We start from the raw sequence: 113,740 nt of genomic DNA, 5'->3' as shown, positions 1-113,740 counted from the left end.
CAACTGGCCGCCCCGTTTCAGCTACGATGCCATTCGCATCCCCCTCTATCTGTATTGGTATGACGCCAAAACGTTGGCGTTGGTGCCGTTTCAGCTTTACTGGCGTAATTACTCCCGGCTGAATACGCCGGCATGGATTGATGTACTCAATAACAATACCGCGCCTTACAGCATGCGGGATGGGTTGCTGGCGATCCGCGATCTGACCATGGGCAGCCCCGGCGATATTCCGGCCAGCCTGAATGCGTCGGAGGATTATTACTCATCCAGTCTGCACCTGTTGGCCTATATCGCCAGCGGCCGATAATCTTTCCTTTCGCGATGGGAGCGCGCTCCCGTCGCCTATTGATAGCCTGTTTCCCCTTTGCGTCGGGTTGGCGACATTCGTCAGAACGCCGACGTGCTTCCTTGTGCGTGCATTTAATCGATGCGTACATTTAAACAAAATCGCGATGTGCGTTATTGGCGTCACCGGCCTGGCGTTACTTATTGTTAACCCGGTTTTTACCTGTGATCCGGTTCACGAAAATATCGCTGTTTTATGTCCAAACTTGATATGTCATAAGGGGTTGCCGGTGTTTTCGACAGAGAAGTATGACGAGTGTTGTTATTGAATAATTAACGCAATGTTTTAACGCCTTTACCGGCTGATGTGATTCAGTTCTTGTTTTTAACCGGATGTTTACAAACTAAAGTTATAAAAGTATCCAGTCTGTTACCTGGGTGTTATTTTCCGGCGCAAGCGCAGGTGGCATCTTTCCTCCGTTCTTTGTCCACTCGTGTCTTTCCATCCAAAGGACGTCACTATGAAAAAATCAATATTTAAAAGTCTCTACTTTCAAGTTCTTACCGCTATTACTATCGGGGTGTTGTTGGGGCATTTCTACCCGGCGCTAGGGCAGCAAATGCAGCCTTTGGGCGATGGATTCGTCAAACTGATCAAGATGATTATTGCCCCCGTCATTTTCTGTACGGTTGTTACCGGTATTGCCGGGATGGAGAGTATGAAGGCCGTTGGGCGTACCGGCGCGGTGGCCTTACTTTATTTTGAGATTGTCAGTACGCTGGCGTTGATTATCGGTCTGATCGTGGTGAATGTGCTGCAACCTGGCGTCGGTATGAACGTTGATCCCGCCGTGCTGGATGCGAAAGCTGTGGCTAACTATGCCAGTCAGGCTCAGCAGCAAGGGGTTGTTCCCTTCCTGATGGATGTGATCCCTTCCAGCGTGATTGGCGCGTTTGCCAGCGGCAACATTCTGCAGGTGCTGTTGTTTGCGGTGATGTTTGGGTTTGCGCTGCACCATTTGGGCGATAAAGGAACGCTGATTTTCGACGTGATCGACAGCTTCTCCCGCGTGATTTTCGGCATCATCAACATGATTATGCGTCTGGCGCCGTTGGGGGCGTTCGGTGCCATGGCGTTCACGATCGGTAAATACGGGGTGGGGACGCTGGTGCAACTGGGACAGCTGATCATCTGTTTCTACATCACCTGTATTGTGTTCGTGGTGCTGGTGTTGGGATCTATCGCCAGAGCGACCGGTTTTAGCATCTTCAAGTTCATTCGCTATATCCGTGAGGAGCTGCTGATTGTACTGGGGACGTCTTCTTCAGAGTCCGCCTTGCCGCGTATGCTGGAGAAAATGGAAAAACTGGGTTGTAAAAAATCCGTGGTGGGTCTGGTCATCCCGACCGGTTACTCCTTCAATCTCGACGGCACCTCTATCTATCTGACGATGGCTGCCGTATTTATTGCACAGGCGACCAACAGCCATATGGATATCTGGCACCAGATCACCCTGCTGGTGGTGCTGCTGCTGTCTTCCAAAGGCGCGGCGGGTGTTACCGGTAGCGGCTTTATCGTACTGGCGGCGACGATCTCCGCCGTGGGACATTTGCCGGTAGCGGGGCTGGCGCTGATTCTGGGTATCGACCGTTTCATGTCGGAAGCCCGTGCTCTGACCAATCTGGTGGGCAACGGCGTGGCGACGGTGGTGGTTGCTAAATGGTGTAAGCAGCTTGATGCCAAACAGCTGAACGATGTGTTATCCGGCCGTGACGTTGAACCCGGTCCAGGGGTGGCATCTCGTCCTTCCTGATGCGGTGATAACCCGGACTTCCTGCCAGATGACCCACGGCCTGTTAACAGGCCGTGGGTCAATACTTTCCAATCTGTGTTAAATTTGCGCGCCTTCAATTTTTTCACCATTATTTCACTCTGTTGGGTGACATACGCGAAAGCATGCGGTCTAACGGAGTGGTACACTTCGCCCCTCTTTCTTTGTGAGGCGAACGATACGTGCGACGACAGGAGAAACGTCGCCGGTATTCACAAAACACATATTGGATAGTTATTAAGTAGGGGTTCACATGCAGGGCACCAGAACAGGTCTTTTCGTTGGTGGAATGTTGCTGACGGTTGTCGGCAGCAACGTGCAGGCTGAAGCGCTACAACCTGATCCAGCCTGGCAGCAGGGAAAGTTGGATAACGGCTTTAGCTGGCAGCTTCTTGCCACCCCCCAGCGTCCCAGCGATCGTATTGAATTACGCTTGATGGTAAATACCGGGTCGCTGGCTGAATCAGTGCAGCAGACCGGCTTCGCCCACTTTATTTCCCGCCTTGCGTTACTGCCTCGGGATACTTTTTCTGCTGGTCAGCTCCCTTCTATCTGGCAGCAATCCGAAAGTGAAACCCGGCCGTTGCCTCCGGTGACGACGTCCTATGATTTCACCTCCTATAACCTGAGCTTGCCGAATAACCGTCCGGATTTGTTGAAGGATGCATTGAAGTGGCTGGCGGAGACCGCCGGGCAACTGCAAATCAACGATATGCGCATCGAAACTGCGATGAAGATCAATGATCCGGTAGCGACTGCGCCGACGAATCCGCAAGATCCTGGCTGGCGTTACCGGCTGAAAGGTTCGCCGTTGCTGGTGAACGATCCGGGACAAGCCGTCAAAGCGCCAGTGAGCGCTGAGCAGTTGGCGAAATTCTACAAGACTTGGTATACCCCAGATGCGATGACGCTGTATGTGGTCGGAAATGTCGACAGCCGCGCTATCGCCGATCAGATCGATAAATCGTTTTCCCGGTTGGAGGGCAAACGTGGGACGCCTTCGCCTATGCCGACGTTGGCTGCCATGCGGCCCGAGCCGATTAGCCTGAGGGATAATACGCTCAGGCAGGATAGCCTGTCGCTGGTCTGGGATATGCCGTGGAAACCGATTCGTGATTCGCAGGCGCTGGCCCGTTACTGGCACAGCGATCTGGCGCGCGAAGCGCTGTTCTGGCATATGCAGCAGGCGCTCACCGGCAGTAAAAATGCAGCGTTGAAAGAAGCGGGCATCCGTTTTGACTGTAATGTGGTGTATGGCCGTGCTCAATGTGCCATCCATCTGGATAATGTCAGTACCGATACGTTGGACAACGGTATCAGCTTTCTGAGTAAGGAGCTGTTGGCGCTGCGCGACAAGGGGTTGTCGCAGGCTGAGTTCGATGCGCTGATGGCGCGTAAGACGGACGAATTGAGCAAACTGTTTGCGACTTATGCTCGCACCAGTACGGACATCCTGATAGATCAGCGGCTGCGTTCGCAGAAAAACGGCGTTGTGGATATTGCTCCCGAGCAGTATCAGAAATTGCGTCAGGTCTATCTGGCGTCGGTGACGCTGGAGGCGCTCAATCAGGAACTTCATCAACAGCTTTCCCAGACTGCGACTCTGATGTTGCTACAACCCCAGGGCGAGCCGGAAGCCAATATGAAAGGTTTGCAGGAAACTTATCTGCGGATCATGGCGCCGGAAGGGGGGGCAGAGGCTGCGCCGGATGCGGCCAAGGCACCGTAGCAAAATCATGAGGGAGCACGGTTGTGCTCCCTTGTTGGTTTTATCGCAATTAACTTTGTCAGCCGACTCATTCGTTATGGCGCCCTGGCCGGTGGTGCATGAACGATTATCCATAAGGCCGCAGCGCAGCATGATTCGTTGTTGATGAAAACCGCCCGCCCGTTTCCGGACAACAGATATGGGCGGGGCATGCAACGATATTGGGTTCAATGATGTCGCTTGATATAGCGTTGCGTTTTATTTCTGCCGCCGGACTTTTTCCCAATATAAAACGAGGCATCGATTTCTCGTGTTGATGCAATATGAGTACCACCACAAGGGATAACCATATCGTTAGCCGTCCAGTAGATGATTTCGTTTGTTGTTTCTTCCGGATACATATGTATTGTGATGCCGTGATTGAATGCAGGTTCAACCGCTGCTTTTATCTGTTCAAATTGCTCTTCAGAAATAGCATTGTTTAATGAGAGCGTCGCTTTCTCTTCGTCTCTTGTGCGTAAAGGGTCTGGTTATATAAACGAATAGTCGGTGGTAAATGGGCAATGGATTGAATATCCATATCATGACTCTCGTTATCTATGATTAATACAGTATCAATATATTATACCCTTTATATTTCAGTGACAGATACGCGGGTTCACCCCATTCACAGGGGGCGCTTATTGATGCCACTCCCTGGGGATTTAACGGGCTTTTATTTCTCTATACCCGTCATACTTCACGTTGCAGGTGTGTTGGCGGCGTTTGCTCACCCGAATCACTTACCTGAGTAAGCTCATCGGGATTCGCTCTCTTGCCGCGTTACAAGGCTCTTACGAGCCTTGCCCTAAAGGGTCAACGCGTGGCGTTGTTCAACACGCGAGCGTGTTGTCCTGCAACTCGAATTATTTTGGGTATATAACTCGAATTATTGAGGACAGCAGACTATGTCATCCACTATTTTTATGTATTTAAATATCATGTGGTTTTATTTTTTCATTATTTTTATGACAGGCAGTTCATTATCTTCAATGAAAAAAGTAAATGTCTCTTTCAATGTGTTCATTTAATAAATGAAATGCTTGAGATATAACGGGATGCCATAAAATGCGTTACGCCATAGCTATTATGGACGCCACAATGTTTACATCGTCATTTGCAATAAAATATCAGCAAGAAAACACGCCGGTTCGCATTTGCGAAACCGGCGTGTTGAGAAAAATGCCATCTGGCGCGGTATTTGTCTCGGGCGCTAGGCCGGCATAGCGGATTGCGGAATAATGGCGCCGCGATACTGGATCACGGTGCTGGCGGTCAGGTGGCCGCGTTTGGCCGCATCTTCCGCGCTACCGCCATTCAGGCGTACCGCCAGATAGCCGGCGCCGAAGGAGTCGCCCGCCGCAGTGGTATCCACCACTTTTTCTTTCGGTAGCGTGATGGCTGGGATGTCATACAAGGATTCGCCGGTGATGGAAACCAGGCAGGAGTCGGCGCCGCGTTTGACCACCACTTCTGTGACGCCGAACTGGTGAGTACGGGCCAGAACATCGTCTACCGGCAGCGCACCCCACAGCATGTCTTCGTCATCCAGCGTCAGGAATGCGAGATCCGTGCAGGCGAGAATGTCGCTGTATGCCTGGCGAGTCTCTTCCTGGCTCTGCCACAGACGCGGGCGATAGTTGTTGTCAAAAATCACCTTGCCGCCGTTGGCGCGGCAGGCGCGTAGCACGGTCAGCAAGCGTGCGCGGCTATTGGCGTTCAGGATCGCCAGACTGATGCCGCTCAGGTAGATGTAATCAAAATGCGTCAGTTTCTGGCTCACGGCTTCCGCTTCCGGCGTTTCCAGCCAATAGCGGGCGGCGGCATCGTTGCGCCAGTAATAGAAGGAGCGCTCGCCGGTGTCGTCGGTTTCGATGAAGTACAGGCCGGGGAGTTTGTTATCCAGACGCTGGATCAGGTCAGTTTTCACGCCTTCGTTCTGCCAGGCTGCGATCATTTCATTGCTGAACGCGTCTTTGCCAAGGGCGGTGACGTAGTGCACTGCGAGTGCATCGGCCTTTACCTGACGCGCAGTATAAACCGCAGTGTTAAGCGTATCGCCACCAAAACCGCGGTTGATATCCGCGCCTTTCTGTGACAGTTCGATCATGCATTCGCCAATGATGGCAATGTTCTTCGTAGTCATACACGGCTCGTTGAAAAGAGAGATGAGATTGGGGTTCTGGAAGAAATTAGCGCCAGTCTCAACGGAACATTGCACGGAGTCAATAGCGTGAAACAATGTTTTAATTTTTTTATGATTTAGGTCGATTAAATGGCGCTATCCGCCGTCTAACCGGGCTTGCGCGTGGTTAACGGTGAATCCCGAATCAGGCCTGCGGCGGTGAAATATCGGCCGGTGGCGGGGGGTTGGGCGGATCACCCTTTTTTTTGTTGCTTTTCTTTTCTGCCGTAGCAATCCAGGCGGCACAGAACAGGGTGAGCAGGGCAAAAAAGTAGAAAAACGTCATCAGCCCAATCACTGAGCCGAAAGCTGCGCCGGAAGGCGATGTAGCAAGCTGTGGAAGCACCATCGTCATGGCGAATTTGAGTATTTCGAAGCCTACTGCCGCCATTAGCGTTCCGCGCAGCAAAGCGGCGCGTTGCGGTTTATGCCCCGGCAACACCCATAAGATCCACAGGAACAACAGGTAGTTGGCGAAGATGGAAATCAATAACGTCATCAGCGTCATGGCGGGGCGCAGCCATTTGATGCCTGATAATCCCAGCGCGTTGACGATGGCGGCCTGGGCGCTGCCGGCGATGGACGTCAGGAACAGGGTTAGCACCAGTGCGATCAACAGGCCTATCAGCGACATAAAATCCCGCAGATAGCGGTAATAGATTTTCTGTTCTTCGTGTGGGCTGCGTTCCCAGACATCACGCGACAAGGCGCGAATAGCTTCCCGTAAGTTGCCTATCCAGTTCACTCCGGAATAGAGGGCGATGAGCAAACCAGTCAACCCGACGCTGGTGCGCTGTCTGACGGCGGTGTGGACGGTGTTTTTCAGCATGCGGGCCAGATTCGGGTCGCTAATGCTGCTGACAATGCGCTCGAGCAAACGGGTCAACATATCGGGGTTGGAGGCCAGCACAAAGCCCACGGCGGCGAATGTCACCATCAGGATGGGGATCAACGACAGGAAGGAGAAATAGGTGATGGCGGCGCTAAACTGGCTTCCCATACGATCGTTGAAGCGGATGCTCGCACGCACAAGATGGGCAATGGCCGGTACGGCATGAATGCGCTGTATACAGCGAACCGCCGCATGATGTTTTCCGTCGGTTTTTCCCGGGCCGGCCGGCGGCAGTTTTGGCGTGACAGGCATTCGCGTTCTCCCGCGTGTGTTATCGGGTTGATTATAACTGACATCCGTCTGACGGCGCGCAGGCGGTTGCGCAGGATTATCTGCGGATGAGCGCAATTTCTGGAAAAGGGTATGCCGACTGATCGGGAGGGAGAAGTGAAAAGCACACTATTGCATCAATGAGCGCTGAAAGCAGTCAATAGCTTGTTTATACTGCAATCTTCGTCCGTGAACGTTCGCCAGCCGCCGCATGGCCGGCCCAGGGTAAGTGAGTCAATTTTCCATGCCAGTATCATCGTCGGAATCAGCCCCCGGCAGTTTACGTCTTAGTCTGCGTATTCTGTCCATCGTGATGTTTAACTTCGCCAGCTATCTGAATATCGGGTTGCCGCTGGCGGTACTTCCGGGATATGTGCACGAGCATTTGGGCTTTAGCGCATTTTGGGCTGGTTTGGTGATCAGCCTGCAATATTTTTCCACCCTGCTCAGTCGCCCGCAGGCGGGACGATTCGCCGATGAAAAAGGGCCAAAACGCGCCGTTCTGCTGGGTTTGCTGGGGGTGTTGCTGAGCGGTGTCTTTTATGTGGGCGCGGCCTGGAATGACGCTTCGCCGACGATGGCGCTGCTGTTGCTGTGCATCGGGCGCTTGATTTTGGGCATCGGGCAAAGTTTTGTCGGTACCGGTTCCATTATGTGGGGCGCGGGTACGGTTGGGGCGCTGCATATCGGAAGGGTGATTTCGCTTAACGGTGTGGCAACCTACGGCGCACTGGCTATCGGTGCGCCGCTGGGCGTATGGATCAGCCATCTTGGCGGGTTGCGCCTGTTATCGATCGTCATCATTGTGGTGGCGGCGCTGGCGACGTTGCTGGCATTGCCGCGCGCCACAGTGAAGACGACGCCGGGTAAAAAACTGCCTTTTCGCGAAGTTCTCGGCAAAGTCTGGTTGTATGGCGCGATTCTGTCGCTGGCTTCGGCGGGGTTCGGCGTTATTTCCACTTTTATCACACTGTTTTATGCCAGTAAAAACTGGGATGGCGCGGCGTTGACGCTGAGTTTGTTCAGCTGTGCTTTTGTGGGCGCACGCCTGCTGTTTCCCAATGCTATCAATCGGTTTGGCGGGTTGCGGGTGGCGCTGGTCTGTTTTGCCGTTGAAGGTGTCGGCCTGCTGCTGGTATGGGCGGCGCATTATCCTTGGGTCGCGGAAGCGGGGGCGTTTTTGGCTGGAGCCGGTTTTTCATTGGTTTTCCCTGCGCTTGGCGTCGTGGTGGTGCAGGCGGTATCGCCGCAGAACCGCGGGAGCGCGCTGGCCACCTATACCATTTTTCTGGATCTGCCGTTGGGCGTCGTGGGGCCGGTTGCTGGTGTGATGATGGCGTATACGGCGGTCGACAATATCTATCTGGCGGCTGCGGTGCTGGCATTGGTAGGCATCGGCATCATTATCCGACTTTATCGGCGTGGGTTAGCGGCCGTGGAGGCCGGAAAATAATAACGCCGGGCGGAGCCGCCCGGCGTTTGTTGTCAGCCCGAAACAACTGCTTTGGGAGGCGGTGGTTGTCAGTTGATTTTCAACGTGCTGAGGATGTTACCGGCGTCGGTCTGCGACTGTGGCAGGTTATCGGCTGGGAGCGTGATTTGCAGTGTAACCAGGCGGTTATCCACTTTGGTGAGCACGATGGACGAGTAAGACTTCTGTCCGCTGGTCGTGATGACGCTTTCCAGTTGCTGGGCCGCATGGCCGTTGACGTCGATCGCTTTGTTGCTCAGAACCTGCAGATTCGCATCGCGTGCATGCTGCTGATTTTCAAGATTCTTACCGATTGTTGGCAGATCCAGCGGTGAATCTTCGCCCTCAATAACGATGATTGCCTGCTTGCCGCTCGGGTCTGCATACAGGTGCGTGTTGTTTTTCTGGTTGCCCAGTTTGTCCGTCTGATCGCTCAGACCTGCGGGCAGCGTGAACGACAGTTTGCCCGCCAGCAGAGAAACTGAAACGGGTTTCGTGGCGGCGGCGGTTGCGGCCGGCGCCGATGCAGGCGCGTTAACACTATTTTTGCCACTGTTGCCGTCACAGGCCGCCAGCGTCGCTGCCAGCAGCCCGATTCCGAAATATTTCACTAACTTCGGCATGGGTATCCTTTCTTTATTTTGGTCAGGTAAAACAGTGGCGTTATGGCACCTGATCCGGGCGGTAAAAACAAGCGTTTTATCGTTACAAACCTGTCTTTACCCCCCGAAAACAGAGGGGGCGGGCAACTTTCCGGTTATTCCTAGACTGCGCTTGCGGATGTCGAGTTGGCGCCGCTGCAGTCTGGTGTCTGTCAGGCGGTTTGATCCTGATACGCCGCCTTGGCGGCTCGCTGGCTCAGACGGCGCAGCAGCATATTGAGGGCGACACCGTACATCGGCAGGAAAAAGATCAGATTAATCGATATCTTGAAGAAATAATCCACGGTTGCGATTTCCGTCCAATGGCTGGCCATGAAGGCATCCGGGCTGCGGTAAAAGGCAATGAAGAAGAAGGCGACGGTGTCGCTCAGATTGCCCAGTACGGCGGATGCTGCTGGTGCGACCCACCATGCTTTCAACTGACGCAGCCGATTGAAGACATGTACGTCCAGAATCTGCCCCAGCACATAGGCCATAAAGCTTGCCGTCGCGATGCGAGCGACCACGATGTTCAACTGACTCAGCGCGCTGAACCCCTGCCAGCCGCCCTGATAGAACAGCACGGATACCAGATAGGAAATCAGCAACGCCGGAATCATGACCGTCAGAATGATACGGCGGGCCAACGGCGCGCCAAAAATACGCACAGTCAGGTCGGTGGCCAGAAAGATAAACGGGAAAGTGAACGCACCCCAGGTGGTATGGAAGCCAAACAGAATAATCGGCAGCTGCACCAGATAGTTACTGGATGTGATAATCAAAATATGGAATAGAGACAGCCAGCACAACGCTGTCAGCCGCTGTTGAGCAGTAAATTGGAACATGGTGTGACCTTTTTGGTGATTGGGGTGAGGGAACCCAGATAAATTGCCCCGTTCTCGCCGTCCCTTATTGACGATAACGTGGCGGAATCATACCCAATTGACCTATCTTTGCAATGGTTAATTTTTGTGCAAAACAGTAGCGTCGCTACAGTGGTTTGCGCCTGATAGTGTGTGGCGTAAACTAGGCGCGGCCGCGTTGTTTAAATGATGACGGCGTGGTGAAATCCACTGTTTTACTTCAAAGAATAACGACGGAAGTGTTCATGAGCGATATTTTTGCCAATCCGGACAGGACGCTGGATGCACAAGGGTTGCGCTGTCCGGAGCCGGTGATGATGGTGCGTAAGGCCGTGCGCCAGATGGAAACCGGACAGACGTTGCTGATCATCGCCGATGATCCCGCGACGACCCGCGATATTCCCGGGTTTTGCCGTTATATGGAGCATGAATTGTTGGCGCAGACCATTGATAGCCTGCCGTATCGCTATCTATTGCGCAAAGGGGTGTAGCCGGTGCGATATCTGCGTTGTACAGGCCGCTTCGGCGGCCTGTCTGCGGGATCTGTTTAGATATAGAGCGCGCGGACTATCAGGAAGTGTCCGCCGAAGTAACACATGGCCAGCAGCGCCTGATGGGCGCGGAACGGTAAGCGAAAATGGTGTATCAGCCAGACGGCATGCCCGATAAACAGCAAGACGGCCCCTGCGATTAGCGCGAAGTTGGCGTCCGAACCGAGCGAAAAATAGTGCTCCCCCGCTACCCAGACCATCAGCGCCGTCATGACGACCAGCGCGGTAACTGACCAACGCTCCTCTTTTAGCCGTGAACCCAGCAGTACCAGCAACAAGGTCGTTACGACAACCAACGCCACAGGCAGGGGCCAGAAAAAACCGAACGACAGTTGTGAGACGAAGAAGCTGACGCAGTAGAGCAAATGACTGACGAAGTAAGCTGCGACGGCGAAGCGTATTTTCTGATTCGGCAGTAACAGCAGCGCATCGCCCGCCAGCGTAGCGGCCAGAGCCAGGATGACCAGATAGCCCTGCAGGCCCAGCGTCGGCGTCTGCCAGACCATCAGCATCATCAGCAGCAGCGTAACCGGTTTGAACAACCAGCGTTGCCAGACCGGGCCACGGTAGCTGGCATCAACGTACAGCCAGCCGGAAAGGAATACAGCAATAAAAGACCAGAGCATAAGTCATCCTTATTTAAGGGAAAACGCCGTCGGATAAGGGGGTAAGGCTCGCCTGATGCGGGTGGCGGGGGTTCATGTTATGTTAACGCCCAGTTTTGTGACGAGATGATGATACCCGGCTCATGGCCGGAGGAGAAGGTTGTTTAATGAGCAATGAACCCGTGCTGTACCGTATTCAGTTTATGAATAACGGCAAAAACTATCAGCTTTACGTGCGGGAACTGGTGCAGAGCAATCTGTTCGGATTTATCGAGATCGCTGACTTTGTGTTCGACAGTCAGTCCGCGGTGCTGGTTGATCCGACGACGGAAAAGCTGAAAACCGAGTTTTCCGGCGTCGGCCGCAGTTATATTCCCATACCGGCGGTGATTCGCATTGATGCCGTGACCGAACGTGACCGGGGCAGTGCCCGGATTTCGGAACTGGGCGACAATGTGTCCCACTTTCCTTTCCTGCCCGGCAAAAAAACCTGATTACGCCGCCTTCCTGATTTCGGCGCACTGATGTGCGCCTGTCTACTGATTCAGCGGCGATGCTTCGGCGATATTGGCGGTTGTTTGCGCTGCCACGCCAGCAATTCAAATACGCCGAACAGAAAGAAACGCAATTGTAGGCCCCGACTGAGCGGCGGCGCATCCTTGGGTTGGCTGGCTTTGAGCAGCAGAAACTGCACGCCGTGCATCAACAGCATGAAGACCGTGGCCAATACCATGAAGATATTCAATGGCCGGGGAAACGGGTGAACCAGGTTGGTGATAAGAATGCTCCACACGCCCAGCATCACCAGCCGGCCGAGATTAATCCATACGATCATCATTGCTCCTTGCTGCGTTCGGCAGCGTGGCGGATATAGAGGCGATAAGCGACTTGACCTGCGGTTTTTTCACGGTGCAGCGCCCAATTAGCAGGCAGGGTGAGCGCATGATTTTCCGCTTCTGTTTCTATATAGATCCAGGCTTCCTCCGCTAACCAGCCGTTTGCTTCCAGCAGCATGAGGGTGTCATCCAGCAGCCCACGCCGAAAGGGCGGGTCGAGAAAAACCACGTCATAAGGCGAGCCTTCGCCGGCTAGCCACTGCAGGCTGTCGGTATGGATGACGCTGGCGTTTTCCGCCTTTAGTACCGCCAGGTTTTGTGTTAGCTGACGGGCGACATTGCGTTCGGCCTCGAGCAGCGTGGCATGAGCGGCGTAGCGTGACAGCGCTTCTAAACCGAGGGCGCCGCTGCCGGCAAAGCAGTCCAGACAGCGGGATTGCTGAATGACCGGCGCCAGCCAGTTGAAGAGCGTTTCGCGCACGCGATCGGTGGTGGGACGCAGGCCGGGGCTATCTGGTACGGGAAGTTTTCTGCCGCGCCACTGACCGCCAATAATGCGGATTTGACCGGGAACGGATGTCGAATGATGTTTTGCCATAGCCTGATGTTTCACTGAGCGTCGCAAGTATTGGCGACATATCGGAGTTGTTGGGCCGCTATTCTAATTAATTGTTAAGAAGAATGGATCACCGCAGGATGATTTAGGGTGTGTCTTGTCACTGTTTTTTGCATAAACCGTGGCGTTCCCGGCAATTGAGAGATGTTAACGTCGCTTTAATGATACCCGGTAGCCTTGAACGTGGCAGACGTCGGCACTGATCTCGGGCCATGATTGGAAACGCTAATCCGGCATGGCGCATGACACACCTGGTTACGGAGATTGTCCATGACCATAGTGGCGCAGCGCGTGTTGCTGGCTGCGGGAAAGTGTTAAACTTGCGGCTTTATTGATTTCATTGGCTATAGAGCAACCGCATTGGTGGCAGGAGCGCAAGAACACGATGGCGAAAGAGAAAAAGCGCGGATTTTTTTCCTGGTTGGGATTGGGGCGTCAGGAAGAGACTAACCCGGAAGAGGTAACGGCGGAGCACGCGCCTGCTGAATCCGGTGAAACAGCGGATTCTGTGTCAGAGACCGTCGCTGCCGAGGACGTTTCCGTACTTCGGGATATGGCCGAACCAGAGGTTGACGCAGCGATATCCGAAACTATGTCGCCAGCGGAGCCGGAAGTGTTGGCCGTATCGGATGAGGAACGTCCGGTTGTGCCCGATGAGTCTGTCGTCGTCGCGGAAGCGGCGATAGTCGATGAGCCGCCGAGCGCACCGCTGGCTGCGCCGGTAGCGATGCCGGCGGCGCCTCAGGAGCAGGAACGCCCGACAAAAGAAGGGTTCTTCGCTCGCCTGAAGCGCAGCCTGGTCAAAACCCGGCAGAACCTGGGTTCCGGATTCGTCGGATTGTTCCGCGGCAAGAAAATCGATGACGATTTGTTTGATGAGCTGGAAGAACAGCTGCTTATTGCGGATGTGGGTGTGGAAACCACGCGCAAGATCATCGAGCGATTGACGGAGCACGCCGACCGTAAGCAGTTGAAAGATGCGGATGCGTTGCTGAGCCTGCTGAAAACGGAGATGAGCGGCATTCTGGCGAAAGCGGACGAGCCGTTGGTGATTGAGGGCAAAACGCCGTTCGTCATCCTGATGGTCGGCGTCAACGGCGTGGGAAAAACCACCACTATCGGCAAGCTGGCGCGTCAGTATCAGGCCGAGGGGAAATCCGTCATGTTGGCGGCGGGCGATACCTTCCGTGCGGCGGCGGTGGAGCAACTGCAGGTTTGGGGTCAACGCAATAACGTTCCGGTCGTGGCGCAGCATACCGGCGCGGATTCCGCATCGGTGATTTTCGACGCTATTCAGGCGGCCAAAGCGCGCGGCGTTGACGTGTTGATTGCCGATACGGCTGGTCGTTTGCAGAACAAGTCCCACCTGATGGAAGAACTGAAGAAAATCGTGCGGGTGATGAAGAAACTGGACGACGATGCGCCGCATGAAGTCATGCTGACGCTGGATGCCAGCACCGGACAAAATGCCGTCAGTCAGGCCAGGTTGTTTGATGAGGCGGTAGGCTTGACGGGGATCGCCCTGACCAAGCTGGACGGTACCGCCAAGGGCGGCGTGATTTTTGCGATTGCCGACCAGTTTGGTATTCCGATTCGATACATCGGTGTCGGTGAAGGCATTGATGATTTGCGGCCTTTCAAGGCTGACGACTTTATTGAGGCACTGTTTGCCCGCGAGGATTAAAACGGATGATTCGTTTTGAACAGGTCAGCAAAGCCTATCTTGGCGGCCGCCAGGCGTTACAGGGGGTCGATTTTCATATCCACCCGGCCGAGATGGTGTTTCTGACCGGTCACTCCGGTGCAGGGAAAAGCACCCTGCTGAAGTTGATCTGCGGTATCGAAAGGCCGAGCGCCGGTCATATCCTGTTCGGCGGTCACGATATTAGCCGGTTGAAGAAGCGGGAAGTCCCGTTTTTGCGCCGCCAGATCGGCATGATCTTTCAGGATCACCATTTACTGATGGATCGCACGGTATACGAAAATGTGGCAATGCCGCTGGTGATCGCCGGCGCCGGCCCAGAGGATATTCGCCGTCGTACCTCCGCGGCGTTGGACAAGGTGGGGTTGTTGGATAAGGCCCGCAGTTACCCTATCCAGCTGTCCGGCGGCGAGCAGCAACGGGTGGGTATTGCCCGGGCAGTCGTCAATAAGCCGGTGGTGCTGTTGGCGGACGAACCGACCGGCAACCTTGACGATGCATTGTCGGAAGGCATTTTGCGTCTGTTCGAGGAATTCAACCGTGTGGGTGTCACGGTGCTGATGGCGACTCACGATACCAGTCTGATTTCCCGCCGCAATTATCGGGTGTTGACGCTGTCTCAGGGGCGCATGCTGGGAGGCCATGATGGTGAAGAATAAGCCGCATAAAGAGAAGCGCGCCGCCGTCGGCGCTCGATCGCTGAATGGTGGCTGGCAGGAACAGTGGCGCTACGCCTGGGCTAATACGCTAAGAGATATGCTGCGCCAGCCGTTGGCGACGTTGCTGACCGTTATGGTGATCGCCATTTCACTGACGTTGCCCAGTATCTGCTATCTGGTATGGAAAAATGCCAGTCAGGCCGCTGCCCAGTGGTATCCCTCGCCGCAACTGACGGTCTATTTGGATAAATCGCTCGACGACAATGCCGCAGAGGCAGTGATCGCCAAAATCCGGGCGGAAGAGGGTGTTGATAAAGTTAATTATCTGACCCGCGACGAAGCGATGGGGGAATTTCGCAATTGGTCCGGCTTCGGCGGCGCGCTGGATATGTTGGAAGAGAACCCGCTGCCTGCTGTAGCGGTAGTAACGCCCCGGCTGGCGTTCCAGAATAATCAGGTACTGACCACTTTGCGTGATCGCATCGCCGCCGTTCAGGGCGTGGATGAAGTGCGCATGGACGACAGTTGGTTCTCTCGTTTGATGGCGCTGACCGGGTTGGTCGGCCAGGTTGCGGCAGTCATCGGTATATTGATGGTCGCGGCAGTATTTTTGGTGATCGGCAACAGCGTGCGGCTGAATATTTTCAGCCGACGCGAGACCATCAATGTGATGAAGCTGATTGGCGCGACAGACGGTTTTATCCTGCGCCCCTTCCTCAATGGCGGCGTATTGCTGGGAGGCGGCGGCGCCTTGCTGTCGTTGATATTGTCGCAGATGCTGGTCTGGCGGCTTGCGTCGGCGGCGTCGCAGGTGGCGACGGTATTCGGTACGACGTTTAATGTACACGGTCTGGGATGGGATGAAGCGCTGCTGCTGATCCTGATTTCCGCCATGATTGGCTGGCTGGCGGCCTGGCTTGCCACCGTACAACATTTACGCCGCTTTACACCGGAGTAAATGTTTTTTGGTATACTCTTCCCTTGTGGTCAACGATGGCACACAAGGGAAAAATCCTTTTCCATCTGGTTTTTTGTCTGCGTTTTTCCCCTGTTATCGCGGCCCGTATCGCCGGTTATCCGTCTTGATATGCACTTTAAGATGGATAAAATGGGTGGAACTTGTGCGATAAGTCACACTCTAACCACCAGCGAGTCGTTTTTTTGATATTGATGCCGTTTGAGGCACAAAAACTGCTATGACCCGTCGGTATACTTTCAGTGATATACAACAGGCATGATTAATTAATGAGAGGGGTGGAATGACCAAAGATATGCAAACTTTCGCCTTAGTACCCCAGGGCAGTCTGGAAGGTTATATTCGCGCCGCCAATGCCTATCCGATGCTGACGGCGGAGGAAGAGCGGGCGCTGGCTGAACGGCTGCATTATCACGGTGATCTGGATGCCGCCAAGCAGCTCATTCTGTCACACCTGAGATTTGTGATTCATGTGGCCCGCAATTATGCCGGGTATGGACTGCCGCAGGCAGATCTGATTCAGGAAGGTAACATCGGCCTGATGAAGGCGGTACGCCGCTTCAACCCGGATGTCGGGGTGCGTCTGGTCTCTTTTGCCGTGCACTGGATCAAGGCTGAAATCCACGAATATGTGCTGCGCAACTGGCGTATCGTCAAAGTGGCGACCACCAAGGCGCAGCGGAAACTGTTTTTTAATCTGCGCAAAACCAAGCGACGTTTGGGCTGGTTTAACCAGGATGAAGTCGAACTGGTTGCCCGTGAATTGGGCGTCACCAGTAAAGATGTGCGTGAAATGGAATCGCGCATGGCGGCGCAGGACATGACGTATGACCCCACGCCAGACGACGATGCTCAGCCAGGTCAGCCGATGGCGCCCATGCTGTATCTGCAGGACAAATCGTCCGATTTTGCCGATGGCATTGAAGAAGATAACTGGGAAACCCACGCGGCCGATAAACTGGCTTATGCGTTGGAAGGATTGGACGAACGTAGCCAGCATATCATTCGCGCCCGTTGGCTGGATGACGACAACAAGTCTACGTTGCAGGAACTGGCGGACTATTACGGTGTGTCGGCGGAACGTGTCCGTCAGCTTGAGAAAAACGCCATGAAGAAATTACGCGCGGCAATCGAGGCGTAACCGATCGCCCGACAGCGAGTATCCGTAAACTAACGGCCGGAATTTCCGGCCGTTTTTTTATGCGCCATCATCAGGTTGTGGCGTTTTGACAATGTATTCCCAGCCGCCGGAAACTGCGTAAAAACCGCATGAATGCATGAATTTATCCATAACATCTTCGCTGACCAGCGCGTGATCCGCTGCATCCAGCCACCATTCCTTGACGTCGGGACAGGCGCGCAAGACTTCCTCTATCAGATACTTGCCCACGCCATGACGACGGGTTGAGGTTCTGACCTGCATATCGGTCAATTCGGCGCAACTGCTGTTGCTATCGATTTCGACGATGACGCCTGCCAGTAGGTGGCCGTTAAAGCGAGCGGCGAACAAACGGTGATCATCGTTCAGGTCTTTTTCCAGTATGTCGAAATCCTGATGCGGCCAAATGAAAGACAGGTCGTGTCGATCCTGCGCGCTGATTTTTGTGATGCGTTCCACCGTGAGTTTCATACGTTGTGCCCTCATTAACCTTAAGAATATTGTAGCGAGCTTGTAGTAAAAGCGTTGTGTAATTTTTCCCTTACGGCTGTCAGGGGAAATGTTTTTTCCGCCACCGATCTTTCGAGTAATCGATCATTAGCCAACGTAAAAAGCAGAATAATTGACCATAAATGAAAAAAATACTGGCATTTAGGACTGATATTTTATGCTGTTTACACCGTGTTTTTCTGAGAAACTCAGTTGATTTGCAGCATAAAACTCCTGTTTAATATCATGAATAATAAAGTCTTATTACAAACTATTGCTTATAACAGAGCCTAACTCGTTATTACTTAAGAAAAAGAGCAAGTAATCACGGTTAGCGCCAATAATTATAGCAATCTCCGAAATGACAGATGGGGTAAAACGGATGAAATTAAGCAAAGGTAAAGTGTTGTTGATGGGGTGTCTGGTCGCGGCGATGAGCCACGTAGTGAACGCCGCCGATATCAAGGTTGCGATTGTCGGCGCCATGTCCGGCCCGGTCGCGCAATACGGCGATATGGAGTTCACCGGCGCCCGTCAGGCAATCGCTGATATCAATGCCAAAGGGGGCGTAAACGGCAACAAACTGGTGGGCGTCGAGTATGACGATGCCTGCGACCCGAAACAGGCGGTCGCCGTTGCCAACAAGGTGATCAACGATGGCATCAAGTACGTTATCGGCCACTTGTGTTCTTCTTCCACACAGCCAGCGTCCGACATCTATGAAGATGAAGGCGTGATCATGATTACACCGGCCGCGACCGCGCCGGACCTGACCACCCGTGGCTACAAGCTGATTATGCGTACCACCGGCCTGGATTCCGATCAGGGGCCGACTGCCGCAAAATACATTCTGGAGAAGGTTAAACCGCAGCGTATCGCCGTAGTGCACGATAAGCAGCAGTATGGTGAAGGTCTGGCCCGTGCAGTTCAGGACAACCTGAAAAAAGCCAACGCGAACATCGTACTGTTTGAAGGTGTGACGGCGGGTGACAAAGATTTCTCCACGCTGGTGGCGCGTCTGAAGAAAGAGAACGTGGATTTCGTTTACTTCGGCGGCTATTACCCGGAAATGGGGCAGATTCTGCGTCAGGCGCGCGCTGCCGGATTGACGACTAAATTCATGGGGCCGGAAGGTGTGGGCAACTCTTCACTGTCCAACATCGCGGGCGCTGCGTCCGAAGGCATGCTGGTGACGTTGCCGAAGCGTTATGACCAGGTGCCGGCCAACCAGCCGATCGTCGATGCGCTGAAAGCCAAAAAACTGGATCCGACCGGCCCATTCATCTGGACTACCTATGCCGCACTGCAGTCGCTGACCACGGCGATGCAGCGTACCGGCGGGGCGGAACCGGCCAAACTGGTGGCGGATCTGAAAGCCAAGTCCGTGGATACGGTAATGGGCCCGTTGAGCTGGGACGAAAAAGGCGACCTGAAAGGGTTTGAGTTTGGCGTATTCGAGTGGCACGCAGACGGCACTTCCTCTAACGCGAAGTAACCGTTCGAACCCGTATTACTCCCAAAATACCGTGCCCCCTCAGCCGTCAGGCTGCGGGGGCAATGTCTAAGGTTAAGGTATGTCCGAGCAGTTCCTCTATTTCCTTCAGCAGATGTTCAACGGTCTGACGTTGGGCAGCACTTATGCGCTGATCGCCATTGGCTACACCATGGTTTACGGCATTATCGGCATGATCAACTTCGCTCACGGCGAGGTTTACATGATCGGCAGCTACGTCTCTTTCATCGTGATTGCCGCATTGATGATGATGGGCATCGATACCAGCTGGTTGCTGATTGGCACAGCCTTTATCGCCGCGGTTGTGATTTCCAGCGCCTACGGCTGGAGCATTGAACGTGTGGCCTACAAACCGGTGCGCGACTCCAAACGGTTGATCGCCTTGATTTCCGCCATCGGTATGTCGATTTTCCTGCAGAACTACGTCAGCCTGACGCAAGGTTCTCGTGATGTCGCGCTGCCCAGCCTGATCCAGGGCCAGTGGGTGTTAGGTGAAAGCAATGGTTTCGCCGCGACCATCACCACCATGCAGTTGACTATCTGGGTGGTGACGTTTCTGGCAATGCTGGCATTGACCCTGTTTATTCGTTATTCCCGCATGGGCCGCGCCTGTCGCGCCTGTTCGGAAGATCTGAAAATGACCAGCCTGCTTGGCATCAGCACCGACCGCGTGATTTCGCTGACGTTCATCATCGGCGCGACGATGGCGGCGGTGGCCGGCGTGCTGCTGGGCCAGTTCTATGGCGTGATTAACCCCTATATCGGATTTATGGCCGGGATGAAGGCGTTCACCGCCGCAGTGCTGGGCGGTATCGGCAGTATTCCCGGCGCGATGATCGGCGGCCTGGTGCTGGGTATCACCGAGGCGCTGACCTCGGCCTATCTCAGCACCGAATACAAGGACGTGGTGTCTTTCGCGTTGTTGATTGTCGTTCTGCTGGTGATGCCCACCGGTATTCTCGGGCGTCCGGAGGTGGAGAAGGTATGAAGCCTTATGTGTTGATTAATGCCGTGGTATCGGCGCTGATACTGCTGGTGCTGGCGGCGTTCGTTATGGGCATGCAGCTCAGTTTGGATGGCACACGGCTGGTGGTGCATGGCGCGGAGACGGTGCGTTGGTATTGGATTGGCGCGGCTTGCGCGGTGGTCTTTCTGTTCCAGCTGTTGCGTCCGTTGTTGCAACGGGGTACGAGAAAAATAGCCGGCGCCGGCAATCTGGTGCTGCCGAGTTTTGACGGCAGTACGCCGCGTCAAAAACTGTTGGCGTTGGCGTTGATTGCCGCCGCGATCATGTGGCCGTTTTTAGTTTCTCGCGGCACGGTGGATATCGCTACTCTGACGCTGATTTACGTCATGCTGGGTCTGGGGTTGAACGTAGTGGTCGGGTTGTCTGGCTTGCTGGTGCTGGGTTACGGCGGTTTTTATGCCATCGGCGCCTACACCTATGCCTTGCTGAGCCACTACTACGGTCTGGGGTTCTGGCAATGTTTGCCGCTGGCGGGGCTGACGGCGGCGCTGTCCGGTTTCCTGCTGGGGTTCCCGGTACTCAGGCTACGCGGCGACTATCTGGCGATCGTCACGCTGGGGTTCGGTGAAATTGTACGTATCTTGTTGTTGAACAACACCGGTTTCACTGGCGGGCCGAACGGTATCAGCCAAATCCCCAAGCCCACGTTGTTCGGACTGGAGTTCAACCGTGCGTCGCGTGAAGGCGGTTGGGATACCTTCCACCACTTTTTCGGGCTGACTTACGATCCCAGCGACCGCATTATTTTCCTCTATATGGTGGCACTGCTACTGGTGCTGTTGACGCTGTTTATTATCAATCGGTTGCTGCGTATGCCGCTGGGCAGGGCGTGGGAAGCGCTGCGCGAAGATGAAATCGCCTGTCGTTCACTGGGCCTGAGCCCGACCAAAATCAAATTGACGGCGTTCACCATCAGCGCGGCGTTCGCCGGTTTCGCCGGCACGCTGTTCGCGGCCCGTCAGGGGTTTGTCAGCCCGGAATCCTTCACCTTCGTCGAGTCAGCCTTTGTGCTGGCGATTGTGGTATTGGGCGGGATGGGCTCGCAGTTCGCCGTCATTCTGGCGGCGGTTTTGCTGGTGGTGTCCCGTGAGCTGATGCGTGACCTGAACGAATACAGCATGTTGTTGCTGGGAGCGTTGATGGTACTGATGATGATCTGGCGTCCTCAGGGGCTGCTGCCGATGAAACGTCCGCAGATGAAGCTGCAGATTGAGAAGAAGGAAGGGCAGGCATGAGTACGCAGCCATTATTATCGGTCAGAGGCCTGATGATGCGCTTCGGCGGCCTGCTGGCCGTCAACAATGTCGAACTGGATCTGCATCAGGGTGAAATCGTTTCGCTGATCGGCCCCAACGGGGCGGGGAAGACGACGGTGTTCAACTGCCTGACCGGGTTTTACCGTCCAACGGGCGGCACTATTGTGTTGCGCGACCGCCACCTGGAAGGGTTGCCGGGGCAGCAGATTGCCCGAATGGGCGTGGTGCGCACTTTTCAACATGTGCGTCTGTTCCGCGAGATGACGGTGATCGAAAACCTGCTGGTGGCGCAACATCAGCACCTCAAAAGCGGGGTGTTCTCTGGTCTGCTGAAAACGCCGTCGTTCCGTCGTGCAGAAGCGGATGCCCGTCAGCGCGCGGCTATTTGGCTGGAGCGCGTGGGATTGCTGGAGTTGGCGAATCGTCAGGCGGGCAATCTGGCATACGGTCAGCAACGTCGGCTGGAGATCGTCCGCTGCATGGTGACTCGGCCGGAGTTGCTGATGCTGGACGAACCCGCCGCGGGCCTCAACCCGAAAGAGACGGAAGAACTGGACGAACTGATTGTCGACCTGCGCAGTAACCACCAAGTTTCGGTGCTGCTGATCGAACACGACATGAAATTGGTGATGGGTATTTCCGATCGGATTTACGTGGTGAATCAAGGGACGCCGCTGGCCAACGGTACGCCCGCCGACATTCGCAACAACCCGGATGTGATCCGCGCGTATCTGGGTGAAGGATAAGAACTATGCTGTCATTTAATCAGGTTTCCGCGCACTACGGTAAAATCCAGGCGCTGCATCAGGTTAGCCTGCATATCAACCAGGGCGAGATCGTGACGCTGATCGGCGCCAACGGCGCGGGCAAAACCACACTGCTGGGTACGCTGTGCGGCGAACCGCGTGCGTCCGCAGGTTCCATCGTGTTTGATGGGAAGGACATCACCGGCTGGCCGACGGCGCGCATCATGCGTGAAGCCATCGCCATCGTGCCGGAAGGTCGCCGCGTATTTTCCCGCATGACGGTGGAAGAGAATCTGTCGATGGGCGGTTTTTTCGTCAAGCGCGAGCTGTATCAGCAGCGTATCGCACGGGTGTACGAGCTGTTCCCGCGACTGTTTGAACGCCGTACTCAGCGGGCGGGCACCATGTCCGGCGGTGAACAACAGATGCTCGCCATCGGCCGGGCATTGATGAGCCAGCCGCGTCTGCTGTTGCTGGATGAACCGTCGCTCGGCCTGGCGCCGATCATCATCCAGCAGATCTTCGACACCATCCAGCGGTTGCGCGCAGAAGGCATGACTATCTTCCTGGTGGAGCAGAACGCTAACCAGGCACTTCGTCTGGCTGATCGGGGTTATGTGCTGGAAAACGGCCATGTGGTACTAGAAGATACCGGTGCGGCATTATTAGCGAATGAAGCCGTGCGTTCCGCCTATCTTGGCGGTTAGAATCTCCCCGAGCCGGTATTCTCCGGCCCGCTTAATGTCATCATTTCTTGCAAACAATTAAGTGAGACTCAACATGTCAACGGATGGGTTACTGGCGCAGCGTATGGCGCGCCTGAAAAGCTCCGCAATTCGTGAATTGCTGAAGCACAGCAAAATGGACGGCGTGATTTCGTTGGCGGGCGGCATTCCTTCTGAAGCGTTATTTGATTTCCAGGGGCTTAACGAAGCGACCCAACGGGCGATTACCGAACAGCCGTCATCGGCGTTCCAATATGGCCTGACCGAGGGCAGCCCGGTATTGCGTGAGCGTATCGCCGAACTGTGCGCGTTACGCGGCATCAAGACCCACGCGGAAGAGATTGTCGTGACCGCCGGTTCCCAGCAGGCGCTGGATCTGGTGATGCGCGCGACCGCCAACCCGCAGGATATTTTTGTGGTGGAGCGCCCGACCTATCTGGCGGCGCTGCAAACGCTGGAGCTGGCCGAAGCGCAGGTGATGTCGGTCGGATCCGACGAGTACGGCATGGTGGTGGACGAACTGGCCGCGCTGCTGGAAACCACGCGCATCAAAGGCGTGTATCTGGTGCCGAATTTCGGCAATCCGAGCGGTGTGACGCTGAGCGAAGCCCGCCGTCGTCAACTGCTGGAACTGGCGGTACGCCACGGTTTTCTGATCATTGAAGACGATCCGTATGGCGAACTGCGCTTTACCGAGACGCGCCAAACGACGATTTACCAGCTGGCGCAAGAGGCTGGCCATGCCGATCGCGTGGTGTATACCTCGTCGTTCTCCAAGATTCTGGCGCCGGGGCTGCGTCTGGGCTGGGCGATTCTGCCCGACTGGCTGCTGCACAAAGTGGCGATCATCAAACAGGCCGCCGACCTGCACGCCAGCTCGCTGTCTCAGACTATCGTGGAATACTATCTGGGAACCGGGCGTCTGCCGGCGCAGATTGACAAGATTCGTGAGGCTTACCGCCAGAAAGGCGAACTGCTGTCCGAACTGATGGCCAGTGAGCTGGGGGATGTCATCGAATTCAACCAGCCGGAAGGCGGGATGTTCCTGTGGGCGCGTTTCCGTCAACCGTTCGATACCACCGCTTGGTTGCAGAAGACGCTGGAACAAGGCGTGGTATTCGTGCCCGGTGAATTCTTCTTCGCCGACCATCCAGATCGCTCAACGCTGCGCCTCTCTTTCGCGACCGCGACACAAGAGCAGATGCATGAAGCCGTAGCCCGCCTGCGGCGCGCGCTGTAAGACCTGTCCCCTGATGACGGCGGGATATAAACCGTCATCAGGGAATAACACCCGGCGAATGGCTGCCGGGCTGATTTCCTCGGCGGTCGTTATTATCCTGCGCTCCGCAACATGATGATTCTGGCATCACCCGTCCTGCAAAGCCCGGAGCCGCTACCGCGTCAGTGTATCAGCGCCCGGTGGTTGACGGCCGAAGTAACGTCGTCGGCATTCGCCATCTCCAGCCGCTTGCGGGAGATCACCTCTTCCACCACAAAGATTTTGATTAAATCCACCAGATGCGTGGCTTGATGGCTCAGGTTCTCCGTTGCGGTGGCGGATTCTTGCACCAGTGCGGCGTTCTGATGAGTCACTTGATCGAGCTGAGCGACAGCGAGGTTGATTTGTGAAATACCCAGTTGCTGTTCTCGGGTAGAGAGGCTGATTTCGTTGATGAGCTCCGCCACCTGCCGACTTTGATCCAAAATTTCACTCATCGTGATGCCGGCGTGGGAAACCAATTCCGTTCCCGCTTCAATTTGTTGCACGCTGGTTGTGATCAACGTTTTGATGTCGTGCGCGGCGTTGGCGGAGTGCTGTGCCAGCGAGCGGACTTCGCTGGCGACGACGGCGAAGCCTTTACCTTCTTCACCGGCCCGCGCCGCCTCGACGCCGGCGTTCAATGCCAGAATGTTGGTCTGAAATGCGATGGTGTCGATCAACTGGATAATATCGACGATTTTTTGCGAGCTGCCGCTGATGTTATTCATCATGGAAACTACACCACTAAACACTTCGTTGCCCTTCTGGGCTGTGGCGGTGGCGTTGTTTGCCAGATCAGTGACATGTTTGACGATTTCCACATTGTGGTTAACGGCATTACTGATTTGCTCCATGGACGCGGCGGTTTGTTGCAGGCTGGCGGCTTGTTCTTCCGTGCGCTGGCTGAGATCGCTGGTGCCGCTGGCAATTTCATTGGTGCCGGTGGCAATGGAGTCGCTACTTTGACGTACTTGATCGACGATATGACACAGGTGCTTACGCATCACTTCAATCGCGGCCAATAGGCTACTGTCGTCGTTTTTTCGCAAAGGAATGCTGATCGCCAGATTGCCTTGCGCGATTTGTTGGGCGATATAGACGGCCTCCGACGGTTCACCCCCCAGTTTTCCTTTGACCTGACGTGTAATGAGCCAGGCGATGACGCTGCCGAGCACCAATGCCATGAGGGTCAGCATAAACATGAGGTTGCCGGAGTCATTCGCGAGTTGCTCTGAATTAACAGATAAATCGTTAGTGCTGTCTTTTTGGTAATTGATGATGTTGTCGATGGCTTGCAGCAGTTTTGTCTGCGCTGGCTGGAATTCGTTGAGAATGACATGTATGGCCTCCCCATCACGGTTGGCCAGGCCGAATTCAATGACTTTTTTCAGTGCGGTGATGGCGTCTGGCCGGGCTTCTTCCAGCTTTTTCAATAGCGCCCTGGCGGCAGGCGATACGGTTAATTCGTCAAAGCGTTTGAGCAACGCCGTACTTTTTGCGACGGCGTCGTCAATACGCTGTTTTTCTATTTGCATCTGGGCGGGATCGGAGGACAACACCAAATCCCGCGCAGCATTGGAAACAACCATGATGTTGCTTTGATAAGACTGCATCATCAACAGTTTAGGAACCCGATTTTCAGCGAGTTCATTGATGTTGCCGCTAAGTTGCCAAAGCTGTATGCGGCCAAAGCCCGCCACCAGAAAGCCGATCAAAATCACGATCGCAAAGCTAGAGCCGAGCATGGTACTTAACTTCATCTTGCTGATTCTTTTCATAATATCCCCTGCCAGTGTCATCATCTGCGCGCACCGGTGTGCCGCAATGGCTAAACCAGAACAACAGGGAGATCAGAGCACCCACAGGGACTGACTTGATACCCCCAGCTTCTTGCTGTGAACGTTTATGCATACTGCGGGGATCGTCCATCGATATGGTCGTTCAGGTAACAGCAGCCCGACACCGTTATCGGTGTAAGGGCCGAAGCGCTGAAGTTCATGCCGATAACAGCGAATCTCGCGGATGATAAAAAAGTGCACAGCCACACGGCTAATGACGCCTATCAGATCAGCGTCCGGACTGGTGTTGGGCCATCGCTGAGAATCACGGCGGCGATGGAACGTGTGTATGAGGCTCAGCTCATGGTGCCATCCTGATGGATGCCGAAGGGGCAGGTGCTGTCATCCTTGTGGTTTTTTTTTAAGCTGACGTTTTAACTATGAAAGGAGAATTATGGTTTGTCTAACGGAGGCACACTTTTTTTAACCTGCCGGGAATCGTTCGCCAGCAGGTTTATCTATATGAAAAATATTAATTATTTAATCCGCGCTTATTCGGCTTCTTAGCGCATGGCTGTGGTGAGCCTGTGCTTGCAATTAAAATCGCTCCCACCCTTCATTGCCACTTCCAGCAAGAGCCGGGTGCAAACTGCGGGATGTCGCCAGTGCGCTCTGGGCGGTGTTGCTATGTTGGGGAACCTCAATCACGAACATATGCATCAATTCCACCAGATGGCTCGCCTGCGCGCTCAAGCTCCCTGCGGCGTTGGCGGATTGCTCGACCAGCGTGGCATTCTGCTGGGTGACAGTATCCAATTGGCTGATGGCCTGATGGATTTGGCTGATACCGGACTCTTGCTCTTGTGTCGTCAGGCCGATTTCATTGATCAAATCGGCGACATGGCGTGCCTGCGTCACGATCTCTCCCATCGTAATACCTGCGTGATCAACCAGTTGTGAACCGCTTTTCACCTTATCCATGCTTGCAGTGATCAGCTCTTTAATTTCTTTGGCGGCTGAGGCTGAACGTTGCGCCAGCGAACGCACTTCGCCGGCCACGACGGCGAAACCGCGGCCCTGTTCGCCGGCGCGGGCAGCCTCAACTGCCGCATTCAGCGCCAGAATATTGGTTTGGAACGCGATGCCGTCAATGACGCTGATGATATCGCCGATTTTGCTGGAACTGGCGGCAATATCATTCATGGTGAGGATGACATGACTTACCACCTCGCTGCCTTTGGCGGCCGTATCGCTGGCGGAGGTGGTGAGTTGCACCGCCTGACGCACGGTATCGCCGTTTTGGCGAATGGCTTGACTGATCTGTTCCATGGATGCGGCGGTTTGCTGCAGGCTGGCGGCTTGCTCTTCGGTACGTTGGCTGAGGTCGGTACTGCCGATAGCGATCTGCTGTGAGCCGGCGGCGATGGATTCGCTGCTTTTGCGCACCTGGCTGACGATATGGCTGAGGCTGTCGCACATGGCGCGCATCATGGCCAACAGGCTATGGCGATCATTGGCTTTCAGTTTGACATTGACGGACAGATTGCCTTGCGCCACCAGCTGGGCGATGTGAGAGGCATAAACCGGTTCTCCGCCCAGTAGCCTGGTGATGAGGCGGGTGATCATCCAGGCAATCACGCTGCCGGCGAGGGTAATCAATATCGCCAATGACAGCATCAGCAGGCCGGCATGATTGGCTTGTGATTCTGAGTCGTCAGCCGTGGCGCTGGTCACGCTTTTCTGATAGTTCAACAGCCTATCTATCGCCTTGAACAACGCATCCTGCGTATTGCGTACTTCGCCGAGAATCAGGTTTTTTGCCTTGTCCGGCTGATTTGATAACCCGAATTCGATGGTTTTTCCGATCGCGTCCAGATAAGCCGGGCGCTTTTGTTCCAGCTGGTCGAGCAACGAGTTTTGTTCTGCTGTCGTCGAGGTTTTTCGCAGTAAAACGAGCAGGTCGCTGTTTCTGGGAATAATCGTATCAATCCGCTGTTTTTCAATAAGCATTTGTTGTTGATCGGTAAGTAATGCAATATTTCTTATCACCCTGGCGGTAATATTCATATTGTCTTTATATTCTTGTATCAACTGTAACTCTGTGAGGCGTTCTTTTGACAGCGTTTGAATATGGGTACTGAGTTGCTTTAACTGTATTTGCCCATAAATCGCGACCAGAAAACCAATAGCGATGACCATGGCGAACCCTGTACCTAACATGAAGCTGAGTTTCATTTCTTTAAAAAAACGCATAGCATCACCTTTTTATATAAGATTTATGTTAGCCATTATTCAAATGCAGGTGCGGTGATTTTATTACCCGGTGTCTTCCTGGTATTTGAATTTATCTGGATATATACCTGTCATACTTCACGTTGCCGGCGCATTGGCTTTATGACTCGGCCCATCCTTGAGCGTCGCCCGTTGGGCGCAAGCCGTTGCGTTCAAATCTACTTCCGTCAGATTTGTCGTTCATGCGAATCACTTACCGGAGTAAGCTCATCGGGATTCACCTTCCTGCTTCTCGAATTATTCAGGGTATAAATATTGGTTTTATTCGTGTGATTCAGACAATAATAAAGCCACTGATAAAAACATCAGGGAGAAATTGTCTGTAAATATTAACCAAACCGTTAATTTTAATTTATTAAGAGAGTTGAAAAATATAATCGATATATAGAACATTATATTCTGGTATATTTGTTTCCAGACTTTATCATTCTTCCTGAATTAATTTCAGTATGGATTTTTTTAAATCGTTTGTCGATAAGCTGTGAAAAAAAATTTTCATATTTGTTAATGCTATCGCATTGAAAAAAATAGCATCATTTTCCGAATGTAATTTACAAAATAAATATGATCGCTAATGCCATGTGGTTTGTGTTGATATTAAAAAAGGCGAACCCTTTTTGAGGTTCGCCGATGATGATGTCCCAACAATCGATTTTTAGCCGGCTCGCGTTCGCGTCAGCATGTTTCCCCGGCGAGCCAGACTTAACTGATCGGCATGAGTTTTAACTGCGGCGTTGTGGTGGGGATGGTGACATGTGGCGTGGCTGCGATTTCGCCGCCACGAACCGCAAATATCCGCATCAATTCCACCAGATGGCCTGCTTGTGCGCTCAAACTCCCTGCGGCGTCGGCGGATTGCTCGACCAGCGCGGCATTTTGCTGGGTGACGGCATCCAATTGGCTGATGGCCTGATGGATTTGTCCGATACCGGCCTCTTGCTCCTGCGTCGTTAAACCGATTTCATTGATCAGACTGGCGACATGGCGCGCCTGGGTGACGATTTCATCCATCGTAGCGCCCGCGTTGCCGACCAACAGCGAGCCGCTTTCCACCTTATTCATGCTTTCGGTAATCAGTTCTTTGATTTCACGGGCCGCAGATGCGGAACGCTGGGCCAGCGAACGCACTTCACCGGCCACAACGGCGAAACCACGCCCCTGCTCGCCGGCGCGGGCGGCTTCCACCGCGGCGTTCAGCGCCAGGATATTGGTTTGAAATGCGATGCCGTCAATCACGCTGATGATATCGCCGATTTTGCGGGAACTGGTGGTGATGTCTTCCATGGTGCTGATGACATTGCCGACGACATCGCTGCCTTTGGCGGCGGTATCGCTGGCGGAGGTGGCGAGTTGTACCGCCTGACGCACCGTATCGCCGTTTTGGCGAATGGTCTGGCTGATTTGTTCCATTGATGCGGCGGTTTGTTGCAGGCTGGATGCTTGCTCTTCCGTGCGTTGGTTGAGATCGGCATTGCCGGACGCGATCTGCTGCGCGCCGGTGGCGATGGATTCGCTGCTCTGGCGCACTTGGCCGACGATATGGCTCAGGCTGTCACGCATATTGCTCATGGCGGCAAGCACGCTGCGTTCGTCGCCGCTATTCAACGCGACGTCCACCGCCAGATTGCCTTGCGCCACCTCATGGGCGATAGCCGTGGCGTATTGCGGTTCGCCGCCCAACTGGCGTTTGAGATAGCGGCTAAGCGCCCAGGCGGTGATGATGCCGATCAGCGTGCCGAACAGCGCCAGACCCAGCATCAACAACCCGGATTTGTTCGCCAACCGCTGCGCTTTGCTGGTGAGATCCAGCGTCAGCGATGACTGGTAATCCGTCATGTCGTTCAACGTATTGAAAATACCTTCCTGCGCTTTTTGCAGATCAGCGACGATAATATTGCGCGCCTGAACCGGACGTCCTGCCATCCCGGCGTCAATGGCATTCTGCATGGCTTCGACGTAGGAAGGGCGGAATGTATCCATCTGCTGGAGCCGTTTTTTCATTTCCGGGTCGGTGGCGTTTTGGCTGATTTGCGCCAGCAACCTGTCGCTGCTGGCGTTGATGTCGTCAAGCCGCTGGCGTATCTGCTCCTTCTGTCCTTTGTCGTTCAACAGCGCAATATCCCGGACACCGCGTGCGGCGTCGTTGACGTTGTCTTTCATTTTCTCCAGTTGCAACAGCATCACCATATGCGACTTCGATAACGTCTGCATATCTTCGCTAAGGCTTTTCAATTGATGCTGTCCGAATAATGCAATCAGTAGCCCGATGATGACCACCCAGGCAAAACCAGAATTCAGTCTGGTTGCGAGTTTTATTTTGCTGAAGGAGTTCATAGGTTCCCTTTTCCCCGGTAGAGATGACGATTCAAGCGCCCTGTCGCGGTGACGAACAGGACGTGTCCCGTAATGACGAGTGATGGCATCCACATGTCATTGCGGGAAGCGCCTGGGCTCTGGTTTTCATGCGTGAGTGACACACTCACCCTCTTTCCGATCTCGGATCATGCTGGTCGCTTTTATCGCTCCGGCTAACCGGGTTGAGCGTGCGCAGCGCTATCGATCAACAGCCGAATTGTTGTGGGTATAAAAGGTAAGCGCCCTGGGGGTTTTGGTTATTTAAGCGCATATCGTCGATATCTCTTGCGGACATCGGGGGAATTAACCCGCATTTTTGCTGGGCGTTTACAATGACAAACTACCAAAACGAAAGATTTTTAATAATAGGTATTCGCTATGTCAGCGCAGGCGATAAGGTGGGGGCGAGAGCTTACAAAGACGCATGGTCAGTGAGGAAGTGCCGCCCTCTGTTGGAGAGCGGCTGAAGGCAGGAGGCACTCAGAACGTTTCCCAGTCACCATGGCCTGAGGCGGGCGCGGGTTTGCGTAATGCGATTTTGGGCGGCGTCAGTTTTTCCGCCTTGCGCGGAGAGGCTGACGGCTGAGTCTGGCGCAGAGGAGGGGTTTGCTGAATGGTAAAGACGCTCATCAGTTCCACCAGTTTCGCCGCTTGATCGTTCAGACTGTCGGCGGCGCTGGCGGATTCTTCAACCAGCGCGGCATTTTGCTGGGTGACGCCATCCAACTGGGTGATGGCCTGATTAATTTGTGAAATGCCGGATTCCTGTTCCTGGGTGGTCATGCCGATTTCATTGATGAGATTAGCGACGTGCTGCGCCTGATTGACGATGTCGCTCATGGTTTCGCCGGCATGCCCCACCAGTTGCGAGCCGCTTTCCACTTTTTCCATGCTGGTGGTGATGAGCGCTTTGATCTCGCGAGCGGCCGATGCCGAACGCTGCGCCAGCGAGCGCACTTCTCCTGCTACCACCGCGAAGCCGCGACCCTGTTCGCCGGCACGAGCGGCTTCCACCGCAGCGTTCAGCGCCAGGATGTTGGTCTGGAATGCGATGCCGTCAATCACCGTGATGATATCGCCGATTTTACGGGAACTGGCGGTGATATCGGCCATGGTGGTGATGACGTCGTTGACGACGTCGTTGCCTTTGGCGGCGGTTTGGCTGGCGGTGCCGGCAAGCTGAGCGGCTTCGCGCACGGTGTCGCCATTCTGGCGGATGGTCTGGCTGATTTGCTCCATCGACGCGGCGGTTTCCTGGACGCTGGCGGCCTGCTCTTCGGTGCGGCGGCTCAGGTCGTTGCTGCCGATGGCGATTTCGCTGGAGCCGGTAGAGATGGACGCGCTGCTGTCGTGAACCTGCCGTACAATATTGCTCAATCCGGAGCGCATATCGTTCATGGCGGCCAACAGGCTGGTGTCGTCGCCCGGCTTCAGTTCAACCGTGATGGCCAGGTTGCCTGCGGCGATCTGGCGGGCAATATCCGAGGCGTAAGCCGGTTCGCCGCCGAGCAGTCCTTTGATTCTGCGGGTAATCAGCCAGGCGATGCCGGTGCCCAGCACGGTTGAGATGCTGGATAACACCAGCATCAGTAAACCGGCGGTTTGCGCGTTCTGGCGGGCATCATCTGCTGCCTGTCTGGTATCGCCTTTTTGATAGCTCACCATCTCGTTGATGGCTTTAAAGTAATTGGCCTGCGCCGGTTGTACTTCATTCATGATGACGCTTTTGGCATCGTCATATTTTTTATCCAGGCTGAGTGCAATGGCTTTTTGCGTGGCGGCAAGGCTCACCGGCCGTACTTGGTTGATGGCATCAAGCAACGCTTTTTCTCTGGGAGTGGTGGCCAGCTCGGTCACACGTTTCAGAATGTCGCTATTTTTGGCGATGGTCTGGTTGATGAGCTGTTTTTCCTGCGCAACCTGTTCCGGCGCGGTAAACAGCGTCAGGTTGCGTGCGGATATGGCGACGCTGTTCAGGTTATCTTTCAATTCCTGAATCAGCAGTAAGCCTTCCAGTTGGTCGGTAGCCAGATTATTCACGTTATTGCTCTGTTGCCGCAGTTGAAATTGCCCGTAGGCAGAAACGAAGAAACTGATCATCAGTACCACGGCAAAACCGGCGCCGAGCATGGTAGCCAGTTTCATGTTTTTGAAGAGACTCATGGTTTATCCCCCTGTGGATTGTTTTTAATCGCGGCAAACCGATAAAAATGAGGTGAAAAATAATCAGCGCATTGGGTTATTTGCGATTTCGGGGATTAATGTAATGGATGAGTCTTTGTTATATCTTAAGAAATAAAATAATTATGAATTATTTTATCTCATTGTTTTTAAATTAATTTTTATTTATTTTTACGAATAGTAATTCGCGTTATTTTATATTCCGTGATGATTTTAATCTTGCCCGATAGGTTATTTATTAAAAATAGCGATTGCGATCACAATATAGATGATTCTGTATAGTTCAATGCCGTTGCGGGCCATCAACCCATGGGATTCACGTGTTCTTTGCGGTGACATGATCGCCAGCCACCCTCAATGGTGGGGCTAAGACTAAGAGCCGACCCATTAGGGCTACTTCACTTGCCATTGTGACCCTGGGTAGCGCTTGAAATCTCAATGTTCCGGTTTGCTCGCTGTGCTATGCGGGGAATACACCGCTATTCGTGCAAATAGCGGTGTAGGCCTGTGGGCAGGAATCAGAACTGTTCCCAGTTGGTGTTGCGAGTGTTGGTTGCCAAGGCCAGTTTGTTGGCTAGCGGGTTTCTCTGCGTCGGCTGGGCGACGCGAGGCGATGCCAGATTCTGAATCTTGAACGAGCTCATCAGCTCCACCAGTTTCGCCGCCTGGTCGCTCAGGCTATCGGCCGCGCTGGCGGATTCCTCCACCAGCGCCGCGTTCTGCTGGGTGACTTGATCAAGCTGATTGACTGCGTCATTGATCTGGGTAATACCGGACTCCTGTTCTTGTGTGGTGACGCCGATGTCGCCGATCAGCGTGGCGACCTGACGGGCCTGGCCCACCAGCTCATCAATGGTGGTGCCTGCTTCGGTTACTAAGTGAGAGCCGGTTTCAACCTTGTTCACGCTATCGTCGATCAGCGTTTTTATCTCCTTGGCGGCGGATGCAGAGCGCTGCGCCAGGGAGCGGACTTCGCCGGCGACCACCGCGAAACCGCGGCCCTGTTCGCCGGCGCGGGCGGCTTCCACTGCGGCATTGAGCGCCAGAATGTTGGTCTGGAACGCGATGCCGTCAATCACGCCGATGATGTCGCCGATTTTGCTGGAGCTGCTGGAGATATCCTGCATGGTGCGCACGATGTTGTTGACGGCCTCGCCGCCTTTCGCCGCGGTAAGGCTGGCGGACTGCGCCAGTTGGGTCACTGCGCGGACGGTTTCCCCGTTATGATGCAGCGCCTGGCTCATCTGCTCCATCGACGCGGCGGTTTGCTGCAGGCTGGCGGCCTGCTCTTCGGTACGCTGGCTAAGGTCGGTACTGCCTGCAGCGATTTCGCCGGCGCCGGTGGAGATGGATTCGCTGCTGTCACGCACCTGGCTGACGATGCGGCTCAGGTTTTCCCGCATGTTGTTCATGGCGGCCAGTACGCTGGTGGCGTCGCCGGGGCGCAGTTCAACGTTGACCGAGAGATTGCCGTTAGCAATCTCCTGCGCGACGGCGGCGGCGTAGACCGGTTCGCCGCCAAGTTGGTTTTTGATGATGCGGGTGATGAACCAGGCGGTCAGCGCGCCGGTCAATGCCGCGGATAGCGCCAGTATCAGCATGACGGCGCCATCGGATCGGGCCTTGTGCATGGAGTTTTCAACCACGCTGAGGGTGTTTTTTTTCTGCACTTCCATCATGCCATCCAGCGCCTGGAACACGCCTTTCTGTGCCCGCTGCATCTCGTTGAGCATGATGTCGCGCGCCTGTGTGCGCAGTTCAGGTTGATTGGACATGCCATATTCAACCGCTTTGTTAAAGGCGCTCAGGTAGGCTGGCCGGGCCTGGGTGAGTTGTTCAAGCAGGTGTTTGGTTTCAGGTACGGATAGCCGGGTGCCCAGTTCTTTCAATACTTCGGTATTTCGGGCGATTTGCCGGTCGATCTGCTGTTTTTCATGTTGAATGCGTTCGGGGTTGTCGCTGAGTCCGATATTGAGCACCAGACGGGCGTTGGTATCGAAGCCGGTTTTGGCTTCCTGAATCAGTATCATGTTGGTGAGCGTTATGTTGGATAGTTCCTCGATATCGTCTCCCAGCCTGACCAGTTGCCCACGGCCAAAAACGGCGACCAGAAAACTAATGATGATCACTAACAAGAACCCTGCGCCCAGCATGGCGCCCAGTTTCATTCTGTTTAATACGCTCATAAAGATCCTTACTTTAATAATAGATATTCCATAAAACGCATCTGACATCTGTCAGAACCTAACCGAACAGGCTCTTAAGGTAGGATATTAGGTAAGATGCGTGGTTAGCCGTGCGTGATGCCCGAAATTGCCTGACTTATCCCCCTTTCTCATATTGTCTACTCGCTGTGTTGACGTTGTTGATAACTCCATACGTTGTGCTGGAAATAATCAGGTGATTAATGGTTAATTTAAATAAAATAATTAAATGAAACTACTAATCACTGATTTCGATAGCGTATAAATAGGCATGGCGATAAATTAATCATCATCCTGCGTTGAAACACAATATTACGGATTAAGAATAAAAAATATTATTGAGTTTGTCGATCTCCCGTCTGTTAGATAGCAGAATCATAATACCTAATAAAATCTATTTTTGTGAGCCGGGTTAAGCTGTTCTGGTTATCCGAGCTCATACCATTACCTATTATTCGGTATTTATGCGAAAGGGAAATGTGGAATGCGCAACCGACGGTTTGTCTGGCGGTGGTTTATACCCATCATGCGTCATGTCGCTGGCGCGTTGGCGTTATCAGGCGGCGGGGGCCGCGTTCGTATCCGCTCCCGCAAACGGTGTTGTCCACTGCATCACTGATAGGATCTTATTCATCGGCGTTCACTTACTGACTGATTTCCTGAGGCCCAAATTATTTAGGGTGGCGCGGCAATGCGTATATTTCAGCCACATTGGATAATGGCGGTTCATATTCAGGCGGCGTAAACGATAATTACTCGTACCCGATATCATCAGGTTATTCTGTGATGAGACACAGACATTTCATATTTTTACCGATGAGATTCGATTCATCATTATTACTACGAATAAAAAAACGTATTACCGAAAAATCTAATCATAATAACCGGTAGTAAGTGTTACCTTCATTATGTTCCCGCAAGAATGGGGCATATTCAGATGTTCCGCTTATCTTTATGAAACGTTATTGTTCCCGATGAAATGTTATTGCTCCCCTATACCCAAAATAATTCGAGTTGCAGTCAGACTGCCAATCCGCGAACGCCGATGAACCTATGCCGGTCAGTGATGCGGTGAGCAACACCGTTTCCAGGAACGGATGGCAGCGTAGCTGGCTAGCCCCACTGCGCTCGACATCGAGGGCTTGATGATCGCCGGATAAAATAATAATTAATGTTAATCAACAAGATATACGTTTTTAGCCTGAGTATTTCGCCATGAAACAGAGCATCTGAGCGCTGCCTTGCAATCGTATGCATTGTCATCGGGTTGTCATGTAAAAATTATTTTTCTGTCATTTGGGCGTGTCATGTTACCTGCCGAATATAAACGCGCTTTTTCGCTCAATAATCGCGATAACAACCTCTCAGGAGACAGCATGTTTCAGCACGCTATCCGTAAAACCGCCGCCGTCGTCATTATGGCGTTGGCCGCCAGCGCACAGGCGCAGGCCGTTACCGAAATCCCGTTTTGGCACTCGATGGAAGGGGAACTGGGTAAAACCGTCAGCTCGCTGGCGGATCGCTTCAACCAGACGCACAGCGACGTGAAGATTGTCCCGGTTTACAAAGGCAACTACGAGCAGAGTCTGGCGGCGGGTATCGCGGCTTATCGTAGCGGCAATGCGCCGGCCATCCTGCAGGTGTATGAAGTGGGCACCGCCACCATGATGGCCAGCAAGGCGATCAAGCCGGTGTATCAGGTCTTCAAAGACGCCGGCGTGCCTTACGACGAGAAAATCTTCGTGCCGACCGTTTCCGGTTACTATTCCGACTCCAAAACCGGGCACCTGCTGTCCCAGCCGTTCAATAGCTCTACGCCGGTGCTGTATTACAACAAAGATGCCTTCAAAAAAGCGGGTCTGGATCCGGAGCAAGCGCCGAAAACCTGGCAGCAGATGGCCGAGTACACCGCCAAGCTGCGTGCTTCCGGCATGAAATGCGGTTACGCCAGCGGCTGGCAGGGCTGGATTCAGATTGAAAACTTCAGCGCCTGGCACGGTCTGCCGATCGCCACCAAAAACAACGGGTTCGACGGTCTTGATGCGGTACTGGAGTTCAACAAGCCGGTTCAGGTCAAACATATCCAGATGCTGGAAGACATGAACAAGAAGGGTGATTTCACCTATTACGGCCGTAAAGACGAACCGACCGAGAAGTTCTATAACGGCGACTGCGCCATGACCACCGCCTCGTCCGGTTCGCTGGCTAATATCCGGCAGTACGCCAAATTCAACTACGGCGTCGCCATGATGCCGTATGACGCCGATGAGAAAGGCGCGCCGCAGAACGCCATTATCGGCGGGGCCAGCCTGTGGGTGATGAACGGTAAAGACGCCGCTACCTATAAAGGCGTGGCGGAATTTATGCAGTTCCTGTCGACACCGGAAATCGCCGCCGAGTGGCACCAGAAGACCGGTTATCTGCCGATCACCACCGCCGCTTACGAACTGACCAAGCAGCAGGGTTTCTATGACAAGAACCCCGGCGCCGACATCGCTACCCGTCAGATGCTGAACAAAGCGCCGCTGCCGTTCACCAAAGGGCTGCGTCTGGGCAATATGCCGCAGATTCGCACCATCGTGGATGAAGAGCTGGAAAGCGTCTGGACCGGCAAAAAGACCCCGCAGCAGGCGCTGGATGCCGCTGTGGAGCGCGGCAATGTGTTGTTGCGCCGTTTCGAACAAGCGAACAAGTAACTGCATTCCAGGCCGAAGGGATTCGGCCGCCCCTGTCTGAGAACCCTGTTTTCTGAGAACCTTGCGCATGACTGCTTCCCGTCCTGTTTTTGGCCGCAGCCTGCTGCCTTACCTGCTGGTGCTGCCGCAGCTGGCCATCACGATGATCTTCTTCATCTGGCCTGCCGGGCAGGCGCTCTGGTATTCGGTACAGAGTGTGGATCCGTTCGGCCTCTCCAGCCGGTTTGTCGGGCTGGATAATTTCCTCAATCTGCTTCACGACAGCTATTACCTCGGCGCGTTTTACACCACGTTGTTGTTCAGTTTTTTGGTGGCGGCGTCTGGGCTTATCGTGTCGCTGTTTCTGGCCGCGCTGGTGGATTACACCCTGCGCTTCAGCCGCCTGTATCAGACGTTGCTGATTCTGCCTTACGCCGTGGCGCCCGCAGTGGCGGCGGTGCTGTGGATGTTTCTGTTCAATCCCGGTCTGGGGTTGATTACCTGGCTGCTGCACCAGTGGGGTTACGATTGGAACCACGCCCAGTACAGCGGCCAGGCGATGTTTCTGGTGGTATTGGCCTCGGTGTGGAAGCAGATTAGCTACAACTTCCTGTTTTTCCTGGCGGCGTTGCAGTCCATTCCCCGTTCGCTGATTGAAGCGGCGGCGATTGACGGCGCCGGGCCGGTGCGCCGTTTCTTCAATCTGGTGCTGCCGCTGATTTCGCCGGTGAGTTTCTTCCTGCTGGTGATCAACCTGAACTACGCCTTTTTCGACACCTTCCCGGTGATTGACGCCGCCACCGGCGGTGGGCCGGTGCAAGCGACAACCACGTTGATCTACAAGATTTATCGCGAAGGGTTTGCCGGCCTTGATCTCTCCAGTTCGGCGGCGCAGTCGGTGGTGTTGATGCTGGTGGTGAGCGTGTTGACGGTGATTCAGTTCCGCTTTGTCGAGCGTAAGGTGAACTATCAATGAGCAGGTTTACCATGACAGGAAGCCGGATGATTGAGAATCGCCGCGGGCTGGATATGTTCAGTCACGCCATGCTGGTGGTCGCCATTCTGGTGGTGCTATTCCCGCTGTATGTGGCGTTGGTCGCGGCGAGCCAGAGTCAGGCGCAGATCACGCAGGTGCCGATGTCGTTGCTGCCCGGCGGCCATCTGTGGGAAAACCTGACGTCTATCTGGCAGCATGGCGTGGGCGATAACAACAGCGCGCCGTTTGGCCTGATGCTGTTTAACAGCTTCGTGATGGCGCTGGCGATCACCCTCGGCAAAATCAGCGTTTCGATGCTGTCGGCTTATGCCATCGTCTATTTCCGTTTCCCGTGCCGCAATCTGTTCTTCTGGATGATCTTCGCTACCCTGATGTTGCCGGTGGAAGTGCGTATTTTCCCGACGGTGGAGGTGATTTCTCATCTCAACATGACCAACAGCTATGTCGGATTGACGTTACCGGTGATGGCGTCCGCCACCGCCACCTTTCTGTTCCGTCAGTTCTTCATGACGTTGCCGAACGAATTGCTGGAAGCGGCGCGCATCGATGGCGCCAGCCCGATGCGTTTTTTCTTCGACATCGTGCTGCCGTTGTCCAAAACCAATCTGGCGGCGCTGTTCGTCATCACCTTTATCTACGGCTGGAATCAGTATCTGTGGCCGTTGCTGATCGTCAATGACCCCCATCTGGGCACGGCGGTGGCGGGTATTCAAAGTATGATCGCCACCGGCGATACCGCGACCCCCTGGCATCAGGTGATGGCGGCGATGTTGATAACTCTGTTGCCGCCGCTGTTGATTGTGTTGCTGATGCAGCGTTGGTTTGTGCGCGGTCTGGTTGATAGTGAGAAATAATTTTTATGGCATGTTTAAAACTTCAGGCCGTCACCAAGTCTTATGACGGCAAAAATCAGGTGATTAAGCCGATCGACCTGGATGTAGCGGACGGCGAGTTCGTGGTGATGGTCGGCCCGTCCGGCTGCGGCAAATCCACCTTGCTGCGTATGGTGGCGGGTCTGGAGCAGACCTCCAGCGGCGATATTTACATCGGCGACGAGCGTGTCACCGACAAAGAGCCGAAAGATCGCGGCATTGCGATGGTGTTCCAGAATTACGCGCTCTATCCGCATATGAGCGTCTTCGACAACATGGCCTATGGCCTGAAAATTCGTGGCTTCGGCAAAACGCAGATTCGCCAGCGGGTGGAGGAAGCCGCTCGGATTCTGGAATTGTTGCCGCTGTTGGATCGTAAACCGCGCGAACTCTCCGGCGGACAGCGCCAGCGCGTGGCGATGGGGCGCGCTATTGTGCGTGAACCGGCGGTGTTTCTGTTCGACGAGCCGTTGTCCAACCTTGACGCTAAACTGCGGGTGCAGATGCGCCTTGAACTGCAACAGCTACACAAACGGCTGCAAACCACCAGCTTGTACGTTACCCATGATCAGGTGGAGGCCATGACACTGGCCCACCGGGTGATTGTGATGAATAAAGGCGTCGCGGAGCAAATTGGCGCGCCCGCCGAGATTTACCGTAAACCGGCCTCGCTGTTTGTCGCCAGCTTCATCGGTTCGCCTGCGATGAATCTGTGGGCCGGGCAGGTAAGCGCTGACGGCTGCCGGGTCGAGCTGGCGGCGGATTTCTCGTTGCCGCTGCCGGTGGCGAAACCGGAATGGCAGGGGCGCAGTGTTACGCTGGGTATGCGCCCGGAGCACATTTTGCCGTCCACGACCGGCGCCGACGGCGTGCCGATGGTGGTGGAGACGCTGGAACTGTTGGGCGCGGATAATCTGGCGCATGGTAAATGGGCGGGGCAAAATATCGTGGTGCGTCTGTCGCATGAATGCTGCCCGCCCGTTGGTTCGACCCTGTGGTTGAAATTGCCGGAGAATGCGTGGCATCTCTTTGATTCTCAAAGCGGATTACGGATGGAAGTATGAACAGTTGGCCTTATCCCGCCATTGTCGCCCATCGCGGCGGCGGTGCGCTGGCGCCGGAAAACACGTTGGCGGCGATTGATGTCGGCGCACGGCATGGGCACCGGATGATTGAGTTTGACGCCAAGCTGTCTCAGGACGGCCAGATTTTCCTGTTGCACGACGATACGTTGGAACGCACCAGTAACGGTTGGGGCGTGGCGGGCGAGTTGCCGTGGGACAAACTGGTCGGGCTGGATGCCGGCGCCTGGTTCGGCGGTCAATTTTGTGGCGAGCGGCTGCCGTTGTTGTCGGAGGTGGCCAGGCGCTGCGCGCAGTATGACATGGCGGTGAATATCGAGATTAAACCCACCACCGGCTGTGAGGTGGAAACCGGCCGGGTGGTGGCGCTGGCCGCGCGCGAGCTGTGGCGCGCACAACCGGTTGCGCCGTTGCTGTCGTCGTTTTCCGTCGAGGCGCTGGAAGCCGCGCAGCAGGCGGCGCCGGAACTGCCGCGCGGGTTGCTGCTGGATGAATGGGATGACGATTGGCTCGCGCTGACCCAACGGCTGGGCTGCGTGTCGATTCATCTCAACCACAAGGTGTTGGATGACGCGCGCGTGAGGCAATTGAAAGACGCCGGGCTGCACATTCTGGTCTACACCGTTAACCAGCCGGAGCGGGCGCGCACGCTGCTGCAATGGGGCGTTGACTGCATCTGTACCGACCGGATAGATTTGATCGGACCACAATTCAACGCCGGCTAAATGCCGCCTGTCCTGACGGGATGCGCACCGGCGAATAACCAGCGTGTTCCGTCAGGCGTTTCCTGTATGACTCCGGGTCGTCGAACCCGTCCCCGGTGTGGAGCCGCGCGCTCCGCCGCGAGCCGCCATCAGCCTGCGCCCATTGGGACTCGTATTCTTTAAGGAAAGGGCGATGCCCATATTTATTGTTTCTCTTTGGCACCAGATTTTTCTTTCGTTGCCGTTGTTCGTGCTGATTGTTCTGGGGTATGTGCTGATTCGCTACGGCAAATGGCCGACCACCGTGACGGACGCCATCAGCAAGTTCGTGTTCTCGGTTGCTTTGCCCGCCATGTTGTTCCGCATGATGTGCGATTTCTCCAAACGCCCGGCGGTGGATGCGCGACTGCTGATCGCTTTTTTCGGCAGTTGCCTGATCGTTTTCGTCATCGGGCGCGTTGTCGCCAGCAGGATATTCAAGTTGGACGGTGTTTCCGGCTCGGTGTTCGCGCTCGGCGGTATCTTTTCCAATAACGTGATGCTGGGGCTGCCCATCGCTACGCTGATACTGGGGCAGGAGGCGGTGCCGGCCGTGGCGCTGGTGCTGGTGTTTAACGGCCTGATTTTATGGACGTTGGTGACGGTGTCGGTAGAATGGGCGCGCAACGGTTCGCTGTCGATGAAAGGGTTTACTCGTACCGCGATCGGGGTGCTGAAAAATCCGCTGATTATCGGCATTCTGTCCGGCACGCTGTATAGCCTCACCGGGTTGCCGTTGCCTTCCACCATCGACCAGCCGATCGCCATGCTGGGGCAAATTGCGGTGCCGCTGTCGCTGGTGGCGCTGGGCATGGGGCTGGCGGAGTATCGCATTCGCGACGGCTGGCAGCTAAGCGCGGTGCTGTGCGTGCTCAAACTGGTGGTGCAGCCGCTGGTGGTCTGGGGGCTGGCGATAGCACTTGGTTTGCCGCAGATGGAAACCCGCGTGGTGGTGCTGCTGGGGTCGATGGCGGTAGGCGTCAATATCTATTTGATGTCGCGCCAGTTCAATGTGCTGGGCGGCCCGGTTGCCGCCAGTCTGGTGATGTCGACGGCGCTGGCCGCTGTGACGACGCCGCTGATCCTGACCATGATGGGCGTCAGAATGTGATCCGAACCGGTCGGCGACGTTGATGGCGCCGACCGGCATCAATCAGTAAGTCCGGTTGGTGTTGCCGGGGCTGGCCTGCTGAATGCGCTGGCGATTCTGTTCCAGTTGCTGTTTCAACTGCTGTTGCTGATTCTGGCTCTGCTGCCGGATATCCTGGTTTAGCTGCTGCTGTTGCAGTTTTTGCGTCTGTTGCATTTCCTGCAATAACCGTTTCTGGCTGCTGATGCCGTTTTCGAACTGTTGCTGTTGCGGGGATATCTGGCTGGCCGCCTGCGCCGCCAATGGCAGCGCCAGCACGAGCATCGCCAGCCTGAACAATGTTTTCATACACGCCTCCGTATCATTGTCGCTATGACATTGCCGTCAGTGTAATCCGCGAGGGCCGCGCTGTCCGCCGTAAACTGTGCGTTGGGGCGTGTCGGCCGGATGCGGTATACTCCGGCCCACCTTTCCCCCGTTCCTGATGTTTATTATGTTTCATATTGCGCTTTATGAACCTCAGATTGCGCCCAATACCGGCAATATCATTCGTCTGGCGGCCAATAACGGTTGTACGTTGCACCTGATCGAACCCCTGGGATTTGATTTCGAAGAGAAGAAATTGCGTCGGGCCGGGTTGGATTATCATGATCTGGCGAAGGTTAAACGGCATCCGGATTATTCGTCGTTTCTTGGCGCAGTGGCGGGATGCCGGATTTTCGCCTGCACCACCAAGGGCAGCCGCCCCTATGACGAACCGGCCTATCAGCCGGGCGATGTGCTGCTGTTTGGCTCGGAAACCGCCGGCCTGCCGGAGGATATTCGCAACGGTTTTGATCCGGCATTCCGCATCCGTATTCCGATGGAGCCGGATTGCCGCAGTTTGAATCTGTCCAATTCGGTCGCCATCATCAGCTATGAGGCCTGGCGGCAGAATGGTTTTGGCGGCCGCCGCTGACGCGCTGAAGCACATGGGATCCTGACCGGAGCGTATGGCGGATCCCCTTGCCGGCCACGTTTGCACATATCCGGGATAGCGGCGTTTCCGGGCGGCAACGCCGGTCAATCAACGCCGGTCGAGCAACGGCGCGTGGGACGACGGCGTCGGATTAAGCAGAAACACCACTTCGCCCAGATAGAACGGCGAGGCGGACAGGCGGCGTTGCCACTGTTCGTCCCACTTGCCGTGCTGCACCAACCCGATGCGAAACGGCAGCTTCAGGGCCAATAATGAAGGCAGATAGTCGGCGTAGGTGGCGACGGTGCGCCGCCCTTGATAAGTCTGTACCACCAATTCGTCTACCACGCCGTTGAGCCGGTTCAATTGCCTGATATCGCCGTTTTTGGCCCAGTCCAACAGGCCGGTGATACTTAACTTGCAGCCTGGCGGCAGGCGTTTGCGTAATTCTTGCAGGAATGCGGCGTAGTGGGCCAGATGGCGGCTTTTGGCGTCGAAATCAATCTGAATACCTTCCACTGGGTTGCCGTAGGCGCTCCAGCGTTGCCGTAATCGCAGCAACTGGCTCCATTCGTGTTCGTTGATGACAAGCTCGGAAACGCGAAAAGAGAGCCAGAGGTGTTTGACCGCCAGCCGGCTGGGCGGCAACCCCTGACGTAGAAAGACGCTTTTGCCATTGCGCCTGGTCAGTTCGCCCTGATGCAGATACAGCGTGTTCGCCTGATGGAGAACCGGCTGAGGTTGCACCGCCGCCCACAACCAGAACGACTGATAGCGGTCGGCATTGACGGTAGTATCGTGAGCCGACGCGCTGTAAGCGGAACAGGGCAGACACCACAGGCTGGCCAGCAGGAGGCCGCTTACCAGTAATACTTGAGCTGCCTTGCCCATTGACTGCCTTTGTAGTCGGTTTTCAACTGGCGGAACCAAGCTTTGCGCGTTTCCTTGCTGATATCCTGCGAGCCGCAATCGTTATAACCGCTGGGCGCGTAGCAGTAGACGGCGCGATACAGCGCGTAACTTTTATCTTCCGGCGGCGCTTTCGGATCGGCGATGACCTGCATGTAGTCGTCAAGGCGGGTGTATTCCTGCCCCTGATAACGGGTTTTCGCGCCCGTCAAACCGTTGAGCATGTTGTTTTCGCCCCAGTCGAACCCCACGCTATTCCCGCTACGCAGTACAAATTCGCCCATACAGTTGATGGCATGCGCATCGTTGGGGTTTTGGCTCAATGTGACGACGGTTTCTTTTAATGACGGGCACTCGTACCCGTCTTCAGTGTCGCTGCCGTCCCAGTCGAACACCGTCAGATCTTCTTCGTTCCAGCTTTGGTTTTCCGTACTTTCCAGCGGTGCGATGGTTTTAAGCAATGCGCTGTCTTGCAGGAACCCGGCATAGTCGTGGTGGCTCAGTTGTTTAGTCAGCAATGTGTGCAGGGCGATGGCGCGCTCTTCATGGGACTGCTGAGCGCCGGTTTGGCGGCGCAGCAACTCGGCATCGGCGCTGACTTTCAGGATCGCAGAGCGGAACCGCAAATTTTTCACCGGGCTTTCCGGTGTGAATACCCGTTCCGGTTGCCCGCTGTCCACCAACGTCTGGGCCAGCACCAGTTGCAGATATTGCTGTTGGGTGTAGCTGGTTTTCAGCATCAATAGGTGGCGCCAGTGCGCTTCCGCTGCATCCCACTGTTGCTGCTGCTGCATGGCCAGCCCGCGCAGCACCTGATTGCTGAAGGCGATCACGTTGGTGATGTCTTTGTCGGTGGTCATCGGCAGCAGAGTGACCACGGCGGCATAATCCCGCTTCAAATAGAACTGGTAGGCGGCCTGCAAGTAGAGGAATGCATCCTGCATGTTTGCCTGTTCGAACAAGGGCTGCTGTTGGTTCAACTCTTCCTGCGTCAGCGCCGGCAGGCTCATCCAGCCTTCTGGGCTGCGCAGGCGTTTGATGTCCTGCACCAGCATCAGGATCGGCGTATCGGCGGAAGTGACGAAACGGCTGTCTTCCAACAGTTTGTTGTCGACTTCATTGCTGATCCCCAGTAGATCGTCGACGCTGCTGGCATTGCTCAACGCCTGGCTGAACTGCCGTGCGAGAGCGACGATATCGCCGCTGATCCAGTAAGCGCGGCGGTACAGCCCCCGCGCCGAGTCGACATAACGGCCTTGTGGATAATTTTTCAGATAGTCGTCAATACGCTGAACCGCTTTTTGCCCGGCGTTTCGATCCATTTTCCGGGCATCGAACATGCTGTATTCGTCGAGCGCGTCTTTCATGGCTTCGTTGATGGCGACCCGGATCAGCATATAACGGGCTGTTTCCGCCACCCAGGTCTGGCCCGCCGGCAACAATTGTTGAAACCCGCTTTCAGCCTGCTCCAGGTTCCCGTCGTAAAATGCCGCTACGGCGGCAAGGTAACGGCGGAGCTCGTCCGCATGGCCTTTCCCCGGCAGGGAGGCCAAATCGGCATTGACATTGCCGACGGTATAATCGGCAGCGAGCATGTTGATGCGCGCCAACGCCAGCGAGACCCGCTGATCATTCGTCAGTTCCCCGTCGCCGCGCAGCAGATCGAAAAACGCCTCCAACGTGGTGAGATCGTTGGAAATCCAGCGGCCCTCCAGATCGACCGGCGTTAAATTACGCAGTTTTTCCAGAACCGGTTCCGGCAGATGCAGCAACCCGGCTTTTTGCACCAGCGCAGTGTTGGGCTGGGCAGTCGCATCGTCTCTGTTCTGCGTCGCATCGCCGGCGGCATCCGTGGTGTTGTCGTCATCCTGTTCGGTGGCGGCCAGCCCCATCACCCGGTAAGCAGTGAATGGATCGTCGCGGGAATGCGGTTGATCCGGTGGCGGTTGCGGGATCGGTAATGAGATACGGTTTCTGCTGCTTTGCAGCAGTATCAGATTGGTTCGGGTGTCGTTATCCGGCAATAGATAAGGGAGTGCGGGCACACCGCAGTCGGCATCGGAGAAACCGCATACGCCATCGCTGGATGCAAAGACAGGAGCATTCATCAGCATGGCAGTCAATCCAGCCAGTAAGGCTAATCCTTTCATGTCCTTTTCCTGTGCAAGGTATCAGGCAACATCAAGAACGTATCCCGTCAGACCGTACTCAGAACGTATCTGATGGGATAATTTCTCTTCCGGCGGCTAACCGGCGATATCTGGCACAACACTCTACCCGACCAATGGAAAAACTCAATGCGTCGGCATCGTGGTTGTGATGATAGATAGACAGTATGACGGCTTCGTGCGACCGGTGATTGAAACGGAGTTTTTACGGGCGACGACAGGGGAATGCGTGGCCCGTTATTGCGTGGGGGATGAGGTCAATGCTGGTACAGCGGCAGCCATAGTGTGAGCTGCAATCCGCCCAGCGGGCTATCGTCCGCTTTGATCCAGCCGCGGTGTTGGGTGATGGCCGTTTCGACAATCGCCAACCCCAGGCCGGTACCGCCGGATTCGCGGTCGCGCGCTTCGTCGGTACGGAAAAACGGGCGGAAAATCTGCTCCCGATCTTCCGGGCTGACACCGGGGCCGTCGTCGCCGACGACAATAGTTACCCCCTGATTGTCGATGGAGAAAGAGACGGTGATGCGACTGTAGGAATAACGCAGTGCGTTGCGAACGATATTTTCCAGTGCGCTGTCGAGGGCCGTCGGGTTGCCGAATAACGGCCATGGGCCCGGCGGCGCAAGCACCTCCAGCGTTTTCCCCATCTGTTCCGCTTCAAAACCGGCATCGGCCAGCACATCGCTCCACAGTTCGTCCGCTTTTAGCACTTCGCGCGACAGTTCGTTTTTATGCTGATTACGCGACAGCACCAGCAAATCATTGATCATGCTGTCGAGCCGTTGGGTTTCCGTTTCAATGCGATTCAGCTCGTTATTTTCGCCCTGACGCCGCCGCAGCAGCGCCGTCGCCAATTGTAAACGGGTCAGCGGAGTACGCAGTTCGTGGGAAATATCGGACAACAGACGTTGTTGGGCCGTGACCATGCGTTCAAGCGCGCTAACCATCTGGTTGAAACTGGAGCCGGTGGCGCGAAATTCCTGCGGGCCGGATTCCAGTTCCGGGTGCTGGCGCAGGTTGCCTCGGGCGACGTCATCCGCGGCATTTTTCAGCTTCCGCGCCGGTTTTGCCAGGCTCCAGGCCAGCCACAGCAACAGCGGCGAGCTGGTGAGCATCGTGACCAATAACAGCAGCAACGGGCGGTCAAACAACAGATTGATGAAATCGGATTGCGGGCTGTTGGCTGGGCGAATCATGTACATCATGTAGTTGTCTTCGCCGTCGCGGATGGCGAATGGCCCCAGCAATTCCACTCGACCGTAATTCTTTTTCTGCGGGAAATCCGCGTTATCGGACTGGCCGATAAAGTTACGGACGATCTGCATTTCCTGACGCTGCGCGCCGATGACACGCCCTTCGCTGGTGACTAACAGCAAACGCTGGCCGGGCGGCGCCCATTTGTCGATCACGCGGAACAGGCGTCGCCACCAGAGCAGGTCGTTGGCCGGGTCGGTGGCCAGTTCCATTTCGATGTGCTGTTCCAGCATCAACCCCTGGCGTTGCTCGCTTTCCAGCAATGGCGTCAGCTGGCGGGAATCCAGTTTGGGCAACAACAGCACCAGCACCAGCACCAGCGCCAGCGTCAACCAAAAAATAGCGAAGATACGCGCGGTCAGGCTGTTGATCATGCCGTGGAAACCATCAGATAACCGCGGCCGCGCAACGTTTTGAACCAGGGTAAGCCGTCTTTACGCTCCGGCAGTTTCCGGCGCAGATTGGAGATATGCATATCGATGGCGCGATCAAACGGCGTCAGACGTTTGCCCAGCACTTCCTGGCTGAGGTGTTCGCGGGAAACCACCTGTCCGAGGCGTTGCGCCAGCAGGTACAGCAGGGTGAATTCCGTCCCGGTCAGTTCCAGCACGATGTGATCGAAACTGGCCTCCTGACGACCCGGATTGAGACGCAGGGCGTCAACTTCAATGGTAGGCGCACCGGCTTCGCCCGCTTGTTGTTGGTCGGTCCAATTGGAACGACGCAGAATGGCACGGATGCGGGCAACCAGTTCCCGGTCGTTGAACGGCTTCGGCAGGTAGTCGTCCGCCCCCAGCTCCAGACCCAGCACGCGATCCAGCTCGCTGCCGCGGGCCGTCAGCATAATCACCGGCGTCTGGTAGCGTTGACGCAGTTCTTTGAGTGTATCGATGCCGTTTTTTCTGGGCATCATGATGTCCAACAACAGTAGGTCGATAGAATCATCCAGTACGCTCAACGCCTGTTCGCCATCGTGGGCGACAACGACGCTAAAACCTTCCATTTCAAGCAGTTCCTTGAGCAGGGATGTCAGCTCTTTATCGTCATCAACCAACAGAATTTTATTCATAAGTCACCTACCTCCATGGGCAAAATACGTCATAGATCGCTGCTATTCCATGACTTTACGTAGTTTTACATCGTCTGACGCATGTTTGCAGCAGGGTAATTAGACTGAGCTTCATCGATTCACAGAGCAGCTCACCGAATTGAGGAGTCATTGATGCAGGGCACCACCATCACGTTGTCAGTCGCTTCACTGTTGATGCTGGTAACCGGAGCAGCGATGGCTGCCGGAAATGGCTCTCTTACGAAAGGGCTCTGTTATCGGGATGAATCTGCCATGAAACGTGAAGAGAGTCAGCAGGGCATGTTTGATGCTGTGAAGTTGACTGAACAACAGCGCCAGCAAATGCGCGATTTGACGCGCCAGGTACGCAATATGCCGCCGCCTCTTTACGATATTGACGATGTCGAGACGATGTACCAATTGGTCACGGCGGATAAATTCGATGCCTCCGCAGTGCGAGCGCAAATCAGCCGAATGGCCGAAGCGCAAATAGCACGCCAGGTCGAAATGGCCAGGGTTCGCAATCAGATGTACAAGCTGTTGACCCCGGACCAGAAGACAATGCTGAATCACCAGCATGAACAGAATATGCAGGATGTTCGTCAGCAGATAGCGGCTGACCAGAGCGCCAGAAGTATGGATATGTTCCGCCAGGGGCAATCCGTCAGTTCCGAGTAGTGAGTCGTGCTGAGATGTAGTGTGTAGTGCTGAGAGTAGTGTGTTGTTGAGAAGTAACCTTTCCTTGCCATAGACACCATCCCTGTCTTTTTCCCCGCCTTGATGGCGGGCTTTTTTTGCGGATTTTCTGGAAAACCCTTTAAAAACAACTGCATGTTAAGTGATTACAAGCAATTGTAAGCGGTTAAAAAGTGGTCAGAAATGGGCCGTTTTCCGCAAGTGTGGACAATATGTGGACGATCCTAAACCGCTATTTTTCCCCGTAATGGGTTGAGTGTTATAGCGTTTTGCAGATAGTCCGGTGCAAGATGCGCGTAAGTCATGGTTTGCTGAATGCTGGCATGACCTAAAATCTGCTGTAATGCCACCAGATTTCCCCCGTTCATCACAAAATGGCTGGCAAATGTGTGCCGTAGTATGTGTGATGCCTGGCCTTTCGGAATATCGGGTTTTACCGCTTTGATTTGCTCGCAAAATGCCGAGTAGTCCACTTTAAACAACTTTCCGGTTTCACGGGTTTTGATGATCCGCGTAACCTCTTCCGATATCGGAATGGTTCTGTTTTTACCGTTCTTGGTTTCGGTAAACGTCACCCGGTTATGCATCACCTGTTCAGCCCGTAATGTGCTGGCTTCTCCCCACCTTGCGCCGGTACTCAGGCACAGCACAGCCAGCCGGTATTGATCGCCTTCCATCGTATCCAGCAGGCGTGCAATCTCTGATTCAGTCAGGAAAGTGACTGTTGGCTGCTTTTCTGGCAACGGTGGCAATTCCTTTAAGGGATTCTCGCCGGTGTAGATCTCCAGTTTTATCAGTGCCGAAAACATCCCGGAAAGCCGGTAGATGTCCCGATTGACCGTTGAAGAGCTGATACCGTCATATAATCGCCGGGTACGGAATTCCAGAATTGAACGCTTGTTTATCCGGCATATCTCCGGGTCGTCCATCTGGGCCGCTGTCCGTTTCAGGTGACGCTTTTCTATCAAACCATTCTTCAGATTCTGGCCGTAGTAAAGCCACCATAATTCAACCAGTTCACTGAGCTGGCGATGTTCAACGCCATAACCGTGCTGCCACTCTTTTTTGTCCGCTCTGGACAACGTGTAGCGTTCGAATGCTACCGCTTCTGTCTTTTTCTCAAACCGCCGCCGGATGCGTTTTCCGTTACGTCCTATCGGGCGAATGTCCACTTCATATCGACCATCATCGAGTTTCTTAATTGCCATAAGAACACTCTCCGATGCAGTCATCATCCTGATATGCAATATCAAAGATGTAACTTATGTAAATATTTATCCAATATTCTGGTTTGATTGGTGAGATTTTGTTTCTTCTGGCCCAATGTGCGCGAGGGCCGGTGCGATCTGCCCAGCTTCCGGTGCTGTTTTATCCGTCATTAACCACAGGGTGTATTTTTGGAAAGTGGGATGCATTGTGATTTTGAGCAAAGCATTTCCCCCTGGCTCAAAGTTGCCAGTCTCATATTTTTTAAGAGTGCTTAGAGGTAAGTCTATGATTTCACAAAATCTTGACTGGCTAAGTCCCTCTGCTTCTCTTAGTGCCTTTACTTTTTCGCTAAGTTTCATTTGACATGGAACCCATATAGGATCTAAATTCCCCTCATTGGCACCTATATGGGTTCCAATGAGGGCATGAAAAACCAACCGCGAACACAAGCAACTGAAAGCCGATGTAAGTGATTGGTGATCGGAAGAGAGTATCACGGTGAGGGGGAGGGGTGAACGGATGGAAGGTGAGAATAAAGTAGGACCCAGCATTATGCGTGGTGATCTTACTGATGATGAATTGATTGAGTTCTTGCTAACTTTCATTAAGAAATTGGAAGCCCGCGAATCTCTCAAGGAAAGACCAGAAAAATTGCGGGCCAGTGCAGATAGTGCTGAAAGGGAGTTAGACGAGCTGAATGAATTTATTTCCTCAGTTCTTCATCAGCATAATTAGGATCCCATTCTTCATCTATATAGGAAGGGTAGTCTTTCTTGAACTTAGAGATGTCGTTATCGGTGTGATGATAATTATCACTATGGTTTCTAATGTGATTTATAATATTTTCAGGGATTTTATATGAATTTATTTCATTCCATAAAATGATTACTGCATCGTTTAGTGAAATATTTTTTGCTTCAGTAAATGTTATCCCTTTTTTATTAAAAAGATAATGAGTTAATGCATTTCTACCGATGAGAACCTCTCTTTTTTTATCAAGGTTTTCGCGGTACTCAAAAAGTATAAGGTTAATTTTAAAGATCACAAGAGTTCGAAGAGTTAAAGGGGCGCAAAGATAAGTGTTATCTGGGTTATTTATTTTGAGGGCAGTTGCGATATTGTTGAATGTTTTCTCGTAAACCCTAAAACATGCAGTTAGATTTAAGTCCATAAAATAGACTCCTTTGTCGGTAGTTGATTGATGTGAGCACAGCAATCCTACCATAACCACGCGCCGGGCGTGGCTAAAAATCCCGGCACATATTCAATAACGCAAAATGAAAAGCGAGGTTTGTGATGAGTGAACGCGTTTATGAGGTTCGCTATCCTGTTGATGCTGTTCCGTATCAGAAATTTGCGGAATTGATCGGTAAGTCGGAAGCGGCAGTAAAAGGCATGGTTGATAATGGCAAATTGCCGCTTATTCCGTGGGTGAATCCTGAAAACCCCAATCCTCGTCGCGGTGAAAACTGGGTTTATATCCCGGAATTTAACCGTGCTATGCGCGATGCCTTTATGAACAGGCCGAAAGAACAGCGTGACGCATGGTTATTATGGCTGGGGTTATAGGTGAATAATTATGGTTAAAAAGGAATTTGCTGTTATTCGCCTGAGTAAGCACACCAGTATATATCGTGGCTTTTCAGTTGTTGAATATCCAAGAACAATCACAAACTCAATTAAGCGATATCGCGTTAGCAGGGAAGGGCAGTCTTACGGTTTATTTGATGCGCTGGCATTAGCTACCGGTTATATCGACAGCTTACATAACAGCGTATCTCAATAGTGCAGTGATAAAGAATAAAAACAACACCAGAGAAACCACGGCCGGGCGTGGCTAAATATCCCGGCACCTATTTGCAACCGTCTATCTGTGGGCGGTTACCAATAGGAGGAACAATGCAAAAACCAATCTCAATTGCGCCTTTCCTCTGGCAGCAACAGACGGAAAGCCGTATCAAACCAGAAATACGCCACGGAGAAGGCAAGCAGGGCATCATTATTCGGCCGGATGGCCGCCGCTGGAACCCGCCGAAAGGGGCGTTTAATCGGTAATCAGGAGGGCGCATGTCTCAATCTGTCGATCATCAGAAATGGATACAGCGTTGCAGGGATATCGTGTTTAAAGGTGAATCCCGCGCTCAGTCATTTTGGGAGCGTGCTGCACTGGAAACGCGTGAGATTATCCTTTTTTCCGCAAAGCCAAAGCTGAAATCGCGCCATGTCAATTACTCATGGCATCAGTTTACGGCGGAAGAGCGCGCCGCTATCTGGGGCGCAATTAAGCGCATCCGGGCTATCTGCGATGAAACTGCGCTATTTGGCCCTGATGATTTTCTGAAAACCAGTAATCAAAACGGCACACCCAATAAGCCGAACCAGTCACCTATTCATTAATTAACCCATAGCAACGAATAAATGCCCTTTATCGGGCAGGGATTCGCATTACCTGAAAAAAGGAAACCGTAATGAAAAATGCCGAAGTAAAGACCATGACCGTCGCTGCTGATGGCGCACTGATCGAACTGCTGAATAAAGCCAGACTGGAGGAGCGCAAAGACCAGCATTTGTCCTTCTCACTGCGTCTTGCTGCGCTGGCTATCCGCGCCCAGCAAAGAGATCTCTCTGCCGCTGAACTGGTGGAACTGATGCGCCAGGAGTCAGAACGTTTTGAGTACTCCGCTCAGGGGTTGAGCTGATGGACTCCATGGATATGGCTCAGGAACGCGAAGCGTTCATCCGTGAAACACAAATCCAACAGGCCCGGCAACAGTCGGGTTGTGCCGTTTCTGCATTCGTCTGTGAAAACTGCGACGCCCCCATACCCGAAGCCCGCCGCGTGGCCGTTCCGGGTGTGTGTCTGTGCGTGTACTGCCAGGGTGATGCTGAACTGAAAAACAAACACTATCGGGGTGCCTTATGAGCATTATCGCCACACCGCTGAAATGGGTCGGCAGCAAAGCCCGCGTGATGGATATCCTGCGTGAGCATTTACCGGTTGGTGATCGTCTGGTTGAGCCGTTCGCCGGGTCTTGTGCGGTCATGATGAATACCGATTACCCGGAGTACCTGATCGCCGATATCAACCCCGACCTGATTAACCTGTATCAGGTCCTCAAAGAAGATGTGAAGGATTTTATTGATACCGCCGAAGGTCTGTTCCGCACCGCGAACACGGCAGAAAGTTATTACCGCTTCCGGCAGGTATTTAACCGCAGCAAAGAGAATCGCATCACATCTGCGGCACTGTTTCTTTACCTGAACCGGCACGGATACCGGGGCGTTTGCAGGTATAACCGCAACGGTGGGTTTAACGTCCCTTACGGGCATTATGCATCGCCTTATTTTCCACTGGCCGAGATTCAGGCATTTGCCGAAAAAGCCCGTCGTGCAAAATTCATCTGCGCCGCGTTTGGCGAAACACTTCAACTGATCCGCCCCGGCGATGTGGTGTACTGCGATCCGCCGTATATCCCGCAAACGCCAACGGCCAGCTTCACCAGTTATCACACCGATGGTTTCACCCACAACGATCAGTATGACCTGTGCAGTGAGTTATCACGTCTGGCCGAACGCGGGATCCCTGTCATCGCGTCCAACAGTGATACCCACCACGCACGCAGCCTTTATCACCGGTTTGATATCTGCCGTTTCACCGCGCCGCGTAGCGTCGGCGTTGCTGCTGGGGAAGGTAAACAGGCCGGGGAAATCATTGCTAAGCGTCTGCCGGTGTCTGCTGCCCGCAGTCTGTCGAAAGTTTGCGACGGGTGCGGCTATGAAGGTGGTAGGCACTGCCCTGACTGTGGGCTGGGGATAGGTAATGCCATTCATCATGTAATGGCGGCGTCCGGCGCGTTAAATGCGGAGCCATTCTGATGATTGATTCCCGTTGCTTTCAGAACGACACCATCAACGTTATCAGCGTGTCTGGCGGAAAAGACAGCTTGGCTCAGTGGCTTCTGGCCATTGAACACGGAGTGCAGCACACCGCTGTCTTTGCTGATACAGGGCATGAGCACCCGCAGACAATTGAGTATCTGGGCTATCTGGAAAGCAAATTAGGCCCAATCAAACGAGTAAAGGCTGATTTTTCAAGACAGATAGAGCAGAAAAGAAAATTTATTACGAATAACTGGTATCAGGGGCTGATCACTGACCTGATGGTGGATAGATTCGAGGGTCGCTGGGCGCTGGCATCCGGTTTCCGTGTCCAGAAAATAATGTTAGATGAGGACGATGATACTTATTTTGATGAGTATCTTTTATACCCTAATGGTAGGCGGGAGCGTTTTGTATGGCCTGAATCTGTGCCTGATGATCGTTATAACACTGCTGTCTTAAATGGGTTTCAGTGGATTCCATCTGTAAAGGGTCTGAACCAGCAAGATGCTGAGGTTGAGGCTGCTGCTAGGGTTAAGTCAGCTCTTGATAATCTCCGGCCAACTGGCAATCCATTCCTCGATCTTTGCATGTTGAAGGGTAGATTCCCCAGCACTAAAGCTCGATTTTGCACCTTCGAACTTAAGCACGAACCTGTGCGTACTCAGGTAGTTCTACCTGCGCTTGATGAATATGACGAGGTAATAAGCTGGCAGGGGGTTCGCGCTCAAGAGTCACCCGCCCGGGCCGGTTTGCCAGTATGGGAAGAAGATGCGGATAACACTCCCGGTTTGCATGTTTATCGCCCGATCCTTGAATGGAAACATGAAGATGTCTTCGCCATTGCTAAACGTCATGGGATTAAGCCTAACCCGCTATATCAACAAGGCTGTAGCCGGGTTGGGTGTATGCCGTGTATCCATGCCCGTAAGTCTGAATTGGCGGAAATATTCAGCCGCTGGCCTGAAGAAATAAAGCGTGTTGCTGAGTGGGAAAGACTGGTAGCCGCCTGCTCACGCAGAGGAAATTCAACGTTTTTTCCTTCCACCCATGATCCACGTAGAGCGGAACAGCGGATCGACATAATTACCGTTGATGAATACGGCATTGAGTCTTACCGCGATTGGGCTATGACGACACGCGGGGGGGCGCAATTCGACCTTTTGGCAGAGGCAAACGACAAGTCGGTTTGTAGCAGTGTCTATGCCGGGGTTTGTGAGTGACTGATTTACAGATTCTGGAGCATAACGGCGTGTATCACGCTGTCAGGGAATGGCAGCGTGAACAGTTTTCCCCCGGCGAGCCTGCAGGGCTGAGCTATGTTGAACGCAGCCTCTGGCACCTGAATAAGGTCGATCATGAATGGCGTCAGCAGTATCTGGCCGGAATGCCGGATTATCTGGCGAAGTATTTCGGCCAGCGTTATGAAAAGCTGTTTAAATCCGATGAGCACAAGGGGCGCCGCCGGGCCAATACGTTTTTACTCCGTACCCTGGGGAAAAGCGTATTGCCACGCCTGCGCACCGTTACCGAACGATACCAGACGCAACAACGTGCTGCGGGAGATCTGCCGTTCCCGTTCGGTGATGATCTGGAAAAGCTGCCGGTTTATGACCGTGACAACATCCGCGCCTTATCGCAACGAGTGGCCGATTTCATGGCAGCATCGTTGCGCGACTACACCGAAAACCGCATCAGAAACACTGGGAGCCTGACTGACAGGCATATCACCCTGCTGTCATTCCGTCACCTTGGCCTGCTGACCTTGCAGGCCGGAACGCAGCCGGCTTACTGGGCGCAATTCACCAAAGGCCGCCACCCGTTATCGACCGAAAAAGCCGAATCCGGCCTGTTACGCATGATGTCACCGGAGTGGTGGCGGGCACGGCTAAAACGCCGCCGCGATATTCAGCGGGAGCATATGGCGATTGCGGTCGGCCAGGTACAAAAAGCGGCGTCACCCTATGTCTCGCGCTCCACGCTGGATGAATGGAAAGAGCAGAAACGGCGTAACCGGGAGTTTTTCAAGGCGTTTGATCTGGAAGATGAAGAGGGTAACCGTGTCTCTATGGATGACAAGGTTAACGCCAGCAACGCCAACCCGGCGATCCGCCGTTGTGAGCTGATGGTGAGAATGCGCGGCTTTGAGGATCTGGCGCAGGAAATGGGCTGTGCCGGGGAGTTTTACACCATCACCGCGCCGTCACGGTATCACGCAGTACACAGCGGCGGCGGGTTCGTCGAACAGTGGAGCGGTGCCAGCCCACGCGACACACAGAAATGCCTGTGCGGTGTGTGGGCGCGTATCCGGGCGGAGCTGTCACGCGAAGAGATTAGCGTGTTTGGCTTTCGGGTCGTCGAGCCGCATCACGATGGCACGCCGCACTGGCATTTGTTGTTGTTCATGCGCCCGGAGCACATCGAACAGGTACGCGACATCATGGCGTATCACGCCCGCCGGGAAGATGCCGATGAGCTGAACAGTGAAAAGGCGCAAAAAGCCCGCTTTCATTATGAACCGATTGACCCGGAAAAAGGCAGCGCCACGGGTTATATCGCCAAGTACATCAGCAAGAATATTGATGGCTACGCACTGGATGGCGAGGCCGACGAGGAAACCGGGGAAAACCTGCGCGACATGGCAAAGGCGGTATCTGCCTGGGCGTCGCGCTGGCGTATCCGGCAGTTTCAGCAAATCGGCGGTGCGCCGGTAACGGTTTACCGCGAGCTGCGACGCCTGGGTGATAAGCAACTGGATAACGCGGCGATGGATGCGGTGCTGGCGGCAGCAGATGTGGGCGACTGGGCCGCATACACCCAAGCGCAGGGTGGCCCTCTTGTGTCGCGTGACGCACTTGTTGTGCGGTTGTCCTATGAGATTACGGAACGTGCGAACCAGTATGCCGAAGACGTACAAAAGGTTCAGGGGGTGTATTCGCCATTACTGGGGGAGCGCTCCGCGATCGTCACCCGAACGGTGCAATGGAGGATTGTCCCGAAACAGGCCGCCGCGTCAGCGGGGGCCGGGGTTTCTGGCGGCCCCGCCGCAGCTTGGAGTTCTGTCAATAACTGTACGCCGGGCCTACGGCGGCGATTATCGGAACTGTTGCGCTTACGCGGTTTTCCGCCTGATCCGGGGCTGGTCGATGTGCTGATTCGTGGCTGCAGTCTGGCAATAAGCGAGGGCAGGGCGCTGAAAATGGTTAACGGCAGGCTGGAGGAAGTAGGCCAGACAGGGGATTGCGAGCTGTGGCCGGGGTGGAACTGGGGATAAGGTGTGGTGGTGTTCGTTGGTGGATGAGAAAAACGGAACCACTAATAGATTGTTAGCTTAGTATTTATATTTTGAGATGTGCTGTAAAAATTAACAGGGGTTAGTTGACAAAATAAAAAAACTGCACCATCATTCCGGTTGACAAAGTTTAATTTTTGCACTGAAAGGAAAGTGACCCGATGCAAGATTACCCATTCCCTTGGACGTTTCACCCACAGTTAACCGAAGAACGCCTGTCGATCATTGCAGAGGCGCTCCTTAAAGTTCAGGAAGATACACATGAACTTTTGTCTTCTTCGCTTGATGATAATTACACACGCGCAACATGCACTTTTGGACGCCAAAAGAACCGAATCGTGAAGCTGTGTATGTCGAAAAAATACGACTGGTTGGGACTCTCTAATCCGAATAATGACTACACAATAACTATTGGTGGCATTCCTATTCGTTCTTTTAGCGATGATCCAACTAATCCTAAAAAACCTAATTTCTTCCGTAAGAATAGTGTTGATCAGTTGTTTGCGTCGGAGGATACAATCCCTACGATTTGGCGCTTTGTTGTTGAGAAGCCGGAGTTCGAAGGTGAAGGTGGGCGCGTGCATTTTGCAGGTTATAATGCACTGGAAGAAATGCTCTCTTTGTGGACTTATGGCGAAGAACGGGTAACAGTGCTGCACTCTACAGATGATACCCCGCCAGCACCTGTTAAGATTGAGCTGGATGATATCAGCGCTTCTGTTCCTGAAAAGGAAAAGAAAAGCGATAACGAATAACAGTAGGTGAAAAGTGTTTAACGGTTCTAATTTGCGATTGGCTCGTCTGTATCACGAGTTATCACTGGAGCAAGTAGCTGAGCGGGTCGATAAGACCCGCCAGTATATTCAGCGGCTGGAATCCGGCTCTGCTGTGCCTACTCCTGATCTTGCGAATAAATTAGCTGCCGTCTTGCTGGTCATGCCCGAATTTTTCGAAGTGCAGGAGCAGTCTCCAGTGAATGAAGAGATCGTTCACTTCCGCAAACGTAGTTCTACACGCATGGCTACTAAGTGGGCGACGCTTGCTAAAGCTGAATTGTATCGCCGTCTAATTGAAGTTTTCGATGAGTATTTAAACTTGCCAGCAGTCAGGTTTCCTGAAATGAGGGTGCATACTCAAGAGGACATAGAGAAGGCGGCTGAAAAATGCCGTACTGATTGGGGGTTAGGCTTTGGGCCGATCGATAATATGACCCGCCTTGCTGAAAAGTTGGGGGCGTTTGTTACATCTTTCGATTCTGTTTCTGATGATGTGGACGCGCTGTCTGTTCCTTTGAGTCGCCCATTTATCGTTAGGAACACGGCTAAAAAGTCACCGTGTCGTCAGCGTTTTGATATTGCCCACGAAGTTGCACATTTGATTTTGCATGAAGGTATTTCGACGGGGGACAGGGTAACGGAATCGCAAGCAAACCGATTTGCTTCCGCCTTGCTTCTGCCTCGCTCGGCGATGGCAAAGTATTTTCCTCGCCCAATAGGTGGACGTATCGACTGGCAAGGCCTTAGCCAGTTTAAATTGACGTGGAAAGTGAGTAAAGCAGCAATAATTTACAGGGCGCATCAGCTTTCTCTCTTAACTGATGCTCAGTATAAAACGGCATTTTTTGGTCTGAAACGTAAGGGGGAAGCTATTGATGAAAAAGAGGATTATTTAATCCCAAATGAAAAGCCAGAGCTTTTTCATAAGGCATTGAGGTTTCTTCTAACGGATCTGTCAGTTGATATTGAATCTTTAGCGCAGCGTTTATGCATCACTCCAGCCATGCTAGCGGGGTTAGCAAGCGATAATACTTTAGATTTTGTACCTGAAATCACGACAGAAAATGTTGTGTCTATGTCTGCTTATCGCATGAGAACTGCCTAGTTTTTTCACTAATGTATCCCGCTTCGGCGGGATTTTTTTGGTGAAGTTACCGCACAATAGTGCACAATTTTGCACAACTTTTTTGATGCTATTTTCCCCCTTTCGGCCCGGTACGCTCGCGCGCCGGGCCGGTTTCTGCACTTGCACAAAAAATGAAGCGAGAGCAGCGCGCTGGTGACGGGGGAACAGCCCCCGCGATGGGGGGTAGGTAGGGATCCCCCTTTGATGTGCCGAATCCGGCCCATTTCCCGCCCTGCTGCGTGTGTATTTCCCTCCAGGAGACGCGGCGCGTCATCCGGTGAGAGCGCTCGACAGCGCGGCGCTGAGACGGTTTTATACGGGCGGGGAATGGTGGCGTTAGCCGTTGAACTGAAAAGAGATAGTACGCAGGTGACGTGAAAGTTTTTGAATAAAAACCGCCGCGTGAGTGCGGCGGCAGCGGCGGGGTATCACTCGGCTTTCAACAGGGCGTAAGGGTTGAAGCGGATCACCTCCATCCCCAGCCAGTCATTCACATGCTTCAGCGCTTCCATCACCGGCATCAGTTCGTTGATGGCGAACACCCGCGCGGCTTTCTCCACATCGCCAAAAGAACCGTTGCCTTCCGGCATGGCGCCCATCAGTTGCGGCGGTACGCGGTGCGCTGCCAGAATGTCATCGCGCGTCACTGATTTGATATTCAGGAATTCATCTTTGGCGGATATCTGGCTGAAGGGAATAATCTGTACCCCTTTTTCACCGCCGCCCGGCGCGTGTAACAGCAGGTTTTTAAACGCGCCTTTGCCGCGTGCTTCCTTCAGCGTTTTTTTCACGTTATCCATGCTTTCGGTATCCACCTGGGATGCGCCGATGTAGATAATGCACCCGGCGTGCGAGCCGTTGTCATAGTAGAGCTTGCGGAACATATCGGCGGAGTGCGACAGGCTGGCCGACAGCAGCGCGCCCATGTACTCCGGCATACCGTAGATCTCTTGGTTAATATCCGGGTTGATGACGTGGCACACGCTGTCGGTATCAAACGCGTGTTCATCCTTCCACTGCCGGATAAACCAATAGGTATTCAGGTCGCTGCCGCGCCGGGTGTACTTTGCCGGAACGTGGCGCAGGGACAACACGCTGCCCAGCCGGTTGACCCGGCGTTCAAGATAACCGTTGCCGAAAACAAACCAGTCGAGCACGAAGGCGGAGAACGCCTGACGCGACAATAACGGGTGCGGGATAAAGCACCCGGTCAGCGCATTCCGTTTGAAGTACAGCGCGGACTGGTGCCATGACGCACTACCAAACGCGCGAGCCAGCCCGTACCAGTCCACCGGGGTGTCGTAATAACGGCCATTATCGGCGCAATACATGTTATCCAGCAGGTCGTGGCCGTCCCTGACCGGATAAGGGCCGTCAAAGGTAAACGCGCTCAGCCCCGGATCGCTTTTCAGAGTGGCGGCCATATCCGGCTGACCAGGCGTCATTGCCGGACGGGCGCCGGGTTTATATTTTCTTTTCATCAGAACTCCATCGCAAAGCCACCGCCGCCTTGCTCCTGGCCGAGTGGTTCATTGATGACGGCCAGCATGGTTGCCCAGGCCAGATCGCCATGATTAGAGCCGCGTGCGCGGTCGGTGTCGTAAGTCATGATGCCGCCCGGCGTCTTGACGCGCCGCACGGCGTTGAACGCATTGATCAGCGCCTGCTCGCTGCGGTCGTATTCCCAGCGACCGGCACGAATGACCTGAAGCATTTTCAGCACTAAGGCGCGTTTGGATGACACCGACATCAGGAAGCACACCGCCGCCGGGAAGAATTTCTTCACAATCTGGTAGACCGCTTCGCCGATGCCGGTGCCATCAATGGCGATATGCTGCACGTTGTATTTGAAGGTCAGCGCTTCGATCACTTTCGCCTGTTCTTCAAACTCCAGGCCGCGTATCTGCTGGGTTTCGATGGTGCGGAATTTGCCGCCCGCCACCAGTGGCGGTACCACCACCGAGATCGCCCCGCTGTCGCCGTTGCCGCTGCTGCCGTTGGCGTCATAGCCAATCCAGATGCCGCGATCGGCCATTGGGCGCGATGCAAAGGGCTTCCAGTCCGGCCACTCGTCGTAACCGTCGGCGCCGCAGCTAAATAACAGGTTGAGGTTAAAGGCGGACTCACCATCGCGGACGAACTCACAGCCGTACAGGTTGTTGTATTCATCCGGGCTGTTTTCGTCGCGGATTTCTTCCAGGTCGGTGTATTGCCAGCCGTGATCGATGACGTCCTGTAGCGTCACAATCTGACGCCAGGTTTTATCCGGACATAGCAAACCGCTATTGAGCGCTTTCCATGACACATCAAACGCGACCTTTTGTGCCTTGCTGCGCTTCTCATTCCAGCGTGCGCCTGTCCAGAACGGGTACGCTTCATGGGTTTCGCTCGACGGGGTGGAAAAGTAGGTGCGCGTCAGCCCTTTCAGGGTCGCCATCGCCCCGGCCACCTTGCGCAGGTTGGCAAAGTTACTGACCCAGAAAAACTCATCGAAATACAGGTTGCCGGTGTAAGACTGTGCCGTCGCGGCAGACGTCCCCAGAAAATGCAGCTCGGCCCCGTTGCTCAGGACTATCTTGTCACCGCCTTTTAGTTCGACGTCCACCTCTTCCGCCACCTTCTGGATAAAGCCCCGGAACTGGTGCGCCTGCCGACGTGAGGCGGACAGAAAAATCTGGTGGCGCTGATAAGGGTAAGCTACGTCATCACGCAGCGCCCGCAATAACGCTTCACGGGCAAAGTACCAGGTGGCGCCGATCTGGCGGGACTTTAGGATCATACGGTTGCGTTGATCCTGCTGGGCATACCAGCCGTTTTGATGCCAGGCCAGTGAGTCGAGAATGTTGGTTCGCAACGCGGCAATCTGTTCGTCAGTGAAGTGATTTTTCACCTTGCGCTTGCGGGGTTTCTTGCCGCCTGCGGCATTGCCTGGCTGGCCGTCGTTCAGCGTTTTTAACTGCCGGGTCAGCGCGTCCATTTCCTTCAGGTCGCCGCCGGTTTTGGTCGGCTTTTGGGCCAACTGACACAGCCGCGCATCAATAGAATGCGTTACGCGCTGGATAGGCGGCGTCTCGTCCCATTCGTCGCGCTTTTTCCAGGCATACACCGTGTTTTGATTAATCCCCATCAGGCGCGAAATTTCCGCTGGCGGGTAACCCTGCCAGTAAAGCTGTTTTGCTCGCTGCCGTACAAATGCGTCCTGAATCATGCGCGGTTTCCCCCTTTGCCGGGAAGATTACCCCGCGCGCGATCCGCCTTTCGCTCACTTTCGGCTCTGGCCCTACGCCGACAACAAAACCGCGTTGAGACAGGGAGTTAGGCTCTGCAATCATGATGTCACAGATACCACAGGACAGGACTACAGGCATGAGCGGTACAGCTAAACCGACCCGCAAAAAATTCCGGGTTGCCGTCTCCGGTTCCACCGTTGACGGGCGTGAAATCGGACGCGACCACCTCTATGCAATGGCGGAAAGCTACAACCCGCAGGTATACGGTGCCCGCGTTAACGTTGAGCACATTCTTTCCCCCTATCCGGGCAGTGATTTCAGTGCGATGGGTGATGTTATTGCGCTGAGCGCGGAAGACATTACCGACGGCCCGCTAAAAGGCCGTGCCGCGTTGTATGCGGAAATCGAACCCACCGAGCGAATGAAGCAGCTCACCGGCGAAGGGAAGAAGATTTATTCCAGTATCGAAATCGATCCGCAGTTTGCCGCGACCGGCAAACCGTATCTGCGCGGCCTGGCGATGACGGATACCCCGGCCAGCCTGGGCACAGATCGCCTGAAATTCGCAGCACAGCAACGGGCACAGGTGCAGGCATTCAACAATCTGCCCGGTGAGCCGGTCATGTTCACCGAAGCGATGGAAGCGGAGCTGGTCGAGCTGTCCGAACAGCGCAGCGACGAGGGGAAGCAATGGTTTTCCCGCGTGATGGGGATTATCGGCAAAGGCCGTAAATCGGAAGGTGAACAGTTCGCCCAGGTGCGTGAGGCGGTGGAGAACGTCGCCCAGTCCCATGCTGACCTGCTGGACAGTTTCAACACGCTGAAAACCCAACAGCAGCAGGACAACCGCACTATCCAGACGTTGACCCGCGAACTGGCCGCACTCACGCAGAAGCTGGCGACGCAGGATAACAGTTACAGCCAGCGTCCGGCGGCCAGCGGCGGCAACAGCGGCGCACAGCTGGCTGACTTTTAAGTACCGTTAAGCGAGACAAGCGAACATGGAAAACACGACCCGTAATCTTTTTGAACAGTACATTTCACGTCAGGCGCAGCTTAACGGGGTGCAGCCGAATGCCGTGGCGATGACCTTTAGCGTCGAACCGGCCATCCAGCAGCGTATGGAGCAGGCAGCACAGGAAAGCGATGACTTCCTGGAACAGATTAACGTGTTTGGCGTGAAGGATCAGGAAGGTCAGAAAATCCTGATCGGTAGCAAAGGGCCGATTGCCAGCACCAATAACAGCAGCGACGGCACGTCCCGCCGCAATCCGACGGACAACCATTCCAAAGAGCCGAACAGCTACCATTGCCGAAAAGTGAATTACGACTCGGCGCTCAGCTACCCGCAGTTGGACGCCTGGGCATCGCGGCCGAACTTTCAGGCGCTGATCAGCCAAGCGAATGCGCGGCAAATCGGCCTTGACCGCATCATGATCGGTTTCAACGGCGCCACCTATGCCGAGAAATCCGACCGCAGAGCCAATCCGCTGTTGCAGGATTGCGGCGTAGGCTGGCTGCAAAAAATCCGCAATGATACGGCGCACCGCATTATTAAAAACGTCACGCTGACCGCCCGCGACGAAGACAACAAGATTGTCGCCAAAGGCACCTACGGCAACCTCGACACCGCTGTGTTTGACGCCAAAAACAGCCTGCTGGATCCGTGGCACCGGAAAGCGCCGGATCTGGTGGTGATCATGGCATCCGACCTGCTGACGTCCAGCAACTTTCCGCGCCTCAATGCGCTGAGCCAGAGCAACCCCAATAGTGAACTGATCGCCGGTCAGTTGATTATCAGCCAGGAGCGTGTGGGCGGCCTGCCGACCTTCCTGGCACCGTACTTCCCGTCCAACGCGGTGCTGATCACCTCGTTCAAAAATCTGTCGGTTTACTACCAGTTGGGGGCGTTGCGCCGCAGCATCGTCGAGGAGCCGCAGTACAACCGGATTGCCACCTACCAATCGTCCAACGACGACTTTGTGGTGGAGGACTACGGCAAGGTGGCACTGATCGACGGTATTCAGTTCGCACAGGCAGCAGGCGACAGCGAGTAACAGCCCGGCGGGGTAACACTCCGCCCAACCGGAGAACACACCATGCTGACACCAGCACAACGACATTTTCAGCGGGTCATGGCCGAGCGCCGGGGCCAGGAGGACATCGAAACGGAGGTGTCACGCACCGCCCATGAGCAAATTCTTCACCGCCTGCGCCTGCATCAGGCGGCGCTGAAACAGGTGCAATCTGATGCGACCAAAGCGGAGATGAAAAAAGCCATGCTGCCGGAATACGACGGCTGGATTGATGGCACGCTGGAAGGCGACAGCGGCCGACAGGATGAAGTGATTGTCACCCTGATGGTGTGGGCGATCGACTGCCAAGATAGCGCACTGGCGCTAAAACTGGGGCGTTACGTCGTTGAGCATGGCCTGTCTTTGCCTGCCGACAAGTTCCGCCGTGATGCGGTAACGGTACTGGCTGAGGAAGTGAGCAACCCGGTACTGACACTGGCCGCCACCGACGACCGCGCTGACCTGAGCGGTTACACCGCCGTGCTGGATGAAGTGGCCGCGATTGTGGACGGCAAAGACATGCCGGATGAAGTGCGCGCCAAGCTGTGCAAAGCCCGCGCCTTCTCACGCCGCGCAGCGGTGGATGCACAAACCAAAGCCGATGCGCTGACACTGTTCCGGGAAGCGATGGCCCGCAATCCCAACGCAGGGGTAAAACGGGAAATCGCCACCCTGACGCGGGAGCTGAAAAAGCTCATGCCGGGCAGCAGTGACGCGCCGGAAGACGGTGCGCCCGGCGACGATGAGACGACCATGGAAACAGCCGCCGGGGAGACACCGCCTGCGGCTTCAGCCGACGCCGCGCAGCCAGCGGTAAAAAAAGCCGCCGTGCGTAACACCACGGCGCGGAAAACCACACGGCCGACGGGCAAAAGTAAAGCCGCCCGTCAGTCTGCCAAACGTTAACGACTTCGGCCCCGTCCGACAGGCGGCGCACCGGGTGATCTGCCCGTATACGGTCTTTTTGCCCGGTGCCCACCGCCTGACTTTTGGGAGAGTTGAGCATGAGCCTGGTAGCGCCAAAACGTGTCAGCGACAGCGGCGACGTGCCGGAGATTGACGACGGCGCGGCGGCGGTCAGCGCCGGGGAGTTCTGGCCGGTAATCGTCCTGCGCGATCTGCGTCTGGCCGCCCGTATCACCGGCGGTATCACCACCACTCGCCTGATGCACGTCACCACGGAAGCGGTGGTGCATGTGACTGACCAGTTGGCGAGCTGGCAGCAGACGCAACAGGCCGCCGGATATACCGCACTGGCGGACGTTCCGGCCGGACAGGTCAACGGCGAAAACATCAAGGTGTACCGCTTCAAGCGTGCGGTTTATGCCATTGCCCGCGCGCTGCTGCTGGAGGGATACCGCGATGTGGATACCACGGCCAAAGGCGACAAGGCAACGGACACCTTTGACAACCAGCGTGACGATTTATGGCGTGATGCGCGCTGGAGTATCGCCGATATACGCGGCGCCAAACGCCTTTTTGCGGAGTTGTGCTGATGGTGGTCTGGGCGCTTCAGGGCGATACGGTGGATTTGCTCTGTTATCGCCATTACGGCACATCCGCCGGTGTCACCGAGCAGGTGATCGCCGCCAATCCGGGATTGAGCCGCCAGATGTTTCTGACGGCCGGGCAGGCTGTCACGCTGCCCGAAATTTCCCGCTCGACAGAACAGGAAACGGGCAGTTATGGGATTAAACGATCTTCAGCGCCTGAATGATGGCGTGACCTATGGCCTGTCCGTGATGGTGACTGGCATCGGGGTAATGACCGTCAGTGAAAAAGTGGCGCTGGCGGGGCTGGTCATCGGTGTTGTCACCGCGTGGCGCGCCTGGCTGTTCCGGCGTCGTATCGAGCGCGCACAACGACGTCGCAATGAACTGATTGAACAGATTTTGCAGCAGTCCGAGCGCCGCACGCTGAATGTATCGGAACGCCGCGCGGTGGCTATTTTGCATCAAGGTGACGTTGACGATGAAAACCGCGATTAAACGCTGTTCGATTGCGCTGATTGTCGCGCTTGGCGTCACGCTGTCCCCCGGCGCATTGCGCACCTCGCAGGAAGCACAGCAGAAAACAGCCAGTTGGGAAGACTGCCGGGCGTCGCCGTATTACTGCCCCGCCGGCGTGCTAACGGTGGGCATTGGCTCTACCGGTAGCGTACAAAATCGGCCGTACGGCAATGACGAGATTGCCCGCCGCTGGGTTAACGACATGCAGCGGGCAGAGAACTGCGTCAACGGCAATTTTAACGGCGCCGCCATGCCGCAATCGGCGTTTGAAGCCATGACCGACACGGCGTTTAACCTCGGTTGCAGCGGCCTGATGTGGTTTACCAACCGGCAGGGCAGCAAGCAGCGCACCACTATCTGGAAACATGCCCAGGCGCAGGAATGGCCCGCGATGTGTGAACGGCTGACCGATTTTGTCAACAGCGGCGGCCAGCGCTCCGCCGGGCTGGTCAATCGTCGCAGCGACTTTAAAGCCTGGTGCTTGCGCGATCTGGCGGGTGTGCCATGAAACTTGCAGCCACCCTTGCCGTGCTGCTGGTGCTGGCCGTCGGTGGCGTGCTCTGGCAAACCTACCAGCGCGGCATCGACCGAGCGCATACCGAGGCACTGACCGACAGCGCCCAACAACAGCGCGAACTGTTAAACGAAGTCCGGGCACTGGCTGACGATGCCAGAACCGTGCTGGCGCAGGTGCGCGAGCGTGAGCAACAGCGTTATGTCGAAGGGGAAGAACGTCGTGAAAAGATGCGTGAGGTTATGCAGCCCGATACGTGCGCTAACACTGTGGTGCCTGTTGCTGTCAGCGACAGCTTGCAAAAACGCGCCGCCGCCGTCCAGCGTGCAAATACTGCACGACCCGGTACCGCTCAGCCTGACGGCACCCACACCGACGCCCGCACTGAAAACACCGGTGACGTGGGGCACGGTCGCGCTCTGGAGTGATCAACTGCTGGATGCGCTGGACACCTGCAACGCGGACAAAGCCGCCATCAACGATGTATACCTGCGTCGTCTTCAACGCCTGAAGGACGCCGCCACACCATAGGGGAATGCTCATGCTGAAAACCGACTCGCTGCGCGTTGCACTGACGGCATCCAATACCTGGTGCCGGGCCAACCCGGAAGCCTTCACGGTGTTTGTGGAAGAGGGCGGCATTGAAACCACCGGGGAAACGCCGTCGTTTCTGTACCGCTACTCGCTGGTGCTGTTCGTGATGAACTTCACCGGTGATATCGACGATTTCACCTTACCGTTAATGGCCTGGCTATGGCAGAACCAGCCCGACCTGTTGCTGAACCCGCAAAAGAACCGCGAGGTGACATTCACCACGCTGATCAACAACGACGACAGCGCCGACATCCTTTTTGAAATCCCGGTGCGCGAGCGGGTCAGGGTCACGCGGGATGATAATGGCACCCTGCGAGCTGAACATCTGCCTGAACCTCGTCCGCGCCTCACCGGCGGGGTATGGGACGCTGTGCTTGAGGATGCGACCGGGGAGACAGCGGTATGACGGATAAACGGTTTCACGCACTGGATCAGGTGTTTGACGACATTCTTTCCGGCCTGTCACCCGCCGGGCGGCTGAAAACGGCCCGTCAGGTCGGGCAGGCGCTGCGACGCAGTCAGCAACAGCGCATCCGTGCGCAGAAGAACCCGGACGGCTCGGCCTATGCAACCCGCCGCCGCAAGGTGTTGCGTTCGCAAAAAGGAATGGTCTTTGTCTGGGAAGGCCAGGTGCGCCACCTGAAAAACTGGCACGGCGGCCGGGGAAAATACGGCCGCACAATCACCGGTTTTGATGAAGACCGCAACGCTATCCGCACGTTTTACCGCAGCGATATTGAGCGTTATATCGAGATCAACACGCAGGCGATACGCCGCACAACCAGCAAGAAAACCCCGATGTTTCAGCGCTTGTGCAGCTATCGCTTTCTCAACATGCGGGCCGATACCAACGGCGCGAGCGTCGGCTTTGGCGGCATGGCTGCCCGTATCGCCCGCGTGCATCAGTACGGTGAACGTGACCAGATCGGGCCGGGCGCCTTCGCCCGCTACCCGGTGCGTAAACTGTTGGGGATTTCCCCGGCTGATGAGCAGCTGATCCAGGACTCGGTGATCAATAGCCTGGGGAGTGCTGCCACATGAGCGCTGAACTGATGCGATTACTGGAAAACGTCTTGCGCGTCGGCGTCGTCACAGCAGTTGACCCGGAAACCTGGCAGGTACGTGTTAAGAGCGGTGAATTGCTCACCGACTGGCTACGCTGGAACACCATACGCGCCGGGGCGTTTAACGTCTGGTTCCCGCCCGCCGTCGGGGAACAGGTGTGGCTGGGCTGCCTTGGCGGTAATCCGGAAACCGCCGTGATCATCGGCAGTCTGTTCAGCGAGGCCCACCCGGCACCGGGCAACAGCCTGAAGGAGATTGTGATCACCGCGCCGGACGGTGCCCGGTTTCGGTATGACGCTGTGGCTGGTGCGCTGGAAGCCACCGGCATGAAAACCGTCAACGTGGTGGCCGCGGTCAGCGTCACACTGAATACGCCGGTGGTGGAATGCACTCAGCACCTGAAGGCCCGCACCGTGGAGATCACCCACGGCGGCACCCTGGCCGGTAATGTGGCGCATTCTGACGGCGCGATGACCTCTAACGGCGTCCAGGTGGATAACCACCGCCACGGCGGCATTCAGCCCGGCGGTAGCTGGACGAGTGGCACACAATGACCGCGACCTATACCGGCATGAATCCGCATGGCACCGGCACCCTGACCGATGCCGATCAGCTCTGGCAGTCGGTGCGCGACATTCTGACTACGCCGCTGGCATCCAGGGTGATGCGCCGGGATTACGGCAGCCTGATCCCTGACCTGCTGGATGCGCCGCAGAACGCTGTGACGCGGCTTCAGTTGATGAGTGCGGCTGTTATCGCCCTGACGCGCTGGGAGTCGCGTATCTCGCTGAATGCCATCGATATTCGTTACTCAGCATCCGGGGCGGTAGCAGCAGAGTTATCGGGCGTTATTACTGCAACGATGCAGGCGGCCAGCACCACCCTTACGCTCAGGAGTAACAGCGATGGCAACGGTTGATTTATCACAGCTCCCCCAGCCGCAAATCATTGAAGAGCTGGACTTCGAAGTCATCTTTCAGGATGTGAAAGCGGTGATGATTGCTGCCTTTCCTGCCGATCAACAGGCATCCGTAACCGCCGCGTTGGAACTGGAGTCCGAACCGTTAACCGTGATAGCGCAGGTGATCGCCTATCGGGAAATGATGTTACGCCAGCGGATTAACGAGGGCGCCGAAGCCTGCCTACTCAGCTACGCCGTATCATCCGATCTGGATAATCTGGCGGCTAACCTGAACACGGCCCGGCTGACCATTACAGAGGAAACCGACACCGCCGACGCGATAATGGAAAGCGACAGCGCGCTACGGTTGCGGGCGCAGGCGGCCTTTGAGGGGTTGAGCGTGGCCGGGCCGACCGGCGCGTATGAGTATTTCGCCAAAAGTGCCAGCGGCAAGGTGGCGGATGCCAAAGCGATCAGCCCGTCCCCAGCGGTGGTAGTGGTGTCGGTGTTATCCACAGAGGGAGACGGCAGTGCCTCGGCTGATCTGCTGGCAACCGTTGATGCCGCCCTGTCCGCCGACGATAAACGCCCGGTCGGCGACCGCCTGACGGTGCAAAGCGCCGAGATTGTGCGCTATGCCATTACGGCGGTGTTGTACCGCTATCCTGGGCCGGAATCGGAACCGATCCAACAGGCCGCGCAGCAGGCATTAACGTCATGGCTTGGCGTACAGGGGCGCATCGGGCGTGATGTGGCTCGCTCGGCCATCATGGCGGCGCTGCATGTGCAGGGAGTGCAACGTGTCGAGCTGCTGGAACCGGCGCAAGACATGGTGATCAGCGACACGCAGGCGGCGTACTGCACCGGATTGACTCTCACTGAGGGCGGCAGCGATGAGTAACAGCCTATTGCCACCGTCGGCCAGTGACTTTATGCGCAATGTCGCCAGTTCTACCCAGCATCTGAGTGAGATAGCGGTCGATCTGGATACGTTATGGAACCCTGACACCTGTCCGGTATCATTCCTGCCTTATCTCGCTTGGGCGTTGTCAGTTGACCGCTGGGATAAGCGCTGGTCAGAACAGACCAAACGTCAGGTGATCAAGGCGGCATGGCGGGTACACCGCCAGAAGGGCACCATCGCCGCCCTGCGCCGGGTGGTCGAGCCGTTCGGCTATCTGATTCGTATTACCGAGTGGTGGCAAACCGGCGGCGTACCCGGCACTTTCCGGCTGGATATCGGCGTGCAGGATGCCGGCATCACCGAAGAAACCTATCTGGAGCTGGAACGCTTAATTGCTGATGCCAAGCCTGCGAGCCGCCATCTCTTGGGGCTGGCTATCCATCTTGATAGCCGGGGCGCGGCGCCGGTCATTGTCGGGCAGTACAGCGGCGACGCGCTGACCATCTATCCCTACTTTCCTGAAACCATTACCACAACCGGCGCCGACGTGCGTGGCGGTGCGGTACATCTTTCTGATAACGTGAGCGTGAACGCATGACCACAAAATATTTTGCCCTGCTGACAACCACTGGCGCCGCGCTGCTGGCAAACGCTACCGCGCTGGGGAAGCAGTTGTCTATCACCCAAATGGCGCTCGGCGACGGTGGCGGCACCCTGCCGACTCCCGACGCAGCACAAACCAAACTGGTCAACGAACGCCGCCGGGCGCCGTTGAACTCCCTGAGCGTTGACACGACTAACACCAATCAGATTATCGCTGAACAGGTTATCCCCGAGGACGAGGGCGGGTGGTGGATCCGGGAAATCGGCTTGTACGACGCAGCGGGCAATCTGATCGCCGTCGCCAACTGCCCGGAAACCTATAAACCGCTGCTACAGGAAGGCTCCGGCCGGGTGCAAACGGTGCGTATGATTTTGATTGTCAGCAGCACCGACGCGGTCACGCTGAAAATCGATCCATCTGTAGTATTGGCGACCCGCAAGTACGTGGATGACAGCGCGATTGTGGTGAAAGCCTACGCCGATGATGCGATGGCGAAACATCTCGCCGACGCCAATCCCCATAAACAATATGCCCCACTCGCCAGCCCGGCGTTGACGGGCACACCCACCGCCCCAACAGCGGCAGCCGGTGCCAGTACCACGCAGTTGGCTACCACTGCGTTTGTTTCTACCGCAACGGCGAATCATGTCGCAGCGGCAAATCCGCATCCTCAGTATGCGCCGCTTGCCAGCCCTGAGTTTACCGGGCGTGTAAAAGTAACCGCTGATGGCGCCGGCGCCGTGTTACTCAAAGCTGCAACTGCCAATGCTGCTGTAGGGATATCGTTTCAGACCAATCTCGGTGTTCAGATAGCGCAACTGACGTATGCCGGCACGAACACGCAGTTTTACAGCTACTTGGGTGGCAATAGCGTCGCGCTCATAGACAGCGGCGATATTACTATTGCCCCTAAAGCAGGTCAGTCACTGAAAATTACCACACCAGTCACCGTCAACGGCGACGGTAATCAAATCCTTTTGCAGCAGAGCACAAAGGCACCATCGTCTGGCTCGTATATTAAAGGGCTTAACAGTGACGGCGTATTCTTGTGGACTGTCGGACGTAGCGAAAGCAACGGCTGGCTTGAGCTGGGTGGCAAAGGGAGCAACCGCATCGCGTTGGCAGACAGCGGCGATGTCACTATCGCCCCAGGAACTGGGAAAACCACAAAAATTACCAGCACGGCCACGCTCACCGCCCCGGCGGCGGGAGATAACAGCACCAGCGCCATTACATCGGGCTGGTTTGCAGCAGAGATTGCCGGCATCCCGCTGCCCTGGCCGCAAGCAACCGCCCCCACCGGCTGGCTGAAATGTAACGGTCAGTCGTTCGATAAAACCCTCTATCCCAAACTGACAGCAGCGTATCCGTCGGGCACATTGCCGGATTTACGCGGCGAGTTTATTCGCGGCTGGGATGATGGGAGGGGGGTTGATAGCGGGCGTGCGGTGTTGTCTGTGCAGGATGCAACGTGGATTCAGCCGAACATCGAAAGCAACACTGCCGCGACAACAATCAGAATCGATAATGTCGATAGCACGTTCAATACTGACGAGTATTCAGCGGTCAGTAATCTGCCGTCATATGAACATAACGGATCACGGGCGCGTTCGTATGTTCGCCCCCGCAACGTCGCCTTTAACTACATCGTGAGGGCTGCATGATGACTAAAAAATATGCCATTACAGCGCAGGCTGCTGAATTAGGGGCAAACGGGCTAACTACCGTACCCGGCTGGCTGGTGGTCTATTTCGCTGATCCCGATACGCATGAATATCTGCACGCCGGTTATGAATACCTGATGCAAGGTACTGGCTTGCCTGCGGGGGGATATCTTGATGCGCCTTCGCTTCCTCCTGATGGGCTGGGTTTGCGCCGCAGTGACGACGGGCTTTGTTGGGTGCATGTACCGGACTATAGGGGGCAATTGGCCTACAACACACAAACCCGGCAGCCGTTACGGGTGACTCAGATGGGCGAATTACCCAGCGAGTTGACGGTGTTGGCGCCGACGAGTGCGTTTGATGTATGGCGCGATGGCAGGTGGGTAACGGATGACGCAGCCAAAATTAATGCGGCGATACAGGCAGCCAAAGCGGAACAGGAAAAACGCCGACGCAGCGCAAATGATCGGTTGAATGAACTAACTTATGCCATCAATTTGGGGATCGCCACGCCGGAAGAAGCGTCTGCACTGAGTTCTTGGCAGGCTTATCTGGTGTTATTAAGCCGGGTGGATTTCGGTCATGCGCCAGACATTGTGTGGCCGACGGAGCCGGGAATGTGATAACGCAAACGGCCCGAGGGCCGTTTTTCTTTTCAGTGCTTATCTCGGATTAATATCTTTTTTTCAATTTGTTGTGATTGATGTTGTGCCGCGATGTTGTTGTATGCCGGTAACAACGTCCATGACGCGCCATTCCTGATGACGGTCAGCATAATGACGTCTCGCTCCTCACCGAAATATCACGATTTGACAGAAAGCTGCGGTGATCTTGGCTGCATATATCGTGATGTTACTATTTTTCACTTATTCAGATACGAGACGATATGACGACAAAATACATAGCGTTGCTCACTCAAGTGGGCGAAAACAAGCTGGCCAATGCCACGGCATTGGGGAAGCAACTGGAAATCGCGCGAATGGGCGTAGGGGATGGCGGTGGTTCGCTGCCAACGCCGAGCACCACACAAACCACGTTGATTAATGAAAAGCGTCGCGCCGCACTGAATTCGCTGAGTGTCGATTCCGCCAACCCCAATCAGATTATCGCTGAACAGGTGATCCCCGAGGACGAGGGCGGGTGGTGGATCCGGGAAATCGGCCTGTATGATAACGATGGCAATCTGATTGCCGTCGCCAACTGCCCGGAAACCTACAAACCGCTGCTACAGGAAGGCTCCGGCCGGGTGCAAACGGTGCGCATGATCTTGATTGTCAGCAGTACCGACGCGGTCACGCTAAAAATTGACCCGTCGGTGGTACTGGCAACTCGCAAGTACGTGGATGACAGCGCTGTCGTGGTAAAAGCCTACGCCGATGATGCGATGGCGAAACATCTCGCCGACGCCAATCCCCATAAACAATATGCCCTACTCGCCAGCCCGGCGCTTACCGGCACACCGACGGCACCGACGGCGGCAGCCGGTGCCAATACCACGCAATTGGCGACAACGGCGTTTGTTTCTACCGCAACGGCGAATCATGTCGCAGCGGCAAATCCGCATTCGCAGTATGCGCTACTCGCTAGCCCGGCGCTTACCGGCACACCGACGGCACCGACGGCGGCAGCCGGTGCCAATACCACGCAGTTGGCGACAACGGCGTTTGTTTCTACTGCAACGGCGAATCATGTCGCAGCGGCAAATCCGCATCCGCAGTATGCCCCACTCGCCAGCCCAGCGCTTACCGGCACGCCGACGGCACCGACGGCGGCAGCCGGTGCCAATACCACGCAGTTGGCGACAACAGCGTTTGTTTCTACTGCAACGGCGAATTTGTCAGCCAGCACCGCGTCGGGTCTGGCTCAAAAAATGAATATCGCCGATGTTGTGGGTATCCCACTACCCTGGCCGCAGGCGACCGCGCCCACCGGCTGGCTGAAATGTAATGGACAGTCGTTCGACAAGGCCCTGTATCCGAAGCTGGCGACGGTCTATCCCTCCGGAGTTTTGCCCGATCTCCGCGGCGAATTTATCCGCGGCTGGGATGATGGTAGGGGTGTTGATGCTGGCAGGGCGATTTTGACAGCGCAAAATCCCACGTATTTACGAACCGGCATGATGGATTACAACGGCAGTGATGTTGACAACATTGGCGTTTATATCGGGATGGGCTATGCCGAAGCTGACACGGCTGCAAAATCAATTTCTGCTCCGGCAGGGGCCTTCCGCGCACCAAATAATATTGACCTGACAGAGCAGGCATCCCGAGACAACGGTGTTAACGGTACAGCGAGCAATACCGTTTATGCGAGCGAGGGTTCTGTCTGGGTTTCAACTCGCCCCCGCAACATCGCTTTTAACTATATTGTCAGAGCGGCGTGACTACCGCGCATAATGTGTTTGCAATAAACACGATATCTGAACGGCCCATTGGGCCGTTTTTTATGGTCTTTACCGCGTTATCGACAAATAAGGCTCCAGTAACGCGGGCAGATTGTCGGGATACACCGTTTCCTGCGTCTGGCGTAGTTCATCCATTCCCCACCAGTGGTAGCGCCGCATAATTTTTTTTCGTGCTCGGTCCACTGGCTGCAATCCAGATCGTGATACTGAATGCGAATAATGAAGTAGCGCTCGTCCGCCAAGACTTCTTTGCCATTCGGCATCATCATGACGAATTCCCGTTGGGCGATTTCCTCTCCAGGGTCGGTGATGTTCAGACCCGTTTCTTCCCACAGTTCACGGATAGCCGCCTGAGTGAAGGATTCACCCGCTTCGAGCGCTCCGCCGGGCGTTGCCCAGTAGGCTCGGCCAGCCATGGCGTCATCCTTATGTTCAAAGCGAAACAGCAACACATGCAGTTGCGCATTGATGACCAGAAAGCGGGAAGCGGGGCGTTTTCTCATGATATCCTCAAGCTATCTAATGGCGCCGAACGGGCGCAATCCTGTGTGTGACGTGAAATTTTACGCCCGCCCTCCGGTTTGTCGAGGCGTCGTGGAAGGCGCCTCGGCCCTGATTCCAGCAGGTGTCGGGTTACTGTCGTGTGCCTGTCGGGTTGCTGTCGTGTCGCGGGTGGGAAGGCTGGCATAAGCTGGCATCGTTTTTCACAGCTGTTTTTCACCACTGTTTTTCACAACAACAGGAAAACGAACATGAATTCGATTAAGACATTACGCCTTGCCCGAGCCTGGTCTCAGGAACAATTGGCGGAGCTCTCCTCCCTGAGCGTCAGAACCATCCAGCGTATCGAGAATGGCGAGCGCGCCAGCCTGGAGACATTGAGCGCGATCGCCGCCGCGTTTGGCGTCAATGTGGCCGAACTGATGACGGAAGAAAGCGAACAGACGGTTAGCGGCGAGTCGCTGGAACAGCGCATTCAAGATGCGCGGCGGCAGGTACGTCAGGAAAGCCGTTTCTGGCGCAGCCTGATCCTCATGGTGTTGGTCAGCGTGGTGTTGTTTATCGTGAACCAGATGACCGGGTCGGGGCACCGCTGGTTTTTCTGGGTACCGCTGATCTGGGGAGGGCTGGTGGTGTTAAAAGGCGTCAAGATTTTCTGGCTTCGCGGGAGGATGTCCCGCTGGGAGCAGGAGCGCCTGCAAAAACTGCTGCGGCAGCGCCATGAGTAGCCGGATCTTGGTGATAGGGCACGTCGGCTGGCGTGCTCTGTAAAGTGTCACGGTTCTTCGGTGCCGGAATTCGTTATACTTGTTTCCTCGTTTTGGCAGGAGATGGGTATGAATTATCATTACGCTCGCCTGGTGACAATGGCCGCTTTTCTGGCCACCGCCACGGCGCTGTTTTTATTCGGTATGAAGGTGTATGCCTGGTGGTACACCGGTTCGGTGAGTTTGCTGGCGTCATTGGTGGATTCGCTGGTGGACATCGCCGCGTCGCTGGTGAATCTGCTGGTCGTGCGTTACTCATTGCAGCCTGCCGATACGGAACATACCTTCGGCCATGGTAAGGCTGAATCGTTGGCGGCGCTGGCACAAAGTATGTTTATTTCCGGATCGGCGCTGTTCCTGTTGCTTAACGGGGTACAGCGGCTGAGTACGCCTCAACCATTGAACGGCCCTGAATTGGGGATGTGGATTACGGTTTTTGCATTGGTGATCACTATTCTGCTGGTCAGTTTCCAGCGTTGGGTGATCCGCAAGACCCAAAGCCAGGCGGTGCGGGCGGACATGTTGCATTACCAGTCCGATGTGCTGATGAACGGCGCCATTCTGGTGGCATTGTTCTTGAGCTGGCGCGGCATTGGCTGGGCGGATGCGGTATTTGCATTGGGGATTGGCGTCTATATCCTGTCCAGTGCATTGCGTATGGCCTATGACGCTATCCAATCTTTGCTCGATCGCGCCCTGCCGGATGAAGAACGGCAGGAAATCACCCGAATGATCGCTTCATGGCCCGGCGTCAACGGTGCGCACCAACTGCGTACTCGCCGTTCGGGGCCGACCCGTTTTATCCAGCTCCACCTGGAAATGGATGACCAACTGCCGTTGATTGAGTCTCACAGTATTGCGGATGCGCTGGAGCAGGCATTGCTCAAACGTTTTCCCGGTTCCGACGTTATTATCCACCAAGACCCTATTTCGATTGTTCCGCTTGAGCAGCGGGGACGCTGGTAACGCTAAGCTCGGTCATCTCGCTGTCATTGAAAGGTGTTGTAAAAGTGTGACATGCAATGGATATTTATAGGAACTTATGCCTGACCTGAATCAATTCAGCTAAGGCCTTTTGTTATAATATGCTTATAAAAGGTTAGAGGCTCGCCAGTATTGACCCGGCCTCGCGATAGAAAATCTGCGAATTTACATCTACAAATCCAGAGGTTGTCATGATTAATAGAATCGGAGTGTTAACGAGTGGTGGTGATGCGCCGGGGATGAACGCTGCCATCCGGGGCGTGGTGCGCGCTGCGCTGACGGAAGGTCTGGAAGTGTTCGGGATCTATGACGGCTATCTGGGTTTGTACGAAGACCGTATGAAACAACTGGACCGCTATAGCGTGTCCGATGTCATCAACCGCGGCGGGACGTTTCTGGGTTCCGCGCGTTTTCCGGCTTTCCGTGAGGAGTCTGTGCGTCAGGTTTGTGTGGAAAACATGAAGCGACGTGGTCTGGATGCGTTGGTGGTTATCGGCGGAGACGGTTCCTACATGGGGGCCAAACGCCTGACGGAAATGGGTTTTCCCTGTATCGGCCTGCCGGGCACTATTGATAATGACGTGGCGGGGACAGACTACACCATCGGCTATTTCACGGCGCTGGAAACGGTGGTGGAAGCCATTGACCGCCTGCGCGATACCTCGTCTTCCCACCAGCGTATCTCCATTGTCGAAGTGATGGGCCGCCACTGCGGCGACCTGACGCTGGCCGCCGCGATCGCCGGTGGTTGCGAATTCATCGTCGTACCGGAAGTGGACTTCAAAAAAGAAGATTTGGTGGAAGAGATCAAAGCGGGTATCGCCAAAGGGAAGAAGCACGCCATCGTGGCGATTACCGAGCTGATGTGTGATGTCGCTGATCTGGCGCATTACATTGAGACGGAAACCGGGCGTGAAACCCGCGCCACCGTACTGGGCCATATCCAGCGCGGCGGTTCTCCGGTCGCCTATGATCGTATTCTGGCCTCGCGCATGGGCGCCTACTCTATCGAACTGCTGCAGCAGGGGTACGGCGGCCGTTGCGTCGGTATCCAGAATGAAAAACTGGTTCACCATGATATTATCGACGCCATCGAGAACATGAAGCGCCCATTCCGGGGCGATTGGCTTGATACCGCCAAGAAATTGTTCTGATGTAACCGCCGGATGCGTGCGCGTCCGGCGATGAAATCCCGCTCGCAGGGGGATGTGGCGAATGTTAAACACGCCATACCTCCCTGGGCGGGATTTGTTATTAATGCGTCTACAAACACTGATCAGCCATAAAAACGACGGGACATTAAAGCGGGGGAAATGTCCTCGCCGTCATGATTCACGGGCATAATGCTGTCGCCGGATTTTTGTTGCGCGATACGGCATGACGCCGTTGGCGATGGTTGTTTCGGCGCATCGGGGTCATTGTTGGCCTACACTTTTTACCGGGGTTTCGTCGTCAGCATGCGTTGCCGTCTGACGGTGGGAAGAAACAAAATTATTGAGGTTCTCGCATGACAAAAGTTACCGTCGCCGCCACTCAGATGGCCTGCACCTGGGATTTGCCAAAGAATATCGAAAATGCCGAAAAACTGGTGCGGCAGGCTCATGCTCAGGGGGCGCAAATCATCCTGATTCAGGAACTGTTTGCCGCGCCTTACTTCTGCATCGATCAGAGCCCGGAACATTATGCGCTGGCCCAGGATTTGGAAACCAGCGCGCTTATCAAACACTTCGCCGCGCTGGCGAAGGCGCTGGAGGTGGTGTTGCCGTTGAGTTTCTTCGAGCGCGCCAATAACGCCTACTACAATTCGCTGGTGATGATCGACGCCGACGGCAGCGTGCTGGACGTGTATCGCAAAACCCATATTCCGAACGGCCCGGCCTATCAGGAAAAGCAGTTCTTTATTCCGGGTGATACCGGTTTCAAAGTATGGCAGACCCGCTACGCCAAAGTCGGCGTAGGCATCTGTTGGGATCAGTGGTTCCCGGAAACGGCCCGCTGTCTGGCACTCAAGGGGGCGGAGCTGATTTTCTATCCGACCGCCATCGGTTCCGAACCGGCGTATCCGGATATCGACAGTCAGCCGCACTGGACTCGTGTGCAGCAGGGGCACGCCGCTGCCAACCTGGTTCCGGTGATCGCCTCCAACCGTATCGGTACCGAGGCCAGCAAATATATCGATGGCCTGGAAATGACGTTCTACGGTTCGTCATTCATCGCTGATCAAACCGGGGCGCTGGTGGCGCAAGCCGACAAGACGGCGGAAACGGTGCTGGTGCACGAGTTCGACCTGGACGCCATCGCCGCACAGCGCGCGTCCTGGGGGCTGTTCCGCGATCGCCGTCCGGACATGTATGGCGTGATCGGTACGTCCGACGGCAAGACCTGGAGATAAATGATGTCCGAACTGACTACGCCGTTGCAGGACGGGTTCGCCATGCCGGCGGAATGGGCGCCGCATGAGGCCGTATGGATGTTGTGGCCGTATCGCCGTGACAACTGGCGATCACAAGGTGACGTCATCCCAGCGCAGCGTATTTTTGCCGCCGTTGCCGCCGCTATTGCACAGACCACGCCGGTCATCATGGGCGTGCCGCGTGACCAAATGACACTCGCCAAAAGCGTCATGCCGGCCGGTGTCACGCTGGTGGAGATGGAAAGCGATGACGCCTGGATGCGCGACACCGGGCCGACTGTGGTGCTGAATGAGGCCGGCGAACGCCGCGGCGTCGACTGGCGGTTCAACGCCTGGGGCGGCGCATTGGGCGGGTTGTACCAAGACTGGCGTCGTGACGAACAGGTCGCCGCGCAGGTGCTGGCGTATCACGGCGATGCGCGTTACGCCGCACCGCTGATTCTGGAAGGCGGTTCCATCCATACCGATGGCGAAGGTACGTTGCTGACCACCGCCGAGTGTCTGCTGAACCCGAACCGCAATCCGCACTTGAACCAGGCGCAGATTGAACAACTGTTGCGGGATTATCTCGGCGTGTCTTCTTTCATCTGGCTGGAAGAGGGCGTGTATAACGACGAAACCGACGGCCATATCGACAATATGTGCTGTTTCGTGCGCCCCGGTGAAGTGGCCTTGCACTGGACTGACGATGAAACCGACCCGCAGTACCACCGTTCGCAGGCGGCGTATCGGGTGCTCTCACAGGCACGAGATGCTAAAGGCCGGGCGTTGAACATCTGGAAATTGCCGGCGCCGGGGCCACTGTACGCCACGCCGGAGGAAACAGCGGGCGTCGATGAAGGCAATGCCATCGAGCGTAACGCCGGGTCGCGGCTGGCGGGTTCTTATGTCAACTTCCTGATCAGCAACCGGCAAATTATCTATCCGTTGCTGGATACACGTACTGACGCCGATGCGCATGCGCTGCTGCAACAGATGTTTCCCGACTATTTGATAACCGGCGTACCTGCCCGTGAAATTCTGCTGGGCGGCGGTAATATTCATTGTATTACGCAACAGATTCCCAGCGCGTTGCGTTAGGTTTGCGTGCGTCAACCCTCGATAAAAAAACAACGGGCCGTTATCCGGCCCGTTGTTTTAGGACAATGGTGTAGGGATGGCTGCCCGAGGGTTATTTCAGGCCCATGGCGCTTTTCATGGTGTAGAACAGGTCAGTCTGGTCAGTCAGCCCTACCACGTTGGCGGCGTGCGGGCCGTAAGCCGCGATACGTAGCTGAGTGCCGGTATGACCCTGTGATTCCTCTTCCGAATTGCCGTAGCTGATGGTCATGACGGCGTTGTCTTTGGTGTTCAGCGCCTGCGTCAGACCCGGCGCTTTGGCGCCATTCTCGATAATCTGGCTGGAGTGCGCGTGGTCGGCGGTGACGATCACCAGCGTATTGCCGTCACGACGGGCAAATTCCAGCGCTTTCTGAACCGCTTCATCCAGATCTACCGTTTCGCCGATCTGGCCGCATGGGTTGGCGGCGTGGTCTTGTTTGTCGATAGACGCGCCTTCAACCTGCAGGAAAAACCCATTTTTGTTCTTACTCAACAATTGGATGGCTTTGTCTGTCATTTGTGCCAGTGTCGGCGTTGCAGCTGTACGCTGTGCATTTGGCTCGCAGGTGATAACCGGCTTGTCGAGATTGCCGTGATAGGAGGCTTTCGGCCCCTGCCAGCGTACCGGCATATTGCCGTCGGCAAACAGGCCCAGCACCGGTTTGTTCTGACTGGCCACGTTCACTGCGCTAAGGCTGTCCAGATCAGTCACCAGGTTATAGCCCAGCGCCTGCGCCTGTTCCAGCAGCGTTTTACCCTGATATTTGCCTGCCTTGGCCACTTCTTTGAATGTCGCCGCACCGCCGCCCAGCGTGACGTCGGCGCGGGCAACCAGCAGTTGTTCGGCAATAGAACCGCGGCCGCCGTTTTCCTGCGCATTGGTGGCGCATTGTTGGCTGGTTTTTTCCGGGCCGTAACATTTACGGGAAGTGACGTGCGAGATCATGGCTGCTGGGGTAGCGTCTTCCAATTCGGCGGTGGAGACGTTGCCGGTGGCTTTGCCCGCTGCTTTGGCGATTTCCAGCAGGGTTTTGTGGTCTTTGCCGTCAACATCCACGCCCAGCGCGCCGTTGTAGGTTTTTCACACCGCTTGACCAGGCCGTGGCGGACGCAGCGGAGTCGGTCACGTAATCCGGTTTGCGGGTTTTTTTTATCCAGTGAGTAATGGGTGTATTGGCCGGTTAATGGCAAAGCGTCAATGCCTTTGAAAAAACCGCCGGCGCCCATTGCATAGTTGCGGGCTACCGTAATTTCAGAGTCTCCCATGCCATCGCCAATCAGCAGAATGACGTTTTTTGCCGTTTTGGCATTGAGCGCCGCCTTCAGCATTTCAGTTTGATCGGCACTGAGACGGCGTGCGCCGCCTGGCTGAGTGATATCGCCTGCGGCCTGACGAACGTAGGCGGCATCGGCAGCGATGGCATTAGCGGCAACCAGTGTCATTACCAGAGAGGAAATCAGGGTCTTCTTGATCATTATTTTTTACTCGCCTTAAAGAATTGTTACGAAGGTTGTGGGCGGTAAACCTAAAGGCAAGAGATGACAGAATGATGAATCTAAGGGTAACGGCTAAAAATAGTCGCGGCGGTGGAGAAGGAACGCCACTCGTCGTGGTGGAGAGGGATGGACTAAATCATTGATGGCTCCGGAGTGGAGCCATCAATGCGGCTGGTAAAGGGAGACGGAAAGAAGATGGCCTCCTCGGTTCCGTTACACCTTAACCCGCCAAGCCGGTGCCGCGTGGTATCAGGCTTTTTTGGCTTCCGCCGCAGCTTTCACGATGACGGCGAAGGCATCGGCTTTCAGCGATGCGCCGCCCACCAGCGCGCCGTCGATATCTGGCTGGGTGAACAGCTCGGCGGCGTTGGCCGCGTTGACGGAACCGCCGTACTGGATGATGACCTGGGCTGCAATGGCGGCATCTTGTTTAGCGATGTGATCGCGAATGAATTTGTGCACGGCCTGAGCCTGCGCCGGGGTGGCGGATTTGCCGGTACCGATAGCCCATACCGGTTCGTAGGCAATGACGGTATTTTCAAATGCCTGAGCGCCGAGTGTGTTCAGGACGGCGTCCAGCTGACGGGCGCAGACGGCTTCGGTCTGGCCGGCTTCGTTTTCGGCTTCGGTTTCACCGATGCACAGTACCGGAATCAGGCCGGTTTCTTTCAGAACGGCAAATTTTTTGGCAATGAATTCATCGCTTTCATGGTGGTATGTCCGGCGCTCGGAGTGGCCGATGATGATGTATTTGGCACCGAGATCTTTCAACATTGCCGCAGAGGTTTCACCGGTAAACGCGCCTGAAAGATTGACGTCCACATTCTGTGCGCCCAGCGCGATACGGCTGCCCGACAGTTGATGCTTGGCCTGGTCCAGATACAAGGCCGGCGGCGCAATGGCGACACCACAGCCATCAACCGTGCTCAGCTCTTTACGCAGCCCGGCGATCAGCTCGAGAACCATGTTGGTGCTTCCGTTCAGCTTCCAGTTGCCCATAACTAAGGGATGTCGCATCTTTTTTCCTCCAGCGGAATAGCGAGTTAGTCAATGCGGGCTGCGTCAGGCAGCCCATCTGGATGACAGTATAAAAGATGAACCCTACTGTGGCTCTGTTTTTCGTGTCTAATTACTGCTTCGATCACGAATCAGATAGCGTGAGCTTAATCGGTTCAACAGCGAAAGTTAGCCCTTTTTCACCATTGTCTGCCACCACATAACGTAGTGCGCCTTCCGTTTGCTGATAGAAACGGTGGCCTTTGCCTTTTCCCAGCAACATATCGACCTTTTTCAGGCTCTGTTCGTTAGTCAGGGAGGGCATGAAGGTGCGCAGCAACGCCGCCATATAGTCGATGGCCTGCTTGCGGCGGCCGCTTTCGTCGGTATCTTTGGGGCGCGGCAACCAGGTGATCTGCATCGTTCTGATTTTTCCGGTGCCTTTTTCCAACGCAGTGGATGAGTAGAGGTAATCGTTGATGCGGCTGGCGGCTCGGGTCAGGGTCGGGGAGTTTTCGCCGGTATCCACTACCCGGTATTCGCTAATCGGTAATGACGGGTTGCTAAGGTTGTAGCGAGTTCGGAATTGCACGATGTTCATATCGAACGTGGGGGCGCTGGCCAGCAGATAAGGCGCTGCGGTCGGCGGTTTTTGCTGAAACAACGGATCGCCCCACGCCGGGAAGGCTCCGAACAGCGCGGTGGCGAGACAGTAAAAGATCGGCAAGGCGTTTTTCATGGCGTCTTCATCACTTAACGCAGTCGTGTGACAGATATGCTGTGTGATTAAGCGGCATTCGTGAGCGGTTGTCAAAAAACGGATAAAAAAAGCGGGTAAATCCTTTGCTTAAGGTAAAATCGTGACCAAAAAGCGGTGGCAGGAATAAAAACTGATGACGATACAGCAATGGTGTTTTTCCTTTCGAGGCCGTACCGGTCGGCGAGATTTCTGGTTGTGGATGGCTATCTGGCTGGCGTTGACGGTCGGGTTGTTTATGCTGGCGGGCGCAGGATTGCTGAATACGCAGACCGCAGCATTCATGCTGGTGGCGCTGATATGGCCGACGGCAGCGGTACTGGTGAAAAGGCTGCACGATCGCGGCAAAAGCGGCTGGTGGGCACTGTTGCTGGTACTGGCCTGGATGCTGGGCAACGGCAATTGGTACATGTTGCCGGACATGGGCCAGTGGGTGCTGGGGCGTTTTTTGCCGATGCTGATTATGGTCATGACCCTGCTGGATTGCGGTATGTTTGCCGGTACGGTGGGGGCTAATCGTTTTGGTAAGGAGACGGAGCTGTTGCAGCTCCGTTCCTGGTAAGCGCCTTACCAGTAATGCTCACTGGTGATATGACCGGGGCGGCGGCGCAGGTGCTTGCTCATCTGGCGCGTTTCTTTCAGTAATTGCTGGGTGTCGCGCACCATTTGCGGGTTGCCGCACAGCATGACGTGGCTGGTTTGGTCGAGCGGCAATCCGACGGCGGATTCCAGTTCGCCGCTGGCGATCAACGCCGGAACACGTCCAGTCAGGGAACCGGGCGCCGTTTCGCGGCTGACGATGGTCTGAAGCCGCAGCTTATCGCCGTAACGTTGTTGCAACTGTTGCATCAGCGGCAGATAGCTCAGATCGCGAGCGTAACGAGCGGCATGCACCAGGACAATATGCTGGAAACGCGCCAGGTCGCGCCCTTCCTGCAAAATCGACAGATAAGGGCCGATGGCGGTACCGGTGGCCAGCATCCAAAGCGTGTCGCAATCCGGCACTTCTTCCAGTACGAAAAACCCGGCAGCTTCCTGCGTTACCAGCACTTCGTCGCCCGGTTGACAGCGATGCAGGTACGGGCTGAGCTGCCCATCCGGGACGGCAACCAGATAGAACTCCAGTCTGTTGTTGCTCGGCGCATTGACGTAGGAATAGGCGCGTTGCACGCGCTCACCATCCCGCTCCAGCGCCAGTTTGGCAAACTGCCCGGCGGTAAAAGGCGCTATTGGCGCCTCCAGCCGGAGACTGAATAAATTTTCCGTCCAGTGTTCAACCTCAATCACTTTGCCGGTCACCCATTCTGCCATGGTGTCATGCTCCTGTTTCCGGTGTCTGCGTAGCGCAGAGGTTACGATACGCCATTCATTAACCACATTGAAACCATCGGGTTATAACAAAAACTCGTGCAGCGTCTGATCCTTACGATCCAGATAGTGTGTCGAACTGATACGGCGGATCGTGCGGGATTTGCCGCGGATCAGTAGCGTTTCCGTCGTAGCGATGTTGCCGCGTCGGGAGATCCCCTCCAGCAGGTCGCCTTTGGTGATGCCTGTGGCGGAGAAAATGATGTTGTCGTTGCGCGCCATGTCGTCGAGCGTCAATACCTTGCCGGCTTCAATGCCCATTTCCTGGCAACGCGCCAGCTCCTCCAGGCCCAGCCGACGGTTTTCTTCGCTGTCGCCTTTAACCTGGTGACGGGCCAGCAAACGGCCATGCATATCGCCGTCCAGCGCACGGATGACCGCTGCGGAAATCACGCCTTCCGGCGCGCCGCCGATGCCATAGAGCACATCCACCTCGCTTTCCGGCATGCAGGTCAGGATTGACGCCGCCACATCGCCATCGGGAATGGCGAAGACTTTCACTCCGAGCTTTTGCATATCGGCGATGACTGTGTCGTGGCGCGGTTTCGCCAGCGTGATGACGGTAAGCTGATCCAGCGGTTTACCCAACGTGTTGGCGATATGACGCAGGTTTTCCTCCAGCGGACGCGACAGGTCGATAGCGCCTTTGGCCTGCGGGCCGACAATCAGTTTTTCCATGTACATGTCCGGCGCGTGCAGGAATGCGCCTTTTTCGCCCACAGCCAGTACGGCCAGTGCATTGGCTTGCCCCATGGCGGTCATGCGGGTGCCTTCAATCGGGTCGACGGCGATGTCGACTGCGTCGCCTTCGCCGGTGCCTACTTGCTCGCCAATGTAGAGCATGGGCGCTTCGTCGATTTCGCCTTCACCAATCACTATCTGGCCATTGATGTTGACCTGATTGAGCATGATGCGCATAGCCTGTACGGCTGCGTTATCAGCGGCGTTCTTGTCGCCGCGCCCCAGCCATTTGTAACCAGCCAGCGCTGCAGCTTCGGTGACACGGGAGAATTCGATGGCCAATTCACGTTTCATGGATACCTGTCCGTTCGTCATTAATCGGGGATAACGGGCGGTAATGGTAGCACAGCGATTTGAATGAAAGAGGAATGGATAGGGATAAAAAAGGGCGCGTGAACCGCGCCCGATCAAAGATTATGGCGATATCAGGCGTCGTGATCTTCCCAGTTGCGCGCACGTTCAACGGCTTTCTGCCAGCCGCGGTAACGGAAGTTACGCTCAACGGTTTCGATGCTGGGGCGGAATTCCCGCTCGATAGCGGTTTTGCTCTTCACTTCGTCCAAATCGTTCCAGAACCCGGTTGCAAGGCCTGCCAGGAATGCGGCGCCCAATGCGGTGGACTCACGAACCTGCGGACGTTCAACGCGCGTCCCCAGGATATCGGACTGGAACTGCATCAGGAAGTTGTTGGCGACCGCGCCACCATCCACCCGCAGCGATTGCAGACGGGTATCGGCATCCGCCTGCATGGCGTCCAGCACATCGCGGGTTTGGAAGGCGATAGACTCCAGCGTTGCGCGAATAATGTGGTTGGCGTTGGCGCCTCGGGTCAGGCCGAAAATAGCGCCGCGTGCGTAAGGATCCCAATAGGGTGCACCCAGGCCAGTGAACGCCGGCACGACGTATACGCCATTGGTGTCTTTCACTTTGGTGGCGAAATATTCGGAATCCGCGGCGTCGTTGATCAGTTTCAGTTCGTCACGCAGCCATTGGATAGAGGCGCCGCCGATGAACACGGCCCCTTCCAGCGCGTAGTTCACTTCGCCGCGCGGCCCGCAAGCGATGGTCGTCAGCAAGCCATGACGGGAAGCGACGGCCTCGGTGCCGGTGTTCATCAGCAGGAAGCAGCCCGTACCGTAGGTGTTTTTCGCCATGCCCGGCTGGACGCACAGCTGGCCGTATAATGCCGCTTGCTGATCGCCGGCAATCCCGCAGATAGGAATGCGCGTGCCGCCTTTGCCGCCGATATTGGTCTGCCCATACATTTCGGAAGAGGGGCGAACCTGAGGCAGCATGGAACGGGGGATATCCAGCGCTTCCAGCATGCGTTCATCCCAATCCAGTTTGTGGATATTGAACAGCATGGTGCGGGAGGCGTTGGTGTAGTCGGTGACGTGCACACGCCCCTGGGTCATTTTCCAGATAAGCCAAGTATCAATGGTGCCTAATAGCAGTTCGCCCCGGTTGGCGCGATCTCTGGCGCCGTCGACGTGATCCAGAATCCACTTCACTTTGGTGCCGGAGAAATAAGGGTCGACCACCAGGCCGGTATTGGCGCGAATATACTCTTCCAAACCGTCTTTTTTCAGCTTTTCACAGATGTCGGCGGTACGGCGGCATTGCCAGACGATAGCGTTGTAGATGGGTTTGCCGGTTTCTTTTTCCCATACCACCACCGTTTCTCGCTGGTTGGTGATGCCGATGCCAGCGACTTCATCACTGCTGATACCTGCTTTGGCTAATGCCTCTACCAGCGTTGAGCTCTGTGAGGCCCAGATTTCCATCGGATCGTGCTCTACCCATCCTGGTTTAGGGTAAATCTGAGGAAACTCGCGCTGGGATACGCTGACGATGTTGGCATCGTGATCCAGTACGACCGCGCGGGAGCTGGTGGTTCCCTGATCAAGGGCGACAATGTATTTCTTTTCCTGACTCATAAATATAATCCTGTAGGGTTGACGCATTACATTTTGCGGGGTTCTGCAGAGGCGGTCGTATCGTCGTCGGCGGCGCAAACATCGCACGGCAGGTTACGACCAATCAGGGCACGATAGCCAAATGCGCCAAGGCAGGCGCCAACAATGGGGCCGAAAATGGGCACCAGAATGTAAGGAATATCCCGGCCGCCGGTGAGTGCAACTTTGCCCCAGCCCGCCAGGAATGCAAACAGTTTTGGACCTGCATCGCGCGCCGGATTCATGGCGAAGCCGGTCAACGGCCCCATGGACGCACCGATGACTGCGATCAGGATGCCAATCAGCAACGGCGCCAGCGGGCCGCGCGGAATGCCGTTGCCGTCATCCGTCAGCGCCAAAATCAGACACATCAGAATGGCGGTGATCACCATTTCCACCAGAAACGCCTGAGCGACGGAAATATGCGGATTGGGATAGGTGGAGAAGATGCCGGCGAGATCCAGACTTTCCAGGCTGCCTCGCACCATGTTGTGGGTCTGTTCGATGTCAAGGAACAGGTTGTAGTAAAGGCCGTATACCAGCGCTGCGCAACAGAACGCGCCGGCGACCTGAGAAACGATGTAGGGCAAGACTTTGCGGCCATCAAAACAGGCGAACAGCCACAAGGCGATGGTCACTGCGGGATTAAGGTGGGCACCGGATATGGCGGCGGTGAGGTAGATCGCCATCGCCACACCAAGCCCCCAGATGATGCTGATTTCCCATAGGCCCAGGCTGGCACCTGCCAGTTTGAGAGCCGCGACACAGCCAACGCCAAAGAAAATCAGCAGGCCGGTGCCGAGGAATTCAGCAATGCACTGGCCTTTAAGGGTAGAGAGTTCAGATTGAGTCATACTCATGTTCCTGCTTTTTATACAGCATTATGATTATAAGCAGACGAATTAAATGCGCCTGCTATGTTCTGGGCCTGCATATTTGTCTGTAGGAAGATACGGCGCGGTTTCCCACATTGGTATGCAGGCCCATGATGTGTATTTGGTGTGAATTTATCGTTAATGCTCGAAAACGAGAAATATCGAAATTAAAATGTGTGTTGTGCGTCAATAAAATGAGTGAATTCGCTTAATTCAACGGCAATGGCTGTTGGCTGTCGCGTGGGTGGTGTTAATTATTATGTAAAATAGTTTAACATTGGCTGGGAAGGATAATCATCCTACAGTTTTTTCCGGATATCACCGATAGGGCATGGCCCATAAAGGTGGCAGAGTCGCCAGTTGCCGGCTGTGCGCTGGACAGGTTCAGACTGGCTACATACAATCAGCCGAGGCCGTTACGTCCGGTGACGTAATGTGACGAGCGCCAGAGTCAAGGTATGACATTTCGTGATGCATCTGTGTTGACCGGTTTATGCCTTGCGATGAATAGGGGTTAGAAGTATGTCATTTGAAGTATTTGAGAAACTGGAAGCGAAGGTTCAGCAGGCGATCGACACCATTGCGCTGTTGCAGATGGAAATCGAAGAGCTGAAAGAGAAAAACGCGGCGCTGGAGCAGGAAGTACAGAATGTTGCGGGCAATCGTGATGCGTTGGTACGCGAAAACGAACAATTGCAGCAGGAACACGGCATCTGGCAGGAACGTCTGCGTGCGTTGCTGGGGAAAATGGAAGACGTGCAGTAAGATTTATGAGAAGGGCGTCCGATGGACGCCCTTTTCGCTGTATGGTGCGTTATTCCAGATCCAGCGGATCTTCAGAAAGGATGATGCCGGTGCTGTCGGCATACAGATGGTCGCCGGAGAAAAAAGTGACTCCACCGAAGTTGACTCGAACATCGGTATCACCCGTCCCTTCACTGGCTGCACCAGCAGGCGTTGCTGCCATGGCCTGAATGCCGATATCCAGTTCGGCCAGGTCGTCAACCTGACGCACAGCACCGTATATCACAATGCCTTCCCACTCGTTCTGTGTCGCCAGTCGTGCCAGTTCGGCATCAATCAACGCTCTGCGAACCGAACCGCCGCCGTCTACCAGCAGCACCTTCCCCCAGCCATTCTCTTCCAGCACATTGAACAACAGGCCGTTATCCTCAAAGCATTTTACCGTGGTGATTTTTCCACCGAATGAGCTACGTCCGCCAAAATTGGAGAAAAGAGGTTCAACTACATTCACCTCTTCATGATAGATATCACACAGTTCGGAAGTATCGTATTTCATAGGACTCACGTCGTTGCCGCTGACAAGGTGAATGGAGTATATCCCTTTCTGGCTGGTGTTGGCAAAATCATCAACGGACACCTTGACCAGCGTCAGTAAACGACGATGAGTCTATCCCGCGCCGGTTTCAGCTCAGCAAGACGCCGACGGCGAACAGCAGGTTGGTCAATAGCGCACCTTTGACGGTTTTTTCCAGCATTGGCCGCATGCTGAATGCCGTGGTTTCCCGCAGGACATAGCACCCCTGCTTGACCAGCAACGGTAACGCCAGAATAAATAGCCAACCCGTCAGCGTATGCAGATAAAACGTGGCGAACAGCGCCAGACAGACCGGCGCGGTCATCAGCAATCCCATGTGATAACAGCGTGCTTTGTGCGAGCCGAGCCGCACGGCCAGGGTGTTCTTGCCGTTTTCCCGATCGCTATCGATATCGCGCAGGTTGTTGATATTGAGCACGGCGACGGCCAGCAGACCGCAGGCGGTCGCCGGAAGGATCACGATGCTGTCGAAATAGCCGGTTTGCAGATAGTAGGAACCCGCTACGCTGAGCCAGCCAAAGAAGATCAGTACGGAGATATCACCCAAACCGATATAGCCATAGGGCTTATTGCCCACGGTATAAGTGATGGCGGCAACAATGGCCAGCAACCCCAGCCCCAGAAACGCCACGATATCCCCTGGTTTTTCACAGGCCAGCGTGACCAGTACGCTGCCCGAAACGACGGTCAGCAGGATAGTGATCAGCAGTGCTCTGCGTAGTTCCGCCAGTGTGATGGCGCCAGTCTGGATACCGCGCAACGGACCAATACGGTCTTCTTTGTCGCTCCCCTTTACCGCATCGCCATAGTCGTTGGCCAAATTGGACAGGATTTGCAGCAAACCGGCGGTAAACAGGGTCAACAGCGCGACGCCCGGTTTGAAGCTGCCATGCCAGCAGGCGATAGCCGTTCCGGTAACGATGGAGGCAAACGCCAGCGGTAGTGTCTTGGGACGCAGACTGTCCAGCCAGGCTTTGGTTTTATTGCTATGTGCTAATGAAGTCATGGTGCGTTTCAGTTCAGGGATAAGAGTGACAGGCGCCGCTGATAAAAAACATGTGGGAGGCGAGGCCTCCCACATGTCTGCTACCAGTGCGATCCGTGAGCGCGGATTATAAGATAAATCGGCTCAGATCTTCATCTGCTACCAGCTCGTCAAGGTGACTACGTACGTAATCTGCATCAATCGTCACGGTTTGACCACCCATTTCGCTGGCGTTGTAGGAGATGTCTTCGATCAGACGCTCCAGCACCGTGTGCAGACGGCGCGCGCCGATATTTTCCGTGCGTTCGTTGACTTGCCACGCCGCCTCGGCAATTCGACGGATGCCATCCTGCGCGAACTCGATGTTTACGCCTTCGGTCGCCATCAGCGCCTTGTATTGCTCGGTCAGCGCTGCACTTGGTTCCGTCAGAATACGTTCGAAGTCTTCTGTGGTTAGCGCCTGCAGTTCCACACGAATCGGCAAACGGCCCTGCAATTCGGGGATCAGATCCGACGGGCTGGCGACCTGGAATGCGCCGGATGCGATAAACAGGATGTGGTCGGTTTTCACCATGCCGTGCTTGGTAGAAACGGTGCAGCCTTCAACCAACGGCAGCAGATCGCGTTGAACCCCTTCGCGGGAGACATCCGGGCCGGAGGTTTCACCGCGTTTGCAGATTTTATCGATCTCGTCGATAAACACGATGCCGTGCTGTTCTACCGCATCAATCGCCTGCTGCTTCAGCTCTTCCGGATTGACCAACTTGCCGGCTTCTTCTTCCACCAGTTGTTTGAACGCATCCTTGATTTTGATTTTGCGGGATTTTTGCTTCTGTCCGGCCAGGTTTTGAAACATGGACTGCAACTGGTTGGTCATCTCTTCCATTCCCGGCGGCGCCATGATTTCTACGCCGACCGGCGCGGCCGCCAGTTCGATTTCAATTTCTTTGTCATCCAGCTGACCTTCGCGCAGTTTTTTGCGGAAAGCCTGGCGAGCCGGGGAGGGCTCGTTACTTTCTTCCGTTTGCCCCCAGTTGTTTTTGGCCGGCGGCACCAGGACATCCAGAATGCGTTCTTCCGCCAGTTCTTCGGCGCGGTAGCGGTTTTTCTCTACCGCCAACTGACGCACCATTTTAATGGCGGCATCGGCCAGATCGCGGATGATGGAGTCGACTTCTTTGCCGACATAGCCGACTTCGGTGAACTTGGTGGCTTCAACCTTGATGAAGGGCGCATTGGCCAGTTTGGCCAAACGACGGGCGATTTCTGTTTTACCCACGCCGGTCGGCCCAATCATCAGGATGTTTTTCGGTGTGACTTCGTGACGCAGATCTTCTTCCAACTGCATACGGCGCCAGCGGTTGCGCAGCGCGATGGCCACGGCGCGTTTCGCCTTGTCCTGTCCGATGATGTGGCTATCCAGCTCGCTGACTATTTCGCGCGGGGTCATTTCAGACATAGTGAATCCTTACGCCTTGGAGGCTAACTCTTCGATGGTGTGGAACTGGTTGGTGTAAATGCAGATGTCACCAGCAATACCCAGGGCTTTTTCGACGATTTCCCGCGCGCTCAGTTCGGTATTTTCCAGCAAGGCGCGTGCGGCGGCCTGGGCATAGGGGCCGCCTGAGCCGATGGCGATCAGATCGTTTTCCGGCTGAATAACGTCGCCGTTGCCGGTAATGATCAGTGATGCGTTTTCATCGGCGACGGCCAGCAACGCTTCTAACCGACGCAGCATGCGATCGGTACGCCAGTCCTTTGCCAACTCGACGGCGGCTTTCACCAGATGGCCCTGATGCAGCTCCAGCTTACGCTCGAACAACTCGAACAGCGTGAAGGCATCGGCGGTGCCGCCGGCGAAACCGGCGATGACCCGGTCGTTGTACAGACGGCGCACTTTGCGCACGTTTCCTTTCATTACCGTGTTGCCCAGGGTGGCTTGGCCGTCACCGCCAATCACGACCTGGCCATTACGGCGAACGCTTACAATAGTTGTCACGAGCTTGTCCCCGTTACTGAGAAAAGAACCCCCACGGAGGCGTAGTGCCCTCATCCGAACCAGGTTTGCGGGAGCGTATACGGCGGGGCGCTGATGACGCCCACGGCCGCGAAACGTGCCGGTCTGTCGATTGGTTGATTGGCATTACCCACATGATGCGGGGAATATTGACGATTAAGTGGGGGGAACCGGGGTTTTTTTCAACCCCCGGCTGCCAACGGGATGCAATTGGATTGGCCCATACCTTTGAGTTTTTGCGCCGCTTTATCAGCCGCAGTACGGCTGGTGTAGGGCCCGAGTATGATTCGGTGCCAGCCGCCACTGCTGGCGATACGGCTTTCCATCCCGGCGAAGGCCAGCTCGGCACGTATGGATTCCGCCGGTTCGACGGTTTTGAACGAACCGCACTGCACCATCCAGCGCTGTTCTTTTTCCGGTTTGCTTTCCTGCTGTTTAGGCTCGTTTTTAGCGGTCTCTTTCTGAGCGGTGTCCTGTTTATCCGTCTTCGCCGTCTCTTTTTTCGTTTCAGCAAGTGCCGGTTTTTGCGTGGAAGGCGTCGGTTTTACCGCCGTCGAGTTCGTCGTTGTGGGCTGATGCGATGAGGTTGCCGGCGCCAGGGGGCGCGGCGCGATGGCGGATGTCGCGCTGTTGCTGCCCGGAATGACGGGCACAACGGTCTGCGGTTTGAGACTGTTTTGGGTGCGTATAGCCTGACTCTGGTCGTTATACGGCACTTCATTGAGCGGCGTCGGCTGGCGGCGCATGTCCGACTGCATCTGCTCCAGCAACTGACGTTGTTCGTCCGTCAACTGTGACGTCGACCGGATTTCGCCACCGGCGGAAGGCTCCGTCGGCGAGGCTACGCCAATCTGGCGGTTTTCCAACTCTTTGATATAACGCCAGCGCTCCTCCGGTTTTGGCGGCAGCCCGTTACCTTGCGGCCCCGTGCGAGGAATCACTGTGTTGTCGCCCGGTTTATTGTGAGAGATGAAGTACAATCCGCCCGCGAAAGTAACCAATACGGCGACGGCAAGCGCCACCATGGTTTTGGACGTGCGCGAAGAGCCCCCTCTTCTTCGGTTGGATGTCTTCTTCCGTTGCGCACCTGAGCGCCCTCGGCTGACATAGTCTCTTTGTGCCACAGTAAGTTCGCTGATTTAAGTAAAAAAGTAACAGGCCGTCATGTTACTGAACCCTAAAATATTTGACCAGCACCTGCACTCTTAAAGCCCGCCGGTCGTGGGCCGGGAGCGGCGGTGCTTTCACGAATCACCAACTCGCTGGAGAGCAACCGCGAACCGTTGGGCACCGTATGGTGGAGCAACTGCGCCAGCAGCAGCAGCGTGGCCTCGCGCCCTATTTCATAACGCGGCTGCGCCACTGTAGTCAGTGGGGGGAAACAATAACTGGCTTGATCGATGTCATCAAACCCTATCAGTGACAAATCCCGGGGGATATCCAGCCCCATTTTGCGCGCCTGCGACAAGGCGCCCATGGCGATAACATCGCTGTGGCAGAACACCGCAGTCGGCGGCGTCGGGTGTGACATCAAGCGCGTCAGCCCGCGCGAACCGGTTTCGTAATCGAAATCGCCGCGAATGATGTATTGATTATCGACAGGCAGCCCGCAGCGCCGCAGCGCCTGAATGTAGCCCTGCAGGCGGTACTCGCTGAGCAGCAGTTGTTCCGGCCCGGCGATGCAGGCGATACGTTGATGCCCCAGATGGTGCAGGTAGCTGACGGCTTCAAACGCAGCGGTGAGGTTATCGATGTGTACGGTCGGCAGGCCGAGCTCTGGCGAAAATTCGTTGGCCATCACCATCGGCGGCAGGCTACGTTGTTCTTCCTTGCCGGCGTCGAAAGGCAGCTGTGAGCCCAGCAACAGGATGCCGTCGATTTGCCGGGTGATGATCAAATCGAGAAAGGTTTTTTCATTTTGGCGCTGGTGGGCGCAATCGCCGATCAACACCAGATAGCCGCGTTCCGCCGCGGTTTCTTCAATGCCGCGCAAGATATCGCAGAAAAAAGGATCGCAGATATCGGGCACGACGACCAGAATGGTTCTGGATTCATGGCGTTTGACATGGCGACTGAGGGTATTCGGCGCGTATCCTACAGCTAGCGCCGCTTCTTCCACTTTCTGCCGTGTAGCGGCGGAAACCTTTTCCGGATGAGTCAGCGCCCGGGACACGGTGGCGGTCGATACACCGGCCTTGTCCGCAACGTCCTTCATGGTAGCGGGCGAGATATGTCTGTTTTGCTCCAACGCTTTTTCCTCCTTGCGTCAGCGTCAACTGGCGCTGTTGCCTGACTGTCAGATATGACGGTCGTTGATAGCGTTTCTTGTCGGGGCGGTACGCTTCCATTTCGACGACAGGAAAAGCCGGGAATTATGACAGCATAAAAACCGGCCGACGCCTGTTCGTCATGCGGTTCTCCCGCCACACCTGACAGAGGGTACACAAGTTTTATGAATTACGTCGTGCCGATCTCGATTGTGTTGTCTGTTTTTCGGGCGTGCCCGCAAAATAGGCATCCGAGCGGGATGTAGAAATAGTAACTGCATCCTAGCGCTTCAACTGTCGGTTGGGTCAACATCCAGCACCCATTTTACCCGCCGGGCCTGGGGCAGCGTGTCGATTAACGGCATTGATGAACGTATTACCTGCTGGAGACGGGAACGGGAGGGATGTTGTAGCAGCAACTGCCAGCGAAACCGCCCGGCGCGTTTGGGTTGCAGCGCCGGAACCGGCCCCATCAACCAGAGCGACTCATCCCGCAGCGGGCTGGCCTCCAGCAGATTACGCAGCTGTTGCAGAAAGACATGAGCCTGCTGGTTATCGTGGTCGTCGGCGCGAAACAGAACGTGGCTGGTGAACGGCGGCAGCAGCACGCTCTGGCGCTCTTTTAGCGTCTGGCCGGCAAAGGCGTCATACCCTTGCTGCAGCAGCGTCTGCAGCAGCGGATGCTCGGGGTGATGCGTTTGCAGAATGACCTCGCCTGCTTTGCCCGCCCGCCCCGCGCGGCCGGAAACCTGGGTATAGAGCTGGGCGAAGCGCTCGGTGGCGCGGAAATCAGCGGAGAACAGCGAACTGTCCACATCCAGTAGCGCGACCAACGTCACGTCCGGGAAATGGTGCCCTTTGGCCAGCATCTGTGTGCCGATCAGAATGCGTGAGCCGCCCTGACGTACCTGGGCGAGCTGTTGTTCCAGCGCGCCTTTACGGCTGGTGGTGTCGCGATCGATCCGGGTGATCGGCGTATCGGGAAACAGTTCAGGCAGCGCCTGTTCCAGTTGTTCGGTACCCAACCCCACCGGAACCAGGTGTGTGGAGCCGCATTCTGGGCATTGTTGCGGTATGCCGCGCTGGCTGTCGCAGTGATGGCAGCGCAGCATGTGCTGGTGTTGGTGCAGCGTGTAGTAGCTGTCGCAACGGGGGCATTCGGCAATCCAGCCGCATTCGTGACACATCACCACCGGCGCGAACCCCCGACGGTTCAGGAACAGAATGACCTGATTGCCCGCGGTAAGGTGGTGACGGATGCGGCCGATAAGCGGTTGGGACAGCCCGGCCGTCAGCGGTAGTCCTTTTAAATCCAGTATGTGCTGACGCGCCAGGCTGGCATTGCCGGCGCGTTTGCTGAGCCTCAACAGCTGGTACTTGCCGTTCTGCGCGTTGTAGAGCGTTTCCAGTGCGGGCGTGGCGGATCCCATAATCACCGGGATGTTTTCCTGGCGGGCCCGGAACACCGCCAGATCCCGCGCGTGGTAGCGCCAGCCCTCTTGCTGCTTGTAGGAGCCGTCGTGTTCTTCGTCGATGACGATAACGCCCAGCCGGGCGAAAGGCGTGAACAACGCGGATCGGGTGCCGATGACGATGGCGGCTTCCCCGCTGCGGGCGCGCAGCCAGACCGCCAGCCGTTCGCTGTCGTTCAACCCGGAGTGCAGGGCGTCTACCGGCGCATTGAAGCGATCGCGGAAGCGGGCGATGGTTTGAGGCGTCAGTCCGATTTCAGGCACCAGCACCAGCGCCTGTCTGCCCTGCGCAAGCACATTTTCCAGAACGCTGAGATAGACCTCGGTTTTGCCCGAGCCGGTGATGCCGGCCAGCAGCCAGGCGTGGAACCCATCGTCGCCGGCGCGGATGGCGCCGACTGCGGTCGCCTGTTCGGTGTTGAGGCGCAACCGTTCTTCCGCCAGCCGGAAATCCTGCCGCCAGTCCCGAACCTGCCGGGATAACGCACGCAGCTCGCACAGCCCTTTACTGCGTAATGCCTGTAGCGCGGCGTCGGTCAAACCCAGTTCATCTACCTGATGACGATACAGCGGAGCCTGCAGCAACGCCGCCAGCGCCTGCTGCTGTTTGGGCGCGCGTTTCAGCGATAAGGGCGGTGTGGCCCGCCCCTGTTCGGTGGCGAACCATTGCCAGAGCGGCGCGGTATGCGCGGGTTTCCCCTGACGCAGTAGGATCGGCAGCGCATGGAACAGCACTTCGCCAGGCGGGTAGTGATAGTAATCGGCGGCCCATAGCAGAATGCGCCACAGGTTGGCGGGGAACAGAGAGGTGTCGTCAATAACCTGATGGACGGTTTTAAGCTGATCCATAGGCAATTCGCTGTTGTCGCTCAATGCGGTGACTATGCCGATCATCCGACGGTTGCCGAAGGGGACGCTGACGCGCATACCCGGTACAGGCGCCATGTCCGCTGTCAGGCGGTAGTCGAACGTGCGCGTTAGCGGTACCGGCAAGGCAACCTGGGCAATGGTCATCGCATCTCCGTGAAGTTCAGGTGAATGAGGCGATGCGGGCATCGCCGGACTACGGCGTCAGATTGTACACGGCGCAGGCGGCGCCTGCCGATATGATTGCATCATCTGGTTAATTTCTGTATGATCCGCCGCCTTTGTACCGTGTGGTATAAAGCTCGTTTAACTCAACTTCGTGTGGTGTCTGGCGGAAAAGGGCTGGATAGCGACACGGCCTTAACAGAGGTTTCCCATGAAAGAAGGTATTCACCCGAATTACGTTGAAATTACCGCTACCTGTTCTTGCGGTAATGTCATCAAAACCCGTTCTACCGTCGCGCGCGATCTGAACCTGGACGTGTGCTCCGCCTGCCACCCGTTCTTCACCGGCAAACAGCGCGTTGTTGACACTGGTGGTCGTGTTGAGCGTTTCAACAAACGCTTCAGCGTTCCGGGCGTGAAGAAGTAATCACTGCCATTTCAGGCGTGATGCGCCGGTCGCGAATAGCGGCCAAAACAAAGGCACCCGCGGGTGCCTTTGTTGTTTCTGTCGAATGCCGATTGCCCTGGATGGCGTCGTGCCGCCGTTAGTATTCCCACGTATCCGGATCGATGCCCATTTCGCGCATGATGACCTTGGCGGTTTCGGGAATTTCGTCATGGCGTTCCTTGCGCAGATCGTCGTCGTCTGGCAGAGGCTGGCCGGTGAATGCGTGCAGAAACGCCTCGCACAATAATTCACTGTTGGTTGCGTGACGCAGGTTGTTCACCTGACGACGGGTACGTTCGTCCGTCAAGATCTTCAATACCTTCAACGGGATAGATACCGTTATTTTCTTTACCTGCTCGCTTTTTTTGCCGTGTTCCGCATATGGGCTTACGTACTCGCCATTCCACTCAGCCATGGGATACCTTAAAAATTGATCGTGATGAAAACTGCCACTGTCATGAAGCACCATAATTCTAACGGTTATTCCAGGGATGCTCAATCTATACGCAAAGAAGTTTAGAAGTCTAGATGTGTTGACGTCCATTACTTCTGCGTTTACTCTTGAAATCCTCTACTTCAGTTCAGTCAGGAAAGGCACCGATGACGCGTAAACAGGCTACTATCGCAGTCCGCAGTGGGTTGAACAATGACGAGCAGTTTGGTTGTGTTGTCCCACCGATTCATCTCTCCAGCACCTATAACTTCACGGGTTTCAATCAGCCCCGCACACATGATTATTCCCGGCGTGGCAATCCGACTCGTGACGTGGTTCAACGTGCGCTGGCTGAGCTGGAGGGCGGCGCGGGCGCGGTTTTGACCAATACCGGTATGTCGGCGATTCTGCTGGTTTGCACGGTGTTTTTGCGTCCTGGCGACTTGCTGGTGGCTCCCCATGACTGCTACGGCGGCAGTTATCGCCTGTTTGACAGTCTGAGCCGCCGCGGCGCATTTCGGGTGAGGTTCGTCGATCAGGGTAATCAGACAGAACTGCAAGCCGCTTTGGCCGAAAAACCGAAGCTGGTGCTGGTGGAAAGCCCGAGTAACCCGCTGTTGCGCGTGGTGGATATTGCGGCGATTTGTCAGGCGGCACGCGAAGTCGGCGCGGTCAGCGTCGTGGATAACACCTTCCTGAGCCCGGCATTGCAGAACCCACTGAGGTTGGGCGCCGATTTGGTGGTGCACTCTTGTACCAAATATCTCAACGGCCACTCCGATGTCGTGGCCGGTACCGTGATCGCCAAAGATCCGGACGTGGTCACTGAACTGGCCTGGTGGGCCAACAACATCGGCGTGACGGGCGCCGCTTTCGACAGCTATCTGCTGTTGCGCGGCCTGCGGACGCTGTCGCCGCGTATGGCGGCGGCGCAGAAAAACGCCCTACAGATTGTGGAATATTTGCAGCGGCAGCCGTTGGTGAAAAAACTGTATCATCCTTCCTTGCCGGAAAATCCCGGTCATGAGATCGCCTGTCGTCAACAGTCCGGTTTCGGCGCTATGTTGAGTTTCGAACTGGACGGGGATGAAGAAACCTTGCGCAGTTTCCTGGCGTCGTTGGAACTGTTTACGCTGGCGGAATCGTTGGGCGGCGTGGAAAGCCTGATCTCTCATGCCGCTACCATGACTCACGCAGGTATGGCGCCGGAAGCGCGTGCCGCAGCGGGGATTTCGGAAACACTGTTGCGTATTTCGGTAGGGATTGAAGACGGCGACGATCTGGTTGCCGATTTGGACAGAGCGTTTCAGGACGCAGCCAAGAGGTAAGAATGAGTGCTTTGGGGATAGCTGGCGCCGTTACGGGTCGTCAGTTGCATAAATTTGGTGGTAGCAGTCTGGCGGATGTGAAGTGTTATCAGCGCGTCGCCGGTGTGATGTCCGACTACAGCCGACCCGGTGATTTGATGGTGGTTTCCGCAGCGGGCAGTACCACCAACCAACTGATTAGCTGGCTGACGTTCAGCCAGTCCGACAGAATTTCCGCACATCAGGTGCAGCAGGCGCTGCGCCGCTATCAGAGTGACCTGATCGCCGGTTTGTTGCCGCCGGAAGTCGCTGCGCCGTTGACGAATGCTTTCATTCGCGATTTGGAGTATCTGGCGGGGTTACTGGACGGAAAAATCACCGATGCAGTGTATGCCGAAGTAGTCGGGCACGGTGAAATCTGGTCTGCGCGCCTGATGGCGGCGGTGTTGGATCAGAAAAATCTGCCGGCAACCTGGCTGGATGCCCGTTCGTTCCTGCGTGCGGAACGTGCGGCGCAACCGCAGGTGGATGAAGGGCGTTCCTGGCCGTTGTTGCAGCAGTTGCTGACGCAGTACGCGGGGCAACGTTTGGTCATCACCGGTTTTATCAGCCGTAACGAGGCAGGTGAAACGGTCTTGCTGGGGCGTAACGGTAGTGATTACTCCGCGACGCAGATCGGCGCGCTGGCCGGAGTTGAACGTGTAACGATCTGGAGTGATGTAGCCGGCGTGTACAGTGCGGATCCGCGCAAGGTTAAGGATGCCTGCCTGCTGCCGTTGCTGCGTTTGGATGAAGCCAGCGAACTGGCGCGTCTGGCGGCGCCGGTGTTGCATACCCGCACATTACAGCCGGTTTCCGGCAGCGATATCGACTTGCAACTACGTTGCAGCTATCAACCGGAACAGGGCTCGACCCGCATTGAACGAGTGCTGGCGTCCGGTACCGGCGCGAAGATCGTCACCAGTCATGATGATGTCTGCCTGATCGAAGTGAATGTGCCTTCCGCGCACGATTTCCAACTGATACTGCATGATGTGGAGCAATTGCTGAAAAAAGCGCAGGTCAGGCCGCTGGCGACCGGCGCGCATCAGGATCGCAACCAACTGCAACTCTGTTATACCTCCGAAGTCGTCAACAGCGCCTGGCAGGTGCTTGAACAAGCGGCTTTGCCTGTCGACCTTACTTTGCGCGAAGGTCTGGCGCTGGTGGCATTAGTTGGCGCCGGAGTATGCCGCAATCCGTTGCATAGCCACCGTTTCTATCAGCAGCTAAAAGATCAGCCGATTGAATTTATCTGTCAGGCCGAGGACGACATCAGCCTGGCCGCTGTATTGCGCGTCGGCCCTACCGAGCATCTGGTGCGCGGTTTGCACCATTCTCTGTTCCGGGCGGAGAAACGTATCGGTCTGGTGTTATTCGGCAAGGGAAATATCGGTTCCCGCTGGCTGGAGCTGTTTGCTCGCGAGCAAAGCCTGATCTCTGCCCGAACCGGTTTTGAGTTTTTGCTGGCCGGCGTGGTGGACAGTTCGCGCAGTCTGCTGAATTACGACGGGCTGGATGCCGGCCGTGTACTGGCTTTCTTTAACGATGAAGCCCTGGAACGCGACGATGAGGAACTGTTCCAGTGGATGCGTGCGCATCCTTATGACGATCTGGTGGTGCTGGATGTGACGGCCAGCCAGTCGGTGGCGGATCTTTATCTGGACTTTGCCAGTTATGGTTTTCACGTTATCAGCGCCAATAAGTTGGCCGGCGCATCCGGCGGGGATAACTATCGCCAGATTCGCGATGCATTCGCCAAGACGGGGCGTCACTGGTTGTACAACGCTACGGTCGGTGCCGGGTTGCCGGTGAACTATGCGGTGCGCGACCTGCGGGAAAGCGGGGACAGTATTCTGGCGCTCAGCGGTATTTTTTCCGGGACGCTTTCATGGCTATTTTTGCAGTTTGACGGCACGGCGCCTTTTATCGATTTGGTGGATCAGGCCTGGCAGCAAGGGCTGACGGAACCTGATCCCCGGGTGGATCTTTCCGGCCAGGACGTAATGCGCAAACTGGTGATTCTGGCGCGCGAAGCGGGATACGAGATTGAGCCGAATCAGGTTCGGGTGGAATCGCTGGTGCCTGCGGGATGTGAAGACGGGTCGGTGGATCAGTTCTTTGAGGACAGCGAGTCGCTTAATGAACAGATGCTGCAACGGCTGGAGGCGGCCAACGAGCTGGGACTGGTGCTGCGTTACGTTGCACGGTTCGACGTCAATGGCAAGGCGCGCGTCGGTGTAGAGGCGGTACGTCCGGATCATCCGCTGGCGTCGTTGTTGCCGTGCGATAACGTGTTTGCCATTGAGAGCCGCTGGTATCGTGATAACCCGCTGGTGATTCGCGGGCCAGGCGCTGGACGCGATGTGACAGCAGGGGCGATTCAGTCCGACCTTAATCGTCTGGCGCAACTTTTGTAGTGCTGATGCCGGGAGTGCGATCGCGGCAACATCACGCGGCGTAATAGCCCGCTATAAAAAACCTGAAACCGTTGGTTTCAGGTGAAGTTGCCGACAACGTGCGGTAAGCGGCGATCATGGATGGATCGTAAAGGCGCGGCCGGTTCCTCCTTTGACGTTCAAGACGGTAGCTGTCAGCGCGCACCGCGCCATCCCAGGCGCGGACGCTTTACGCATCCATGCCGTTATCACCGTTTGATGAAGACAGCCAAGTTTGTCATCAGGCACGGCATGATGAATTTTCTTCAACTTTCATGAGCAAACATCAGCATGCTGTACGTTGAAAAGCGTTGACTCTTCGTGGTGATTCGGTCATTTTCTATATGGACGTCTAAACGTATAGACGTTTATCGAAAAAGAACCGAAACAGAGGCGAATCGAGGTAAGGATATGAGCTTTTTCCACGCGAACCATCAGGAAGCGCTGAACCAGAATCTGGCTGAGCTGCAAGGCCGCATTAATGTTTCCTTTGAATTCTTTCCGCCGCGTACCCGCGAGATGGAAGAAACGCTGTGGCACTCTATCGATCGCCTGAGCAGCCTGAAGCCCAAGTTCGTTTCCGTGACCTACGGCGCCAACTCCGGCGAGCGCGATCGTACTCACAGTATCATCAAGGCCATCAAGGAGCGTACCGGTCTGGAAGCGGCTCCCCATTTGACCTGCATTGACGCGAGCCGTGAAGAATTGCGCGCTATCGCTCAGGATTATTGGCAGAGCGGTATTCGACATATTGTGGCGTTGCGCGGCGATTTACCGCCCGGCGGGGGTAAGCCTGACATGTATGCGGCGGATTTGGTCGCCTTGCTGAGAGATGTCGGCGATTTCGATATTTCTGTGGCCGCTTATCCGGAAGTGCATCCGGAAGCCAAAAGCGCTCAGGCGGATCTGATCAACCTGAAGCGTAAGATTGACGCCGGCGCGAGCCGCGCCATCACCCAGTTTTTCTTTGATGTCGAATCTTATCTGCGATTCCGTGACCGCTGCGTCGCAGCCGGGATCGACGTCGAGATTGTTCCCGGCATTCTGCCCGTGTCCAATTTCAAGCAGTTGCAGCGCTTTGCCACCATGACTAACGTGCGGGTACCGAACTGGATGACCACGATGTTTGAAGGGTTGGATAACGATGCGGAAACCCGCAAGATGGTGGGCGCTTCTATCGCGATGGATATGGTGAAGATCCTCAGTCGCGAGGGTGTGAAGGATTTCCATTTCTATACGTTAAACCGTGCGGAACTGAGCTACGCCATTTGCCATACGCTGGGGGTTCGTCCAGCGTCGCCGCAGGCTTGATGTCGATAAAAAAACGGCGGGCCGTAGCCCGCCAAAGTTTCGTTGGCTTTCTTAAAAGGGTCTGGTTCGCTAACTTGCGCTAGCTGTCAAAATCGTTTCGTCAGCAGCAGCGGTTCCACAATATTTCAGCGTATTGCTCCAATCTGCCGCTAGTTTTCAGTCGACTCTCTTTTCTATTCATGAATGTGTATGATGATTCCAGCCTTTTATCGGGTTTCACCGATGTTCATCACAAAAGAGCCATTCGTGGACATATCCCAAATATTGCCGCTTGAACACGCCAGCCTTGTCGTTATAGCGTGACAAATGGCTGGAAGAGCCGGCGTACATAAAAAGTCCCCTGGTGAAGAATAAAATACGGCCCTTTTAGGGTGATCGTATGTGCATTGGTTGTTGCGTTCGAGCTGTCGATCCTCTGGCGGAGTTTTCACCGTCTGTAAGCTAAGGACATTTGCTGTCGCTGAATTTGAAACTCCCTGTTTCTTCCAGATCTATCGCACCTGAATTTGGTTGATTTAAGGGTATTATTTCCTCTAAATGTTGATAGAGATAATCGTTCGTTGCTATCCTATCTATCGCTAGAGGCTATCATGATTATGGAGAGATTTAGGGCATGAACATTCGGGACTTAGAATATCTGGTGGCATTGGCAGAACATCGACACTTTAGGCGGGCGGCGGATTCTTGCCATGTCAGTCAGCCGACTCTGAGCGGGCAGATCCGCAAGCTGGAGGATGAGCTGGGGGTGATGCTGCTGGAAAGAACCAGTCGCAAGGTGCTGTTTACTCAGGCGGGGCTATTGCTGGTCGAGCAGGCAAGAACGGTGCTGCGGGAGGTCAAAGTGTTGAAGGAGATGGCCAGCCAGCAAGGCGAAACCATGTCCGGGCCGTTGCATATCGGCCTGATTCCTACCGTCGGCCCTTATCTGCTGCCGCATATCATCCCCATGTTGCATCACACCTTTCCGAAACTGGAGATGTATCTGCATGAAGCCCAAACCCATCAACTGTTGGCCCAGCTCGACAGCGGCAAACTGGACTGTGCGATTCTGGCGATGGTGAAAGAATCTGAAGCGTTTATCGAGGTACCGCTGTTCGACGAGCCGATGAAATTGGCTATCTATCAGGATCATCCCTGGGCTAATCGTGAGCGCGTCGCTATGTCCGATCTGGCGGGCGAGAAATTACTGATGCTGGAGGATGGTCATTGTCTGCGCGATCAGGCCATGGGGTTCTGTTTCCAGGCCGGCGCCGATGAAGATACCCATTTCCGCGCGACCAGCCTTGAAACGCTACGCAACATGGTTGCGGCCGGCAGCGGTATTACCCTGCTGCCGTCGTTATCAGTACCGCGGGAGCGTATCCGGGACGGTGTGTGCTATCTGAACTGTTATAAGCCTGAGCCGAAACGCACCATTGCATTGGTGTATCGCCCCGGCTCGCCGCTGCGAGGCCGCTATGAACAATTGGCGGACGCTGTTCGCGAACACATGCAGCATCAGATGGAGATGCTGTCAAAATAATCGGTTCAGACCGTTCAATGCGGCTACCCGATAGGCTTCCGCCATTGTCGGGTAGTTGAACGTGGTATTGACGAAGTAATCGATCGTGTTCCCTTCGCCTTTCTGTTCCATGATGGCTTGCCCGATATGGATGATTTCGGCCGCTCGCTCGCCAAAACAGTGAATTCCCAGAATTTTCCGGGTTTCCCGGTGGAACAGAATCTTCAGACTTCCCACATTCATGCCGACAATCTGCGCGCGCGCCAGGTGCTTGAATTGGGCGCGGCCCACTTCATACGGCACCTTCATTGCGGTCAGCTCCTGTTCCGTTTTCCCGACGGAACTGATTTCCGGAATGGTGTAAATACCGGTAGGGATATCTTCGATCAGATGGGCGGTGGCGTCGCCTTTGGTAATCGCTTGGGCGGCGATGCGCCCCTGGTCGTAAGCAGCGGATGCCAGACTTGGATAACCTGTCACATCCCCGACAGCGTAGATATGCGACAACGCGGTCTGATACATGCTGTTGACTTTGAGTTGGCCACGCCCATCGGCTTCCAGCTCGATATTTTCCAGCCCCAGATTCTCGGTATTGCCGGTACGGCCGTTGGCATAAAGCAGACAATCCGCTTTGACTTTTTTGCCGGATTTCAGGTGAACGATGACGCCGTCGTCGACCCCTTCTATTCGCTCAAACTCTTCGTTGTGACGAATGACCACGCCGCTGTTCCAGAAGTGATAGGACAGCGCGTCCGACATCTCCTGATCAAGAAATGCCAGCAGACGATCACGGGTATTGATCAGATCCACTTTTACGTTCAGACCGCGAAAAATGGACGCATATTCGCAACCTATTACCCCGGCGCCGTAAATGATGACGTGGCGGGGTTCATAATCCAGCTCGAGGATGGAATCGCTGTCGTAAATATGTGGGTGAGTGAAGTCCACTTCTGCCGGGTGGTAAGGGCGAGAACCGGTTGCAATGATGATGTTTTCTGCCGTCAAGGTGTCGTGCGTATCATCCGGATAGCGGACTGCAAGGGTATGCGCGTCGATAAAATTCGCTTCGCCGGAAAACAGATCGCAGTGGTTACGTTCGTAGAACCCTTGGCGCATGCGGGTTTGCTGGTTTATTACACTGCCGGCGTGGCGCAGGATGTCAGAAAACGAAGAACTGATAACGCGGGAATTATCGCTGTAGAGAGGGTTCTGGTTAAATTCGATGATACGACTGACTGCGTGACGGAGAGCTTTGGATGGGATGGTTCCCCAGTGTGTACAGCCGCCGCCTACGTTGTAGTGCCGTTCTATGACGGCGACTTTGGCGCCTTGCTTGGACAATCCCATTGCCGCACCTTCACCGCCGGGCCCGGAGCCAATCACTATGGCATCGTAATCGTATTGTTGTTGTATGGTCATGGTAGGACACACCTGTTTTTATACAATTAGGTAACGCGATATTAACATCGGCAAGGGAATAACCCAATAATCCCCTTCATTTATGTGGGAAATAGGCAGCATACTTTTACTATGGCAGGCTTTGACGCAGTATGTAGTGAATAACCGGTAGATGGCAGATAAAGTTTGTTATAGTCCTCGTCCTGAAAGGAGAACAGATAACGTTGGTCAGGATAATGGGTGTCAGAGCACAACAAAAAGAACGGACTCGTCGTTCTCTCATCGAGGCGGCATTCAGCCAGCTTAGCGCTGAACGCAGTTTTGCTAGCCTGAGTCTTCGCGAAGTCGCCCGCGAGGCTGGCATTGCACCCACTTCTTTTTATCGCCATTTCCGTGATGTCGATGAATTGGGTCTGACTATGGTGGATGAGAGTGGTTTGATGCTGCGTCAATTGATGCGGCAAGCTCGTCAGCGCATTGCGAAAAGCGGTGGCAGCGTGATCAAAACGTCGGTGGCGACGTTTATGGAGTTCATCGGTAATAACCCTAATGCTTTCAGATTGTTACTGCGTGAACGCTCTGGCACGTCGGCAGCATTTCGTGCCGCAGTCGCTAGAGAAATTCAGCATTTCATTGCTGAACTGGCGGATTATCTTGAAGTTGAAAACCATATTCCCCGTAGCTTTGCCGAAGCGCAGGCGGAAGCGATGGTCATCATTGTGTTCAGCGCCGGCGCTGAAGCGTTGGATGTCGGCCTGGAGCAACGGCGCCAGTTGGAAGAACGGCTAGTGCTGCAATTGCGGATGATTGCGAAAGGGGCTTATTACTGGTACCGGAGAGAGCAGAGTCAGGGCGTTCCCAGCCCTGAACGTTGATTGAGCGAGGAGACATCATGGCAGAGCAGGCAGGTTCCGAGAAAAGTACGTTGTTTCTGGCGTTGGTGGCTGGTTTGTCCGTAAATGGTTCTTTTACCGCGCTGTTCAGTTCGATTGTGCCTTTTTCCATTTTTCCGTTAATCGCCATGGTGCTGGCGGTGTATTGCCTGCACCAGCGCTATCAGCATTATGCGATGCCGGAAGGCGTTCCGCTGTTGGCCGCCGCCAGTTTTCTGTTCGGGCTGCTGCTGTATAGCGCGATTGTGCGTGCCGAGTATCCGCAAATCGGTTCCAACTTTGTGCCGTCGACCCTCTGCGCCGTACTGGCGCTTTGGCTGGTGATCCGGTTAAGAGCCCGCAAAGCTGCGGCGGATTCCGAAAACCGCTGACCGGCATGGCGGATTAGGTGCGTTTTTCCAGCAGTACCCCGCATTCCATATGGTGGGTATAAGGGAACTGGTCGAATAGCGCCAACTGGCTGACACGATGGGTTTGGGTGAGTGTCGCCAGGTTGGCGCACAGTGTTTCCGGGTTGCAGGAAATATACAGAATGCGCGGATATTCCTGCACCAGTCGTACAGTTTCTTCATCCAGGCCGCTGCGCGGCGGATCAACAAAAATGGTATCGCAACGATAACTGGCCAGGTCGATGCCTTCCAGCCGGTTAAACTGCCTGACGCCGCGCATCGCCTGGGTAAACTCTTCCGCCGCCATGCGAATAATCTGGACATTGCCGATCTGGTTAGCGGTGATGTTGTACTGCGCTGCCTGCACCGAAGGTTTGGCGATTTCCGTCGCCAGCACCCGCTCAAAATTTCGCGCCAGCGCCAGTGAAAAGTTACCGTTTCCGCAATACAACTCCAGCAGGTCGCCTTTGGAGCCTTCCGTTACGGACAACGCCCATTCCAGCATCTGGATATTCATGGCCGCGTTGGGTTGGGTAAAACTGTTCTCCACCTGCCGGTAAACCATCTGTTTGCCCGCAACCGGCAGGCATTCATCTACATAATCGTGATCGAGACAGATTTTGGTTTTGGTCGCCCGACCAATCAGTTGCAGATTAAAGCCCTGCTGGCGTAGCTGGTCGCGTAATGCGATTGCCTGCTGCCGCCACTCATCGTCCAAAGTCTTATGGTAGAGCAGCGATACCACGATTTCGTTGCTCATCGTAGAGAGATAGTCGATTTGGAACAGTTTGCGGCGCAGTGTTAGGTGGGGACGTAGCGCATTCAGCAATGCCGGCATCAGACGATTGATAAGCTCGCTGGCGACTGGAAACTGATCGACCCGAATACGGTGTTTAGTCTGCTGATCGAACATGATGTGGTAGAGATCGTCGCCGTCATGCCAGATACGGAATTCGGCACGCATTCGATAGTGGCTGACTGGTGAGCGGAATACCTGCGGTTCCGGGGCATGGTATGACGCCATCATTGCTTTAAGCCGCCCGGTTTTCTCTGCAAGCTGGGCGTCATATTGATCGATAGGCAAAGTGGATGGCGTCATGATTTTCCCGTCTGAAAAAGCAGCTAAAGTAATTGTACGGCGGCGATTGTAGGGCATATGAGGGGGATGTCCAGTTTTGTAGCCGTGATTTATTGTATTCAATAAATGGAAGTCTAGACTTCCACACCGCCCGATCGTAGCATGAGCGTCCGGCCTTGCCTGGCGAGTTAAAAGGGAATCCAGTGAAATCCTGGAGCTGACGCGCAGCGGTGAGGGGAATGGGGAACGACAGCATGATGCAGACACTGCCTTCTTGGGTGGGAAGTCGTCGTTTCCGTGCGGCTTGCGCCGCTGTACCCGAGCCCGAAAACCTGCCGGTATACGTCGCAATGTTCATGGTCATCGCGTGCTATCGATCATGAGGTGCGGCATCCTGCCAATTCAGTTTGGATGCTTCTTACATGCTTAATAAAAAAATAACACTGCTGACGGCGATGATGGCCACGGCATTTTCGGGGTGGGCGCAAGGTAGCGATAACACACAACAGGACAGTGGTGACGCTATGGTCGTGACCGCCAATCGTTTTCCTCAGCCGGTGTCTTCCGTGCTGGCGCCAACAACGGTGGTGACGCGAGATGATATCGATCGCTGGCAGTCTAAAAGCTTGACGGACGTGATGCGTCGTCTGCCGGGGGTGGATATTGCTCAAAATGGCGGACTGGGGCAGACCAACTCGCTGTTTATTCGTGGTACTGCGTCCAGCCATGTTTTGGTGTTGATTGATGGTATCCGCCTGAATCAGGCGGGGGTTAGTGGCTCTTCCGACATCAGCCAGATCCCGATTTCTCTGGTTCAGAAGGTGGAATATATCCGTGGGCCGCGTTCTGCCGTGTATGGTTCTGACGCGATTGGCGGGGTCATCAATATCATCACGACGCGCGAGAAGAACGGTACGACGCTTTCTGCCGGGATGGGTTCCAATGGCTATCAAACCTATGATGCTTCCACCCAGCAGAATCTGGGGAGCCGTACTGTAGGGACGTTTGCTGGTAATTATACCTATACCAAAGGGTTTGATGTGGTGGCCAACCTGCCTGATGCCTATGGTACCTCGGCCCAGCCGGATCGTGACGGTTTCATGAGCAAAGCGGTGTACGGCAATGTAGAACACCAGTTTAGCGATGCAGTAAGCGGCTTTGTGCGCGGCTATGGTTTCGATAATCGTACTGCTTATGACGGTTCCCCCTGGGATTTACGCCAGCTTTATAGCCAGACCTGGAATACCGGGTTGCGTTACCAGAGAGGGATTTGGGCTTCGCAATTGATTACCAGTTATAGCCACAGTAAGGACTACAACTACGATCAATTGGGCGGCCGTTCCAGCAGCTGGGCCACGCTGGACGACATACAGCAGTACAACGTGCAGTGGGGCAACAGCGTTCAGGTTGGTAAAGGCAATATCAGTACCGGCGTTGACTGGCAGAAGCAAACGACTACGCCGAACACCAATTTCGTCGAGCGAGGGTCTGAACTCCGCAATACCGGGGTGTATGCGACCACTCAGCAATTGCTGGGGCCGGTAACGCTCGAAGGATCGTTGCGTAGTGATGACAATTCGCAATTCGGACAACATTCTACCTGGCAAACCGGGACTGCGTGGGAGTTCACTCAAGGATATAGGCTGTTGGCGTCTTACGGCACCGCATATAAGTCACCTAATCTTGGGCAATTATATGGCTCCATCGGTAATGCCAACCTGAAGCCGGAGGAAAGCAAACAGCTGGAAGGTGGAATTGAAGGCCTGACCGGAGCGGTCAACTGGCATGTGTCCGCTTATCGTAATGACGTGGACAACCTGATTCAGTACGACAGCGTCAACAGTCGGTATTTCAACATTGGTAAAGCGCTCATTAAAGGGATTGAAACCACTGCGTCGTTTGATACAGGGCCTGTTGCACATAAATTGTCCTACGACTATATCGATGCCAGAAATGCGGAAACGAATGAACGCCTGACAAGAAGAGCCCGCCAGCAGTTTAAATATGATTTGGATTGGCGCTGGGAGCCCTTGGATTGGACGGTGACTTATCACTATCTGGGTGATCGTACCGATCAGGATTTTAATACCTTTGAAACGATGAAGCTGGGTGGTGTTAGCGTTTGGGATCTGGCGGTGTCATATCCAGTCACCTCTCACCTGACAGTTCGTGGTAGAATCGCCAACCTGTTCGATAAGAATTATGAGACAGTGTATGGCTACCGAACCGCAGGTCGAGAATATTATCTCACCGGAAGCTATAGTTTCTGATTTACCTGCCCGCCCCTCCGTACTGATTTTTGATTCCGGTGTGGGCGGTCTATCCGTTTATGAAGAAATCCGCAAATTGTTGCCGGATTTGCATTATATCTACACGTTCGATAATGAGGCGTTTCCTTATGGGGAAAAGCCGGAGCAATTTATCATTGAGCGTGTGGTCTCGATCGTTGACGCAGTTGAAAAACAGCATCCTTTGTCAGCAGTCGTTATCGCTTGCAATACTGCTAGTACGATTTCCCTGCCAGCATTGAGGGCGCGCTTCAACTTCCCGGTCGTGGGCGTCGTTCCCGCGATCAAACCCGCGGCAAAACTGACCCGTAACGGCGTTGTTGGTTTATTGGCGACGCGCGCGACGGTGCAACGTCCGTATACCCACGAATTGATTTCACGATTCGCCCATGATTGTACGATTCTATCTTTGGGATCGTCGGAGTTGGTGGAGTGGGGCGAGGCCAAGTTACAAGGTGACGAGGTGCCTATCGATGCACTGAGGAAAATCCTCAAGCCTTGGCTGAAATTGCCGGAACCGCCCGATACGGTTGTGTTGGGATGTACGCATTTTCCATTATTAGCGAATGAACTGCAGCAGGCTTTGCCGGAGGGGACACGGTTGGTTGATTCAGGTGCCGCCATTGCCCGACGCACGGCGTGGCTGGTGAAACATTTGGAAAATCCTTTTCTATCGAAGGAAAAAAATCTGGTGTATTGCCTGGCGATCACGCCAAAAGTCGCAACGCTGTGGCCAGTATTACAGCGTTATGGGTTTCATTTGCTGGAAAAATTGCCGCTTTTACAGGTTGACGAGCAAATATTAGGCAAATGAGTTTGTTTTTAAATTTAGTGCTTGTCAGGCTCAAATAAGTCCTTATAATGCGCCACCACTGAGACGGAAACGGTGAATTTCGTTGGAAGTTTTAGTAAAGTATCAAGCATGTATCGCTTGACATTTTTAAGGGTTGAAATAACATGTTCGACCCGCGACTGAGAAACGTCGCACTGCTCTTTAACAATTAATCAGACAATCTGTGTGGGCACTCGCAGGACACTTCGGAACGAAAGAACTGAAAGTCTTGAAGAGTGAACAACAGTTAATTCATTACGAACTAACAACAGTAAATTCTTTGAGCACCGCTTCTCGAGCAGAAGCAAATCAAACTTTAAATTGAAGAGTTTGATCATGGCTCAGATTGAACGCTGGCGGCAGGCCTAACACATGCAAGTCGAGCGGCAGCGGGGGGAAGCTTGCTTCCCCGCCGGCGAGCGGCGGACGGGTGAGTAATGTC

Annotated in this window: 109 protein-coding genes, 2 pseudogenes and 1 riboswitch (1 of these 112 running past the window's edge); of the genes and pseudogenes, 70 read left to right on the top strand and 41 right to left on the bottom strand. The window is 55.1% G+C overall.

What is annotated here, in order from left to right; all coding sequences use genetic code 11:
* The 3 genes from DPA2511_RS20020 to DPA2511_RS20010 all read left to right on the top strand — a co-directional run.
* Positions 1-307 carry the end of a glycosyl hydrolase family 8 gene (locus tag DPA2511_RS20020; RefSeq protein WP_015855536.1) on the top strand. It extends 692 nt beyond the left edge of the window, so only the last 307 of its 999 coding nucleotides appear in the window; its start codon lies beyond the left edge, outside the window; it ends in the stop codon at positions 305-307.
* Between the two features lie 499 nt (positions 308-806).
* Positions 807-2,099: a dicarboxylate/amino acid:cation symporter gene (locus DPA2511_RS20015; RefSeq protein WP_015855535.1), complete on the top strand. Its 1,293-nt coding sequence runs from the start codon at positions 807-809 to the stop codon at positions 2,097-2,099.
* A 271-nt stretch (positions 2,100-2,370) separates the two neighbouring features.
* A complete protein-coding gene (locus DPA2511_RS20010) occupies positions 2,371-3,846 on the top strand; it encodes a M16 family metallopeptidase (RefSeq protein WP_015855534.1) in 1,476 nt (491 codons plus the stop codon).
* A 1,231-nt stretch (positions 3,847-5,077) separates the two neighbouring features.
* Here the strand turns inward: DPA2511_RS20010 and kdgK are convergent.
* Positions 5,078-6,010, bottom strand: a complete 933-nt coding sequence (gene kdgK / locus DPA2511_RS20000; protein ID WP_015855532.1) for a 2-dehydro-3-deoxygluconokinase — start codon at positions 6,008-6,010, stop codon at positions 5,078-5,080.
* A 184-nt stretch (positions 6,011-6,194) separates the two neighbouring features.
* Positions 6,195-7,193, bottom strand: a complete 999-nt coding sequence (yhjD, locus tag DPA2511_RS19995; RefSeq protein ID WP_015855531.1) for an inner membrane protein YhjD — start codon at positions 7,191-7,193, stop codon at positions 6,195-6,197.
* A 262-nt stretch (positions 7,194-7,455) separates the two neighbouring features.
* On the opposite strand from yhjD, the gene DPA2511_RS19990 reads away from it, so the two are divergent.
* Complete coding sequence (locus DPA2511_RS19990) at positions 7,456-8,664, top strand: MFS transporter (RefSeq protein WP_015855530.1); 1,209 nt, start codon at positions 7,456-7,458, stop codon at positions 8,662-8,664.
* A gap of 68 nt (positions 8,665-8,732) precedes the next feature.
* On the opposite strand, the gene DPA2511_RS19985 is transcribed toward DPA2511_RS19990, so the two are convergent.
* On the bottom strand, positions 8,733-9,305 hold the full coding sequence (locus tag DPA2511_RS19985; protein WP_015855529.1) for a DcrB family lipoprotein: 573 nt from the start codon (positions 9,303-9,305) through the stop codon (positions 8,733-8,735).
* A gap of 191 nt (positions 9,306-9,496) precedes the next feature.
* The gene (locus DPA2511_RS19980; RefSeq protein WP_015855528.1) at positions 9,497-10,168 is read right to left on the bottom strand and encodes a 7-cyano-7-deazaguanine/7-aminomethyl-7-deazaguanine transporter; all 672 of its coding nucleotides are present in this window, start codon (positions 10,166-10,168) and stop codon (positions 9,497-9,499) included.
* A gap of 263 nt (positions 10,169-10,431) precedes the next feature.
* On the opposite strand from DPA2511_RS19980, the gene tusA reads away from it, so the two are divergent.
* Entirely contained in the window at positions 10,432-10,677 is a 246-nt protein-coding gene (gene tusA / locus DPA2511_RS19975) for a sulfurtransferase TusA (protein WP_015855527.1), read from the top strand.
* 56 nt (positions 10,678-10,733) lie between these two features.
* On the opposite strand, the gene DPA2511_RS19970 is transcribed toward tusA, so the two are convergent.
* A complete protein-coding gene (locus tag DPA2511_RS19970) occupies positions 10,734-11,363 on the bottom strand; it encodes a lysoplasmalogenase (RefSeq protein WP_015855526.1) in 630 nt (209 codons plus the stop codon).
* A 146-nt stretch (positions 11,364-11,509) separates the two neighbouring features.
* On the opposite strand from DPA2511_RS19970, the gene DPA2511_RS19965 reads away from it, so the two are divergent.
* On the top strand, positions 11,510-11,836 hold the full coding sequence (locus DPA2511_RS19965) for a DUF1820 family protein (protein ID WP_015855525.1): 327 nt from the start codon (positions 11,510-11,512) through the stop codon (positions 11,834-11,836).
* A gap of 50 nt (positions 11,837-11,886) precedes the next feature.
* On the opposite strand, the gene DPA2511_RS19960 is transcribed toward DPA2511_RS19965, so the two are convergent.
* Complete coding sequence (locus DPA2511_RS19960; protein WP_015855524.1) at positions 11,887-12,177, bottom strand: DUF1145 family protein; 291 nt, start codon at positions 12,175-12,177, stop codon at positions 11,887-11,889.
* On the bottom strand, positions 12,177-12,776 hold the full coding sequence (rsmD, locus tag DPA2511_RS19955) for a 16S rRNA (guanine(966)-N(2))-methyltransferase (protein ID WP_015855523.1): 600 nt from the start codon (positions 12,774-12,776) through the stop codon (positions 12,177-12,179). Before rsmD ends, DPA2511_RS19960 begins: the two co-directional genes overlap by 1 nt.
* A gap of 403 nt (positions 12,777-13,179) precedes the next feature.
* On the opposite strand from rsmD, the gene ftsY reads away from it, so the two are divergent.
* From ftsY to rpoH, 4 genes are all read left to right on the top strand, one after another.
* Positions 13,180-14,478: a signal recognition particle-docking protein FtsY gene (gene ftsY, locus DPA2511_RS19950; protein WP_015855522.1), complete on the top strand. Its 1,299-nt coding sequence runs from the start codon at positions 13,180-13,182 to the stop codon at positions 14,476-14,478.
* Positions 14,479-14,483: 5 nt separating this feature from the next.
* Positions 14,484-15,155 carry a cell division ATP-binding protein FtsE gene (gene ftsE / locus DPA2511_RS19945; RefSeq protein ID WP_015855521.1) on the top strand — a complete coding sequence of 224 codons (672 nt, stop codon included), beginning with the start codon at positions 14,484-14,486 and terminating at the stop codon, positions 15,153-15,155.
* A complete protein-coding gene (gene ftsX / locus DPA2511_RS19940) occupies positions 15,142-16,113 on the top strand; it encodes a permease-like cell division protein FtsX (protein WP_015855520.1) in 972 nt (323 codons plus the stop codon). The genes ftsE and ftsX overlap by 14 nt, the downstream gene beginning before the upstream one ends.
* Positions 16,114-16,414: 301 nt before the next feature.
* Positions 16,415-17,272 carry an RNA polymerase sigma factor RpoH gene (gene rpoH, locus DPA2511_RS19935; RefSeq protein ID WP_015855519.1) on the top strand — a complete coding sequence of 286 codons (858 nt, stop codon included), beginning with the start codon at positions 16,415-16,417 and terminating at the stop codon, positions 17,270-17,272.
* A 57-nt stretch (positions 17,273-17,329) separates the two neighbouring features.
* Here the strand turns inward: rpoH and panM are convergent, their stop codons facing one another.
* The gene (gene panM, locus DPA2511_RS19930) at positions 17,330-17,761 is read right to left on the bottom strand and encodes an aspartate 1-decarboxylase autocleavage activator PanM (protein WP_015855518.1); all 432 of its coding nucleotides are present in this window, start codon (positions 17,759-17,761) and stop codon (positions 17,330-17,332) included.
* A 400-nt stretch (positions 17,762-18,161) separates the two neighbouring features.
* On the opposite strand from panM, the gene DPA2511_RS19925 reads away from it, so the two are divergent.
* The 6 genes from DPA2511_RS19925 (at position 18,162) to DPA2511_RS19900 (ending at position 24,286) form a co-directional block, all read left to right on the top strand.
* Positions 18,162-19,274 (top strand): branched-chain amino acid ABC transporter substrate-binding protein, encoded by a 1,113-nt coding sequence (locus DPA2511_RS19925; protein ID WP_015855517.1) that lies wholly within the window; start codon positions 18,162-18,164, stop codon positions 19,272-19,274.
* Between the two features lie 79 nt (positions 19,275-19,353).
* A complete protein-coding gene (gene livH / locus DPA2511_RS19920; RefSeq protein WP_015855516.1) occupies positions 19,354-20,280 on the top strand; it encodes a high-affinity branched-chain amino acid ABC transporter permease LivH in 927 nt (308 codons plus the stop codon).
* Positions 20,277-21,554 carry a high-affinity branched-chain amino acid ABC transporter permease LivM gene (locus DPA2511_RS19915; RefSeq protein ID WP_015855515.1) on the top strand — a complete coding sequence of 426 codons (1,278 nt, stop codon included), beginning with the start codon at positions 20,277-20,279 and terminating at the stop codon, positions 21,552-21,554. Before livH ends, DPA2511_RS19915 begins: the two co-directional genes overlap by 4 nt.
* The gene (gene livG, locus DPA2511_RS19910; protein WP_015855514.1) at positions 21,551-22,321 is read left to right on the top strand and encodes a high-affinity branched-chain amino acid ABC transporter ATP-binding protein LivG; all 771 of its coding nucleotides are present in this window, start codon (positions 21,551-21,553) and stop codon (positions 22,319-22,321) included. The genes DPA2511_RS19915 and livG overlap by 4 nt, the downstream gene beginning before the upstream one ends.
* Positions 22,322-22,326: 5 nt before the next feature.
* Positions 22,327-23,028, top strand: coding sequence for a high-affinity branched-chain amino acid ABC transporter ATP-binding protein LivF (gene livF / locus DPA2511_RS19905; protein ID WP_015855513.1), 702 nt, complete (start codon positions 22,327-22,329; stop codon positions 23,026-23,028).
* A 73-nt stretch (positions 23,029-23,101) separates the two neighbouring features.
* Complete coding sequence (locus DPA2511_RS19900) at positions 23,102-24,286, top strand: aminotransferase-like domain-containing protein (RefSeq protein ID WP_015855512.1); 1,185 nt, start codon at positions 23,102-23,104, stop codon at positions 24,284-24,286.
* 161 nt (positions 24,287-24,447) lie between these two features.
* On the opposite strand, the gene DPA2511_RS19895 is transcribed toward DPA2511_RS19900, so the two are convergent.
* The 5 genes from DPA2511_RS19895 to DPA2511_RS19875 form a co-directional block, all read right to left on the bottom strand.
* Entirely contained in the window at positions 24,448-26,085 is a 1,638-nt protein-coding gene (locus DPA2511_RS19895) for a methyl-accepting chemotaxis protein (RefSeq protein WP_015855511.1), read from the bottom strand.
* Positions 26,086-26,682: 597 nt separating this feature from the next.
* Entirely contained in the window at positions 26,683-28,338 is a 1,656-nt protein-coding gene (locus DPA2511_RS19890) for a methyl-accepting chemotaxis protein (RefSeq protein WP_015855510.1), read from the bottom strand.
* Positions 28,339-29,079: 741 nt separating this feature from the next.
* Positions 29,080-30,711, bottom strand: a complete 1,632-nt coding sequence (locus tag DPA2511_RS19885; RefSeq protein WP_015855509.1) for a methyl-accepting chemotaxis protein — start codon at positions 30,709-30,711, stop codon at positions 29,080-29,082.
* Positions 30,712-31,212: 501 nt separating this feature from the next.
* Complete coding sequence (locus DPA2511_RS19880) at positions 31,213-32,895, bottom strand: methyl-accepting chemotaxis protein (RefSeq protein WP_015855508.1); 1,683 nt, start codon at positions 32,893-32,895, stop codon at positions 31,213-31,215.
* Between the two features lie 536 nt (positions 32,896-33,431).
* On the bottom strand, positions 33,432-35,099 hold the full coding sequence (locus DPA2511_RS19875) for a methyl-accepting chemotaxis protein (protein WP_015855507.1): 1,668 nt from the start codon (positions 35,097-35,099) through the stop codon (positions 33,432-33,434).
* Positions 35,100-36,493: 1,394 nt separating this feature from the next.
* On the opposite strand from DPA2511_RS19875, the gene ugpB reads away from it, so the two are divergent.
* The 6 genes from ugpB to DPA2511_RS19845 all read left to right on the top strand — a co-directional run bounded on the left by ugpB (position 36,494) and on the right by DPA2511_RS19845 (position 42,597).
* The gene (gene ugpB / locus DPA2511_RS19870; RefSeq protein ID WP_015855506.1) at positions 36,494-37,813 is read left to right on the top strand and encodes a sn-glycerol-3-phosphate ABC transporter substrate-binding protein UgpB; all 1,320 of its coding nucleotides are present in this window, start codon (positions 36,494-36,496) and stop codon (positions 37,811-37,813) included.
* Between the two features lie 67 nt (positions 37,814-37,880).
* Positions 37,881-38,768, top strand: coding sequence for a sn-glycerol-3-phosphate ABC transporter permease UgpA (ugpA, locus tag DPA2511_RS19865; RefSeq protein ID WP_015855505.1), 888 nt, complete (start codon positions 37,881-37,883; stop codon positions 38,766-38,768).
* A gap of 26 nt (positions 38,769-38,794) precedes the next feature.
* The gene (ugpE, locus tag DPA2511_RS19860) at positions 38,795-39,643 is read left to right on the top strand and encodes a sn-glycerol-3-phosphate ABC transporter permease UgpE (RefSeq protein WP_015855504.1); all 849 of its coding nucleotides are present in this window, start codon (positions 38,795-38,797) and stop codon (positions 39,641-39,643) included.
* Between the two features lie 5 nt (positions 39,644-39,648).
* A complete protein-coding gene (locus tag DPA2511_RS19855) occupies positions 39,649-40,725 on the top strand; it encodes a sn-glycerol-3-phosphate import ATP-binding protein UgpC (RefSeq protein WP_015855503.1) in 1,077 nt (358 codons plus the stop codon).
* Positions 40,722-41,468: a glycerophosphodiester phosphodiesterase gene (gene ugpQ, locus DPA2511_RS19850; RefSeq protein WP_015855502.1), complete on the top strand. Its 747-nt coding sequence runs from the start codon at positions 40,722-40,724 to the stop codon at positions 41,466-41,468. Before DPA2511_RS19855 ends, ugpQ begins: the two co-directional genes overlap by 4 nt.
* 172 nt (positions 41,469-41,640) lie before the next feature.
* Positions 41,641-42,597, top strand: a complete 957-nt coding sequence (locus DPA2511_RS19845; RefSeq protein WP_015855501.1) for an AEC family transporter — start codon at positions 41,641-41,643, stop codon at positions 42,595-42,597.
* Between the two features lie 42 nt (positions 42,598-42,639).
* On the opposite strand, the gene DPA2511_RS19840 is transcribed toward DPA2511_RS19845, so the two are convergent.
* Positions 42,640-42,924: a DUF2756 domain-containing protein gene (locus tag DPA2511_RS19840; protein WP_015855500.1), complete on the bottom strand. Its 285-nt coding sequence runs from the start codon at positions 42,922-42,924 to the stop codon at positions 42,640-42,642.
* Positions 42,925-43,069: 145 nt separating this feature from the next.
* On the opposite strand from DPA2511_RS19840, the gene DPA2511_RS19835 reads away from it, so the two are divergent.
* Positions 43,070-43,534, top strand: coding sequence for a tRNA (cytidine(34)-2'-O)-methyltransferase (locus tag DPA2511_RS19835; protein WP_023638528.1), 465 nt, complete (start codon positions 43,070-43,072; stop codon positions 43,532-43,534).
* A 108-nt stretch (positions 43,535-43,642) separates the two neighbouring features.
* On the opposite strand, the gene DPA2511_RS19830 is transcribed toward DPA2511_RS19835, so the two are convergent.
* The 4 genes from DPA2511_RS19830 to cpxR form a co-directional block, all read right to left on the bottom strand.
* The gene (locus DPA2511_RS19830) at positions 43,643-44,425 is read right to left on the bottom strand and encodes a DUF3142 domain-containing protein (protein ID WP_015855498.1); all 783 of its coding nucleotides are present in this window, start codon (positions 44,423-44,425) and stop codon (positions 43,643-43,645) included.
* Positions 44,395-46,593 carry a hypothetical protein gene (locus DPA2511_RS19825; RefSeq protein WP_015855497.1) on the bottom strand — a complete coding sequence of 733 codons (2,199 nt, stop codon included), beginning with the start codon at positions 46,591-46,593 and terminating at the stop codon, positions 44,395-44,397. Before DPA2511_RS19825 ends, DPA2511_RS19830 begins: the two co-directional genes overlap by 31 nt.
* A gap of 275 nt (positions 46,594-46,868) precedes the next feature.
* On the bottom strand, positions 46,869-48,239 hold the full coding sequence (gene cpxA / locus DPA2511_RS19820; protein WP_015855496.1) for an envelope stress sensor histidine kinase CpxA: 1,371 nt from the start codon (positions 48,237-48,239) through the stop codon (positions 46,869-46,871).
* Complete coding sequence (cpxR, locus tag DPA2511_RS19815) at positions 48,236-48,934, bottom strand: envelope stress response regulator transcription factor CpxR (RefSeq protein WP_015855495.1); 699 nt, start codon at positions 48,932-48,934, stop codon at positions 48,236-48,238. Before cpxR ends, cpxA begins: the two co-directional genes overlap by 4 nt.
* A gap of 153 nt (positions 48,935-49,087) precedes the next feature.
* Between cpxR and cpxP the strand changes: the two genes are divergently transcribed.
* Positions 49,088-49,612 carry a cell-envelope stress modulator CpxP gene (cpxP, locus tag DPA2511_RS19810; RefSeq protein ID WP_015855494.1) on the top strand — a complete coding sequence of 175 codons (525 nt, stop codon included), beginning with the start codon at positions 49,088-49,090 and terminating at the stop codon, positions 49,610-49,612.
* Between the two features lie 242 nt (positions 49,613-49,854).
* Here the strand turns inward: cpxP and DPA2511_RS19805 are convergent, their stop codons facing one another.
* Complete coding sequence (locus tag DPA2511_RS19805; protein ID WP_015855493.1) at positions 49,855-50,838, bottom strand: phage integrase; 984 nt, start codon at positions 50,836-50,838, stop codon at positions 49,855-49,857.
* A 66-nt stretch (positions 50,839-50,904) separates the two neighbouring features.
* Positions 50,905-51,198: a helix-turn-helix domain-containing protein gene (locus DPA2511_RS19800; RefSeq protein ID WP_023638527.1), complete on the bottom strand. Its 294-nt coding sequence runs from the start codon at positions 51,196-51,198 to the stop codon at positions 50,905-50,907.
* Between the two features lie 160 nt (positions 51,199-51,358).
* Between DPA2511_RS19800 and DPA2511_RS23125 the strand changes: the two genes are divergently transcribed.
* Entirely contained in the window at positions 51,359-51,574 is a 216-nt protein-coding gene (locus DPA2511_RS23125) for a hypothetical protein (RefSeq protein ID WP_015855492.1), read from the top strand.
* On the opposite strand, the gene DPA2511_RS19795 is transcribed toward DPA2511_RS23125, so the two are convergent.
* Entirely contained in the window at positions 51,543-52,010 is a 468-nt protein-coding gene (locus DPA2511_RS19795) for an ECs1072 family phage-associated protein (RefSeq protein WP_015855491.1), read from the bottom strand. The genes DPA2511_RS23125 and DPA2511_RS19795 overlap by 32 nt on opposite strands.
* A 125-nt stretch (positions 52,011-52,135) precedes the next feature.
* Here DPA2511_RS19795 and DPA2511_RS19790 point away from each other — a divergent pair, with 125 nt between their 5' ends.
* From DPA2511_RS19790 to DPA2511_RS19745, 11 genes are all read left to right on the top strand, one after another.
* Complete coding sequence (locus tag DPA2511_RS19790) at positions 52,136-52,408, top strand: Cox family DNA-binding protein (RefSeq protein ID WP_015855490.1); 273 nt, start codon at positions 52,136-52,138, stop codon at positions 52,406-52,408.
* Positions 52,409-52,418: 10 nt separating this feature from the next.
* Positions 52,419-52,625: a hypothetical protein gene (locus DPA2511_RS23120; RefSeq protein ID WP_015855489.1), complete on the top strand. Its 207-nt coding sequence runs from the start codon at positions 52,419-52,421 to the stop codon at positions 52,623-52,625.
* Positions 52,626-52,738: 113 nt separating this feature from the next.
* Positions 52,739-52,894, top strand: coding sequence for a hypothetical protein (locus tag DPA2511_RS23775; protein ID WP_015855488.1), 156 nt, complete (start codon positions 52,739-52,741; stop codon positions 52,892-52,894).
* A 12-nt stretch (positions 52,895-52,906) separates the two neighbouring features.
* Positions 52,907-53,236: a hypothetical protein gene (locus DPA2511_RS19780; RefSeq protein ID WP_015855487.1), complete on the top strand. Its 330-nt coding sequence runs from the start codon at positions 52,907-52,909 to the stop codon at positions 53,234-53,236.
* Between the two features lie 71 nt (positions 53,237-53,307).
* A complete protein-coding gene (locus DPA2511_RS19775; RefSeq protein ID WP_015855486.1) occupies positions 53,308-53,538 on the top strand; it encodes a DUF2732 family protein in 231 nt (76 codons plus the stop codon).
* On the top strand, positions 53,538-53,762 hold the full coding sequence (locus DPA2511_RS19770; protein WP_015855485.1) for a TraR/DksA family transcriptional regulator: 225 nt from the start codon (positions 53,538-53,540) through the stop codon (positions 53,760-53,762). Before DPA2511_RS19775 ends, DPA2511_RS19770 begins: the two co-directional genes overlap by 1 nt.
* On the top strand, positions 53,759-54,715 hold the full coding sequence (locus tag DPA2511_RS22205) for a DNA adenine methylase (protein WP_015855484.1): 957 nt from the start codon (positions 53,759-53,761) through the stop codon (positions 54,713-54,715). The genes DPA2511_RS19770 and DPA2511_RS22205 overlap by 4 nt, the downstream gene beginning before the upstream one ends.
* Complete coding sequence (locus tag DPA2511_RS19760; protein WP_015855483.1) at positions 54,715-55,941, top strand: phosphoadenosine phosphosulfate reductase domain-containing protein; 1,227 nt, start codon at positions 54,715-54,717, stop codon at positions 55,939-55,941. Before DPA2511_RS22205 ends, DPA2511_RS19760 begins: the two co-directional genes overlap by 1 nt.
* A complete protein-coding gene (locus DPA2511_RS19755) occupies positions 55,938-57,992 on the top strand; it encodes a replication endonuclease (RefSeq protein ID WP_015855482.1) in 2,055 nt (684 codons plus the stop codon). Before DPA2511_RS19760 ends, DPA2511_RS19755 begins: the two co-directional genes overlap by 4 nt.
* 179 nt (positions 57,993-58,171) lie before the next feature.
* Complete coding sequence (locus tag DPA2511_RS19750; protein WP_015855481.1) at positions 58,172-58,765, top strand: hypothetical protein; 594 nt, start codon at positions 58,172-58,174, stop codon at positions 58,763-58,765.
* Between the two features lie 13 nt (positions 58,766-58,778).
* Complete coding sequence (locus DPA2511_RS19745) at positions 58,779-59,891, top strand: helix-turn-helix domain-containing protein (RefSeq protein ID WP_015855480.1); 1,113 nt, start codon at positions 58,779-58,781, stop codon at positions 59,889-59,891.
* A 449-nt stretch (positions 59,892-60,340) separates the two neighbouring features.
* On the opposite strand, the gene DPA2511_RS19740 is transcribed toward DPA2511_RS19745, so the two are convergent.
* Together DPA2511_RS19740 and DPA2511_RS19735 are read right to left on the bottom strand one after the other, a co-directional pair.
* Positions 60,341-61,393, bottom strand: a complete 1,053-nt coding sequence (locus tag DPA2511_RS19740) for a phage portal protein (protein ID WP_015855479.1) — start codon at positions 61,391-61,393, stop codon at positions 60,341-60,343.
* Complete coding sequence (locus DPA2511_RS19735; RefSeq protein WP_015855478.1) at positions 61,393-63,120, bottom strand: terminase large subunit domain-containing protein; 1,728 nt, start codon at positions 63,118-63,120, stop codon at positions 61,393-61,395. Before DPA2511_RS19735 ends, DPA2511_RS19740 begins: the two co-directional genes overlap by 1 nt.
* Positions 63,121-63,278: 158 nt before the next feature.
* Here DPA2511_RS19735 and DPA2511_RS19730 point away from each other — a divergent pair, with 158 nt between their 5' ends.
* The 18 genes from DPA2511_RS19730 to DPA2511_RS19645 all read left to right on the top strand — a co-directional run bounded on the left by DPA2511_RS19730 (position 63,279) and on the right by DPA2511_RS19645 (position 75,855).
* The gene (locus DPA2511_RS19730; RefSeq protein WP_015855477.1) at positions 63,279-64,118 is read left to right on the top strand and encodes a GPO family capsid scaffolding protein; all 840 of its coding nucleotides are present in this window, start codon (positions 63,279-63,281) and stop codon (positions 64,116-64,118) included.
* A gap of 25 nt (positions 64,119-64,143) precedes the next feature.
* A complete protein-coding gene (locus tag DPA2511_RS19725; protein ID WP_015855476.1) occupies positions 64,144-65,199 on the top strand; it encodes a phage major capsid protein, P2 family in 1,056 nt (351 codons plus the stop codon).
* A 42-nt stretch (positions 65,200-65,241) separates the two neighbouring features.
* Complete coding sequence (gene gpM, locus DPA2511_RS19720; RefSeq protein WP_015855475.1) at positions 65,242-66,123, top strand: phage terminase small subunit; 882 nt, start codon at positions 65,242-65,244, stop codon at positions 66,121-66,123.
* Between the two features lie 98 nt (positions 66,124-66,221).
* The gene (locus tag DPA2511_RS19715; RefSeq protein WP_015855474.1) at positions 66,222-66,713 is read left to right on the top strand and encodes a head completion/stabilization protein; all 492 of its coding nucleotides are present in this window, start codon (positions 66,222-66,224) and stop codon (positions 66,711-66,713) included.
* Positions 66,713-66,934 carry a tail protein X gene (locus tag DPA2511_RS22200; RefSeq protein ID WP_015855473.1) on the top strand — a complete coding sequence of 74 codons (222 nt, stop codon included), beginning with the start codon at positions 66,713-66,715 and terminating at the stop codon, positions 66,932-66,934. Before DPA2511_RS19715 ends, DPA2511_RS22200 begins: the two co-directional genes overlap by 1 nt.
* Positions 66,903-67,205 carry an HP1 family phage holin gene (locus DPA2511_RS19705; RefSeq protein WP_015855472.1) on the top strand — a complete coding sequence of 101 codons (303 nt, stop codon included), beginning with the start codon at positions 66,903-66,905 and terminating at the stop codon, positions 67,203-67,205. The genes DPA2511_RS22200 and DPA2511_RS19705 overlap by 32 nt, the downstream gene beginning before the upstream one ends.
* Complete coding sequence (locus tag DPA2511_RS19700) at positions 67,189-67,734, top strand: lysozyme (RefSeq protein ID WP_015855471.1); 546 nt, start codon at positions 67,189-67,191, stop codon at positions 67,732-67,734. The genes DPA2511_RS19705 and DPA2511_RS19700 overlap by 17 nt, the downstream gene beginning before the upstream one ends.
* The gene (locus tag DPA2511_RS19695) at positions 67,731-68,168 is read left to right on the top strand and encodes a DUF2570 family protein (protein WP_015855470.1); all 438 of its coding nucleotides are present in this window, start codon (positions 67,731-67,733) and stop codon (positions 68,166-68,168) included. The genes DPA2511_RS19700 and DPA2511_RS19695 overlap by 4 nt, the downstream gene beginning before the upstream one ends.
* A complete protein-coding gene (gene lysC / locus DPA2511_RS24120; protein WP_438919040.1) occupies positions 68,071-68,271 on the top strand; it encodes an Rz1-like lysis system protein LysC in 201 nt (66 codons plus the stop codon). Before DPA2511_RS19695 ends, lysC begins: the two co-directional genes overlap by 98 nt.
* Before the next feature lie 10 nt (positions 68,272-68,281).
* Entirely contained in the window at positions 68,282-68,740 is a 459-nt protein-coding gene (locus DPA2511_RS19685; RefSeq protein ID WP_015855469.1) for a phage tail protein, read from the top strand.
* Complete coding sequence (locus tag DPA2511_RS19680; RefSeq protein ID WP_015855468.1) at positions 68,737-69,375, top strand: phage virion morphogenesis protein; 639 nt, start codon at positions 68,737-68,739, stop codon at positions 69,373-69,375. Before DPA2511_RS19685 ends, DPA2511_RS19680 begins: the two co-directional genes overlap by 4 nt.
* The gene (locus tag DPA2511_RS19675; protein WP_015855467.1) at positions 69,372-69,953 is read left to right on the top strand and encodes a phage baseplate assembly protein V; all 582 of its coding nucleotides are present in this window, start codon (positions 69,372-69,374) and stop codon (positions 69,951-69,953) included. Before DPA2511_RS19680 ends, DPA2511_RS19675 begins: the two co-directional genes overlap by 4 nt.
* Entirely contained in the window at positions 69,950-70,318 is a 369-nt protein-coding gene (locus DPA2511_RS19670) for a GPW/gp25 family protein (protein WP_015855466.1), read from the top strand. Before DPA2511_RS19675 ends, DPA2511_RS19670 begins: the two co-directional genes overlap by 4 nt.
* Positions 70,305-71,201, top strand: a complete 897-nt coding sequence (locus DPA2511_RS19665; protein ID WP_015855465.1) for a baseplate assembly protein — start codon at positions 70,305-70,307, stop codon at positions 71,199-71,201. The genes DPA2511_RS19670 and DPA2511_RS19665 overlap by 14 nt, the downstream gene beginning before the upstream one ends.
* The gene (locus DPA2511_RS19660) at positions 71,194-71,802 is read left to right on the top strand and encodes a phage tail protein I (protein ID WP_015855464.1); all 609 of its coding nucleotides are present in this window, start codon (positions 71,194-71,196) and stop codon (positions 71,800-71,802) included. Before DPA2511_RS19665 ends, DPA2511_RS19660 begins: the two co-directional genes overlap by 8 nt.
* Entirely contained in the window at positions 71,799-73,472 is a 1,674-nt protein-coding gene (locus DPA2511_RS23275) for a phage tail-collar fiber domain-containing protein (RefSeq protein ID WP_015855463.1), read from the top strand. Before DPA2511_RS19660 ends, DPA2511_RS23275 begins: the two co-directional genes overlap by 4 nt.
* Positions 73,469-74,095 carry a tail fiber assembly protein gene (locus tag DPA2511_RS19650; protein WP_015855462.1) on the top strand — a complete coding sequence of 209 codons (627 nt, stop codon included), beginning with the start codon at positions 73,469-73,471 and terminating at the stop codon, positions 74,093-74,095. The genes DPA2511_RS23275 and DPA2511_RS19650 overlap by 4 nt, the downstream gene beginning before the upstream one ends.
* 263 nt (positions 74,096-74,358) lie before the next feature.
* On the top strand, positions 74,359-75,855 hold the full coding sequence (locus DPA2511_RS19645) for a phage tail-collar fiber domain-containing protein (protein ID WP_015855461.1): 1,497 nt from the start codon (positions 74,359-74,361) through the stop codon (positions 75,853-75,855).
* A 69-nt stretch (positions 75,856-75,924) separates the two neighbouring features.
* Here DPA2511_RS19645 and DPA2511_RS22195 read toward each other — a convergent pair.
* A pseudogene (locus DPA2511_RS22195) lies at positions 75,925-76,379 on the bottom strand (NUDIX hydrolase).
* A gap of 249 nt (positions 76,380-76,628) precedes the next feature.
* Between DPA2511_RS22195 and DPA2511_RS19635 the strand changes: the two are divergent.
* From DPA2511_RS19635 to aguA, 5 genes are all read left to right on the top strand, one after another.
* Positions 76,629-77,105 carry a 2TM domain-containing protein gene (locus DPA2511_RS19635; RefSeq protein WP_015855459.1) on the top strand — a complete coding sequence of 159 codons (477 nt, stop codon included), beginning with the start codon at positions 76,629-76,631 and terminating at the stop codon, positions 77,103-77,105.
* 108 nt (positions 77,106-77,213) lie between these two features.
* Positions 77,214-78,110: a CDF family cation-efflux transporter FieF gene (fieF, locus tag DPA2511_RS19630; RefSeq protein ID WP_015855458.1), complete on the top strand. Its 897-nt coding sequence runs from the start codon at positions 77,214-77,216 to the stop codon at positions 78,108-78,110.
* A 209-nt stretch (positions 78,111-78,319) separates the two neighbouring features.
* The gene (gene pfkA, locus DPA2511_RS19625) at positions 78,320-79,282 is read left to right on the top strand and encodes a 6-phosphofructokinase (protein WP_015855457.1); all 963 of its coding nucleotides are present in this window, start codon (positions 78,320-78,322) and stop codon (positions 79,280-79,282) included.
* A gap of 353 nt (positions 79,283-79,635) precedes the next feature.
* Positions 79,636-80,520 (top strand): N-carbamoylputrescine amidase, encoded by an 885-nt coding sequence (aguB, locus tag DPA2511_RS19615; protein ID WP_015855456.1) that lies wholly within the window; start codon positions 79,636-79,638, stop codon positions 80,518-80,520.
* Positions 80,521-81,621 carry an agmatine deiminase gene (aguA, locus tag DPA2511_RS19610; RefSeq protein WP_404821607.1) on the top strand — a complete coding sequence of 367 codons (1,101 nt, stop codon included), beginning with the start codon at positions 80,521-80,523 and terminating at the stop codon, positions 81,619-81,621. It begins immediately after the preceding gene.
* 91 nt (positions 81,622-81,712) lie between these two features.
* Here the strand turns inward: aguA and phoA are convergent.
* From phoA to DPA2511_RS19590, 3 genes and pseudogenes are all read right to left on the bottom strand, one after another.
* Positions 81,713-83,085: pseudogene (gene phoA, locus DPA2511_RS22190) on the bottom strand (alkaline phosphatase).
* Between the two features lie 303 nt (positions 83,086-83,388).
* Positions 83,389-84,156 (bottom strand): triose-phosphate isomerase, encoded by a 768-nt coding sequence (gene tpiA / locus DPA2511_RS19595; RefSeq protein WP_015855453.1) that lies wholly within the window; start codon positions 84,154-84,156, stop codon positions 83,389-83,391.
* Positions 84,157-84,280: 124 nt separating this feature from the next.
* Positions 84,281-84,874, bottom strand: a complete 594-nt coding sequence (locus tag DPA2511_RS19590) for a DUF1454 family protein (RefSeq protein ID WP_015855452.1) — start codon at positions 84,872-84,874, stop codon at positions 84,281-84,283.
* Between the two features lie 154 nt (positions 84,875-85,028).
* Here DPA2511_RS19590 and DPA2511_RS19585 point away from each other — a divergent pair, with 154 nt between their 5' ends.
* Complete coding sequence (locus DPA2511_RS19585) at positions 85,029-85,454, top strand: DUF805 domain-containing protein (RefSeq protein WP_015855451.1); 426 nt, start codon at positions 85,029-85,031, stop codon at positions 85,452-85,454.
* A 5-nt stretch (positions 85,455-85,459) separates the two neighbouring features.
* On the opposite strand, the gene fpr is transcribed toward DPA2511_RS19585, so the two are convergent.
* The 4 genes from fpr to DPA2511_RS19565 all read right to left on the bottom strand — a co-directional run bounded on the left by fpr (position 85,460) and on the right by DPA2511_RS19565 (position 89,810).
* On the bottom strand, positions 85,460-86,203 hold the full coding sequence (gene fpr / locus DPA2511_RS19580; RefSeq protein WP_015855450.1) for a ferredoxin--NADP(+) reductase: 744 nt from the start codon (positions 86,201-86,203) through the stop codon (positions 85,460-85,462).
* An 81-nt stretch (positions 86,204-86,284) separates the two neighbouring features.
* Positions 86,285-87,295 carry a class II fructose-bisphosphatase gene (gene glpX, locus DPA2511_RS19575; protein ID WP_015855449.1) on the bottom strand — a complete coding sequence of 337 codons (1,011 nt, stop codon included), beginning with the start codon at positions 87,293-87,295 and terminating at the stop codon, positions 86,285-86,287.
* Positions 87,296-87,426: 131 nt separating this feature from the next.
* The gene (gene glpK / locus DPA2511_RS19570; RefSeq protein ID WP_015855448.1) at positions 87,427-88,938 is read right to left on the bottom strand and encodes a glycerol kinase GlpK; all 1,512 of its coding nucleotides are present in this window, start codon (positions 88,936-88,938) and stop codon (positions 87,427-87,429) included.
* A 26-nt stretch (positions 88,939-88,964) separates the two neighbouring features.
* On the bottom strand, positions 88,965-89,810 hold the full coding sequence (locus tag DPA2511_RS19565; protein ID WP_015855447.1) for an MIP/aquaporin family protein: 846 nt from the start codon (positions 89,808-89,810) through the stop codon (positions 88,965-88,967).
* 543 nt (positions 89,811-90,353) lie between these two features.
* Between DPA2511_RS19565 and zapB the strand changes: the two genes are divergently transcribed.
* Positions 90,354-90,596, top strand: coding sequence for a cell division protein ZapB (gene zapB, locus DPA2511_RS19560; RefSeq protein WP_015855446.1), 243 nt, complete (start codon positions 90,354-90,356; stop codon positions 90,594-90,596).
* A gap of 49 nt (positions 90,597-90,645) precedes the next feature.
* On the opposite strand, the gene rraA is transcribed toward zapB, so the two are convergent.
* The 7 genes from rraA to priA all read right to left on the bottom strand — a co-directional run bounded on the left by rraA (position 90,646) and on the right by priA (position 98,925).
* Positions 90,646-91,131 carry a ribonuclease E activity regulator RraA gene (gene rraA, locus DPA2511_RS19555; protein ID WP_015855445.1) on the bottom strand — a complete coding sequence of 162 codons (486 nt, stop codon included), beginning with the start codon at positions 91,129-91,131 and terminating at the stop codon, positions 90,646-90,648.
* A gap of 127 nt (positions 91,132-91,258) precedes the next feature.
* Entirely contained in the window at positions 91,259-92,176 is a 918-nt protein-coding gene (locus DPA2511_RS19550) for a 1,4-dihydroxy-2-naphthoate polyprenyltransferase (RefSeq protein ID WP_015855444.1), read from the bottom strand.
* A 106-nt stretch (positions 92,177-92,282) separates the two neighbouring features.
* Entirely contained in the window at positions 92,283-93,614 is a 1,332-nt protein-coding gene (hslU, locus tag DPA2511_RS19545) for an HslU--HslV peptidase ATPase subunit (RefSeq protein WP_015855443.1), read from the bottom strand.
* Between the two features lie 9 nt (positions 93,615-93,623).
* Complete coding sequence (gene hslV / locus DPA2511_RS19540; protein ID WP_015855442.1) at positions 93,624-94,154, bottom strand: ATP-dependent protease subunit HslV; 531 nt, start codon at positions 94,152-94,154, stop codon at positions 93,624-93,626.
* 200 nt (positions 94,155-94,354) lie between these two features.
* On the bottom strand, positions 94,355-95,296 hold the full coding sequence (ftsN, locus tag DPA2511_RS19535; RefSeq protein WP_023638522.1) for a cell division protein FtsN: 942 nt from the start codon (positions 95,294-95,296) through the stop codon (positions 94,355-94,357).
* A gap of 53 nt (positions 95,297-95,349) precedes the next feature.
* The gene (cytR, locus tag DPA2511_RS19530; protein ID WP_015855440.1) at positions 95,350-96,420 is read right to left on the bottom strand and encodes a DNA-binding transcriptional regulator CytR; all 1,071 of its coding nucleotides are present in this window, start codon (positions 96,418-96,420) and stop codon (positions 95,350-95,352) included.
* Between the two features lie 309 nt (positions 96,421-96,729).
* Positions 96,730-98,925, bottom strand: a complete 2,196-nt coding sequence (priA, locus tag DPA2511_RS19525; RefSeq protein WP_015855439.1) for a primosomal protein N' — start codon at positions 98,923-98,925, stop codon at positions 96,730-96,732.
* Positions 98,926-99,154: 229 nt separating this feature from the next.
* On the opposite strand from priA, the gene rpmE reads away from it, so the two are divergent.
* Complete coding sequence (gene rpmE, locus DPA2511_RS19520) at positions 99,155-99,370, top strand: 50S ribosomal protein L31 (RefSeq protein WP_015855438.1); 216 nt, start codon at positions 99,155-99,157, stop codon at positions 99,368-99,370.
* Between the two features lie 118 nt (positions 99,371-99,488).
* Here the strand turns inward: rpmE and metJ are convergent, their stop codons facing one another.
* Complete coding sequence (gene metJ, locus DPA2511_RS19515; protein WP_015855437.1) at positions 99,489-99,806, bottom strand: met regulon transcriptional regulator MetJ; 318 nt, start codon at positions 99,804-99,806, stop codon at positions 99,489-99,491.
* 185 nt (positions 99,807-99,991) lie between these two features.
* Between metJ and metB the strand changes: the two genes are divergently transcribed.
* The 4 genes from metB to oxyR all read left to right on the top strand — a co-directional run bounded on the left by metB (position 99,992) and on the right by oxyR (position 106,441).
* On the top strand, positions 99,992-101,152 hold the full coding sequence (gene metB / locus DPA2511_RS19510; protein ID WP_015855436.1) for a cystathionine gamma-synthase: 1,161 nt from the start codon (positions 99,992-99,994) through the stop codon (positions 101,150-101,152).
* Between the two features lie 2 nt (positions 101,153-101,154).
* Positions 101,155-103,590: a bifunctional aspartate kinase/homoserine dehydrogenase II gene (locus DPA2511_RS19505; RefSeq protein WP_015855435.1), complete on the top strand. Its 2,436-nt coding sequence runs from the start codon at positions 101,155-101,157 to the stop codon at positions 103,588-103,590.
* Between the two features lie 429 nt (positions 103,591-104,019).
* Positions 104,020-104,919 (top strand): methylenetetrahydrofolate reductase, encoded by a 900-nt coding sequence (gene metF / locus DPA2511_RS19500; RefSeq protein ID WP_015855434.1) that lies wholly within the window; start codon positions 104,020-104,022, stop codon positions 104,917-104,919.
* A gap of 613 nt (positions 104,920-105,532) precedes the next feature.
* The gene (oxyR, locus tag DPA2511_RS19490) at positions 105,533-106,441 is read left to right on the top strand and encodes a DNA-binding transcriptional regulator OxyR (protein WP_015855433.1); all 909 of its coding nucleotides are present in this window, start codon (positions 105,533-105,535) and stop codon (positions 106,439-106,441) included.
* Here the strand turns inward: oxyR and sthA are convergent.
* Complete coding sequence (sthA, locus tag DPA2511_RS19485; protein WP_026595260.1) at positions 106,433-107,833, bottom strand: Si-specific NAD(P)(+) transhydrogenase; 1,401 nt, start codon at positions 107,831-107,833, stop codon at positions 106,433-106,435. The genes oxyR and sthA overlap by 9 nt on opposite strands.
* A gap of 218 nt (positions 107,834-108,051) precedes the next feature.
* Here sthA and fabR point away from each other — a divergent pair, with 218 nt between their 5' ends.
* Both fabR and DPA2511_RS19475 read left to right on the top strand, forming a co-directional pair.
* On the top strand, positions 108,052-108,693 hold the full coding sequence (gene fabR, locus DPA2511_RS19480; protein ID WP_153247160.1) for an HTH-type transcriptional repressor FabR: 642 nt from the start codon (positions 108,052-108,054) through the stop codon (positions 108,691-108,693).
* Positions 108,694-108,710: 17 nt separating this feature from the next.
* Positions 108,711-109,082: a YijD family membrane protein gene (locus DPA2511_RS19475; protein WP_015855430.1), complete on the top strand. Its 372-nt coding sequence runs from the start codon at positions 108,711-108,713 to the stop codon at positions 109,080-109,082.
* A gap of 13 nt (positions 109,083-109,095) precedes the next feature.
* Here the strand turns inward: DPA2511_RS19475 and trmA are convergent, their stop codons facing one another.
* Positions 109,096-110,199, bottom strand: coding sequence for a tRNA (uridine(54)-C5)-methyltransferase TrmA (trmA, locus tag DPA2511_RS19470; protein ID WP_015855429.1), 1,104 nt, complete (start codon positions 110,197-110,199; stop codon positions 109,096-109,098).
* A 136-nt stretch (positions 110,200-110,335) separates the two neighbouring features.
* A riboswitch (cobalamin riboswitch) is annotated at positions 110,336-110,532 on the top strand.
* 68 nt (positions 110,533-110,600) lie between these two features.
* On the opposite strand from trmA, the gene btuB reads away from it, so the two are divergent.
* Together btuB and murI are read left to right on the top strand one after the other, a co-directional pair.
* Positions 110,601-112,448 carry a TonB-dependent vitamin B12 receptor BtuB gene (gene btuB / locus DPA2511_RS19465; protein ID WP_015855428.1) on the top strand — a complete coding sequence of 616 codons (1,848 nt, stop codon included), beginning with the start codon at positions 110,601-110,603 and terminating at the stop codon, positions 112,446-112,448.
* Positions 112,393-113,280 carry a glutamate racemase gene (gene murI, locus DPA2511_RS19460; protein ID WP_015855427.1) on the top strand — a complete coding sequence of 296 codons (888 nt, stop codon included), beginning with the start codon at positions 112,393-112,395 and terminating at the stop codon, positions 113,278-113,280. The genes btuB and murI overlap by 56 nt, the downstream gene beginning before the upstream one ends.
* Positions 113,281-113,740: the final 460 nt, after the last annotated feature.

Origin of the sequence: Musicola paradisiaca NCPPB 2511 (assembly GCF_000400505.1) — a bacterium.
Lineage (GTDB): Bacteria > Pseudomonadota > Gammaproteobacteria > Enterobacterales > Enterobacteriaceae > Musicola > Musicola paradisiaca.
The sequence above is the reverse complement of the archived record's forward strand: the minus strand, read 5'-3'. Positions and strand labels throughout refer to the sequence as shown.

Coding starts and splice junctions, on each gene's coding strand:
- DPA2511_RS20015 (WP_015855535.1), top strand. CDS start 807: ATGAAAAAATCAATATTTAAAAGTCTCTACTTTCAAGTTCTTACCGCT.
- DPA2511_RS20010 (WP_015855534.1), top strand. CDS start 2,371: ATGCAGGGCACCAGAACAGGTCTTTTCGTTGGTGGAATGTTGCTGACG.
- kdgK (WP_015855532.1), bottom strand. CDS start 6,010: ATGACTACGAAGAACATTGCCATCATTGGCGAATGCATGATCGAACTG.
- yhjD (WP_015855531.1), bottom strand. CDS start 7,193: ATGCCTGTCACGCCAAAACTGCCGCCGGCCGGCCCGGGAAAAACCGAC.
- DPA2511_RS19990 (WP_015855530.1), top strand. CDS start 7,456: ATGCCAGTATCATCGTCGGAATCAGCCCCCGGCAGTTTACGTCTTAGT.
- DPA2511_RS19985 (WP_015855529.1), bottom strand. CDS start 9,305: ATGCCGAAGTTAGTGAAATATTTCGGAATCGGGCTGCTGGCAGCGACG.
- DPA2511_RS19980 (WP_015855528.1), bottom strand. CDS start 10,168: ATGTTCCAATTTACTGCTCAACAGCGGCTGACAGCGTTGTGCTGGCTG.
- tusA (WP_015855527.1), top strand. CDS start 10,432: ATGAGCGATATTTTTGCCAATCCGGACAGGACGCTGGATGCACAAGGG.
- DPA2511_RS19970 (WP_015855526.1), bottom strand. CDS start 11,363: ATGCTCTGGTCTTTTATTGCTGTATTCCTTTCCGGCTGGCTGTACGTT.
- DPA2511_RS19965 (WP_015855525.1), top strand. CDS start 11,510: ATGAGCAATGAACCCGTGCTGTACCGTATTCAGTTTATGAATAACGGC.
- DPA2511_RS19960 (WP_015855524.1), bottom strand. CDS start 12,177: ATGATCGTATGGATTAATCTCGGCCGGCTGGTGATGCTGGGCGTGTGG.
- rsmD (WP_015855523.1), bottom strand. CDS start 12,776: ATGGCAAAACATCATTCGACATCCGTTCCCGGTCAAATCCGCATTATT.
- ftsY (WP_015855522.1), top strand. CDS start 13,180: ATGGCGAAAGAGAAAAAGCGCGGATTTTTTTCCTGGTTGGGATTGGGG.
- ftsE (WP_015855521.1), top strand. CDS start 14,484: ATGATTCGTTTTGAACAGGTCAGCAAAGCCTATCTTGGCGGCCGCCAG.
- ftsX (WP_015855520.1), top strand. CDS start 15,142: ATGGTGAAGAATAAGCCGCATAAAGAGAAGCGCGCCGCCGTCGGCGCT.
- rpoH (WP_015855519.1), top strand. CDS start 16,415: ATGACCAAAGATATGCAAACTTTCGCCTTAGTACCCCAGGGCAGTCTG.
- panM (WP_015855518.1), bottom strand. CDS start 17,761: ATGAAACTCACGGTGGAACGCATCACAAAAATCAGCGCGCAGGATCGA.
- DPA2511_RS19925 (WP_015855517.1), top strand. CDS start 18,162: ATGAAATTAAGCAAAGGTAAAGTGTTGTTGATGGGGTGTCTGGTCGCG.
- livH (WP_015855516.1), top strand. CDS start 19,354: ATGTCCGAGCAGTTCCTCTATTTCCTTCAGCAGATGTTCAACGGTCTG.
- DPA2511_RS19915 (WP_015855515.1), top strand. CDS start 20,277: ATGAAGCCTTATGTGTTGATTAATGCCGTGGTATCGGCGCTGATACTG.
- livG (WP_015855514.1), top strand. CDS start 21,551: ATGAGTACGCAGCCATTATTATCGGTCAGAGGCCTGATGATGCGCTTC.
- livF (WP_015855513.1), top strand. CDS start 22,327: ATGCTGTCATTTAATCAGGTTTCCGCGCACTACGGTAAAATCCAGGCG.
- DPA2511_RS19900 (WP_015855512.1), top strand. CDS start 23,102: ATGTCAACGGATGGGTTACTGGCGCAGCGTATGGCGCGCCTGAAAAGC.
- DPA2511_RS19895 (WP_015855511.1), bottom strand. CDS start 26,085: ATGAAAAGAATCAGCAAGATGAAGTTAAGTACCATGCTCGGCTCTAGC.
- DPA2511_RS19890 (WP_015855510.1), bottom strand. CDS start 28,338: ATGCGTTTTTTTAAAGAAATGAAACTCAGCTTCATGTTAGGTACAGGG.
- DPA2511_RS19885 (WP_015855509.1), bottom strand. CDS start 30,711: ATGAACTCCTTCAGCAAAATAAAACTCGCAACCAGACTGAATTCTGGT.
- DPA2511_RS19880 (WP_015855508.1), bottom strand. CDS start 32,895: ATGAGTCTCTTCAAAAACATGAAACTGGCTACCATGCTCGGCGCCGGT.
- DPA2511_RS19875 (WP_015855507.1), bottom strand. CDS start 35,099: ATGAGCGTATTAAACAGAATGAAACTGGGCGCCATGCTGGGCGCAGGG.
- ugpB (WP_015855506.1), top strand. CDS start 36,494: ATGTTTCAGCACGCTATCCGTAAAACCGCCGCCGTCGTCATTATGGCG.
- ugpA (WP_015855505.1), top strand. CDS start 37,881: ATGACTGCTTCCCGTCCTGTTTTTGGCCGCAGCCTGCTGCCTTACCTG.
- ugpE (WP_015855504.1), top strand. CDS start 38,795: ATGATTGAGAATCGCCGCGGGCTGGATATGTTCAGTCACGCCATGCTG.
- DPA2511_RS19855 (WP_015855503.1), top strand. CDS start 39,649: ATGGCATGTTTAAAACTTCAGGCCGTCACCAAGTCTTATGACGGCAAA.
- ugpQ (WP_015855502.1), top strand. CDS start 40,722: ATGAACAGTTGGCCTTATCCCGCCATTGTCGCCCATCGCGGCGGCGGT.
- DPA2511_RS19845 (WP_015855501.1), top strand. CDS start 41,641: ATGCCCATATTTATTGTTTCTCTTTGGCACCAGATTTTTCTTTCGTTG.
- DPA2511_RS19840 (WP_015855500.1), bottom strand. CDS start 42,924: ATGAAAACATTGTTCAGGCTGGCGATGCTCGTGCTGGCGCTGCCATTG.
- DPA2511_RS19835 (WP_023638528.1), top strand. CDS start 43,070: ATGTTTCATATTGCGCTTTATGAACCTCAGATTGCGCCCAATACCGGC.
- DPA2511_RS19830 (WP_015855498.1), bottom strand. CDS start 44,425: ATGGGCAAGGCAGCTCAAGTATTACTGGTAAGCGGCCTCCTGCTGGCC.
- DPA2511_RS19825 (WP_015855497.1), bottom strand. CDS start 46,593: ATGAAAGGATTAGCCTTACTGGCTGGATTGACTGCCATGCTGATGAAT.
- cpxA (WP_015855496.1), bottom strand. CDS start 48,239: ATGATCAACAGCCTGACCGCGCGTATCTTCGCTATTTTTTGGTTGACG.
- cpxR (WP_015855495.1), bottom strand. CDS start 48,934: ATGAATAAAATTCTGTTGGTTGATGACGATAAAGAGCTGACATCCCTG.
- cpxP (WP_015855494.1), top strand. CDS start 49,088: ATGCAGGGCACCACCATCACGTTGTCAGTCGCTTCACTGTTGATGCTG.
- DPA2511_RS19805 (WP_015855493.1), bottom strand. CDS start 50,838: ATGGCAATTAAGAAACTCGATGATGGTCGATATGAAGTGGACATTCGC.
- DPA2511_RS19800 (WP_023638527.1), bottom strand. CDS start 51,198: ATGAAACTTAGCGAAAAAGTAAAGGCACTAAGAGAAGCAGAGGGACTT.
- DPA2511_RS23125 (WP_015855492.1), top strand. CDS start 51,359: ATGGAAGGTGAGAATAAAGTAGGACCCAGCATTATGCGTGGTGATCTT.
- DPA2511_RS19795 (WP_015855491.1), bottom strand. CDS start 52,010: ATGGACTTAAATCTAACTGCATGTTTTAGGGTTTACGAGAAAACATTC.
- DPA2511_RS19790 (WP_015855490.1), top strand. CDS start 52,136: ATGAGTGAACGCGTTTATGAGGTTCGCTATCCTGTTGATGCTGTTCCG.
- DPA2511_RS23120 (WP_015855489.1), top strand. CDS start 52,419: ATGGTTAAAAAGGAATTTGCTGTTATTCGCCTGAGTAAGCACACCAGT.
- DPA2511_RS23775 (WP_015855488.1), top strand. CDS start 52,739: ATGCAAAAACCAATCTCAATTGCGCCTTTCCTCTGGCAGCAACAGACG.
- DPA2511_RS19780 (WP_015855487.1), top strand. CDS start 52,907: ATGTCTCAATCTGTCGATCATCAGAAATGGATACAGCGTTGCAGGGAT.
- DPA2511_RS19775 (WP_015855486.1), top strand. CDS start 53,308: ATGAAAAATGCCGAAGTAAAGACCATGACCGTCGCTGCTGATGGCGCA.
- DPA2511_RS19770 (WP_015855485.1), top strand. CDS start 53,538: ATGGACTCCATGGATATGGCTCAGGAACGCGAAGCGTTCATCCGTGAA.
- DPA2511_RS22205 (WP_015855484.1), top strand. CDS start 53,759: ATGAGCATTATCGCCACACCGCTGAAATGGGTCGGCAGCAAAGCCCGC.
- DPA2511_RS19760 (WP_015855483.1), top strand. CDS start 54,715: ATGATTGATTCCCGTTGCTTTCAGAACGACACCATCAACGTTATCAGC.
- DPA2511_RS19750 (WP_015855481.1), top strand. CDS start 58,172: ATGCAAGATTACCCATTCCCTTGGACGTTTCACCCACAGTTAACCGAA.
- DPA2511_RS19740 (WP_015855479.1), bottom strand. CDS start 61,393: ATGAAAAGAAAATATAAACCCGGCGCCCGTCCGGCAATGACGCCTGGT.
- DPA2511_RS19735 (WP_015855478.1), bottom strand. CDS start 63,120: ATGATTCAGGACGCATTTGTACGGCAGCGAGCAAAACAGCTTTACTGG.
- DPA2511_RS19730 (WP_015855477.1), top strand. CDS start 63,279: ATGAGCGGTACAGCTAAACCGACCCGCAAAAAATTCCGGGTTGCCGTC.
- DPA2511_RS19725 (WP_015855476.1), top strand. CDS start 64,144: ATGGAAAACACGACCCGTAATCTTTTTGAACAGTACATTTCACGTCAG.
- gpM (WP_015855475.1), top strand. CDS start 65,242: ATGCTGACACCAGCACAACGACATTTTCAGCGGGTCATGGCCGAGCGC.
- DPA2511_RS19715 (WP_015855474.1), top strand. CDS start 66,222: ATGAGCCTGGTAGCGCCAAAACGTGTCAGCGACAGCGGCGACGTGCCG.
- DPA2511_RS22200 (WP_015855473.1), top strand. CDS start 66,713: ATGGTGGTCTGGGCGCTTCAGGGCGATACGGTGGATTTGCTCTGTTAT.
- DPA2511_RS19705 (WP_015855472.1), top strand. CDS start 66,903: ATGGGATTAAACGATCTTCAGCGCCTGAATGATGGCGTGACCTATGGC.
- DPA2511_RS19700 (WP_015855471.1), top strand. CDS start 67,189: ATGAAAACCGCGATTAAACGCTGTTCGATTGCGCTGATTGTCGCGCTT.
- DPA2511_RS19695 (WP_015855470.1), top strand. CDS start 67,731: ATGAAACTTGCAGCCACCCTTGCCGTGCTGCTGGTGCTGGCCGTCGGT.
- DPA2511_RS19685 (WP_015855469.1), top strand. CDS start 68,282: ATGCTGAAAACCGACTCGCTGCGCGTTGCACTGACGGCATCCAATACC.
- DPA2511_RS19680 (WP_015855468.1), top strand. CDS start 68,737: ATGACGGATAAACGGTTTCACGCACTGGATCAGGTGTTTGACGACATT.
- DPA2511_RS19675 (WP_015855467.1), top strand. CDS start 69,372: ATGAGCGCTGAACTGATGCGATTACTGGAAAACGTCTTGCGCGTCGGC.
- DPA2511_RS19670 (WP_015855466.1), top strand. CDS start 69,950: ATGACCGCGACCTATACCGGCATGAATCCGCATGGCACCGGCACCCTG.
- DPA2511_RS19665 (WP_015855465.1), top strand. CDS start 70,305: ATGGCAACGGTTGATTTATCACAGCTCCCCCAGCCGCAAATCATTGAA.
- DPA2511_RS19660 (WP_015855464.1), top strand. CDS start 71,194: ATGAGTAACAGCCTATTGCCACCGTCGGCCAGTGACTTTATGCGCAAT.
- DPA2511_RS23275 (WP_015855463.1), top strand. CDS start 71,799: ATGACCACAAAATATTTTGCCCTGCTGACAACCACTGGCGCCGCGCTG.
- DPA2511_RS19650 (WP_015855462.1), top strand. CDS start 73,469: ATGATGACTAAAAAATATGCCATTACAGCGCAGGCTGCTGAATTAGGG.
- DPA2511_RS19645 (WP_015855461.1), top strand. CDS start 74,359: ATGACGACAAAATACATAGCGTTGCTCACTCAAGTGGGCGAAAACAAG.
- DPA2511_RS19635 (WP_015855459.1), top strand. CDS start 76,629: ATGAATTCGATTAAGACATTACGCCTTGCCCGAGCCTGGTCTCAGGAA.
- fieF (WP_015855458.1), top strand. CDS start 77,214: ATGAATTATCATTACGCTCGCCTGGTGACAATGGCCGCTTTTCTGGCC.
- pfkA (WP_015855457.1), top strand. CDS start 78,320: ATGATTAATAGAATCGGAGTGTTAACGAGTGGTGGTGATGCGCCGGGG.
- aguB (WP_015855456.1), top strand. CDS start 79,636: ATGACAAAAGTTACCGTCGCCGCCACTCAGATGGCCTGCACCTGGGAT.
- aguA (WP_404821607.1), top strand. CDS start 80,521: ATGATGTCCGAACTGACTACGCCGTTGCAGGACGGGTTCGCCATGCCG.
- tpiA (WP_015855453.1), bottom strand. CDS start 84,156: ATGCGACATCCCTTAGTTATGGGCAACTGGAAGCTGAACGGAAGCACC.
- DPA2511_RS19590 (WP_015855452.1), bottom strand. CDS start 84,874: ATGAAAAACGCCTTGCCGATCTTTTACTGTCTCGCCACCGCGCTGTTC.
- DPA2511_RS19585 (WP_015855451.1), top strand. CDS start 85,029: ATGACGATACAGCAATGGTGTTTTTCCTTTCGAGGCCGTACCGGTCGG.
- fpr (WP_015855450.1), bottom strand. CDS start 86,203: ATGGCAGAATGGGTGACCGGCAAAGTGATTGAGGTTGAACACTGGACG.
- glpX (WP_015855449.1), bottom strand. CDS start 87,295: ATGAAACGTGAATTGGCCATCGAATTCTCCCGTGTCACCGAAGCTGCA.
- glpK (WP_015855448.1), bottom strand. CDS start 88,938: ATGAGTCAGGAAAAGAAATACATTGTCGCCCTTGATCAGGGAACCACC.
- DPA2511_RS19565 (WP_015855447.1), bottom strand. CDS start 89,810: ATGACTCAATCTGAACTCTCTACCCTTAAAGGCCAGTGCATTGCTGAA.
- zapB (WP_015855446.1), top strand. CDS start 90,354: ATGTCATTTGAAGTATTTGAGAAACTGGAAGCGAAGGTTCAGCAGGCG.
- rraA (WP_015855445.1), bottom strand. CDS start 91,131: ATGAAATACGATACTTCCGAACTGTGTGATATCTATCATGAAGAGGTG.
- DPA2511_RS19550 (WP_015855444.1), bottom strand. CDS start 92,176: ATGACTTCATTAGCACATAGCAATAAAACCAAAGCCTGGCTGGACAGT.
- hslU (WP_015855443.1), bottom strand. CDS start 93,614: ATGTCTGAAATGACCCCGCGCGAAATAGTCAGCGAGCTGGATAGCCAC.
- priA (WP_015855439.1), bottom strand. CDS start 98,925: ATGACCATTGCCCAGGTTGCCTTGCCGGTACCGCTAACGCGCACGTTC.
- rpmE (WP_015855438.1), top strand. CDS start 99,155: ATGAAAGAAGGTATTCACCCGAATTACGTTGAAATTACCGCTACCTGT.
- metJ (WP_015855437.1), bottom strand. CDS start 99,806: ATGGCTGAGTGGAATGGCGAGTACGTAAGCCCATATGCGGAACACGGC.
- metB (WP_015855436.1), top strand. CDS start 99,992: ATGACGCGTAAACAGGCTACTATCGCAGTCCGCAGTGGGTTGAACAAT.
- DPA2511_RS19505 (WP_015855435.1), top strand. CDS start 101,155: ATGAGTGCTTTGGGGATAGCTGGCGCCGTTACGGGTCGTCAGTTGCAT.
- metF (WP_015855434.1), top strand. CDS start 104,020: ATGAGCTTTTTCCACGCGAACCATCAGGAAGCGCTGAACCAGAATCTG.
- oxyR (WP_015855433.1), top strand. CDS start 105,533: ATGAACATTCGGGACTTAGAATATCTGGTGGCATTGGCAGAACATCGA.
- DPA2511_RS19475 (WP_015855430.1), top strand. CDS start 108,711: ATGGCAGAGCAGGCAGGTTCCGAGAAAAGTACGTTGTTTCTGGCGTTG.
- trmA (WP_015855429.1), bottom strand. CDS start 110,199: ATGACGCCATCCACTTTGCCTATCGATCAATATGACGCCCAGCTTGCA.
- btuB (WP_015855428.1), top strand. CDS start 110,601: ATGCTTAATAAAAAAATAACACTGCTGACGGCGATGATGGCCACGGCA.
- murI (WP_015855427.1), top strand. CDS start 112,393: ATGGCTACCGAACCGCAGGTCGAGAATATTATCTCACCGGAAGCTATA.